103 protein-coding genes (2 of these 103 cut by a window edge) are annotated in these 112,323 nt (G+C 73.3%); 47 read left to right on the top strand and 56 right to left on the bottom strand.

Annotated features, from left to right (window positions below):
* Positions 1–68: the 3' end of a PucR family transcriptional regulator gene (locus ACFY3J_RS05400; protein WP_384180988.1), read on the top strand. The gene continues 1,396 nt to the left of window position 1, outside the view; the window shows 68 of its 1,464 coding nt (coding positions 1,397–1,464); its start codon lies off the left edge, out of view; the stop codon is at positions 66–68.
* Positions 69–233: 165 nt separating this feature from the next.
* Positions 234–1,049, top strand: coding sequence for an SAM-dependent methyltransferase (locus tag ACFY3J_RS05405; protein WP_384180990.1), 816 nt, complete (start codon positions 234–236; stop codon positions 1,047–1,049).
* Between the two features lie 120 nt (positions 1,050–1,169).
* Here ACFY3J_RS05405 and polX read toward each other — a convergent pair whose 3' ends face one another.
* A complete protein-coding gene (polX, locus tag ACFY3J_RS05410; protein ID WP_390840337.1) occupies positions 1,170–2,897 on the bottom strand; it encodes a DNA polymerase/3'-5' exonuclease PolX in 1,728 nt (575 codons plus the stop codon).
* Positions 2,898–3,005: 108 nt separating this feature from the next.
* Here polX and ACFY3J_RS05415 point away from each other — a divergent pair, with 108 nt between their 5' ends.
* The gene (locus ACFY3J_RS05415) at positions 3,006–3,650 is read left to right on the top strand and encodes a protein-L-isoaspartate(D-aspartate) O-methyltransferase (protein WP_384180994.1); all 645 of its coding nucleotides are present in this window, start codon (positions 3,006–3,008) and stop codon (positions 3,648–3,650) included.
* 26 nt (positions 3,651–3,676) lie between these two features.
* Here ACFY3J_RS05415 and ACFY3J_RS05420 read toward each other — a convergent pair whose 3' ends face one another.
* A complete protein-coding gene (locus tag ACFY3J_RS05420) occupies positions 3,677–4,417 on the bottom strand; it encodes a PP2C family protein-serine/threonine phosphatase (RefSeq protein WP_384180996.1) in 741 nt (246 codons plus the stop codon).
* Between the two features lie 293 nt (positions 4,418–4,710).
* Between ACFY3J_RS05420 and ACFY3J_RS05425 the strand changes: the two genes are divergently transcribed.
* Both ACFY3J_RS05425 and ACFY3J_RS05430 read left to right on the top strand, forming a co-directional pair.
* Positions 4,711–4,923: a hypothetical protein gene (locus ACFY3J_RS05425; RefSeq protein WP_384180998.1), complete on the top strand. Its 213-nt coding sequence runs from the start codon at positions 4,711–4,713 to the stop codon at positions 4,921–4,923.
* Between the two features lie 55 nt (positions 4,924–4,978).
* Positions 4,979–6,106, top strand: coding sequence for a hypothetical protein (locus ACFY3J_RS05430; RefSeq protein ID WP_384181000.1), 1,128 nt, complete (start codon positions 4,979–4,981; stop codon positions 6,104–6,106).
* A gap of 3 nt (positions 6,107–6,109) precedes the next feature.
* On the opposite strand, the gene ACFY3J_RS05435 is transcribed toward ACFY3J_RS05430, so the two are convergent.
* Positions 6,110–6,697, bottom strand: coding sequence for a hypothetical protein (locus tag ACFY3J_RS05435; RefSeq protein WP_384181002.1), 588 nt, complete (start codon positions 6,695–6,697; stop codon positions 6,110–6,112).
* 462 nt (positions 6,698–7,159) lie between these two features.
* On the opposite strand from ACFY3J_RS05435, the gene ACFY3J_RS05440 reads away from it, so the two are divergent.
* Positions 7,160–8,053, top strand: coding sequence for a universal stress protein (locus ACFY3J_RS05440; RefSeq protein ID WP_384181004.1), 894 nt, complete (start codon positions 7,160–7,162; stop codon positions 8,051–8,053).
* 129 nt (positions 8,054–8,182) lie between these two features.
* On the opposite strand, the gene ACFY3J_RS05445 is transcribed toward ACFY3J_RS05440, so the two are convergent.
* From ACFY3J_RS05445 to ACFY3J_RS05465, 5 genes are all read right to left on the bottom strand, one after another.
* Complete coding sequence (locus ACFY3J_RS05445) at positions 8,183–8,848, bottom strand: CBS domain-containing protein (protein WP_384181006.1); 666 nt, start codon at positions 8,846–8,848, stop codon at positions 8,183–8,185.
* 41 nt (positions 8,849–8,889) lie between these two features.
* A complete protein-coding gene (locus tag ACFY3J_RS05450) occupies positions 8,890–9,345 on the bottom strand; it encodes a cyclic nucleotide-binding domain-containing protein (RefSeq protein ID WP_384181008.1) in 456 nt (151 codons plus the stop codon).
* A 332-nt stretch (positions 9,346–9,677) separates the two neighbouring features.
* The gene (locus ACFY3J_RS05455; protein WP_384181012.1) at positions 9,678–9,935 is read right to left on the bottom strand and encodes a DUF1876 domain-containing protein; all 258 of its coding nucleotides are present in this window, start codon (positions 9,933–9,935) and stop codon (positions 9,678–9,680) included.
* Between the two features lie 130 nt (positions 9,936–10,065).
* Entirely contained in the window at positions 10,066–12,375 is a 2,310-nt protein-coding gene (locus ACFY3J_RS05460; protein WP_390840398.1) for a heavy metal translocating P-type ATPase, read from the bottom strand.
* 414 nt (positions 12,376–12,789) lie between these two features.
* Entirely contained in the window at positions 12,790–14,583 is a 1,794-nt protein-coding gene (locus ACFY3J_RS05465; RefSeq protein WP_384181014.1) for a bifunctional metallophosphatase/5'-nucleotidase, read from the bottom strand.
* Positions 14,584–15,030: 447 nt separating this feature from the next.
* Between ACFY3J_RS05465 and ACFY3J_RS05470 the strand changes: the two genes are divergently transcribed.
* Complete coding sequence (locus ACFY3J_RS05470; protein WP_384181016.1) at positions 15,031–16,050, top strand: cytochrome c oxidase assembly protein; 1,020 nt, start codon at positions 15,031–15,033, stop codon at positions 16,048–16,050.
* 56 nt (positions 16,051–16,106) lie between these two features.
* Here the strand turns inward: ACFY3J_RS05470 and ACFY3J_RS05475 are convergent, their stop codons facing one another.
* Positions 16,107–16,694 carry a TetR/AcrR family transcriptional regulator gene (locus ACFY3J_RS05475; RefSeq protein WP_384181018.1) on the bottom strand — a complete coding sequence of 196 codons (588 nt, stop codon included), beginning with the start codon at positions 16,692–16,694 and terminating at the stop codon, positions 16,107–16,109.
* Positions 16,695–16,811: 117 nt separating this feature from the next.
* On the opposite strand from ACFY3J_RS05475, the gene ACFY3J_RS05480 reads away from it, so the two are divergent.
* Both ACFY3J_RS05480 and ACFY3J_RS05485 read left to right on the top strand, forming a co-directional pair.
* Positions 16,812–17,930, top strand: coding sequence for an FtsX-like permease family protein (locus ACFY3J_RS05480; RefSeq protein WP_390840338.1), 1,119 nt, complete (start codon positions 16,812–16,814; stop codon positions 17,928–17,930).
* Complete coding sequence (locus ACFY3J_RS05485; RefSeq protein WP_384181022.1) at positions 17,927–18,607, top strand: ABC transporter ATP-binding protein; 681 nt, start codon at positions 17,927–17,929, stop codon at positions 18,605–18,607. Before ACFY3J_RS05480 ends, ACFY3J_RS05485 begins: the two co-directional genes overlap by 4 nt.
* A 242-nt stretch (positions 18,608–18,849) precedes the next feature.
* Here ACFY3J_RS05485 and ACFY3J_RS05490 read toward each other — a convergent pair whose 3' ends face one another.
* Positions 18,850–19,755 carry an aminoglycoside phosphotransferase family protein gene (locus ACFY3J_RS05490; protein WP_384181024.1) on the bottom strand — a complete coding sequence of 302 codons (906 nt, stop codon included), beginning with the start codon at positions 19,753–19,755 and terminating at the stop codon, positions 18,850–18,852.
* A 227-nt stretch (positions 19,756–19,982) separates the two neighbouring features.
* Here ACFY3J_RS05490 and ACFY3J_RS05495 point away from each other — a divergent pair, with 227 nt between their 5' ends.
* The gene (locus ACFY3J_RS05495; RefSeq protein WP_384181027.1) at positions 19,983–20,348 is read left to right on the top strand and encodes a cupin domain-containing protein; all 366 of its coding nucleotides are present in this window, start codon (positions 19,983–19,985) and stop codon (positions 20,346–20,348) included.
* Between the two features lie 33 nt (positions 20,349–20,381).
* Here ACFY3J_RS05495 and ACFY3J_RS05500 read toward each other — a convergent pair whose 3' ends face one another.
* From ACFY3J_RS05500 to rhaI, 6 genes are all read right to left on the bottom strand, one after another.
* Positions 20,382–21,065, bottom strand: coding sequence for a lactate utilization protein C (locus ACFY3J_RS05500; protein ID WP_384181029.1), 684 nt, complete (start codon positions 21,063–21,065; stop codon positions 20,382–20,384).
* Complete coding sequence (locus tag ACFY3J_RS05505) at positions 21,062–22,564, bottom strand: lactate utilization protein B (RefSeq protein ID WP_384181031.1); 1,503 nt, start codon at positions 22,562–22,564, stop codon at positions 21,062–21,064. Before ACFY3J_RS05505 ends, ACFY3J_RS05500 begins: the two co-directional genes overlap by 4 nt.
* Positions 22,561–23,316: a (Fe-S)-binding protein gene (locus ACFY3J_RS05510; RefSeq protein ID WP_390840339.1), complete on the bottom strand. Its 756-nt coding sequence runs from the start codon at positions 23,314–23,316 to the stop codon at positions 22,561–22,563. Before ACFY3J_RS05510 ends, ACFY3J_RS05505 begins: the two co-directional genes overlap by 4 nt.
* Positions 23,317–23,471: 155 nt before the next feature.
* Positions 23,472–24,926 carry a rhamnulokinase family protein gene (locus ACFY3J_RS05515; RefSeq protein WP_384181035.1) on the bottom strand — a complete coding sequence of 485 codons (1,455 nt, stop codon included), beginning with the start codon at positions 24,924–24,926 and terminating at the stop codon, positions 23,472–23,474.
* Entirely contained in the window at positions 24,923–26,962 is a 2,040-nt protein-coding gene (locus tag ACFY3J_RS05520) for a bifunctional aldolase/short-chain dehydrogenase (protein WP_390840340.1), read from the bottom strand. The genes ACFY3J_RS05515 and ACFY3J_RS05520 overlap by 4 nt, the downstream gene beginning before the upstream one ends.
* A 121-nt stretch (positions 26,963–27,083) precedes the next feature.
* Positions 27,084–28,244, bottom strand: coding sequence for an L-rhamnose isomerase (gene rhaI / locus ACFY3J_RS05525; RefSeq protein ID WP_384181039.1), 1,161 nt, complete (start codon positions 28,242–28,244; stop codon positions 27,084–27,086).
* 288 nt (positions 28,245–28,532) lie between these two features.
* Here rhaI and ACFY3J_RS05530 point away from each other — a divergent pair, with 288 nt between their 5' ends.
* From ACFY3J_RS05530 to ACFY3J_RS05570, 9 genes are all read left to right on the top strand, one after another.
* Positions 28,533–30,047: a sugar ABC transporter ATP-binding protein gene (locus ACFY3J_RS05530; RefSeq protein ID WP_384181041.1), complete on the top strand. Its 1,515-nt coding sequence runs from the start codon at positions 28,533–28,535 to the stop codon at positions 30,045–30,047.
* On the top strand, positions 30,044–31,084 hold the full coding sequence (locus ACFY3J_RS05535; protein ID WP_384181043.1) for an ABC transporter permease: 1,041 nt from the start codon (positions 30,044–30,046) through the stop codon (positions 31,082–31,084). Before ACFY3J_RS05530 ends, ACFY3J_RS05535 begins: the two co-directional genes overlap by 4 nt.
* A complete protein-coding gene (locus ACFY3J_RS05540; protein WP_384181045.1) occupies positions 31,077–32,090 on the top strand; it encodes an ABC transporter permease in 1,014 nt (337 codons plus the stop codon). Before ACFY3J_RS05535 ends, ACFY3J_RS05540 begins: the two co-directional genes overlap by 8 nt.
* 42 nt (positions 32,091–32,132) lie before the next feature.
* Complete coding sequence (rhaS, locus tag ACFY3J_RS05545; protein WP_390840341.1) at positions 32,133–33,218, top strand: rhamnose ABC transporter substrate-binding protein; 1,086 nt, start codon at positions 32,133–32,135, stop codon at positions 33,216–33,218.
* A gap of 215 nt (positions 33,219–33,433) precedes the next feature.
* Positions 33,434–34,474 (top strand): LacI family DNA-binding transcriptional regulator, encoded by a 1,041-nt coding sequence (locus ACFY3J_RS05550; RefSeq protein ID WP_384181050.1) that lies wholly within the window; start codon positions 33,434–33,436, stop codon positions 34,472–34,474.
* A 97-nt stretch (positions 34,475–34,571) separates the two neighbouring features.
* Positions 34,572–35,873, top strand: coding sequence for an alpha/beta fold hydrolase (locus tag ACFY3J_RS05555; RefSeq protein WP_384181052.1), 1,302 nt, complete (start codon positions 34,572–34,574; stop codon positions 35,871–35,873).
* 142 nt (positions 35,874–36,015) lie between these two features.
* Complete coding sequence (locus ACFY3J_RS05560; protein ID WP_390840342.1) at positions 36,016–36,855, top strand: alpha/beta fold hydrolase; 840 nt, start codon at positions 36,016–36,018, stop codon at positions 36,853–36,855.
* A 46-nt stretch (positions 36,856–36,901) separates the two neighbouring features.
* Positions 36,902–37,750 carry a pentapeptide repeat-containing protein gene (locus ACFY3J_RS05565; protein WP_390840343.1) on the top strand — a complete coding sequence of 283 codons (849 nt, stop codon included), beginning with the start codon at positions 36,902–36,904 and terminating at the stop codon, positions 37,748–37,750.
* Between the two features lie 163 nt (positions 37,751–37,913).
* Positions 37,914–38,639: a DUF2470 domain-containing protein gene (locus tag ACFY3J_RS05570; protein WP_390840344.1), complete on the top strand. Its 726-nt coding sequence runs from the start codon at positions 37,914–37,916 to the stop codon at positions 38,637–38,639.
* Here ACFY3J_RS05570 and ACFY3J_RS05575 read toward each other — a convergent pair.
* From ACFY3J_RS05575 to ACFY3J_RS05590, 4 genes are all read right to left on the bottom strand, one after another.
* On the bottom strand, positions 38,607–39,764 hold the full coding sequence (locus tag ACFY3J_RS05575; protein ID WP_390840345.1) for a lactonase family protein: 1,158 nt from the start codon (positions 39,762–39,764) through the stop codon (positions 38,607–38,609). The two genes, ACFY3J_RS05570 and ACFY3J_RS05575, sit on opposite strands and share 33 nt — an antisense overlap.
* A 411-nt stretch (positions 39,765–40,175) precedes the next feature.
* A complete protein-coding gene (locus ACFY3J_RS05580; RefSeq protein WP_390840346.1) occupies positions 40,176–41,213 on the bottom strand; it encodes a hypothetical protein in 1,038 nt (345 codons plus the stop codon).
* Positions 41,210–42,517: an aromatic acid exporter family protein gene (locus ACFY3J_RS05585; RefSeq protein WP_384181064.1), complete on the bottom strand. Its 1,308-nt coding sequence runs from the start codon at positions 42,515–42,517 to the stop codon at positions 41,210–41,212. The genes ACFY3J_RS05580 and ACFY3J_RS05585 overlap by 4 nt, the downstream gene beginning before the upstream one ends.
* 52 nt (positions 42,518–42,569) lie before the next feature.
* Positions 42,570–43,064 (bottom strand): FBP domain-containing protein, encoded by a 495-nt coding sequence (locus tag ACFY3J_RS05590; RefSeq protein WP_382619961.1) that lies wholly within the window; start codon positions 43,062–43,064, stop codon positions 42,570–42,572.
* An 83-nt stretch (positions 43,065–43,147) separates the two neighbouring features.
* Here ACFY3J_RS05590 and ACFY3J_RS05595 point away from each other — a divergent pair, with 83 nt between their 5' ends.
* The 3 genes from ACFY3J_RS05595 (at position 43,148) to ACFY3J_RS05605 (ending at position 46,824) form a co-directional block, all read left to right on the top strand.
* A complete protein-coding gene (locus tag ACFY3J_RS05595; RefSeq protein ID WP_390840347.1) occupies positions 43,148–44,158 on the top strand; it encodes a phosphotransferase family protein in 1,011 nt (336 codons plus the stop codon).
* 91 nt (positions 44,159–44,249) lie between these two features.
* A complete protein-coding gene (locus ACFY3J_RS05600) occupies positions 44,250–45,536 on the top strand; it encodes an ROK family protein (protein ID WP_384181068.1) in 1,287 nt (428 codons plus the stop codon).
* Between the two features lie 76 nt (positions 45,537–45,612).
* Positions 45,613–46,824, top strand: a complete 1,212-nt coding sequence (locus tag ACFY3J_RS05605) for a cysteine desulfurase-like protein (RefSeq protein WP_384181070.1) — start codon at positions 45,613–45,615, stop codon at positions 46,822–46,824.
* 36 nt (positions 46,825–46,860) lie between these two features.
* On the opposite strand, the gene ACFY3J_RS05610 is transcribed toward ACFY3J_RS05605, so the two are convergent.
* The 3 genes from ACFY3J_RS05610 to ACFY3J_RS05620 form a co-directional block, all read right to left on the bottom strand.
* Positions 46,861–47,670 carry an SAM-dependent methyltransferase gene (locus tag ACFY3J_RS05610; RefSeq protein ID WP_384181072.1) on the bottom strand — a complete coding sequence of 270 codons (810 nt, stop codon included), beginning with the start codon at positions 47,668–47,670 and terminating at the stop codon, positions 46,861–46,863.
* Positions 47,671–47,901: 231 nt separating this feature from the next.
* Positions 47,902–48,147, bottom strand: a complete 246-nt coding sequence (locus ACFY3J_RS05615; RefSeq protein WP_141355525.1) for a DUF397 domain-containing protein — start codon at positions 48,145–48,147, stop codon at positions 47,902–47,904.
* Positions 48,148–48,150: 3 nt separating this feature from the next.
* Entirely contained in the window at positions 48,151–48,972 is an 822-nt protein-coding gene (locus ACFY3J_RS05620; RefSeq protein WP_384181298.1) for a helix-turn-helix domain-containing protein, read from the bottom strand.
* Positions 48,973–49,381: 409 nt separating this feature from the next.
* Here ACFY3J_RS05620 and ACFY3J_RS05625 point away from each other — a divergent pair, with 409 nt between their 5' ends.
* Together ACFY3J_RS05625 and ACFY3J_RS05630 are read left to right on the top strand one after the other, a co-directional pair.
* Entirely contained in the window at positions 49,382–49,879 is a 498-nt protein-coding gene (locus ACFY3J_RS05625) for an ATP-binding protein (protein WP_390840348.1), read from the top strand.
* The gene (locus ACFY3J_RS05630) at positions 49,876–50,592 is read left to right on the top strand and encodes a DUF6624 domain-containing protein (RefSeq protein ID WP_390840349.1); all 717 of its coding nucleotides are present in this window, start codon (positions 49,876–49,878) and stop codon (positions 50,590–50,592) included. Before ACFY3J_RS05625 ends, ACFY3J_RS05630 begins: the two co-directional genes overlap by 4 nt.
* 75 nt (positions 50,593–50,667) lie before the next feature.
* Here ACFY3J_RS05630 and ACFY3J_RS05635 read toward each other — a convergent pair whose 3' ends face one another.
* Positions 50,668–51,696, bottom strand: a complete 1,029-nt coding sequence (locus ACFY3J_RS05635; RefSeq protein WP_384181078.1) for an SDR family oxidoreductase — start codon at positions 51,694–51,696, stop codon at positions 50,668–50,670.
* Between the two features lie 136 nt (positions 51,697–51,832).
* Positions 51,833–52,852, bottom strand: coding sequence for a PHP domain-containing protein (locus tag ACFY3J_RS05640; RefSeq protein WP_384181080.1), 1,020 nt, complete (start codon positions 52,850–52,852; stop codon positions 51,833–51,835).
* 188 nt (positions 52,853–53,040) lie between these two features.
* On the opposite strand from ACFY3J_RS05640, the gene ACFY3J_RS05645 reads away from it, so the two are divergent.
* Complete coding sequence (locus ACFY3J_RS05645) at positions 53,041–53,277, top strand: hypothetical protein (protein ID WP_361424782.1); 237 nt, start codon at positions 53,041–53,043, stop codon at positions 53,275–53,277.
* Positions 53,278–53,301: 24 nt separating this feature from the next.
* On the opposite strand, the gene ACFY3J_RS05650 is transcribed toward ACFY3J_RS05645, so the two are convergent.
* The 3 genes from ACFY3J_RS05650 to ACFY3J_RS05660 form a co-directional block, all read right to left on the bottom strand.
* The gene (locus tag ACFY3J_RS05650) at positions 53,302–54,558 is read right to left on the bottom strand and encodes a ricin-type beta-trefoil lectin domain protein (RefSeq protein WP_390840350.1); all 1,257 of its coding nucleotides are present in this window, start codon (positions 54,556–54,558) and stop codon (positions 53,302–53,304) included.
* Between the two features lie 126 nt (positions 54,559–54,684).
* On the bottom strand, positions 54,685–55,233 hold the full coding sequence (locus ACFY3J_RS05655; RefSeq protein ID WP_384181084.1) for a VanZ family protein: 549 nt from the start codon (positions 55,231–55,233) through the stop codon (positions 54,685–54,687).
* A gap of 276 nt (positions 55,234–55,509) precedes the next feature.
* On the bottom strand, positions 55,510–56,172 hold the full coding sequence (locus ACFY3J_RS05660; protein ID WP_384181086.1) for a DUF4230 domain-containing protein: 663 nt from the start codon (positions 56,170–56,172) through the stop codon (positions 55,510–55,512).
* Between the two features lie 188 nt (positions 56,173–56,360).
* Here ACFY3J_RS05660 and ACFY3J_RS05665 point away from each other — a divergent pair, with 188 nt between their 5' ends.
* A complete protein-coding gene (locus ACFY3J_RS05665) occupies positions 56,361–57,335 on the top strand; it encodes a ribose-phosphate diphosphokinase (RefSeq protein ID WP_390840399.1) in 975 nt (324 codons plus the stop codon).
* Between the two features lie 159 nt (positions 57,336–57,494).
* On the top strand, positions 57,495–57,878 hold the full coding sequence (locus ACFY3J_RS05670; protein ID WP_384181088.1) for an anti-sigma factor antagonist: 384 nt from the start codon (positions 57,495–57,497) through the stop codon (positions 57,876–57,878).
* Between the two features lie 39 nt (positions 57,879–57,917).
* On the opposite strand, the gene ACFY3J_RS05675 is transcribed toward ACFY3J_RS05670, so the two are convergent.
* Positions 57,918–58,868 carry an NADP-dependent oxidoreductase gene (locus ACFY3J_RS05675; RefSeq protein ID WP_390840351.1) on the bottom strand — a complete coding sequence of 317 codons (951 nt, stop codon included), beginning with the start codon at positions 58,866–58,868 and terminating at the stop codon, positions 57,918–57,920.
* 205 nt (positions 58,869–59,073) lie between these two features.
* On the opposite strand from ACFY3J_RS05675, the gene ACFY3J_RS05680 reads away from it, so the two are divergent.
* Positions 59,074–59,466, top strand: coding sequence for a VOC family protein (locus tag ACFY3J_RS05680; protein ID WP_384181092.1), 393 nt, complete (start codon positions 59,074–59,076; stop codon positions 59,464–59,466).
* 83 nt (positions 59,467–59,549) lie between these two features.
* Here ACFY3J_RS05680 and ACFY3J_RS05685 read toward each other — a convergent pair whose 3' ends face one another.
* The 4 genes from ACFY3J_RS05685 to ACFY3J_RS05700 form a co-directional block, all read right to left on the bottom strand.
* Positions 59,550–59,849: a DUF4235 domain-containing protein gene (locus ACFY3J_RS05685; protein ID WP_384181094.1), complete on the bottom strand. Its 300-nt coding sequence runs from the start codon at positions 59,847–59,849 to the stop codon at positions 59,550–59,552.
* A gap of 50 nt (positions 59,850–59,899) precedes the next feature.
* A complete protein-coding gene (locus ACFY3J_RS05690) occupies positions 59,900–60,919 on the bottom strand; it encodes a glutathione S-transferase family protein (RefSeq protein WP_384181096.1) in 1,020 nt (339 codons plus the stop codon).
* Positions 60,920–61,115: 196 nt separating this feature from the next.
* Complete coding sequence (locus tag ACFY3J_RS05695; protein ID WP_384181098.1) at positions 61,116–61,565, bottom strand: nitroreductase family deazaflavin-dependent oxidoreductase; 450 nt, start codon at positions 61,563–61,565, stop codon at positions 61,116–61,118.
* Positions 61,566–62,017: 452 nt separating this feature from the next.
* On the bottom strand, positions 62,018–62,650 hold the full coding sequence (locus tag ACFY3J_RS05700; RefSeq protein ID WP_390840352.1) for a LysE family transporter: 633 nt from the start codon (positions 62,648–62,650) through the stop codon (positions 62,018–62,020).
* Between the two features lie 279 nt (positions 62,651–62,929).
* Between ACFY3J_RS05700 and ACFY3J_RS05705 the strand changes: the two genes are divergently transcribed.
* The 5 genes from ACFY3J_RS05705 (at position 62,930) to ACFY3J_RS05725 (ending at position 68,588) form a co-directional block, all read left to right on the top strand.
* Positions 62,930–64,135: a cytochrome P450 gene (locus ACFY3J_RS05705; protein WP_384181102.1), complete on the top strand. Its 1,206-nt coding sequence runs from the start codon at positions 62,930–62,932 to the stop codon at positions 64,133–64,135.
* Between the two features lie 12 nt (positions 64,136–64,147).
* The gene (locus ACFY3J_RS05710) at positions 64,148–64,345 is read left to right on the top strand and encodes a ferredoxin (RefSeq protein ID WP_384181104.1); all 198 of its coding nucleotides are present in this window, start codon (positions 64,148–64,150) and stop codon (positions 64,343–64,345) included.
* 145 nt (positions 64,346–64,490) lie between these two features.
* Positions 64,491–65,072 carry a flavoprotein gene (locus ACFY3J_RS05715; protein WP_384181302.1) on the top strand — a complete coding sequence of 194 codons (582 nt, stop codon included), beginning with the start codon at positions 64,491–64,493 and terminating at the stop codon, positions 65,070–65,072.
* A 33-nt stretch (positions 65,073–65,105) separates the two neighbouring features.
* Positions 65,106–66,074 (top strand): aldo/keto reductase, encoded by a 969-nt coding sequence (locus ACFY3J_RS05720; protein ID WP_390840353.1) that lies wholly within the window; start codon positions 65,106–65,108, stop codon positions 66,072–66,074.
* A gap of 267 nt (positions 66,075–66,341) precedes the next feature.
* Positions 66,342–68,588, top strand: a complete 2,247-nt coding sequence (locus ACFY3J_RS05725) for a ricin-type beta-trefoil lectin domain protein (protein ID WP_390840354.1) — start codon at positions 66,342–66,344, stop codon at positions 68,586–68,588.
* A 6-nt stretch (positions 68,589–68,594) separates the two neighbouring features.
* Here the strand turns inward: ACFY3J_RS05725 and ACFY3J_RS05730 are convergent, their stop codons facing one another.
* The 4 genes from ACFY3J_RS05730 to ACFY3J_RS05745 form a co-directional block, all read right to left on the bottom strand.
* Positions 68,595–69,098, bottom strand: coding sequence for a universal stress protein (locus ACFY3J_RS05730; protein ID WP_390840355.1), 504 nt, complete (start codon positions 69,096–69,098; stop codon positions 68,595–68,597).
* 20 nt (positions 69,099–69,118) lie between these two features.
* Positions 69,119–70,321, bottom strand: a complete 1,203-nt coding sequence (locus ACFY3J_RS05735; RefSeq protein ID WP_384181112.1) for an arsenic transporter — start codon at positions 70,319–70,321, stop codon at positions 69,119–69,121.
* 140 nt (positions 70,322–70,461) lie between these two features.
* Positions 70,462–71,175, bottom strand: a complete 714-nt coding sequence (locus ACFY3J_RS05740) for a DUF4232 domain-containing protein (RefSeq protein ID WP_384181114.1) — start codon at positions 71,173–71,175, stop codon at positions 70,462–70,464.
* A gap of 219 nt (positions 71,176–71,394) precedes the next feature.
* Entirely contained in the window at positions 71,395–72,759 is a 1,365-nt protein-coding gene (locus tag ACFY3J_RS05745; RefSeq protein WP_390840356.1) for a serine/threonine-protein kinase, read from the bottom strand.
* Positions 72,760–72,805: 46 nt separating this feature from the next.
* Here ACFY3J_RS05745 and ACFY3J_RS05750 point away from each other — a divergent pair, with 46 nt between their 5' ends.
* The gene (locus ACFY3J_RS05750; RefSeq protein WP_141355484.1) at positions 72,806–73,357 is read left to right on the top strand and encodes an RNA polymerase sigma factor; all 552 of its coding nucleotides are present in this window, start codon (positions 72,806–72,808) and stop codon (positions 73,355–73,357) included.
* A gap of 13 nt (positions 73,358–73,370) precedes the next feature.
* On the opposite strand, the gene ACFY3J_RS05755 is transcribed toward ACFY3J_RS05750, so the two are convergent.
* A complete protein-coding gene (locus tag ACFY3J_RS05755; protein ID WP_384181118.1) occupies positions 73,371–75,746 on the bottom strand; it encodes a SpoIIE family protein phosphatase in 2,376 nt (791 codons plus the stop codon).
* A gap of 282 nt (positions 75,747–76,028) precedes the next feature.
* Between ACFY3J_RS05755 and ACFY3J_RS05760 the strand changes: the two genes are divergently transcribed.
* The 4 genes from ACFY3J_RS05760 to ACFY3J_RS05775 all read left to right on the top strand — a co-directional run bounded on the left by ACFY3J_RS05760 (position 76,029) and on the right by ACFY3J_RS05775 (position 81,199).
* Positions 76,029–78,311 (top strand): glycoside hydrolase family 9 protein, encoded by a 2,283-nt coding sequence (locus ACFY3J_RS05760; RefSeq protein WP_390840357.1) that lies wholly within the window; start codon positions 76,029–76,031, stop codon positions 78,309–78,311.
* A 150-nt stretch (positions 78,312–78,461) separates the two neighbouring features.
* The gene (locus ACFY3J_RS05765; protein ID WP_100571383.1) at positions 78,462–78,707 is read left to right on the top strand and encodes a hypothetical protein; all 246 of its coding nucleotides are present in this window, start codon (positions 78,462–78,464) and stop codon (positions 78,705–78,707) included.
* Between the two features lie 3 nt (positions 78,708–78,710).
* Positions 78,711–79,088: a toxin Doc gene (locus tag ACFY3J_RS05770; protein ID WP_376403875.1), complete on the top strand. Its 378-nt coding sequence runs from the start codon at positions 78,711–78,713 to the stop codon at positions 79,086–79,088.
* Positions 79,089–79,552: 464 nt separating this feature from the next.
* Positions 79,553–81,199, top strand: coding sequence for an RICIN domain-containing protein (locus ACFY3J_RS05775; protein ID WP_384181123.1), 1,647 nt, complete (start codon positions 79,553–79,555; stop codon positions 81,197–81,199).
* 55 nt (positions 81,200–81,254) lie between these two features.
* On the opposite strand, the gene ACFY3J_RS05780 is transcribed toward ACFY3J_RS05775, so the two are convergent.
* The 4 genes from ACFY3J_RS05780 to ACFY3J_RS05795 all read right to left on the bottom strand — a co-directional run bounded on the left by ACFY3J_RS05780 (position 81,255) and on the right by ACFY3J_RS05795 (position 85,714).
* A complete protein-coding gene (locus ACFY3J_RS05780) occupies positions 81,255–82,424 on the bottom strand; it encodes a lactate 2-monooxygenase (RefSeq protein ID WP_384181125.1) in 1,170 nt (389 codons plus the stop codon).
* A 93-nt stretch (positions 82,425–82,517) separates the two neighbouring features.
* On the bottom strand, positions 82,518–83,213 hold the full coding sequence (locus ACFY3J_RS05785) for an alpha/beta fold hydrolase (RefSeq protein WP_390840358.1): 696 nt from the start codon (positions 83,211–83,213) through the stop codon (positions 82,518–82,520).
* A 95-nt stretch (positions 83,214–83,308) separates the two neighbouring features.
* A complete protein-coding gene (locus tag ACFY3J_RS05790; protein ID WP_384181129.1) occupies positions 83,309–84,919 on the bottom strand; it encodes a purine-cytosine permease family protein in 1,611 nt (536 codons plus the stop codon).
* Between the two features lie 198 nt (positions 84,920–85,117).
* Positions 85,118–85,714, bottom strand: coding sequence for a hypothetical protein (locus tag ACFY3J_RS05795; RefSeq protein WP_390840359.1), 597 nt, complete (start codon positions 85,712–85,714; stop codon positions 85,118–85,120).
* Positions 85,715–86,038: 324 nt separating this feature from the next.
* On the opposite strand from ACFY3J_RS05795, the gene ACFY3J_RS05800 reads away from it, so the two are divergent.
* Positions 86,039–86,473 carry a subtilase-type protease inhibitor gene (locus ACFY3J_RS05800; protein WP_384181133.1) on the top strand — a complete coding sequence of 145 codons (435 nt, stop codon included), beginning with the start codon at positions 86,039–86,041 and terminating at the stop codon, positions 86,471–86,473.
* Positions 86,474–86,770: 297 nt separating this feature from the next.
* Positions 86,771–87,298, top strand: a complete 528-nt coding sequence (locus tag ACFY3J_RS05805) for an SRPBCC family protein (protein WP_390840360.1) — start codon at positions 86,771–86,773, stop codon at positions 87,296–87,298.
* Between the two features lie 37 nt (positions 87,299–87,335).
* Here ACFY3J_RS05805 and ACFY3J_RS05810 read toward each other — a convergent pair whose 3' ends face one another.
* The 4 genes from ACFY3J_RS05810 to ACFY3J_RS05825 form a co-directional block, all read right to left on the bottom strand.
* Positions 87,336–90,152 (bottom strand): NHLP bacteriocin export ABC transporter permease/ATPase subunit, encoded by a 2,817-nt coding sequence (locus ACFY3J_RS05810; RefSeq protein WP_390840361.1) that lies wholly within the window; start codon positions 90,150–90,152, stop codon positions 87,336–87,338.
* A 7-nt stretch (positions 90,153–90,159) separates the two neighbouring features.
* Positions 90,160–92,382: an NHLP family bacteriocin export ABC transporter peptidase/permease/ATPase subunit gene (locus ACFY3J_RS05815; RefSeq protein WP_384181139.1), complete on the bottom strand. Its 2,223-nt coding sequence runs from the start codon at positions 92,380–92,382 to the stop codon at positions 90,160–90,162.
* Complete coding sequence (locus ACFY3J_RS05820) at positions 92,379–93,185, bottom strand: HlyD family efflux transporter periplasmic adaptor subunit (protein ID WP_390840362.1); 807 nt, start codon at positions 93,183–93,185, stop codon at positions 92,379–92,381. Before ACFY3J_RS05820 ends, ACFY3J_RS05815 begins: the two co-directional genes overlap by 4 nt.
* A 75-nt stretch (positions 93,186–93,260) precedes the next feature.
* A complete protein-coding gene (locus ACFY3J_RS05825; protein ID WP_384181143.1) occupies positions 93,261–93,476 on the bottom strand; it encodes a type A2 lantipeptide in 216 nt (71 codons plus the stop codon).
* 617 nt (positions 93,477–94,093) lie between these two features.
* Between ACFY3J_RS05825 and ACFY3J_RS05830 the strand changes: the two genes are divergently transcribed.
* The 4 genes from ACFY3J_RS05830 to ACFY3J_RS05845 all read left to right on the top strand — a co-directional run bounded on the left by ACFY3J_RS05830 (position 94,094) and on the right by ACFY3J_RS05845 (position 100,051).
* A complete protein-coding gene (locus tag ACFY3J_RS05830; RefSeq protein ID WP_384181145.1) occupies positions 94,094–95,395 on the top strand; it encodes a S1 family peptidase in 1,302 nt (433 codons plus the stop codon).
* Positions 95,396–95,662: 267 nt separating this feature from the next.
* Positions 95,663–98,110 carry a SpoIIE family protein phosphatase gene (locus ACFY3J_RS05835; RefSeq protein ID WP_390840363.1) on the top strand — a complete coding sequence of 816 codons (2,448 nt, stop codon included), beginning with the start codon at positions 95,663–95,665 and terminating at the stop codon, positions 98,108–98,110.
* A gap of 100 nt (positions 98,111–98,210) precedes the next feature.
* A complete protein-coding gene (locus tag ACFY3J_RS05840) occupies positions 98,211–98,528 on the top strand; it encodes a hypothetical protein (protein ID WP_384181149.1) in 318 nt (105 codons plus the stop codon).
* Positions 98,525–100,051: a cytochrome bc complex cytochrome b subunit gene (locus ACFY3J_RS05845; RefSeq protein ID WP_390840364.1), complete on the top strand. Its 1,527-nt coding sequence runs from the start codon at positions 98,525–98,527 to the stop codon at positions 100,049–100,051. Before ACFY3J_RS05840 ends, ACFY3J_RS05845 begins: the two co-directional genes overlap by 4 nt.
* On the opposite strand, the gene ACFY3J_RS05850 is transcribed toward ACFY3J_RS05845, so the two are convergent.
* On the bottom strand, positions 99,981–100,370 hold the full coding sequence (locus tag ACFY3J_RS05850) for a cytochrome c oxidase subunit 4 (RefSeq protein WP_384181152.1): 390 nt from the start codon (positions 100,368–100,370) through the stop codon (positions 99,981–99,983). The two genes, ACFY3J_RS05845 and ACFY3J_RS05850, sit on opposite strands and share 71 nt — an antisense overlap.
* Positions 100,367–102,043, bottom strand: coding sequence for a cytochrome c oxidase subunit I (gene ctaD / locus ACFY3J_RS05855; protein ID WP_384181154.1), 1,677 nt, complete (start codon positions 102,041–102,043; stop codon positions 100,367–100,369). Before ctaD ends, ACFY3J_RS05850 begins: the two co-directional genes overlap by 4 nt.
* Between ctaD and ACFY3J_RS05860 the strand changes: the two genes are divergently transcribed.
* Positions 101,994–102,293, top strand: coding sequence for a hypothetical protein (locus ACFY3J_RS05860; protein WP_390840365.1), 300 nt, complete (start codon positions 101,994–101,996; stop codon positions 102,291–102,293). The genes ctaD and ACFY3J_RS05860 overlap by 50 nt on opposite strands.
* A 123-nt stretch (positions 102,294–102,416) precedes the next feature.
* On the top strand, positions 102,417–102,593 hold the full coding sequence (locus tag ACFY3J_RS05865; RefSeq protein WP_384181156.1) for a hypothetical protein: 177 nt from the start codon (positions 102,417–102,419) through the stop codon (positions 102,591–102,593).
* A 77-nt stretch (positions 102,594–102,670) separates the two neighbouring features.
* On the opposite strand, the gene ACFY3J_RS05870 is transcribed toward ACFY3J_RS05865, so the two are convergent.
* Positions 102,671–103,258 carry a hydrolase gene (locus ACFY3J_RS05870; RefSeq protein ID WP_384181158.1) on the bottom strand — a complete coding sequence of 196 codons (588 nt, stop codon included), beginning with the start codon at positions 103,256–103,258 and terminating at the stop codon, positions 102,671–102,673.
* 60 nt (positions 103,259–103,318) lie between these two features.
* Positions 103,319–103,780, bottom strand: coding sequence for a MarR family winged helix-turn-helix transcriptional regulator (locus tag ACFY3J_RS05875; RefSeq protein WP_384181160.1), 462 nt, complete (start codon positions 103,778–103,780; stop codon positions 103,319–103,321).
* A 109-nt stretch (positions 103,781–103,889) separates the two neighbouring features.
* Here ACFY3J_RS05875 and ACFY3J_RS05880 point away from each other — a divergent pair, with 109 nt between their 5' ends.
* Entirely contained in the window at positions 103,890–104,396 is a 507-nt protein-coding gene (locus ACFY3J_RS05880; RefSeq protein ID WP_390840366.1) for a metallophosphoesterase family protein, read from the top strand.
* A 390-nt stretch (positions 104,397–104,786) separates the two neighbouring features.
* Here ACFY3J_RS05880 and ACFY3J_RS05885 read toward each other — a convergent pair whose 3' ends face one another.
* The 6 genes from ACFY3J_RS05885 to ACFY3J_RS05910 form a co-directional block, all read right to left on the bottom strand.
* On the bottom strand, positions 104,787–105,443 hold the full coding sequence (locus ACFY3J_RS05885; RefSeq protein ID WP_390840367.1) for an SRPBCC family protein: 657 nt from the start codon (positions 105,441–105,443) through the stop codon (positions 104,787–104,789).
* Between the two features lie 15 nt (positions 105,444–105,458).
* Positions 105,459–106,565: an XdhC family protein gene (locus ACFY3J_RS05890; RefSeq protein ID WP_384181166.1), complete on the bottom strand. Its 1,107-nt coding sequence runs from the start codon at positions 106,563–106,565 to the stop codon at positions 105,459–105,461.
* 2 nt (positions 106,566–106,567) lie between these two features.
* Positions 106,568–107,698: a VWA domain-containing protein gene (locus ACFY3J_RS05895; RefSeq protein ID WP_384181304.1), complete on the bottom strand. Its 1,131-nt coding sequence runs from the start codon at positions 107,696–107,698 to the stop codon at positions 106,568–106,570.
* A gap of 587 nt (positions 107,699–108,285) precedes the next feature.
* The gene (locus ACFY3J_RS05900; RefSeq protein ID WP_384181306.1) at positions 108,286–109,170 is read right to left on the bottom strand and encodes an AAA family ATPase; all 885 of its coding nucleotides are present in this window, start codon (positions 109,168–109,170) and stop codon (positions 108,286–108,288) included.
* A 6-nt stretch (positions 109,171–109,176) separates the two neighbouring features.
* Positions 109,177–110,031: an FAD binding domain-containing protein gene (locus ACFY3J_RS05905; RefSeq protein ID WP_390840368.1), complete on the bottom strand. Its 855-nt coding sequence runs from the start codon at positions 110,029–110,031 to the stop codon at positions 109,177–109,179.
* Positions 110,028–112,323: the 3' portion of a xanthine dehydrogenase family protein molybdopterin-binding subunit gene (locus ACFY3J_RS05910; RefSeq protein ID WP_390840369.1), read on the bottom strand. The gene runs 95 nt beyond the window's last position; the window shows 2,296 of its 2,391 coding nt (coding positions 96–2,391); the start codon falls outside the window, past its right edge — the gene reads right to left on this strand; its stop codon occupies positions 110,028–110,030. Before ACFY3J_RS05910 ends, ACFY3J_RS05905 begins: the two co-directional genes overlap by 4 nt.

The raw sequence follows: 112,323 nt of genomic DNA on the forward strand, positions 1-112,323 counted from the left end.
TGGATCTCACCGACCCGGACGTCACCGCGGAACTGTGGCTGCTTCTGCGCCGCCGGGGGATGGCGTAGGGACGGCCGGGGCGCCCCGGGCGCGGTCGCGGGTGCCCGCCTCGTGCCGAGGTCGCGCTCTTTCGGGAAAACCACCGGCGGAAACGTGAACTGGCGTGCACAGCAGGGCTTTCGGAACGTAGTTTGTCGTTGGACAACCCGCGCGACGGAGAACGGACGGTACCCATGACCCACCCCGCGACGAGCCCCGACCCAGAGGCGCACCAGAAGATCGACACGACGGTGCCGCACTCGGCTCGGATCTGGAACTACTGGCTGGGTGGCAAGGACAACTACGCCGTCGACGAGGAGGCCGGTGACGCCTACACCGCCGTCTTCCCCGGCATCGTCACCATCGCCCGCAGCAGCCGCGGCTTCCTGCGCCGCAACATCACCTACCTGGTCGCCGAGGCGGGCATCCGGCAGTTCCTCGACATCGGCACCGGCCTGCCGACGGCCGACAACACGCACGAGGTCGCCCAGCGCATCGCCCCCGAGGCCCGGATCGTCTACGTCGACAACGACCCGATGGTCCTGGCCCACGCGCGCGCCCTGCTCTACTCCACTCCGGAGGGGGCGACCGCCTACGTCGACGCCAACGTGCTGGACCCGGACCGCATCCTCGCGGCCGCCGCCGACACACTGGACTTCAGCCGTCCCATCGCCCTCATCCTCAGCAACATCCTTGGCCACGTGGCCGATTACGACCAGGCGCGCTCCATCGTCGCCCGGCTGATGGACGCACTGCCGTCCGGCAGCTACCTCTCCATCAACGACGGTTCCCTGGGCACCGACCCGGACTTCGAAGCGGCCCAGGAGGGCTACAACAAGAGCGGCGCCATCCCGTACAACCTGCGCACCGTCGACCAGATCACGGCGTTCTTCGACGGACTGGAGTTCGTGGAGCCCGGGGTCGTCTCGGTTCCGCACTGGCGTCCGGACCCCGAGGCCCCCGCGGCGGCGCCCGTCGCCGAGCACGGGGGCCTCGCGCGCAAGCCGTGACACCCGTACCAGCCGTCCCGCGGCCGTGACCGAAGCACCGCACCGGCGGTTCGGTCACGGCCGCGGCCTTTGGGCCCCGGGGGGAATCAGGGCCGACTGGAGCGCCGCCACGGGTGAACCTCAGGCGGCCCGGTCCTTGCGCAGGAAGCGGCGCAGCCGCCGCAGCGGCCAGGTGTTGATCACATCGTCCGGGGTCAGCCATCCGCGTTGGGCCGTGCCGATTCCGTAGCGCAGGCAGGCGAGGTGGAGGAGGGAGTGGGCGTCGGAGTCGACGGCGAACTTCGCGCCGTGGCTCCTGGCCCGCAGGATGTCCTCGTCGCCCAGGTCGAGGCGGTCCGGCTGGGCGTTGATCTCCAGGGCCGTGCCGGTGCGGGCGCAGGCGGCGAACACCTCGTCGAGGTCGGCGTCGATGCCCGGCCGCCTGCCGATCAGACGGGCGGTGGGGTGGCCGATGACATGGACGTAGGGGTTCTCGCAGGCGCGCACGAGCCGCCGGGTCATCGCCTTGCGGTCGAGCCCGAGGTGCGAGTGCACGGAGGCCACGCAGATGTCGAAGCCCGCGAGGAACTCGCCGGGCCAGTCCACGTCCCCGTCCGGGCCGATGTTGAGCTCGGTGCCGTGCAGCAGCCGCATCCCGTGGTGCCGGCCGTCCAGTGACCGCACGCGCTCGCGCTGGGCGAGGACCTTCTCCTCGGTCATGCGCTGCATGGCGAGGCCGGGCGCGTGGTCGGTGACCGCGTAGTACGCGTAGCCCCGGTCGGCGGCCGCGGCCACCATCTCCTCCAGCGGGGCGAGACCGTCGGTGAGGTCGGTGTGGGTGTGCAGGTCACCCCTCACGTCGTCCTCCGTGACCACCTCGGGCAGCTCGCCGCGCAGGCCGGCCTCGATCTCGCCCCGGTCCTCGCGCAGCGTGGGCGGGATCCACGGCAGGCCGAGCCGCGCGTACACCTCGTCCTCCGAGCGGGAGGCGACCCGCTCTCCGCTCTCGGCGTCGAACAGGCCGTACTCGGAGAGCTTCAACCCCAGGTGGACGGCGATGGTCCGGGTGCGGATGTTGTGCGCCTTGGAGCCGGTGAAGTACTGCATCCCGGCACCCCAGGAGTCCGGTCGTACCACGCGCAGGTCGACCTGGACGCCCGTGACGGTACGGATCGAGGTCTTCTTCGCGCCGTGCGCGACGACCTCGGCGGTGGAGGGCAGTTCGGTGAGCGCGTCCATGAAGGGTGCCGACCGGTCGGCGGCGACGAGGACGTCGATGTCACCGATGGACTCCCTCATGCGGCGCAGCGACCCCGCGTACGCGCACTGCGCACACCCGGTGATCCGGGAGAGTTCGGCGACGATGTCCTCGGCGGACTCCATGGCGGTGCCCAGCAGGATCCGCTCACCGGCCTGCCGCATCAGGGCGATGCCGTGCAGGATGTTCTCCTCGGTCCTCTTCCCGAAGCCCTTCAGATCGCGCAGCTTCTCCGCCTTGATCGCGTCGGCCAGCTCGGCCACCGAGGAGATGTGCAGGTCCTCGTACAGGGTCATCGCCTTCTTGGGCCCGAGGGTGGGGATGGTGATCAACTGCCGTACCCCTGCCGGAATCCTGGCCCGCGTCTCCTCCACCACCGTGACATTGCCGGTGCGGAGGTACTCGACGACCTTCTCGGCGATCGACCTGCCCACGCCCGGGATCTCCTTCAGACCCGCGACATCGAGGCGGGAGACGTCGGCGGGGTGGCCGCCGATCGCGCGGGCGGCCTTCTCGTAGGCGCGCGCCTTGAACGCGTCGCCTCCGGTGATGGCGATGAGGTCCGCGTACTCCTGGAGGAGCGCCTCGACCTCCTCGTTGGCCCGAACCACGTCTCCCAGTCTAGGAACCGACCCGTCCGGCGGGCCAGGTGCGACGATGACTGCGGGGGGCGAGCCCGACGGCATGCTCACCCTCCGGCCCGCAGGGAAAGAAGTGCCATGTCCGAAGCCGCCCAGCCGGCCGAGGCTCTCGTACGGGCCGTTCGCGCGGCCGGCGTCGGTGACGAGCGGCTGCTCCAGGCCGTCCGCGCGACGCCCCGGGCGGCGTTCGTGCCCGCCGTCCACCGCGCGGACGCCTACCGCGACGTGCCCCTTCCGATCGGCCACGGACAGGTGACCACCCAGCCCTCACTCTCCGCCATGATGATCGACGGCCTCGGCCTGAGCGGGGACGAGCACGTGCTGGAGATCGGTACCGGACTCGGCTTCCAGACCGCGCTGCTCGCCGCACTGGCCGCCGACGTCGTGACCGTCGAGATGCGGCCGGACATCGCGGAGCGGGCACGGCGCAACCTCGCCGGTCAGGGCCTGCGGAACATCGAGCTGCGCGTCGGGGACGGAAGCGGCGGGGCGCCGGACCGCGCTCCCTACGACGCGGTCGTCGTGTCCGCGGCCTTCCCGGAGGTACCCGCGCCGCTGGTCGCGCAACTGCGACCGGGCGGCCGCCTCGTGCAGCCCATCGGGTCCGGCGGCCGGGAGCAGGTCGTGTCCTTCCTGCGCACCGCGCGGGGACTGGAGCCGCGGCGGACCCTCACGCCCGCGTGCTTCGTACGCCTGCGAGGGCGGTACGGCTTCTCCTCCTGAGCCCGGACCGTGGGGCCGGCGGGAGGTCACTGCTCAACGACCCGCACCACGGCGATCGTGATGTTGTCGGGCCCGCCGGCCTCGATGGCGGCCTTCCACAGTTCGAAGGCCGCCCGGCCGTCGTCGAACTCCCGCAGCAGGTCGTCCAGGACGTCGTTCGGCACCGGGTCGGTCAGGCCGTCGGTGCAGATCAGGTACCGGTCACCCGGGGCGAGGGGACAGGCCGTCACATGGGGGGTGACGGCGTGGTACCTCAGGCCGCCGCCCAGGGCCTGGGTCAGGAGCGACGTCGTGCGCTGCCCCGGTGGGGTCGGCGGGTTGTCGTCCACACTGACCTGGAGCAGCCCGTCCCGGGGCACGGCGAAGATCCGGCTGTCGCCCACGTTGAACGCCAGCAGCGATCCGGGCAGGACGACTGCGCCCGCGACGGTGGTGCCCATCGTGGCCGGTCCCTCGCCCTCCGCGGCCGCGTACACGCGGCGGTTGCAGGCGTGCAGCACCTCGCGGACGTCGTCCTCGTCGGTCAGGCCGGGCCCGGCCTGCGCGAGCTGCCGGACCACCAGGGCACTGGCCACGTGGCCTCCGGGCTGGCCGCCGATCCCGTCGGCGACCGCGACGACGAGGGGCGTCCCGAGGGGGAACACCAGCGTCTGCGGATTCTCGGTCATCGTGGCGCACAGGGTCCACGGCCCGGCGACCAGGCTGTCCTCGTTGTGCTCGCGGATCAGTCCCGGATGACTCAGCGCACTCACAGCGACGTACGTCATCACAGGTCACCGCCTTCCCCTGCGCGTCGGGGCGGATCGTGCGCCGAGACCATTGTCGTGTGGCCGGCCGGGTGGTGCAGCCCGGGCAGTCCGGCCCCGGTGTGGGGCGGCAGGCCGGTCGGATCGGTGCGAGACTGACCAGGTGGGTGACTGGCGAGCCGGCCGGGAGCTTGCCAGGAGGTTGCCGTGAGCGACTTCGAACGTCGGGCCGTCGGCGAAGAGGCCCGTCCTGCCGCTCCGCGGCACAGGCCCGACCCCGACCCCGGCCTGCCGCACCCGTGAGGACCCGGGACATGACGCAGAATCACACAGCCGCAGCAGCCGGTGCCACGCCCGAGCTGGAGGCCCGGCTGAGTCGGCTGGAAGCACAGACGGCGACGCTGGCGGAGGCCGTACGGGCGCTCGCCCGCGGCCTGGAGAACATCCCGTCACAGGACAACCCGCCCGGGGAGGCGGCCCAGGGAGCGCGCCTCGCCCACGAGCTCCTGCTCGCCCAGGGACTGTAGACCTCGCGTCGCCCGCACGGGTGGGCGCGGGGCGACGGGGCAGCCGGGAGCGACCATGAGACTTTCCTTCCTCGAACCTCTGTACAAGCAGTCCGGTCCGTTCGCGTCGGTGTATATGGACACCTCCCGCGACAGCGCCGTCGCGGACCCCGACACGGCCATAGCACTGCGGTGGCGGCATCTGCGGGACACCCTGCTGTCCGAGGGGGCGGACCGGAGCACCATCACCGCGGTGGCCGACCTGGTGGGCAGCGACACGGAAGTGCCCGGCCCGCACGGGCAGGCGGTGTTCACCGCGCACGGCCACGCGGCCCTCCTGGACGAGCTGCCGCTGCCGCCCACGCGGGACACGGCGCACTTCGGAACGCTGCCGGACACCATGCCGCTGATCGTCCAGCACGCGCCCGGGATCCCGTACCTGGCGGTGCACGTCCGCTACGGCGGACGTCACTCCACGGACGCGACCGGCACCGTGCGAGTCGACGCCGAGGCCGGCACCTGGCCCCTGACCAAGGTCGCGCCCGGGCACCGCCTGCACGAGGAGATCCCGGTGGGCGACTGGCCGCGGGCGGCCCAGATGATCGGCCGTGAGCTGGAGGGCCACGCACGGCGCACCGACTGCGAGGCGGTGGTCGTCGCGGGCGACGTCTGGGCCCGCGGAATCCTCGTCAACCGGCTTCCCCCGTCCCTGCGCGGACATGTCACCACGGTGGAGGGCACGGGCGAGTCGGTGCCGGGGCGGGCCTTGCTGGAACAGCGGCTCGACAGTCTCTTCAGCGGACGCATGGCCGCGCACGACCGGGGCCTGCTGGACGTCTTCCTGGCCCAGCGGGCGCACGGCGGAGCGACGGCCGAGGGGATTTCCGCCACCGTGTCGGCCCTGCAACGGGGCCGGGTCAAGGCCCTGTTCCTCAACAACCACCCCGAGTCGCCGCTGCGCCTGTGGGTCGGCCCGGAACCCGGCCAACTCGCCTTGACGGAAGAGGAGTTGCGTTCCTACGGCGTACAGGACGTGCGTGCGGAGCGCGCCGACGCGGCGCTGACCCGGGCGCTGGTCGGCACCAGGGCGGAACTGGTCCTGGTGCCCGAGCGGGAGTTGCGGCTGCACGAGGGTGTGGGCGTTCTGCTGCGCTACCCGCTGCCCCGGAACGGCCCGGCCGGACCAGGGGCACGACGGCCGTGATCCTCAGCGTGCCGCGCGGCCCCACTGCGGTCCGACCCGCCGCCATTCCGCTTCCCAGGCGCGGGCGCGGCGCCGGTCGAGCGCGGCGCGGACCGCGCAGCATCCGCCGCCGGCGGCACCCGCGAGGGCGAGCGACACCAACGCGCCCGTGGCGGCAGCCTGCGACGCGGCCTCGGACGGGGTCGAGGGCGGGGGTGTGACCCGGTGGTGCTGATCGGTCCACACCGCGATCCGGTCGCCCGCCGCGAGGGTGGGCGCGACAAGGGTCCGGTCCTCGTGCCGGGTACCGTCCGGAGCCGTCCAGCGGACGATCCCCACGACCCGGTCGTCCGGCGTCGTCGCGCTGTCGCCGCCGGGCCGAGCCGAGCGGACCAGGACGGCGGTGGCCGGGTGCCGCTCCACCTGCTGCCGGGCGAGGCCGTCCGCCGTCGCCTGTCCGACGACCACGCCGGCCAGGGGAGCGCCCACCGCGACGACGGCCCACGTGGCCAGCAGGACCCAGCCCTCGATCACGTCCTCGCGCCGGCGCATCGGGTTGCTCCGCCACCGCCACCGCCACAGCGGACGCCGGACGGATTTGTTCGCCCTCATCGCTGCTCCCTTCGGTCCTTCGACCGCCCCCCGGGTCCTCCGACCACCCCCGACGCGCCAGCGGACGGTCGCCCGCACGGCTTCCTCCACCCCAGCGTGACAGCCTCGCGGGCCGTCGTCCTGGGGCCGCCCGACGCGGTCACACCGGCCCTTCGTCCCCGCCGGGGCGGGACCTCGGGCCCACCGTCCGCCACGCACCGGGCCGGTCGGCCCACGGCCGCCGCGTCTCGAACGCGCGAGACTGGAGGAGAGCGCCGGGTACGAGGAGTACGAGGACGGCGTCCTGACCATCACGGTCCCGGTCCCGGAGGAGAAGACGGGCACCAGGACCATCCCGGTGCGGCACGCCTGAGCAGGGGCGATCCGCCGCACCCGCGGTGCGCGGCCGGTGTGACGCCGACCGCGCACCCGCGGCGGAGAACGGGGGAGAGGCAAGCGCGGGGGACAGGGAAGGTGACCGTCATGCTGAGACCTGTCGTGGCCGGCCTGGACGGCTCACGCGAGAGCCTCGCCGCGGCCCACTGGGCGGCCAGGGAAGCCCTCAGGCGAGGGCTGCCGCTCCGGCTGGTGCACGCCTGGGAAGGCCTGCCCGACACCGCGGGGGGAGCGGGCCTGCCCGAGGTACGGGTGCCGCAGTCCCGCGCGCGGCGCATGCTGCGGGACACGGTCGCCCAGCTCACCGAGTCGTACCCGCGGCTGGACCTGTCCGGCGAGCAGGTGCGCCGGCAGCCGGGTCCCGCGCTGCTCGACGAGGCGGAGGACGCCGAACTGCTGGTCATCGGCAGCCAGGGGCTCGGCGCGGTCGGGGGCTTCGTCCTGGGCTCGGTGGCCATGGCGACCGCCGTGCACGCCGAGCGGCCCGTCGTCCTCGTACGAGCGGGCGAGACCGCGGAGAGCGAGCATCTGCCGGACGTCTCCGGACGTCCCTCGACGCGGACCGCGCACCGTGACGTGGCGGTCGCCGTCGACACCGACGGCCCCTGTGACGACCTGCTGGACTTCGCCTTCCGCGCCGCCGAACTGCGCAGGGCGCCCCTGCGCGTGGTGCACGCCTGGCACGTGCCGCTGACTCACGGGCTGCCGGACGCGCGGACCCGGGGATCGTTCCGGCAGGAGGCGGAACGGGAACTCGCCGCGCTGCTGGAGCCCTGGCGGCAGAAGTTCCCCGCCGTGTACGTGGCCGAGACCCTGCACGAGGGGCGCCCGGCCCACGTTCTGCCGCGCGCCGTGAGCGGGTCGGGCCTGCTGGTGGTGGGCCGCCGCAGGAAGTACCCCGTGATCGCGCACGCGGGTCCGGTCGCGCACGCCCTCGTCCACCACGTCACCCGCCCGGTCGTGCTCGTACCCCACGACTGACCAGGCTTGACACGCCGGAGACGACCGACCCGACCGACTGACATGACCCAGCGGGCCGTGGGGCCGTGTGCACGACCCGCGGGCATCACCGGCCACCGCCGAGGAGGCGACGGCACCGGCGCGATGCGCTCAGCGCGGTTCGGTCAGCGCCGAGCCGCTCGTCAGGTCGCACTCGACGTCGACGACGCCCTCGACGGCCCGCACCAGACGGGCGGCCACGGGCACCAGCGAGGTGTCCCGGACCCGGCCGGTGAGCGTGACCACGCCGTCGCGGACGCCGATGTGGATCGGTTCGAGCGGCGCGGGGAAGAGGTAGGAGACGATCTCCCGGCGGACCTCCTCGGCGAGGTCGTCGTCCGACCGCAGGAACACCTTCAGCAGATCGCCCCGGCTGACCATGCCCTCCAGCATTCCCTCGCCGTTGACGACCGGCAGCCGCTTGACCCGGCGCTGGGCCATGATGCGCGCGGCCTCGGCGAGCGTGGCGTCGGAGTGCACGGTGACCGCCGGGGACGTCATCAGCTCCTCGGCCGTCACCGCGCCCGCCTTGGCCAGGTCGGACAGTCGGCGCAGCTGGGTGAACCGGTCCGGGTCGCTGTCGCGGAACTCCTCCTTGGGCAGCAGGTCGGCCTCGGACACGACACCGATCACGCGTCCCTCGCCCGCCAGCACCGGAAGGGCACTGACCTTCCACTGCGCCATGAGGTTGATCATCTCCTTGAACGGGGCGTCACAGCCCACGGCCACGACGGTGTGCGTCATGACGTCGCTCACGATGTGCGGGCTGCCGTGCACGGTCTCCTCCTCGGGGACGTCTGATGCGGGTGCGGGCGGATTCACCTGCCCCCGCTGCCGTAGGGGGCGTACAGGTCGAGCAGCCGGATGCGGGCCGATTGCAGCCGGTGGGCGACCACACCGCCGACCCAGGCGGCTACGGCGCGACCGAACTCGGGATCCTCCCCGCACAGCTTGCGCACGGCCTCGGCGTCGAACTCGTAGGCCCGCACCGGGCTCGTGGCCTCGGCGCCCAGCTGCCACACATAGGGCGGGAAGTGCCAGGACCAGCCGACCAGTTCGCCGTGGCCCAGCGATTCGATGACGGCGGGGCTCCGGCCCGGGACGTGCAGGTCGAGGGCGACGGTGCCGGTCCGGATGATCCAGAACCGGTCGGCGTGCCGGCCCTCCTGGAACAGACGGGCGCCCATGTCGAAGGAGGTCTCGCGGGCGAACCGCATGAGCCGCGCACGGTGCTCGGCCGGAAGGGCCGCGGCCCGGGTGGTGGTGGAGGTCATCGCTCCGGCTCCTCTCGTTCCTGCCGCCTCGCTCGGTCGGCGAGTTCGTCGTGCAGCGTGCCCGTGGGTCCGGCGACCGTCCGGCCGGGCCCGCCGAGGGGCACGAACAAGGCGTCGAGTCCGCTCCTGGCCAGGCCCGCGGTGGTGGGGCTTGTCCGTCATCGTTCCCCCTCCGGGATGGCGATCGTCCCGCTCCGGGATGCCGCCGCGCTGCTGTGTCCAGCGTCTTCCCGTACGGCCCGTCCCGCCACGGGCCGTACGGGCCCGCCGGAGGGCCCTTCGGCCCCAAATGGCGTCCGGCGGGCCGTCGTCGCACGCCGCGAGGACGTCCGTCAGGCGGGCGCGGGACCGGCCAGCTCGACGATGTCGTCGGAGGCCACGTCGTGCAGCCGGATCGCCAGGTCCTCCAGGGCCCTGCTGGCGGCGAGTTCGTCCCCGATCTCGGGAATCGGACGGTCGATGGGGTTGCGCCGGGCCACGCCCCGACCGGTGACCGTCGACGTGTCGCGGGTGCTGAGGACGGCACGTGCGTGGGTGTCGTCGCCGTCCTCCGTGATGTAGATCTGCACGGTCCACTGCTTGGCTTCCATCGTGACCACTTCCGTGGGAGTTCCGTACGAGGCTGTCCCGCCACTTCTCACCTTGCGCGCACGCCCGCGGCCGCGCCAGAGCCGAAAGGCCCCCGACCGTCGGACGGCAGCCGAGGCCGGGGCCCGGCGTTCACGGGGCGAGCGAGAAGTAGTTCTCCTCCTCCTGCGCGAAGTGCAGGCGCAGCACGGTGTGCAGGCCGTAGAGGCAGGCGAGCAGGTCCTCGGACTGCTCGGGTGCGAGGGTGCCCCCGGTGCCGGCCAGTGAGAGGTGCGTGGCGATGCGCCGGGAGAGCCGTTCGATCTCGGCGTGGGCCCGGCTCATGGTGGCGGTCGCCTCGGGGCCGCCGAGTGCGGGCATCAGCGCCGGGTAGAGCTGGTGCTCTTCGGCGTACTCGTGGGGCAGCAGCCGTTCGGTGAGCAGCCGGTGCACTTCACGCACCGACGCCAGAGCGTCCGGGCCGGGGCGTACGGCGAGCCGGGCCGCGGCCGAGCGCACCGCCTCCAGGACGTCCTGAAGATCGTCGTGCTCGGCGGCGAAGCGCTCGATGAGGGCCTGAGTGGAGGGTTCGAGCGCCGGCTGGGCCGCCCGGTCCGTGCGCAGGGCGCGCAGCGCGTTGAGGATCACCACGACGTCGATCCCCTCCTGGAGCAGGGCGCCCACCGCGGGCGGCAGCAGTCCGAAGGCGGCCGCGGCCATGGCGGCCAGGGACATCAGCATGCCCCCGAGGGCACTCTGCACCGCGATGCGCCGTGCGCGCACCGCGACCGCGGCCGCGTCGGCCAGCCGGTCCAGGCGGTCGGTGGTCAGGACGATGTCGGCGGCCTCGGATGAGGCGGTGGATCCGCGCGCGCCCATCGCCACACCGACGTCCGCGGCGGCGAGCGCCGGTGCGTCGTTGACGCCGTCCCCCACCATCACGGTGACCGCGCGCTCCTGCTCCGCGCGGACCGCGGCCACCTTGCCGGCCGGGGAGAGTTCGGCGCGCACGCCGTCGAGTCCGAGAACGGCGGCGACCTCACGGGCGGGCTCGGGCCGGTCCCCGGTGAGCATGACGATCCGTTCGATGCCCGCCGTGCGCAGCCGGCGCAGCGTCCGGGGAGCGTCGTGCCGCACCGGGTCGCGCAGGAGCACGGCACCGACGGGCCGGCCCTCGACCGTGAGCCAGGCCACCGCGGCGCCGTCCAGCATCGCCCGGTTCTCCACCGCCCGGGCCCACGCGGGAGCCTCCGTACCGGCGGACAGCCGGCCGATGGTCGCCCCGCGCCCGCCGACGACGCCGGAGATCCCCCGGCCGGCCTCCTCCGACACCTCCAGCGCCACGCCCGGGTCCAGCCCGCGCTCGTGCGCCGCGTCGACGATGGCCCGCGCCAGGACGTGCGGCGAGTACTGGTCGAGGGTCGCCGCCAGGTGCAGTACGTCGGCGGGCTTCCAGCCGGGCGCCGCGGTCACGTCGACCACGCGCGGCCGGCCGCCGGTGAGCGTGCCGGTCTTGTCGAGCAGCAGCGTACGGGCCCGCCCCAGGTTCTCCAGGGCGCCGCCGTCACGGACCACCACGCCGAGCCGGGAGGCCCGGGACAGGCCGGAGACGATCGCGACCGGAGCGGCGAGCAGCAGGGGGCACGGCGTGGCGACCACGAGGACCGCCACCGCCCGCACCGCGGACCCGCTGAGCAGCCAGGCCAGTCCGGCGGTCGCCACTGACAGCGGCAGGAACCAGGCCGCGTAGCGGTCGGCCAGGCGGACCAAGGGGGCCGACTCGGCGCCCGCCTGCCGGGCCAGCCGCACGATCTCGGCGTACGTGCTGTCCTGCTCGGTCGCCGCTGCCCGCAGCTCGAAGGCGTCGCCGGCGTTGACCACACCGCTGCGCACCTCCTGACCCCGCGCCCGCTCGACGGGCGTGGCCTCCCCGGTGAGCACCGACTCGTCCAGCACGGCCAGGGCGTCCACCACCCTGCCGTCCACGGGGACGACCTCGCCCGGACCCACCACCAGCAGGTCGCCGACGCCGACCTCGGCCAGCGGCACCGTGCGAACGACGGTCCCGGTACGGCGGCGGGCCGTGCGCGGCGCGTGCTCCAGCAGGGCGACCAGGTCGTGGGAGGCACGTCGCTCGGCCGCGGCCTCCAGGGTGCGGCCGGTGGCGAGCATCAGCGCGATGAGCGCGCCGGCGAGGAACTCGCCGACCGCCAGGGTGCCGCCCAGCGCCAGTACCGCGATCAGGTCCACGCCCGTACGGCCCTGGCGGAGCGCGGCCACCACCCAGCCCAGCGCGGGCACGACGGCGGCGACGGTGCCGAGCCCCCAGCACACGTCGGCCAGGCCGGTGTTCCCGGCCAGCCAGGAGACGCCTCCGGCGATCAGGGCCGAGGCGGTGACGGCCAGGAGCACGGGCTGGAACTCGGCGGTGGTCGGGGTCAGTGCCCTGGCCAGGCGGCGCAGCGACCTGCCCGTGGTGCCGCGGCTCCCGGCCGGAGCACTCACGGGAGCCGCCGCGCGCGGCTCGGCAGCGAGGTGGGGCGGCGGGGGAGCACCGTGGCCGCCCACGCGGTGAGGCGGGCGGCTCCGGCGACGGCTCCCGTCATGGCTACCTCCTGTTGCGGGCGCAGGCCGGACGCCACGTCCCGGCCGCGCGCGGTCCCGTACGTCGGTTCCTCCCAGTCTCCGGCCGGCCGGCAGCCGGAGCCAGGGCCGAACGGCACTGTCCGGAGCCCCTCCGGACCCTGCCGCGCCGGGCGCCGGGCCGTCGGGCGGGCACCCCCGTCGACTCCGGCCGGTCCGCCGCACCGCCCGCGGACACACGCGAGGGCGGGCCTTGTCCAAGGCCCGCCCTCGTCCGATCGGTCGGATCGTCGCTTACTTGACGACGGTGACCCGGTCGGCGGCGGTCGGCGCGTACGGCGCGGCGGCCGAGGTGTTCGCCGTCAGGTAGTCGACCAGGGCGGCCAGGTCGTCGCTGCCGACGAACTGGTCGGTGCCCTTGGCGAACTCGGTGAAGCCGTCACCGCCGTCGGCCAGGAAGGAGTTCATGGCGACGCGGTAGGTGGCGCTGGGGTCGATCGGCTTGCCGTCCAGCCTGATGGAGTCCTCGACGACGCGGTCGGCGCCCGTCTTGGTCAGGTCCAGGGTGTAGGTGAGGCCGGAGGAGATCTGAAGGTACTTCGGGGCGGCGGCGTTGCTGCCGCTGACCTGCTGCTTCAGTACGGTGATCAGCTGCGCGCCGGTCAGGTTCTTGAGGTTGACCGTGTTGCTGAAGGGCTGCACCGCGAAGCCCTCGCCGAAGGTCACGACGCCGTCGCCCTCCTTGCCGGAGGCGGCGTGGACCAGGTCGGCACGGATGCCGCCCGGGTTCATCAGCGCCACGACGGCACGGCTGTCCAGGGACTTGGCGTGCGCCAGCTGCGCGTCCGCGATCAGGTCACCCAGCGGCGACTCGACGGCACCGGTGCGGGTGACGTCCTTGGTGATGTAGCCGACCGCCTTGTTGGCGACCGGCGCGGCCAGGGTCTGCCAGTCGTTGAGCAGCTGCGTCAGGTCGGCCGCCTTGGACTGGGTCCGGTTGACGACGCGGTTGGAGCCCTTGACCGTGGCGCGGACGATGTCGTCGGTGCGCGGGTCGTACTTCATGTTCAGCTCGGTGAAGAGCCGGCCGTAGGAGGCGGCGCTGGTCACCAGGCGGGGGTGGCCCGCCGGGTCCGGGATGGAGCAGACGTACGCGTTGTGGGTGTGGCCGGTGACGAGGGCGTCGACCTCCGGCGCGACCTTCTTGGCGATGTCCACGATGGGACCGCTCAGCCCGGTGCTGCCGCCCGCGTCGCAGTCGTAGTTGTACGCCGAGGAAGCCGGGAACCCGCCCTCGTGGACGAGCGCGACGATCGCGTGGACGCCCTGCTGCTGGAGTTCCTTGGTGTACTTGTTGATCGTCTCGGCCTCGTCGAGGAACTTCAGTCCCTTGACGCCCGCGGCCGTGACGACGTTCGGGGTGCCCTTGAGGGTGACGCCGATGAAACCGACCTTCGCGCCCTTGACGTTCTGGACGACGTACGGCTTGAGAAGCGGCTTGCCGGTCTTCTCGTTGATCACGTTGGCCGACAGGATCGGGTAGTCGGCGCCCTCGAACTTGCGGCCCTTGTCGTAACAGCCGTCGACCGGGTGGCAGCCGCCGTTCTGGAGGCGGAGCAGCTCGTCCTTGCCCTCGTCGAACTCGTGGTTGCCCACGCCCGTGACGTCCAGGCCGAGCTTGTTCATCGCCTCGACGGTCGGCTCGTCGTGGAAGAGGCCGGACAGCAGCGGGCTGGCGCCGACGATGTCGCCGGCGGCGACGGTCAGCGACCGGTCGTGGCCCTTGCGCGCGGTGCGCAGGCTGCTCGCCAGGTACTCCACGCCGCCGGCGTCGATGTCCTTCGTGGTGCCGTCGGACGCCCGCTCGGTGACCCGGCCGGAGGATCCGGCCGGCGGCTCCAGGTTGCCGTGGAAGTCGTTGATGGCAAGGAGCTGGAGGTCCTTCATGGGGGCCGAGGTGGCGTCGGAGCCGGCCTGCGCGGGGTTGGCCGCGACGAGCGCACCGGCGGTGGCCAGCGTGGCGGCCGCGGCGAGAGCCGCGACGAGGACTCTTCGCGGAGCCGGGCGGCGGGAGTGGGTCGGCGACATGGTGCCTTCCTGATGTGACTGGAAAGAGTGGGGGCAGCAGGCCGCAGCCTAGAGTCAACGCGCGTAGTTGTCAGGAACTTCGCGGTTACGGACAGGTTTCCATCTGGCGGACGTTTGCAGTTCAGGGCGATTTTGAGTGATTCGCACGGACGCCGCAGGCGGGTCGTCGCGGTAAGCCCACGGTGAGGAGTCCGTGAGAAGTCGTCTCTCGGCCAGGGGAGTGACGGCGCCCTCGGGGGCGGCCCGCTCGGCCCGCGTCGCCCCCTCGGGATGTCCGGCTTCCAGGCGGTTCGGCCCGTTGGGCGGTCCGTCCCGGGCCGTGATGCCGTGTTGACGCGACGCGCCGGACGCCCTCACCCCGCCGTCCCGGGCGCGGCCGCCGGCGACTACCGTCCGCAGGGGACATGAACCGACTCGTCCCCTGTGGGTGGATGGAGAGCGATACGCATGATTCCTGAGGCGGTGACCGAACTGTCGGCCGGGCAACTCGCCGAGCCGACCCTCGGTCGTCTGCTGTCCTCGTGGCAGGCCGACGTCCCGGCGCTGGTCGTGGTGGCGGTCCTGGGCGGACTGTACGGCTGGGGCGTGCTGCGGTTGCGCAGACGCGGCAGGAGCTGGTCACCCGCCCGTACCGCCGCCTTCGCGCTGCTCGGACTGGGCACGCTGGTGGTGGCCACGATGTCGGCGCTGGCCGTGTACGACCACGTCCTGTTCTGGCCCGCCGCCGTGCAGAACATCCTGCTCGACCTGGTCGCGCCCCTCGGCCTGGCCCTCGGCGACCCGCTGCGGCTCGCGGTGGAGGCGCTGCCGGAGGGCAGGGCGGAGCGGGTCCGGCGGGCGATGACCGGTCGGCTGGTGCGTGTGCTCACCTTTCCCCTGGTCAGTACGGCCCTCGTGCTCGCCGGCGAGCTCGTCGTGTACTTCACGCCGTACTTCGCCACCGCGCTGCGCGTCGGCTGGCTGCACGAGCTGATGTACCTGCATCTGCTCACCGCGGGCTGCCTGTTCGTCGTCCCGGTGCTCACCCACGAGCGGGCGCTGCCGTCCTGGTGCACTCATCCGGTGCGGGCCGCGCTGGTTTTCCTGGACGGCATCGTCGACGCGGTGCCGGGTGTCTTGGTGATGACCCACGGGACGCTGATCGCGGGGGCCTGGTACCTGCACCACGCGCCCGCCTGGGCCACGGACGTCCACCACGACCAGCAGATCGGCGGCGGCGCGATGCTCAGCATCGCCGAACTGGTCGCGCTCCCCTTCATCCTGGCGATCCTGGTGCAGTGGGCGCGTGCCGAACGCGTCCAGAACGCCGCCCTCGACCGCCGCCTCGACCAGGAACTCGCCCGCGTCGCCGTACCGTCCCGGCCGGACGGCGAACAGGTCCCGGCGTCCGCGCTCGTCCGCCCCTGGTGGGAAACGGAGCAGAACGAGGTGGCCGACCGGATCAGGCGGCAGCGCGGCACCGGCTGATCCCCGTTCCCCCGCCGAGGAGTCCGCGGCCCCGGTCCTCCGTCGAGGGGCGGGGCCTACGCCTCGGCCAGGGCGGCCACGGCGCCCGTGGCCAGCAGGACCGCGCGTCGTGTCACCGCGTCGAAGTCGTCGCCCGATTCCAGGGCCGTCGTCGCCGCGTTCACCAGGCCTTGCAGCAGGCGTGCCGTGCGGTGCGGGGCGTCGTCGCCCAGCTCGGCCAGTGTGGTGATCAGGGGTTCGAGGATCCGCGCATGCGCCTCGGCCGCACCCTCTCTCAGGACGGCCGCGTCACGGTCGCCGGCCAGGGCCTGGGCGATCCGGTGCTCCCCGTCCCGTACCAGGATCAGCTGCGCGCGCACATAGGCCGCCACGCGTTCGACGGGCGTACGCGCCTCGGCCATCTCCTCCCGGATGCGGACCGTCCAGCGGGGCGTCGCCTCGCGCACGACCTCCGCCAGCAGCTCGCCGCGGTCGGCGAAGTACTTGTAGACGCTGTTGCGCGCCAGCCCCGTACGTGCCGCCACCGCTGCGAAGGTGACCGCCGAGGCGTCGCCCTCCTGGAGCAGTTGCCGTGCGGCGACGACCAGTGCCCTGCGCTGCTGGGCCCGGTGGTCGGCGACGGAGGCGGCACGGATCTTGGGCACGCAGGCCAGTGTAGAAGCCCTGACGGACACCGCGGACACCCCCACTTGGGGACGCCGTGTCGCCATCATCTATCTTGGCGACACAGTGTCCCTAAGATTGCCCGAAAGGCATGCCCCGTGTACTTGGCCCTGCTCGAACTGAAGGCGGCCCGTGGCCGCTTTCTCCTCATGGGTAGCGTCGTGGTCCTGGTCGCCGCGCTCGTCGGCGTCGTCACCGGTTTCACCACCGGACTCGGCGACGACACGATCTCCGCGCTGCGCAGGCTCCCCGCCACCCACCTCGCTTTCGCCCGTGGTGCCGACTCCGACCAGTTCGCCCGCAGTCTGGTCGGCCGTGCCGACCTGGACGGCTGGCGCGCCCGGGAGGGCGTCGACGCCACCCCGCTGGGCGTCTCCATCGCCCGAGGCACCACGGACCGCAAGGTCGAGGTCGACTTCGCCGCCTTCGGCGTCGAACCCGGCTCCTTCCTCGACCCCGGTACCACCTCCGGCGCCGGCCTCTCGGCCGGCTCCCCGTCCGGCATCGTCGTCTCGCAGCAACTGGTCAAGGACGGCGTACGCGTCGGCGACACCCTCAACGTCGACCGCCTGGGCATCGGCCTGAAGGTCACCGGAACCACGGGCCGCTCCTCCTACGGCCACGTGCCCGTCGCCTATCTGCCCGTCGAGACCTGGCAGCGGATCCGGTTCGCCACACCCGGTGCCCGGATCTCCACCGCCGAACCACCGCAGCAGTACAGCGCCGTCGCTGTGAAGGCCGGACCGGATGCGGACCTGGCCGCCGCCGACCGGGCGCTGGGCACCCGCACGCTCGCGGTGGCGGACGCCTACGCCGCCGCGCCCGGCTACACGGGCGAGCGCGTGACCATGACCTCCATCCAGGCGTTCCTGTACGCCATCGCCCCGCTCGTCGTCGGCGCCTTCTTCGCCGTGTGGACCGTGCAACGGCGGCCCGAACTGGCGCTGCTGCGCGCCATGGGCGCCTCCCGGCTCCGGCTGCTGGGCCACACCCTCGCCCAGGCCGCGGTCGTCGTCGGCGCCGGTACGGCGATCGGGGCGGCACTCGCCGCCGGTCTGGGGCTGCTGGTGGGCACCGAGGTACCGTTCAGCCTCCCCGCTGCCTCCCTCACCGCCACCATGGCCACCGTCGTGCTCGTCGGGCTCGCCGGTACCGCCGTCACGCTCCGCAAAGTGACCACTGTCGACCCGATGACCATGCTGGGAGCCGGCCGATGAGCCTCGAACTGCGCGATGTCACCGTGACCTTGGGCCGCGGCGAGTCCCGTACCACCGCCCTGCGCAACCTGACCGTCGCCTTCGCACCCGCGGCCCTGACCGCACTGGTCGGCCCGTCCGGGTCGGGCAAGTCCACGCTGCTCGCGGTCGCAGGGGCGCTGCTGCGGCCCGACTCGGGGCAGGTGCTGCTCGGCGGCAGCGACTTGGCCCGGCTGTCCTCGGCCGAACAGGCCCGCCTGCGTCGCGACCGCGTCGGCTACGTGTTCCAGAGCGGCAACCTGCTCAGCGGCCTCACCGCGCTCGAACAGATGCTCGCCGCCGCGTCCGTCGCCGGCCGCTCACGGCGCGCCGTCCGGGCACGCGCCGAGGAACTGCTCGCGGAAGTCGGCCTGGCGCACCGGCTACGGCATCGCGCCGACGAGCTGTCCGGCGGGGAGCGGCAGCGCATCGCGATCGCACGCGCCCTTCTGCTCGAACCGGAACTGCTGCTCGTCGACGAACCCACGGCCGCGGTCGACCGTGAACGAGCGGCCGGCATCGTCGGCCTGCTCGCCGAGACGACGCACCGCTACGGCTGTGTCACCGTGGTCGCCACCCACGATCCGGTGGTGGAGGAGGCGGCAGACCGCATCGTCGACATGGCCGCCCTGCGTGCCGGCTCTCGGACAGCGGCCTGAGAAGCCGCCACTGCCCACCGTGTCACCAGCCCCTTCAGGAGCCGGGTCACCGACCCGGCTCCCGGCGGGCGGGGCCTGGGCCCTTCGCACACGGTGGGAGTGGGCATCCGGAGTGGACGCCCACGCCGCTGCCGTCGGATCCGCGGCATCTCCCGCGACCGGCCCGGCGCCGCCGCGCCGTCCGGACCACGTCTCGGACGGCGGTCCGGACGGAACTGTGCCCCGGCCGGCCGACGCCGCCGTCACCCGGCCTGCGCGGCGCGGTCGTCAAGCAGGATCTCGGCGATGACGTGCCGGGCGACACGGGCCATGAACGGGTTGGTGTCGCGGTAGTGGGACAGTTCCATGAGCGCGACCGACAGGGCCCAGCCGCGTCCCCGTGCCCACGTCGCGTCGTCCACGTTCAGGGCGGTGCGGAAGAGCGGCCGTGCGGTGTCCGGCAGCACGTACCACGCCGCGAGGAGATCGACGGCGGGGTCCCCCAGACCGAGGCAGCCGAAGTCGATCACCGCGCACAGCCGGTCCCGGGCCAGCAGCATGTTCCCGGGTTGCAGATCCGCGTGGATCCACACCGGCGGCCCGTCCGGATCGGGTGCCCGCAGCGCCTCGTCCCAGGCGGCCCCGGCCGCGTCCGGGTCGACGGCGCCGCGCACCGCGGCGATGGCCTCGCGTGTCTCGGCGTCCCGCGCGGCCAGGGGTTCACCGCGGTAGGAGGGCGGCCCGCCCGCGGGATCGAACCGGTGCAGCGCGGTGACGAACCGCGCCAGGTCCGTCGCCAGCCGGCGCGGTTCGGCGACGGCGCCGACGGCCGGGATCTCCCCGTCGATCCACCGGTGGACGGACCAGGGCCAAGGGCAGTCCTCGTCCGGCGCCCCCATGCCCAGCGGCACGGGCACGGCGAGAGGCAGCGACGGCGCGAGCCGGGGCAGCCAGGTGTGCTCCTTCTCGACGTCCTCGGCGGCTCCGGCGGTGCGGGGCAGCCGTACGACCATGTCCTCGCCGAGCCGGTACATGACGTTGGAGGTGCCGGCGGAGCCGATCCGCCGGACGGGAAGCCCGGCCCACCGCGGGAACTGAGCGGCGATCAGCCGCCGCACGAGTGAGTCGTCGAAGTCCGGCTGGTCCCGGCGCGGGGTGTCGGCACGCATGGGCAGCCATCGAACGAGGTGTCCCGTGGTCCGGTCAACTCTTTTTGCCCGGCGGCCCGGACCCGTCCGGTCGCCGGGCCCGCCCGCGTGAGCCGAATGGCGAGGGCCAGTCGGCGGGGAGACGATGAGAGCGCGGGGCTCGGCCCCCGCCGGTACCGTGCGCCGCGCGCGGAGACGGAGACCGGCCCCGGCCGCAGGGATCATCGGCCGGAAGGGAGATCACCGTCATGCTGGAAGTGAAGACGGTCGAGAAGCCGGACGAGCGGCGCGACTTCCCACGCGGCCACCTCGAAGCCGTCCACCTCACGGGACTCGACTTCGCCGTGGCCACCTTCGAACCGGGCTGGCGCTGGTCCGAGTCGGTCGGCCCGATCGCCGGGACGCGCAGCTGCCTGGTCCACCACAACAGCTATGTCGTACAGGGCCGCATGCACCTGGCCATGGACGACGGCAGTGAGGCCGAAGTGGGGCCGGGCGACGCCTTCGTCTGCTCGCCCGGACACGACGCCTGGGTCGTGGGTGACGAGCAGGTCGTGCTGTACGACTTCGCGGGCCCCATGGCACAGCGGTACGCGAAGCCGGGCGGGGTGTAGACGGCGGGGCGGACAGGACACCGCCGGACGACGTCACGCACCGCTCACCAGCACCACCTCCAGGGTGCGCGGCCCGTGCACGCCCTCCACCCGGTCCAGTTCGATGTCACTGGTGGCGGAGGGGCCGGAGATCCAGGTCAGCGGCCGGGTCGGGTCGAGGCGCTCCAGTGCCTGCGGCACGGAGGAGACGACCTGGCCCGGGACGCGCACCACGCAGATGTGGTGGTCGGGGACGAGCGTGATCCGGCGCCGGCCCTGGTCGGGGGAGCCGTCCAGGACGAGGGTGCCGGTCTCGGCGACGGCGACCGCGCAGCCGGTGACGACGCTGTCGACCCGGTCGAGTTCGTGCGGGGTGCTGTCCGGCCGGTCAGCGACCAGGGTGACGTCGATGGCGGTCAGCCAGCCCTGCTCCAGTCCGGGCGGCACCAGGACGGTGTTCGAGCCCCGTTCGCCGAGCAGGTGGGCGATCAGCCGGGGCAGCCCCTCCGCGTCGCAACGGTGCACGATCGCCCGGTAGTCGGTCAGGTTCTCGGCGAGCAGGTCCACCGTCTCCTCGGTGCTCCGGTCGCCGTGCTGCCGCAGGTAGTCGCGGGAGACCGCCCGCTCGTACCGGGGGTGACTTCCGGGCCGTTCGGGCACTGGTGGGGGAGTGTCGTCCGGCGGTACGTCCGCCAGGGCGCGCCGTACCCGGCCCAGGATCCGGTCCCTGCTGCTCACTTCGCGTCCTTTCCGCCGGGTCCGCCGTGTGTGCGCTGCCACCAGTCGCGGAACGGCTCCGCCGGCACCGGCGGCAGGTCGCGGGTGCCGCTCCAGGCCCGGCCGGGGCCGGGCAGGGTGCGGGGGTGGAAGCGGCGGGTGCGGGAGGCGAGCCGCTGGCCGCCGCGCAGCGCGCCGGGGCGGGTCAGGGCCCAGCGGGCCGCGCGCATGGCCGCGCGCTCGGCGGCGTGCCCCTTGGCCGGTTTGAGGAGCACCTTGTTGCCCGCGCGCGTGGCCGGGCCGCCCTCGACGACGCGTTCGCGCAGGTGGACCAGTACCTCGGGGATGTCGATGGCCACCGGGCACACCTCGTAGCAGGCGCCGCACAGTGAGGACGCGTACGGCAGGGAGGCGTCGATCTCGCTTGCCGTGCCGCGCAGTTGGGGGCTGAGGATGGCGCCGATCGGGCCGGGGTAGACGGAGCCGTAGGCGTGCCCGCCGGCCCGCTCGTAGACCGGGCAGACGTTCAGGCAGGCCGAGCAGCGGATGCAGCGCAGGGCCTGGCGGCCGACCTCGTCGGCGAGGGTGTCGGTGCGGCCGTTGTCCAGCAGCACCAGGTGGAACGTCTCGGGCCCGTCGCCGTCGGTGGTGCCGGTCCACATGGACGTGTACGGGTTCATCCGCTCGGCCGTCGAGGAGCGGGGGAGCGTCTGGAGGAAGACTTCCAGGTCGCGCCAGGTGGGCACGATCTTCTCGATGCCGACGACCGAGATCAGCGTCTCGGGCAGGGTCAGGCACATCCGCCCGTTCCCCTCGGACTCCACCACCACCAGCGTGCCCGTCTCGGCGACGACGAAGTTGGCTCCGGAGATGCCGACCTTGGCGCGCAGGAACTTCTCCCGCAGGTGCAGCCGCGCGGCCTCGGCGAGTTCGGCGGGCGCGTCGGTGAGGCCCTCGGGGGCCGGGCGGCCCCACCGGCTCATCTCGGAGCGGAAGATGTCCCGGATCTCGCCGCGGTTGCGGTGGATCGCGGGCACGAGGATGTGCGAGGGCCGGTCGTGGCCCAACTGCACGATCAGCTCGGCGAGATCGGTCTCGTACGCCCGGATGCCCTCGGCCTCGAGGGCTTCGTTGAGGCCGATCTCCTGGGTGGCCATCGACTTGACCTTGACGACCTCGCTCTCGCCCGTGGCCTTGACCAGTCCGGCCACGATCCGGTTGGCCTCGTCGGCGTCGGCGGCCCAGTGGACGGTGCCGCCGGCGGCGGTGACCGCCTCCTCCACCCGCACCAGGTACCAGTCCAGATGACGCAGGGTGTGGTCCTTGATCTGCCGTCCCGCCGCACGCAGCGCCGCCCAGTCCGGCATCTCCGCCACGGCCGCGGCCCGCTTGGCGCGGATGGTGTGGGTGGCGTGGCGCAGATTGCCGCGCAGGGTGGTGTCGCGCACGGCGTCGTGCGCGGCCCGGGGGAAGGCGGGGAACGCCGAGGAGCCGGGCATCCCCACGAACGTCGCGCTCATGCCGCGGCCTCCTCCTCCGTGCCGGCCAGGATCTCCACGATGTGCACCGGCCGCATGCGCGTCCCGAGGCGGGTCATCGTGCCACCGATGTGCATCAGGCACGAGTTGTCGCCCGCGCACAGCACCTCCGCGCCCGTCGACTCGGCGTTGCGCACCTTGTCGGCGCCCATCGCCGCCGAGACGTCGGGGTTCTTCACCGCGAAGGTGCCGCCGAAGCCGCAGCACTCCTCGGCCCCGGGCAGCTCCACCAGCTCCAGCCCCCTCACCGCGCGCAGCAGCCGCAGCGGCCGGTCCCCCAGGCCCAGGCTCCGCAGCCCGTGGCAGGTCGGGTGATACGTCACCGTGTGCGGGTAGTACGCGCCCACGTCCGTCACCCCGAGCACGTCCACCAGGAACTCCGTCAGTTCGTAGGTCCTGGGCACCACTGGGGCCAGGGTGTCCGCGAGTCCGCCCCCGCGCCCCTCGGCCCGGGCCCGCGCGCCCATGCGCGGATACAGCTCCCGCACCATCGCACCGCAGGAACCGGACGGGGTCACGATCGCCTCGTAGTCCCGGAAGACATCGGAGAAACGCCGGGCCAGCGGCTCGGCCTCGTGCCGGTACCCGGTGTTGTAGTGCGCCTGTCCGCAGCATGTCTGGGCCATCGGGAAGTCCACGTCCACGCCCAGCCTGGTCAGGAGTTTCACCACCGCGCGCCCGGTGTCCGGATAGAGCGTGTCGTTGACGCAGGTCAGGAACAGAGCGACACGCATCGCGGCTCCTCGTGGTCGGTCAGCGGACGAGTGAGGGGGGCACCTCCCACACGCGTTCAGCGTAGTGGGGGGAGTAGTCAGGCGAGGGGCCCGGCGGGAGACTCCGTTTCCGGCGTGGCGAGGAGCGCGGGCTCCCGGCCCGGCGAAGCGGCGGCTCACGGCGTGACGGCGGCGAGCCGGGCCTCGGCCGCGCGCCAGGCCGCCGCGTCGCCGCCCGGCTCGTACCGCACGAGCGGCTGCGTCCGGGCGAGCAGGGTGCGCATCCCGGCCCGGTCGCCGACGAGCCCGTGCGCCCGGGCCTGCACCAGGACGTTGCCGAGGGCCGCCGCCTCGGCCGGCCCGGCGACCACGGGCAGCCCGCAGGCGTCGGCGGTCAGCCGGCACAGCAGGGCGTTGCGGGCGCCCCCGCCCACGATGTGCACGACGTCGACGGGGCGGTCCGCCAGCCGCTGCGCCTCGGCGACCGCCCGGCGGTGGGCGAGGGCGAGGGAGTCGAGGATGCAGCGGGTGATCTCGGCGGGGGAGCCGGGCACCGGCTGACCGGAGGCACGGCAGGCCGCCGCGATCCGCTCCGGCATCCGGCCCGGCGCGAGGAAGGCGGCGTCGCCCGCGTCCACGACCGACCGGAGCGCGGGCACCTCGGCAGCCTTCCGCAGCAGCTCGCCCAGGTCCGGGTCGCCCCAGGCCCGTACGCACTCCTGGAGCAGCCACAGCCCCATGATGTTGCGCAAGTAGCGGACCGTGCCGTCGAGCCCGAGCTCGTTGGTGAAGTTGGCGGCGCGGCTGTCCTCGGTGAGCACCGGCGCGTCCAGCTCCAGGCCGGCCAGCGACCAGGTGCCCGTGCAGATGTACGCGAAGCGTTCCCCGCCGGCGGGCACGGCGGCCACCGCGGACGCCGTGTCGTGCGAGGCGACGGTCGTCACCGGCACGGGCCCGCGCAGCCCGGTCTCCCGCAGCACCTCGGGCCGCAGCACGCCCGCCGGATCCCCGGGCCGGCGCAGCGGCGCGAACAGGTCCAGGTCGATGCCCAGCCGGGCCGCGACCTCGTACGACCAGTCGTGCGTGCGCGGGTCGACGAGCTGGGTGGTCGAGGCGTTGGTGAGTTCGGTGCCCTGCTCGCCCGTGAGCCAGTACGTCAGCAGGTCGGGGAGCAGCAGCAGACGTCGCGCGGTGGCGAGTTGGGGAGAGGAGCGGGCCGCCGCCAACTGGTACAGGGTGTTGAAGGGCGCGTCCTGGATGCCGGTCGCCGCGTACAGCTCGGCGGCCGGCATCGTCGCCCAGACCTTCCGCGCCACGCCCTCGGTGCGCGCGTCGCGGTAATGGACGGGATTGCCGAGCAGGGCGCCGTCCGCGTCGAGCAGGCCGTAGTCCACGGCCCAGCCGTCGATGCCGATGGAATCCACCCGGCCCGCCGCCCGCAGCCCGTCCAGCACCCCGGCGTACAGGGCGAGCACGTCCCAGCGCAGCCCCTCGGGAAGCCGCACCGGCCGGTTGGGGAAGCGGTGCGCCTCGGTCAGCTCCAACCGGTCGCGGCCGACCCGGCCGACCATGACCCGGCCGCTGGACGCGCCGAGGTCGACGGCGGCGTACGCCTTCACGTCCGGGCTCATCGCAGGAAAGCGGCCGCGACGCCGGCGTCGACCGGGACGTGCAGTCCCGTGGTGTGGGTCAGTTCCCCGCCGGTCAGCGCGAAGACGGCGTTCGCGACGTGCTCGGGCAGCACCTCCCGCTTCAGCAGTGTCCGCTGGGCGTAGAACTCGCCGAGCTTCTCCTCCGGCACTCCGTACACGGCGGCCCGCCGCGCGCCCCAGCCACCCGCGAAGATCCCGGAGCCGCGTACGACCCCGTCCGGGTTGACCCCGTTGACCCGGATCCCGTGTTCGCCCAACTCGGCTGCCAGCAGCCGTACTTGATGTGCCTGGTCGGCCTTGGTGGCCGAGTAGGCGATGTTCTTGGGCCCGGCGAACACGGCGTTCTTGGAAGCGATGTAGACGATGTCACCGCCCAGCCCCTGCGCGATCATCACCCGCGCCGCTTCCCGCGAGACCAGGAACGACCCGCGCGCCATGATGTCGTGCTGGAGGTCCCAGTCCTCGGCCGAGGTCTCCAGCAACGGCTTGGAGATCGAGATGCCGGCGTTGTTGACGACCAGGTCCACCCCGCCGAACGCGAGCAGCGCCGCCTGGAAGGCACCCGCGATCTGCTCCTCGTCCGTCACGTCCACCGTCACGGCGACCGCCTTGTCGGGCCCGCCCAGCTCCTCGGCGACGGCGGCTGCGTTGTGAGCGTTCAGATCGGCGACCACGACGCACGCGCCTTCGTCGACGAGCCGCCGCGCGATCGCCCTGCCGATGCCGCTGCCGGCGCCGGTGACGAGCGCGACGCGGGTCGCGAGGGGCTTCGGCGCGGGCATCCGCCGGAGCTTGGCCTCCTCCAGCGCCCAGTACTCGATACGGAACTTCTCCGACTCCTCGATCGGCGCGTACGCCGACACGGACTCCGCGCCCCGCATGACGTTGACGGCGTTGACGTAGAACTCGCCGGCCACCCGGGCCGTCTGCTTGTCCTTGCCGAAGGAGAACATGCCGACGCCCGGCACGAGCACGATCGCCGGGTCCGCGCCGCGCATCGCGGGGGAGTCGGGCTGGGCGTGCCTCCGGTAGTAGGCGGTGTACTCCTCGCGGTACTCGGCATGCAGCTCCTTCAGCCGGGCGATCGCCTGCGCCGGCGGAGCCGTCGGCGGCAGGTCGAGCACGAGCGGCCGGACCTTGGTCCGCAGGAAGTGGTCGGGACAGGAGGTGCCGAGCGCGGCGAGCCGCGGATGCCGGGCACGGGAGAGGAAGTCGAGCACGACGTGCGCGTCGCTGAAGTGTCCGACCTGCGCCCCGTCCCGCGAGGCGAGCGCGCGCACGTGGGGCGCCAGGGCGGCGGCCCGCTCCTTCCGCTCGCCCTCGGGCAGCGCCTCGTACCCCGCGACGACCGTCCCGAACGGCTCGGGCCTCCCGCGTTCGGCGAGGAAGTCCTCGGCGGTGCGGATGATGTGCAGCGAGTTGCGCTCGCACTCCTCGGAGTCCGCGCCCCACGCGGTGATCCCGTGCCCGCCGAGCACACAGCCGATCGCCCGCGGATTGGCTTCCCTGACCGCCGCGATGTCCAGCCCCAGCTGGAACCCGGGCCGCCGCCACGGCACCCACACCACGCGGTCCCCGAAGCACTCGGCGGTCAGCTTCTCCCCGTCGGCGGCACAGGCGAGCGCGATACCGGAGTCGGGGTGCAGATGGTCCACGTGCGGGGCGCCGACCAGTCCGTGCATGGCGGTGTCGATGGAGGGGGCCGCCCCTCCCCTGCCGTGCAGGCAGTAGTCGAACGCGGCGACCATCTCGTCCTCACGCTCGGCACCCGGGTAGACGTCCTTCAGCGCCCGCAGTCGGTCCAGCCGCAGCACGGCGAGCCCGGCCTCGGTCAGCGTCCCGAGGTCGCCCCCGGACCCCTTCACCCACATCAGCTCGACGTCGGCGCCGGTGACGGGATCGGTGCCGGTGCCCTTCGCGGACGCGTTGCCGCCCGCGTAGTTGGTGTTCCGGGGATCGGCGCCGAGCCGATGGGAGCGGGAGAGAAGGGCGGCGGCCTCGGGGTGAAGTGACACAGGGGGCTCCATTCAGGAGAGGGGAGGGCAAGAAGGGGCGCGGGCTGTGTCGATGGGGAACCGGTGCTCCGGCGGGCAACGTTTGCCCGTCGCGACGCGGCGAACGTTGCCTGTTGGGGCGCTAGGCCTCCCACCCGGCCTGCCGGCCCCCCACCCGATCGGCGACGATCTTCTCCGCCCACCCCGACCGGCGATACGCCGCAAGAGGCTCGGGGTCCAGTCCCATCTCCTCCCGCACCTCACGCAGCAACGGCCGCACGTCCGTGTTGTACGCGTCCATCAACACGGAGTTGGCCTCGAGCACATCCCCGGAGCCCTGTGCGGCGGACAACGCGCTCCGGTCCACCAGCAACGCCTTGGCCGTCGCCTCCTGAACGTTCATCACGGACCGGATGATCGCCGGGATCTTCGCCTCGACGTTGTGGCACTGGTCGAGCATGAACGCGACCTCGGACGTGAACCCGCCCCCGCGCACCACCTCGTACATGATCCGGAACAGCTGGAAGGGATCGGCCGCGCCCGCCATCAGGTCGTCGTCGGCGTAGAACCGGGAGTTGAAGTCGAACCCGCCGAGCCTCTCCTCCCGCAGCAGGGTGGCGACGATGAACTCGATGTTCGTCCCCGGGGCGTGGTGCCCGGTGTCCACCACGACCCGCGCCTTCGGTCCCAGCTTCAGGCAGTGTGCGTACGCCGTTCCCCAGTCCGGGACGTCCGTGGCGTAGAAGGCCGGCTCGAAGAGCTTGTACTCCAGCAGCATCCGCTGCCCCTCGCCGAGCCGCTCGTACACCTCGGCCAGCCCCTGAGCCAGCCGGTCCTGCCGTCCCCGGACGTCGTCCTGGCCGGGGTAGTTCGTGCCGTCGGCGAACCAGAGCTTCAGATCCCGCGATCCGGTGGCGTCCATGATGTCGACGCACTCCAGCAGGTGGTCCACCGCCTTGCGCCGCACCGCCGCGTCCGGATGGCAGACGCTGCCGAGCTTGTAGTCGTCGTCCTGGAAGGTGTTGGAGTTGATCGCGCCCAGCTTCAGACCGCGGTCCCCGGCGTGCCGGGCGAGCGCCGCGTAGTCGTCGACCCTGTCCCACGGGATGTGCAGGGCGACGACCGGCGCGACGCCGGTGACGGCGTGCACCTGGGCCGCGTCGTCCACCTTCTCCCAGGGCGTACGCGGCACGCCCGCCTGCGTGAACACCTTGAAGCGGGTCCCCGAGTTCCCGTACGCCCACGACGGCGTCTCGACGGCCTGGGTCTTGAGGGCGGCCTTCACCGCGGCGAGCTCGGTCACTGCAGGGCTCCTGTGACGTCGGGTCGAAAGTCTGCTGACAGGCCTTGGCGGGTATCTGAACAGCCTCTCGTGAAACGATTCAGGAGTGGAAGCTATGAGTCACCGGCAGGGGTGTCAACCCTTCCGGTGTGGGCAGCCCTCCGTAATCCCGTTGCCTTTCGATCCGGTGATGTTTTCGATCCGCACCCATTGACGTGCCGTCGGCTCCTTGCCTAACGTCCCGGCAACCGAGTTGAAACCTTTCATGACGTGGGGCGGCCCTTCCGCCGGCGTCGTCGAGGAGCCCCCATGACTCACCCGTCCGAAACGGGTCCGGCCCCGGTGCTGGCGCTCAGGGACATCTCGAAGTCCTTCGGCGCGGTGCGTGCCCTCAGGAACGTGTCCCTGGAGCTGCTTCCGGGAGAGGTGCACGCCCTCGCCGGGGAGAACGGCGCGGGCAAGTCGACCCTCATCAAGACCCTGGCCGGGGTGCACCGGCCCGACGCCGGCCAGGTGCTGCTCGACGGCGAGCCCGTCGTCTTCCACGGCCCCGGCGACGCCCGCGACGCCGGCATCGCCGTGATCTACCAGGAACCGACGCTCTTCCCCGACCTGTCGATCGCCGAGAACATCCTCATGAGCCGCAGGCCCCGGCGGGCCCTGGGCCGTATCGACCACAAGGCCACCCACAAGGCCACCCGCGCCCTGATGGGGCGCCTCGGCGTCGACCTCGACCCCGACCGCCCCGCACGCGGACTGTCCATCGCCGACCAGCAGATCGTCGAGATCGCCAAGGCGCTCTCCTTCGACGCCCGCGTCCTGATCATGGACGAGCCGACCGCGGCCCTGACCGGCAGCGAGGTCGCCCGCTTCTTCGACGTCGTGCGCGCCCTGCGCGACCAGGGCGCCGCGGTGCTGTTCGTCTCGCACCGTCTGGAGGAGATCTTCGAGATCTGCCGGCGGGTGACGACCCTGCGCGACGGCGCCTGGATCGCCGGCGAGCCACTGGACGGCATGACCGAGGACGACCTCGTGCGGCGCATGGTCGGCCGCGACCTCGACGCGCTCTACCCGAAGCAGGACGTGGCACCGGGCGACGTCGCGCTCAGCGTGCGCCGGCTGACCAGAGAGGGCGTCTTCACCGATGTCTCCTTCGACGTGCGGCGCGGCGAGATCGTGGGCCTCGCCGGACTGGTCGGCGCCGGGCGCACGGAGGTCGCCCGCGCCGTCTTCGGCATCGACCGCTGGGACGCCGGCGAGGTCGAGGTCGACGGACGCCGGCTCACCAACGGCGCCCCGTCCACCGCGATGGCCGCCGGGCTCGCCCTGGTCCCCGAGGACCGGCGCGCCCAGGGCTTGGTGATGAACATGTCCATAGAGCGCAACATCGGCCTCACCGGACTCCGTACGACCGTGAGGGCCGGCCTGATGGACCGCGGCGCGGAACGCAGCCGCGCCCTGGACTGGGCCGTCAGACTCCGGGTCAAGTACGCCCGGATCGCCGACACCGTCTCCACGCTCTCCGGCGGCAACCAGCAGAAGGTCGTCCTCGCCAAGTGGCTCGCCACCGGTCCCAAGGTGTTCATCGTCGACGAACCGACCCGCGGCATCGACGTCGGCACCAAGGCCGAGGTGCACCGGCTGCTCGGTCAACTGGCCGCCGACGGGGTCGCCGTCCTGATGATCTCCTCCGACCTGCCCGAGATCCTCGGCATGGCCGACCGTGTGCTCGTGATGCACGAGGGCCGGCTGACCGCCGAGATACCCCGCTCCGACGCCACCGAGGAAACCGTGATGGCCGCAGCCACGGGGAGGGCCGCGTGACCGCGACCGCCCCCAAGCCCGCCTCCGCCGCCGGGGCGCACCGATCCAGTGGCGCCCGGCTGGTCGACCGCGTGTTCAGGATGCGTGAACTCGCCATCATGGTCGTCTTCCTGGCGCTCATCGCCGTCGCCCAGGCCGGAAACAGCGAATTCCTGTCCGAGCAGGGCGTCAAGGACCTGCTGCTGAACGCGACCATCCTGGTGCTGGTCGCCACCGGCCAGTCCCTGGTCGTCATCACCCGCAACGTCGACCTGTCGGTCGGCTCCACGCTCGGCATCAGCGCCTTCGCCGCCGGTACCTGGCTGCAGGGCGGCGGCAACCCCGTGGTGGCCGTGATCCTGGCGGTGCTCCTCGGTACCGGCTTCGGCCTGCTGAACGGGCTCCTCGTCAGCCTCGGCCAGGTGCCCGCGCTCGTCGTCACCCTCGGCACGCTCTACATCATCCGCGGCATCGACTCCGTCTGGGTCGGCTCCCGCCAGATCACCGCGGCCGACCTGCCCGGCGGTTTCGTCGACTTCGGCTCCGGCGGGATCGGGACGGTGCCGTACCCGGCGTTGATCGCCCTCGCCGTCCTGGTGGCGACGGCGTACTACCTCAAGCACTACGGCAGCGGGCGCGAGCTGTACGCGCTCGGCTCCAACCCCGAGGCCGCCCGGCTCGCCGGCATCCCGGTGCGCAAGCGCGTCCTGGCCGCCTACACCTTCTGCGGCGGCCTCGCCGGTCTGGCCGGGGCGATGTACCTGGCCCGGTTCGGCAACGTCGACTCCGGCACCGGCAGCGGATACGAACTCACCGTCGTCAGCGCGGTCGTGGTCGGCGGCGTGGTCTTCACCGGCGGCTCCGGCAGCGTGTACGGCGCGGCCCTCGGCGCCCTGCTGCTGACCTCCGTCAACAGCGTGCTGCCCGCCCTCGGCGTCAGCTCCGTCTGGGTGCTGGCGATCAACGGCGTGCTGCTCCTGCTCGCCATCGCGGTCGACCGTGTCGTCGCGCTGCGCGTGGCGTCGGCCCTGAAGAGGAGGAACGCCCGCCATGGCTGACTTCGACCTCTCCCGCGCCGTGCGCTGGGACACCGTCGTCGGTGCCCTGCTCGTCGTGGTCCTGCTGTTCTCCTTCGGCTTCGTCGACGGCTTCGGCAACGCCCTCAACCTGTCGTTCCTGATCGGCAACACCCTGCCGATCGCGCTGATCGCCCTGCCGATGACCCTCCTCGTGGTCTCCGGCGAGATCGACCTGTCGGTGGCCTCCACCGCAGGTCTGTCCGGCGCGGTGATGGGCGCCCTGTGGAACCAGGGCATGGCGATCGAGACGATCATCCCGCTGTGCCTGCTGCTCGGCGCGGTGTGCGGCCTGGTCAACGGCCTGCTGGTGACCAGGCTCGGACTGCCGTCCCTCGCGGTGACCATCGGCACCCTCGCCGCCTACCGGGGCATCGCACAGATCGTGCTCGGCTCCGACGCGGTGACCGACTTCCCCACCCCGTACCTGGACTTCGCGGCCGGACGCGTCGGGAACACCTTCCTGCCGCAGGCGTTCCTGCCGTTCCTGCTCCTGCTGGCGATCGCCGTGGTCACCCTGCACGCCACCCCCTTCGGACGATCGCTGTTCGCGATCGGCGCCGGCGAGGAGGCGGCCCGGTTCGCCGGCATCCGGGTCAAGCGCGACAAGCTGATCCTGTTCGTCGCCACCGGCTTCATGTCCGCCCTGACCGGCGTCTTCTGGGCCCTGCACTACGCCAGCGCCCGCTACGACAACGCCACCGGCCTGGAACTCTCCGTCGTCGCGGCGGTGTTGCTCGGCGGCATCGACTTCGACGGCGGGAAGGGCACACTCGGCGGCGCCGTCGCCGGGGTCTTCCTGCTGGGCGCGTCGCAGAACGTGATGAGCCTGCTGAACGTCTCCGCCCAGTCGCAGATCGTCGTCACCGGCGCGCTGCTCGTCGTCTCCGTCCTCGGCCCGCGGGTCGCACGCCAGGTCTCCGTCGCCAGGGACCGGCGCCGAGCCTCCCCGGCGCCCGAGTCGCAGGCGCCCACACCGACTCCGTAAACCGCTCCGCCCACCTCGCCACCCTCGTAAAGGACGTTCACCATGCGCAAGCCGACGATCCGCCGCACCTGCGCGGCCCTCGCCGCCGCGACCTCCCTCGCCCTGGCCGCCACCGCCTGCGGCGGCACCACCAGGAACGACGTGGGCAAGGACGGCGGCGCGGCCGCCTCCCCGGCCGGCCAGGCCGACCCGAACGCCCCGACCAAGAAGGGCCTGACCGTCGGCTTCCTGCCCAAGCAGGTCAACAACCCCTACTTCACCTCCGCCGACAACGGCGGCAGGAAGGCCCTGGAGGAACTGGGCGAGAAGTACAAGGAGGTCGGACCGTCCAGCGCCACCGACACCTCCGGCCAGGTCTCCTACGTGAACACCCTCACCCAGCAGCAGGTCGACGCGATGGCCGTGTCCGCGCAGGACCCGGGCGCCCTGTGCACCGCGCTGAAGCAGGCCATGAAGAACGGCATCAAGGTCGTCACCTACGACTCCGACACCAAGCCCGACTGCCGCAACGCCTTCGTCTCGCAGGCGTCCGCCGAGGACCTCGGCCGCACCGAGGTGCAACTGCTCGCGGAGCAGATCGGCTTCAAGGGCGAGATCGCCATCCTGTCCGCCGCGCAGACCGCGACGAACCAGAACACCTGGATCGACTACATGAAGCAGGAGCTGAAGGACCCCAAGTACAAGGACGTCGAGCTGGTCAAGATCGCCTACGGCAACGACGACGCGCAGGCGTCCTTCCAGCAGACCCAGGGTCTGCTCCAGCAGTACCCGAACCTGAAGGGGATCATCTCCCCGACCACCGTCGGCATCAAGGCCGCCGCCCAGTACCTGTCCGGCTCCAAGTACAAGGGCAAGGTCAGGCTGACCGGCCTCGGCACCCCCAACGACATGCGCAAGTACGTCAAGAACGGCACCGTCGAGGCCTTCGAACTGTGGGACCCGGCCAAGCTCGGCGAGCTGGCCGCGCACACCGCGGTCGCCCTCTCCTCCGGGCAGATCACCGGAAAGGCGGGCGAGACCTTCAAAGCCGGCGCCATGGGGTCGTACACCATCGGCAAGGACGGTCTGATCAACCTCGGCAAGCCGACCGTCTTCGACGCGAAGAACATCGACCAGTTCGACTTCTAGTGCCCCGACGGGCGACGTTCGCCCCGCCGTGACGCCCGGCACGCTCCCCCGAGTTCTTCGAGCAGGGGGACCCCACTCGCCGCACCGCCCGAAGTCGTCCCCCTCGCCCGCCCCGCATCCGACCCCCCTCTGACCCGCTCAGATGTGCGGGGCCATGACGGTAATGTGAAGGCTCGCCCGCCGCCCCCCCCCGCATCCCTGGAGGTTTCCGCCCGATGGCCCCATCGGTGGGTATCAAGGACGTCGCACGCGCCGCCGGTGTCTCCGTGGGCACGGTCTCGAACGTCATCAACCGTCCGGAGACCGTCGCCACCGAGACCCGGGTCCGCGTGCAGTCCGCGATCGACCGGCTCGGCTACGTCCGCAGCGAGTCCGCGCGCCAGCTGCGCGCGGGCCGCAGCCGGATCATGGGGCTGCTCGTCCTCGACATGGGCAACCCCTTCTTCGTGGACGTCGCCCGGGGCGCCGAGCGGGCGGCCCGCGCGGCCGGGCTCGGCGTGATGGTCTGCAACAGCGCGCAGAGTCCCGGGGAGGAGGCCGAGTACCTGTCTCTCTTCGCCGAACAGCGGGTGCGCGGCGTCCTGCTCACCCCGGCCGACGCCACCGGCCGCAACATCGCCGCCTTCCGCCGCCACGGCATCCCCTTCGTACTGGTCGACCGGGTCGCCGAGGGAGCCACCGAGTGCTCGGTCTCCGTGGACGACGTGGCGGGCGGCGCGCTGGCGGTACGGCACCTGGTGGACGCGGGGCACCGCTCCCTCGCGTACGTCAGCGGCCCGCCCGGCCTGAACCAGGTCCGCGACCGCCGCACCGGCGCCCTGAACACGCTCGCCGAGGCCGGCCTCGGCCCCGACGCGCTGCGCGAGTTGCCCACCGAGCGTCTCGACGTGGCCGCCGGACGGGACGCGGGCGCCCGCCTCCTCGGCCTCGCCGACCGGCCCACGGCCGTCTTCTGCGCCAACGACCTGCTCGCCCTCGGCGTGCTTCAGGCCATGTACGCGGCCGGGGTCCGTGTCCCCGACGACCTCGCCATCGTCGGCTACGACGACATCGAGTTCGCCGCCGCCGCGGCCGTGCCGCTCACTTCGGTCCGCCAGCCCGCGGTCACCATGGGCGCCCTGGCGGCGGAGCTGCTGCTGGAGGAGACCGAGGCGCCGGGAGCCCCGGCGGTGCACGAGCACCGGCGGGTGGTGCTCCAGCCGGAGCTGGTGGTGCGCAGCTCCAGCCTGCCCGGGCGCCCACCGGCCACCCAGTGACGCGTTCCGTACGAATTCCTGATCCCCGTGGTCAGGCGGCGGAGGAACATGTGCTGAACTGGGACGCGGCCGTAAACCCTCCGTCCCGGGAGAACCCTTGACCGTCAGCTACCGCCACCCCGGCGTCGTCCTCACCGACCGCACCTTCACCGTGCCGCTCGACCACGACGACCCGGCCGGGGAGACGATCGAGCTCTACGCACGTGAGGCCGTCGCACGGGACAAGGCCGGCAGGGACCTCCCGTGGCTGGTCTACCTCCAGGGCGGTCCCGGCTTCGGGGCGAACCGTTTCATCGGACGGCAGGCCTGGTTGGGCCGGGCCCTGGAGGACTACCGGGTCCTGCTCCTCGACCAGCGCGGCACCGGCCACTCCACGCCCGCCAACCGCCAGACCCTGCCGCTGCGCGGCGGCGCCGCCGAACAGGCCGACTACCTCACGCACTTCCGCGCCGACTCGATCGTCCGCGACTGCGAGGCGATCCGTCCCGGGCTGACCGGCGGCGCGCCCTGGACCGTCCTCGGACAGAGCTTCGGCGGCTTCTGCACCGTGAACTACCTGTCGACGCACCCCGAGGGCATGGCCGCCGCCCTGATCACCGGCGGCCTGCCCTCCCTCGACGCCCACGCCGACGACGTCTACCGGGCCGCCTACCCGCGCATCGAGCGCAAGGTCGCCGCCCACTACGCCCGCTACCCGCAGGACGTCGACCGCGCCCGCCGCATCGCCGACCACCTGCTCACCCACGACGTGGTGCTCCCGAACGGCTACCGGCTGACCGTCGAGGCCTTCCAGTCGCTCGGCATCATGCTCGGCGGCGGCGACGGCAGCCACCGCCTGCACTTCCTCCTCGAGCACGCCTTCGTCCGCACCCCGAACGGCCCGGAACTGTCCGACGCCTTCCAGGAAGAGGCGCAGGGCCTGCTGTCGTACGCCGGCCACCCGCTGTACGCCCTCGTCCACGAGGCGATCTACGGCCAGGACACCCGCCCCACCGCCTGGTCGGCCGAGCGGGTGCGCGCCGAGTTCCCGCAGTTCGACGCCGCCAAGGCCCTCGCCGGGGACGGGCCGGTGCTGTTCACCGGCGAGACCGTGCACCCCTGGATGTTCGAGTGCGACCCGGCGCTGCGCCCGCTGCGCGAGACCGCCGGCCTGCTCGCCGCCCGCACCGACTGGCAGCCCCTGTACGACCCCGCCCGCCTGGCCGCCAACGAGGTCCCGGTCGCCGCGGCCGTCTACCACGACGACATGTACGTCGACACTGCCCACGCCCTCGGCACCGCCCGCGCGATCCGCGGCCTGCGCACCTGGGTCACCGACGAGTTCGAGCACGACGGCGTCCGGGCCGACGGGCCCCGCGTCCTGGACCGGCTGCTCGGGCTCGTCCGCGGCGACGTGTGACGCCGCCGGCGCCGGCCCGCGTCCGTCACGCCGGGGCCCAGTGCCGCGGCACCTGGACCTGGCCGCCGCACGGGAGGACTGAGCGGTCCCGGAGCGGGAATTCGGTTGCCCGGCGGGCGACGGCCCTGACAGGGTCGTCGCCATGCCCGGCTACCGCGCGTACGACGCGACGACGCTCGCCTACCGAGTCCTCGGCGAGGGCCCGTCGGTGATCTGCCTGCCCGGCGGACCCATGCGGGCCTCGGACTACCTCGGCGACCTCGGCGGGCTGTCCGCGCACCGGCGGCTGGTGCTGCCGGACCTGCGGGGCACCGGAGCATCGGCGGTCCCGCGGGATCCCGCGAGCTACCGCTGCGACCGGCTTGTCGACGACGTCGAGGCGCTGCGCGAACATCTGGGCGTGGAGCGGGTGGACGTGCTCGCGCACTCCGCCGGCGCGAACCTGGCGGCGCTCTACGCGGCCCGCCACCCCGAACGCGTCGGCAGGCTGGCGCTGATCACGCCGAGCGTCCTGGCCGTCGGTATCGAGGTCACCGGGGAGGTCCGGCGCGAGACGGCACGGCGACGCGCGGACGAGCCGTGGTTCGCGACGGCGTACGCGGCGCTGGAGGAGATCACGGCGGGCCGGGCGACGGACGCCCACTGGCAGGCGGTCGCCCCGCTCCGCCACGGCCGCTGGCACGCTGCGGCCCGGGCCCTCGACGCCGCCGACGCCGAGCAGAAGAACGGCGGGGCCGCGGCCGTGTACGCCGCCGACGGCGCCTTCGACCCGGACGCCACGCGGGCGGCGCTCGCCCGGTTCACCTCCCCGGTGCTCGTGCTCGCCGGTGAGGTCGACCTGAACTCGCCCCCCGCCGCCATGGCCGAGTACGCCGGGCTCTTCCCGCACGCCGAACTGGTCGTCCAGCCCGGCGCGGGGCACTACCCGTGGCTCGACGACGCCGACCGGTTCGTGGCGGCCACCGCCGCCTTCCTGCGCTGAGCCGCCCGTCCGGACCCCGCACCCCAAGCTCATTAGGCTGAACAACATGCAAGATCGAAAAGACACCCGGCACGACCGGAGCGGACTGCGCGGCGACTGCGCGCGGTGCTTCGGGCTCTGCTGTGTCGCGCTGCCCTTCGCCGCCTCCGCGGACTTCGCCCTGGACAAGCCCGCGGGGAAGCCGTGCCCGAACCTTCGGGACGACCACCGGTGCGGCATCCACACGCGGCTCCGGCAGCGGGGTTTCACCGGGTGCACGGTCTACGACTGCTTCGGAGCGGGGCAGAAGGTCTCGCAGGTCGTCTTCGGCGGACGGGACTGGCGCACGGGGGCCGGGGAGGACGCCCGGCGGATGTTCGAGGTGTTCCCGGTGGTGCGGCAGCTGCACGAGTTGCTGTGGTACGTGACCGAGGCGCTCTCCGTGAGCGCCGCCCGCCCGGTGCACGACGAGCTGCGCCGGGCGCTGGAGCGGACGGAGCGTCTCACCCTCCTGCCGCCCGGGGAACTGGCCGCGCTGGACGTCGGTGCGCACCGCCAGGAGGTCAACGTCCTGCTGCTGCGCACCAGTGAGCTGGCGCGGGCCGGAGTGCGGCGCGGGAAGGGCAGGCCGAAGGACCGGCGGGGCGCGGACCTGGTCGGGGCCCGGCTGAAGGGCGCGGACCTGCGCGGGGCCAGTCTGCGCGGCGCCTGCCTGATCGCCGCCGACCTCACCGGAGCCGATCTGCGGGACGCGGACCTGACAGGGGCCGACCTGCGGAACGCGAATCTGACCGACGCCGATCTGACCGGCGCGATCTTCCTCACCCAGCCGCAGGTCGACGCGGCCCGGGGCAGCGCCGGCACCCGGCTGCCCGGATCGGTCTCCCGTCCCGCGCACTGGACGGCGCGGAGCTGACCCGCCGTCCCGCACCGGCGCCCGGTCCGCCGGTACCGCGCCGGAGCGGCAGCCGTGCGCCGTTTCACGGTCCTCCGCGCCCGCCGGTTGCGGCCCGCCTGGTTGGCACGCCCTCCGATCTTCGATAGGTCAGGCAAGCCTTGCCTAAGAAGGAGGTTGAGGGATGGACGACAGCCAGACCTGGACGGCGGCGCCCGCGGCGGCACAGCGGGCGCGGTCCCTGCTCGCCGCCGCCTGGTCCTGCGCGGTGACCGCGGAGAGCGGCCGGGAGGAGTACGTGGACGCCCACACCGTGAGCGAGGACGGCCGCGTACTCCTGCACGTGCCCGAAGGCAGCGCCCTGCGCGCCGCCGCCATTTTCGCGCCGCGCGGTGAGCCGTCCGCCGTCCTGGAGTTCGCCGACGTCGCCCCCGTCCCCGTACGCAACCGGATCCGCGCCCGGCTCCGGCTCGCCGGCCGGCTCGTCCCCGAGGCGCGGCACCTGGCGTTCCACCCCACGCGCATCGTGCTGCGGCAGCCGTCCGGCGCCGTCGTCATCGGCGTCGAGGAGTTCACCACCGCCGCGCCCGACCCGCTCGCCCTGGCGGAGGCCGGCCTGCTCACCCACCTCGCCGACGCCCACCCCGAGGCGGTGGCGCGGCTGACCCGGCTGGTCGGACCCGACAGCCTGCACGGCGCGGTGCGCGTCCGGCCGCTCGCCGTCGACCGGCACGGACTGACCCTGCGCATCGAGCGCGCCCGCACCCACGGCGACGTGCGCCTGCCGTTCCACGCGCCCGCCGACGACCTCGCCGCGCTCACCGAGCGCATGCACGTCCTGCTTCTCCAGGCGGGCGCCGCCTCCTGCCCGCGCGCCCTACAGCGGCAGCGCGCAGACGGCGACCGGTGAGGGGAACGGTGTACCCGCCAGGCGCAGCGCGCCGCTCGCGCGGTCGACGTGGAAGACGCTGACCGTGCTCGACTTCTGGTTCGCGGCGAACAGCAGCGCGCCGTCCGGCGAGAAAGCGATCTGACGCGGGAAGTCGCCCCCGACCGGCGTCGAGCCCAGCAGCCGCAGTCGGGCCCCGCCCCCCTCCACGGCGTACCGTGCCAGGGTGTTGTGGCCCCGGTTGGCCAGGTAGGCGAACCGGCCGTCGGCCGTGACCAGGACCTGCGACGGGTAGTTCTTGCCCGCGCCGCCGCCCGTGGACTGCGTCGCGCCGATGGTCAGCCGGCCGGTGGGCCGGTCGTACGTGCACACCGCGAGGGTGTCGTCGACCTCGTTGGCGAGATAGGCGTACCGGCCGCCCGGGTGGAAGGTCAGTTGACGCGGTCCGGCGCCGGGCCGGGTGTGCGCCCGGGAGACCTCGGTGAGGCGGCCCGTGCGGGTGTTCAGGCGGTACGTGTAGACGGTGTCGGTGCCGAGGTCCACGGCGAGGACATGGCCGCCGTCCGGGCTGGTGATGACCTGGTGGGCGTGGGGCCCCTGCTGTCCGGGGCCGGGCCGCGGGCTGGTGTGGGTCACCAGGTCGGCCCGCTCGCCGAGCGCGCCCGAGGCGGCTATCGGGTGCACGGCCACGCTGCCGGAACCGTAGTTGGCGCTGAGCAGCCAGCGCCCGCTCGGGTGCACGGACAGATGGCAGGGCCCCGACCCGCCGGTGCTCCGGGTGCCCAGGACCCTCCGGTCGGCGAGCCGTACCGCGGTCACCCCGCCGTCCTGCCGCTCGTCGACCGCGTACAGCGTGCGGCCGTCGGGATGCACCGCGAGGTACGACGGGTCGGCGACCCCGGTGATGGCGCCCCGGCCGCCGACGGCACCCGACACCGGGTTGTACACCGCCAGGCCGATGCCCTTGCCGCCGCTCGGTACGGAGGTGTAGGTGCCCAGGTACAGGGGCCGGGGATCGGACGGCCTCGCCGGAGGTTGCCGACCGCTCTCGGCGGCCTCCGGCGCGCTCCCGGGCGCGGACCCGGCCCGCGGTGTCGCGGGCGCCGGGACCGCCAGCACGGCGACGGCTCCCGTCAGGGCCCCCACGAACTGCCGCCTGCTCCAACCTCCCCCGGACTCCTGGCGCCGCCCGAGCAGGGGGGATCCCCCACGCGACGCCCTCGCACCACTGTCCATGCCCGCACCTCAGGTCGTCGGCTGCCCCGGTCGTGACTGCCACCTTGACGCGCGCCACCGCTCCCACGCAACCGCGGCAGGCGTCGCGGCCGGGCAGCGGCGGCGCCTCGTGGCCGCGGCCGCGCAGGTCGTCCACGACCGCGCCCCGGATCCGGTCCCTCAGGTCGTGGGCCGCGCGCACCACTGGCGAGCCTGGGCCGGAGTTCGGGTGGCCGCGGCCGGCGCCCGGTGCAGGACCACGACGGCCGGCCGGGTCCGGGTGGACGCGCGGGCCGCCCGCACCCACGCGCCCCGGATCCGCGAGGCGGCAGCCCGACGCGCCTACCAGGCCCCGTCCTCCACCGGCCTGCCCGGAGCGTCCTTCAGGGGCCGCACCTGCCGCGGCGACGGTTCCTGCCACGGCTCGTGGTCGTCGCCGAGCCAGTCACCGGCCGGCCGCACCTGCGACAGGGCGTCGGTGGGGGAGAGGTCCTCGGCGTCCTGGTCGTAGTAGTCGAACCAGGGGAGTCCGGCGCTCGTGTACGCGGCGCGGTCCACGGGCGACGGCGGGGGAGCCTCACCGGTGATGCGGCGCCACTGCGGAGGCGTGACCAGGTGCACGAACACGCGCCCCGCGGGCCGCTCGGACCAGGCGCCCGGCGGCCGGTCGTCCCGGTACACCTCCTGGCGCATGGAACCGCCGACACCGAGCCCCATCGCGGGCGCGGCCCGGCGCGGGGCGGCCGGCGCGGTGCCGGGCGCGGGCGCCGCCGCTGCCGCCATGGGGGCGGCACCGTAGATCTCGGCCGACCGGGCCGCCTCCCGCCGCAGCCGCCGCCGCTCCTCCTCGTGCCACCGGGCCAGTTCGGCGTCGTTCAGCGGGAACGACTGCAACTGCACGCCGCCCCACACCTCCTCGCCCGTGACCTGGCCCTCGACGCTCGCCCCCAGGCCCAGCGGCACGGCGACGAACTGGCGCACGGTGCCCTTGCCGGAGTTGATGCCGTCCAGCCAGGGCTGCCGGGGCAGCACCACGTAGTTCTGCGGGTCGCGGGACAGCCGGTCGCTCCAGGGCCGGCCCGACACCGCGCACACCTTGCCCACGCCGACCTGGAGGGCGGCCGGCTCGGTCGTGCCCGCGAAGCTCAGCCACATCGCCTCGCGCAGATACACCGGCAGCATCACGCCGCCGCGCGCCCGCCACTCCTCGGGCACCGCGTCCGCGTGGTCGGCCACCCGCCGGACCGGGAACTCGCCCAGCCCCGGCGGCAGCGGATGCGTGCCCTTCTCGGGCAGCCGCAGGGTGCGCACGAACCGCACCGCCACACCGCCCGGCAGCCGCAGCGTGTTCCCGTCGATCCGCACCTTCGAGTCGGTCATGCCTGCTCCCCTCCCTCACAGGACCGCGCCGTCGTAGGACCGCGGCCCTCACGCACAGAACGCCGCGCGACGCCCTCACGGTTCCGCAGCTGCCGGACCGGGGCGCCCAGCCGGTCCCCGAGCCGGGTCAGCCGCGGGGCGCGCTCGCGCTGGGCGCGGGTGTACCGGTCCAGCTCCTCCAGGAGCCGGCGGGAGCGGTGCTCGGTGTCCATCTCGTCGATGATGCGGTCGACCTCGGTGAGCACCGCGCCGTACAGCTGCCACTGGCTCGTGTCCCGCCGCGCCTCCTCCAGCAGCAGCCGTGCCACCTTGTCGCGGGTGGCGGAGGTCTGGCGCAGCTGGGCGGCCAGCCGGGACTCGGCCTCCTGGGCGCTCACGCTGACGTCCGTGGTGACCAGCACCGCGAAGCTGACCACCGCGTCGGCGATCTCGCACAGCAGCTCCTGCACCAGGGCTCCGGTCCGCGGCGAGAACATCGGCTCGGGGGCCCGCCGCTTCGTCAGGTCGGTGAGGGTGCGCGCCAGCACCCGCAGCACGACCGTGCAGATCTCCAGCGTGTCAAGACCCGTGCGCAGCACCACCCGGTGCAGCAGGCCCTCGCGCACCCGCGGATTGAGCCGCAGACTGTCCTCGGCCTGTCTGAGGGAGGCGTCCACCTCGGAGATGTCGTGGTCCAGGCGGCGCGCCTCGTGCAGCCGCTCCGCGGCGCGCTCCACGGGCGGATGCCCGGCCGCCTCCTCGCCGAGCCGCAGCATCAGCTGCCGCACGCGGCGGGCCAGGCCCTCGATCGACGCACCGGCCTGTTCGGTCCACACCGGGGGTGCGAGGAGCAGATTGCAGCCGAGGCCGACCACCGCGCCGATCAGCGTCTCCTCGACCCGCGCCGAGGCGGTACTGCCCACGGCGGTGACGCCGAGGACCAGCATCGCGCTGATCGCCACCTCGGGCACGAACTCGTCCACCCGCACCAGGTGCCCGACCGCCAGCGCCGCCAGGATCACCAGTGCGAGACTCCACCAGGTCAGCCCCACCAGCAGGGAGAAGGCGATGGCCACGAGCACTCCAGCCACCACCGAGTTCACCCGGCGGATGCCGGTGGTCAGCGTGGAGTAGAGGGTCACCTGGACGACGAGCAGCGCCGTCAGCGGCGCGGTCAGCGGCGCGGGCTCCGGACTCAGCCGCAACGCGATCACATACGCGATCGTCGCCGCGGTCGTGGAGCGCAGCGCCTGTACGACCACGGGGTCCCGGTGTCGTTTCGCCAGCCGGACCAGGGGCGAAGTCCAGTCACGTACCTTCCGCATCCCTTGCGCTGTTCCCCGATCGCACAGCGGTCGAACGTGACCGGGGGTGCGGTCAGGCGTACAGCTTGTCGAGGAAGGCCGCCAGATTGGCCGTGGTGCGGGCGATCTGCTGCTCCAGCGTGAGGCTCTCCTCGAAGCGCGCGCCGGAGTCCGGGACCTTCTTTCCGCGCACATAGAGCGAGCAGGCGAGGTCGGTGCACATGTACACGCCGACCGAGTTGCCCTCGCGGCCCGCCGCTCCGGCCTTGCGGGCGGTCATCAGGGAGACTCCGCCCCCGCGGTGGGTGGTCAGGCACAGCGAGCACATGCTGCGGTGCAGGAAGCCGCGCTGCGAGGCGGGGAAGCGCAGGGCGATGCCCATGAGCCGGCCCTCCCGCTCGGTGACCAGATAGCTGCGATCGGGCGCTCCCGGATCGCGCCAGCCCAGGAAGTCCAGATCGTCCCAGGGGCGGTCACCGAGGTCGCGGGGCAGCGACAGGCGCTTGGCCTCGCCCTTGGAGCAGTTGACGAAGGAGTCGCGGACGTCCTGCTCGGACAGTGATCTCATGGTGGGCCTCCGGGGGGTGGGAGAAATTACCTAAGGGCATTAGTTTTGCGGCTAGGGTAAGCAGGATCCGAAAGGGGGGTCCAATGGATTTCGGTGACCTGGAGACACCGCCGACGCGGTCGTGGGGGAGGGCCCGGCGCGTGCTGCGGGCCGCGGGTGTCCCGCCCGGCCGGCTCGCCCGGCTCTGTGCGCTGGGCGGCGGCACGTACCACACGGTCGAGGAGCTGTGCCTGGCCGACGGCACCCGGTACGTGCTGAAGGTCCCGCCCGCCCCGATCACGCCCGGTCTGCGCTACGAGAGGGACCTCCTCGTCGGCGAGGCCGAGTTCTGCCGCGGGGCCGGGCGGGCCGGAGTGCCGGCGCCGCGCGTGGTCGCGGAGGGTGAGGAGGCGGGCCGACGCCACCTGCTGATGACGGCCTGCCCTGGTGAGCCGTGGGACGCGTCCGTGACGGACGCCGAAGCGGCGGACCTGCGCACCCGGCTGGGCGGCCAGGTGGCCCGGCTGCACCAGGTGACCGGCCCCGGCTTCGGCTACCCCTCAGGCGCGCTCGGCCCGCTCGCCCCGGACTGGCGCACCGCCTTCACCGCGATGTACGCCGCAGCCCTCGAGGACGCCCGCCGCTACGGCGCCCGGCTGCCCCGGCCCGCCGAGGAGATCGCCCGCACGGCCGCGGCCGCGTACGGCGCGCTGGACGAGGTCGCCGTACCCCGCCTCGTCCACTTCGACCTGTGGCCGGGCAACATCCTGGTCGACCGCTCGGCGGGCGGCGTCCGCCTCGGGGGCCTGATCGACGGCGAGCGCATGTTCTGGGGCGATCCGGCGGCCGACTTCGTCCCGCTCGCGCTGCTCGGGGACATCCGCGAGGACGGGGCTTTCCTCGCGGGCTACCATGCGGCCGGCGGCCGGGCCGGGTTCGGGCGGACGGCCCGCCTGCGGCTCGCCCTGTACCGCAGCTACCTCTACCTGATCATGCTCACCGAGACGATTCCGCGTGCCCTGGGGCGCGAGCACGAACGCTGGACGCGCGATCATGTCGCCCCCGAACTGTCCGCCGCGCTCGAGGAGATCGGCCGCCTTACCGTCACCTCTTAATTTATTGCGTGGACTAAGGGATCGCGGAAGTCGCGCCCAGACGGCCCGCGGCGGTATGTTGCAGCTCGGGCACGGTTCGGGAGGGAGCCACATGGCGGGGCGGAACGGGCGCACGGTGCGCGATCTCAGAAGGGGCAACCGTTCGGCCGTACTGCAACGGCTCTACTTCGACGGCCCCCTCAGCCGCTTCGAACTCGGCCCCGCGACCGGCCTGAGCTCCGGCTCGGTCAGCAACGTCGTCGCCGACCTGGTCGCCGACGGCCTCGTCGAGGAGGCCGGCAGCGTCGACTCCGACGGCGGCCGCCCGCGCACCCTGCTGCGCGTCGCGCCGGGCAGCGGCCACATGATCGGCGTGGACGTCGGCGAAACCCGGGTCCGTGTCGAGCTGTTCGACCTCACCCTCACCGAACTGGCGCGCACCGAAAGGCCACTGGAGTCACAGGGCTACGACGTCGACGTGATCACCGGGCACATCCGGGACGGGATCGCCGAGGTCCTGACCACGGCCGGCCTGCCCCCGGAGCGCCTCCTCGGGGTCGGGATCGGCGTCCCCGGCATCGTCGAGCCCACTCCCGACCGCGGTGCCGTCGTGCACGGACAGACCATCGGCTGGGACGCGGTACCCCTGGAGTCCCTGCTCCGCGCCGGCTCCCGGCTCCCGGACGGCGTCCCGTACTTCATCGACAACGGCGCCAAGACCCTGGGCCAGGCCGAGATGTGGTTCGGCGCCGGCCGCGGCGCGGGCAACGCGGTCGTGGTGCTCTTCGGCTCCGGCGTCGGCGCCTGCCTGGTCACCCCCGAGGTCGAGCGCGGCCGGGCCGTGGAGTGGGGGCATCTGACGGTACGCGTACGGGGGCGCCGCTGCCGCTGCGGCGCCCTGGGCTGCCTGGAGGCGTACGCCGGCGCGGAATCCCTGCTGGCCCGCTGGCGCGAGGAGGGCGGCCGACCGCCGCGGGACACCGACGAGGAGACCGCGCTGACCGCCCTGCTGGCCGCCGCCTACCCGCCCGAGGGCACCGCCGCCGACCCCGTGGCGCTCGCCGTGCTGGAGGAGACCGCCGAATACCTGGGCGCCGGCCTGTCCGACCTGATCAACCTCTTCCAGCCCGAGCGCATCCTCATCGGCGGCTGGGCCGGCCTCCAGCTCGGCCCCCGCTTCCTGCCCGCGGTACGCCGCCACGCGACCGCGTACGCCCTGCGCCACCCCGCCGAGCGGGTCACCATCGACCTGGGCAGGCTCGGCCCGGACGCGGTCACCGTCGGCGCCGCGATCCTCCCCCTCGCCGACTTCTTCACCCGCGGCGGCCGCCGCGCCGACCCGGCCCCCAAGGACCCGGTCCCTGCCTGGCAGACGGCCCTGGAGGAACGCAGAACGTAGGGGGCTGTCCTCGCGGCGCGCGGCGATGGATCATGGGGGCCGCATCCCGCGACAGGAGCGTTCGAAGGAGTAGTCCGTGACGCATGACATCACCGGTGTCCGCGCGCAGTTCCCCGCGCTGAAGGCCGGGTGGGCCCATTTCGACGGGCCGGGCGGCAGCCAGACACCGCAGCCGGTCATCGACGCCGTCGCCGACGCGCTGGCCGGTCCGCTGTCCAACCGGGGCCTGACGACGGCGGGCGAGCGCAACGCCGAGGACTGCGTCGTCACCGCCCGGGAAGCCATGGCGGACCTCCTGGGCGCGGAGCCGTCCGGAGTCGTCTTCGGGCGCAGCGCGACCCAGTTGACGTACGACTTCTCGCGCACGCTGGCCCGGACGTGGGCGCCGGGCGACGAGGTCGTCGTCACCCGGCTCGACCACGACGCCAACATCCGGCCCTGGGTCCAGGCCGCCGAGGCCGTGGGAGCCGTCGTGCGCTGGGCCGACTTCGACCCGGCCACCGGCGAACTGACCGCGCGGCACATCGCGGACCAGCTGTCCGACCGCACCCGGCTGGTCGCGGTCACCGCCGCCTCCAACCTGATCGGCACCCGCCCGGACCTGCCCGCGATCGCCGCCCTGGCCCATGAGCACGGCGCCCTGCTCTACGTCGACGGCGTGCACCACACCGCCCACGCCCCGGTCGACCTCGCCGCCCTGGGCGCGGACTTCTTCGCCTGCTCCCCGTACAAGTTCCTCGGCCCGCACCTCGGCGTCGTGGCGAGCCGCCCGGACCTGCTGGAGACGCTGCGCCCGGACAAGCTGCTGCCCTCGTCCGACGCGGTGCCCGAGCGCTTCGAACTCGGCACCCTGCCCTACGAACTGCTGGCCGGCACCCGGGCCGCCGTGGACTTCCTCGCCGGGATGGACCCGCGGGCGCGCGGCACCCGGCGGGAACGGCTCCTCGCCTCCTTCGGCTCGCTCGAACGGCACGAGGACGCCCTGCGCCGCCGGATCGAGGAGGAGCTCTCCCGCCTCCCGGAGATCACCGTGCACTCGCGCGCGGCCGAGCGCACCCCGACCCTGCTGCTGACCATCGAGGGCCGCAGCACCGTCGACGCCTACCGCCACCTGGCCGAACGCGCCGTCGCGGCTCCGTCGGGCGCGTTCTACGCCTTGGAGGCCTCCCGCCGGCTCGGCCTGGGCGACACCGGCGGGCTGCGGATCGGCCTGGCCCCGTACAACGACGACGAGGACGTCGACCGGCTCCTGGAGGCGCTGGCGGACTTCCTGCGCACGGCGCCGTAGTCCGGGGCGTGGCCCGCGAGTCCCGCCGCCCGGGTGTCAGGGCTTGCGGGCCACGCCGCCGTGGATGTCCGTGGGCTCGGGCCTGCCGCCCGGCTCGGGACGCCACAGCGGGCAGGAGACGATGCCGGGCTCGACCAGATCGAGGCCCTCGTAGTAGGCGGTCAGTTGCTCCGGGCTGCGCAGCACGTACGGGACGGCGCCGGTGTCGTCGTAGCCCTGCTGGGCCTCCTTGAGCGCCTGGTCGGTGTCGGTGCTGTCGTAGTGCACGAAGCAGCTGCCGGAGGGCAGCGCGGCCTGGAGGCGGCGGACGATCGACTTCGCCTCCTCGTAGTCCTGGACGTGGCCGAGGATGCCCATCAGCATCAGGGCCACCGGCTGGTCGAGGTCGAGGATCTTGCCCGCCCGCTCGATGATCGCCTCGGGGTCGTGCAGGTCCGCGTCGATGTACTCGGTCACACCCTCGGGGGTGCTGGTGAGCAGGGCCTGGGCGTGGCGCAGCACCAGCGGGTCGTTGTCGACGTAGACGATGCGCGACTCGGGGGCGATGCGCTGGGCGACCTGGTGGGTGTTGTCGTAGGTCGGCAGTCCGGTGCCGATGTCGAGGAACTGGCGGATGCCGAGGTCGCCGGCCACGTAGGTCACGGCGCGGACCAGGTACTGGCGGGAGGCGCGGGCCATCGTCTCGATGGTCGGCGCGTGCTCGCGGTAGGCGTCGCCCGCGATCCGGTCGACCTCGTAGTTGTCCTTGCCGCCCATCCAGTAGTTCCAGATGCGGGCCGAGTGCGGCACCGTGGTGTCGATCTTGGACAGCGCGTCCTGGTCCGGGGTGAGCTCGCCGTCTGCCATGGGGGGTCTCCTGCCGTGCGTGCCGCGGTCGGTGTCTTTCTTCAACTTAGCGTCAACGTCCGTACGCGTGGCCCGAGTTCAGGATGATGTCGAGGAGGGCGCCGCCCCCGCCCCCGTCCCCGGACCGACGCGGTCAGGCCCATGCCGCGAACCCCGACGCGGAGCCGGCCGGTCCCGCGGGCTGCGGGGCCGGCCGGGGCTGTTCCGGTTCGCTCCGGGTCCGGTTCGGGCTCAGTCCACCAGGAAGTCCGCCTGGCCCGCCTTGACGCCCCGGAGGAACGCGATCATCTCGTCCCGGCTGTAGAGCAGCGCGGGCCCCTCGGGGTCGGTGGACTGGCGGAGGGCGACCCTGCCGTCGGGCAGGCGCTTGGCCTCGACGCAGGAGCCGCCGTTGGTGCCGCTCCAGGGTTTGTGCCAGCCCTCGGTGCCCAGGTCACCGGCCGGTATGCCGCTGTGGAGGGGAGCGTTGGATGCCATGGATCACAACTCCTTACGCAGATCGCCCAGGATGTCCCTGGTCCGTGCGACCGGTTCCGCCTGCACGGACATCCGGTCCAGAACTTCGAGATAGGTCACGACGTCCTCCGGCCGGTCGTAGTACACCGAGCCTGCGAGGTTCTCGGTGTAGACGACGTCGGGCAGTTCGGAGAAGCCGAAGCGGAAGTGGTGGAAGGGGCCGAAGGCGCCCGCGTGGGCCCCCACCGAGTAGGGCATGACCTGGATACTGACCTTCGGCATCCGGAGCACCTCGACGAGCCGGTCCAGTTGGGCCCGCATCACCTCGGGGCCGCCGACGGGACGGCGCAGCACCGTCTCGTCCACGATGGCCCACATGGCCGGGCCGTCCGGCTTGGCGAGCAGGTCCTGGCGTCTCAGGCGCAGGGCCACGCGACGGGCGATCTCCTCCTTGGACTCGTTGGGGAAGCCGACCCGCATGAGCGCCGTGGCGTAGTCGCGGGTCTGCAACAGGCCCGGCACGTAATGGGGTTCGTAGAGGCGGATGACGCTGGCCTCGCTCTCCAGGCTCACGTACGCCTTGAACCACTCCGGCAGCACGTCGCGGTACTTGTACCACCAGCCCGGCCGGTTGGCCTCCCGGGCCAGGGTGGCGAAGTCGTCGATCTCCGCCGCGGGCACACCGTAGGTGCGCAACAACTCCTTGACGTACGGGATGCGCAGGCCGACCTCGGCCTTCTCTATCCGGCGGACCGTCAACGGCGTGACCTCGATGGCCCGTGCCGCGTCCTCGAAGGAGACCCCGGCCCGCTCCCGCAGGTGCCGCAGCCGCTTGCCGAGGACCATCCGCAGGACGGTGGGCGCGCTCCCGCCTGAGCGGTTCTCCCTCACGTCCTACCTCCCGAACGGCCGTCTTCGCGTGCAGTGTGGCACGACGTCGAGGACACAGACAGAGTGTTGGTGAACGTTCTGAAATTATCAGAACGCAGGTTGCGGGCCGAGTGTGTCCGAGACCATAGTGACAGGGAGAGCTGTCGCACAGCGGGCCGTCGCGCCGGTCAACTGTGCGTTTCAGCAAGGAAACTGACGTTCCGCCAGATGCGAACCCGGCCCGCACGGGAACGCGACGCGAGACCTGGATGGCCATCGTGACCGACGGACAGTCGAGGAGCCCGGACCCCGGCCCCGCCCGCGCGCGGACGAGGGCGGCCGTCCTGACGCAGCGCGCCGCGCCGCCGCGTCCGAAGGAGGACCGATGACGGCATCCAGCGCCTGGCGCCCCGGGCCGCCGCCCGCACCGGCGGACACCCGGCACCGGCCTGCCGGTCCCGCCGCGGACGAACCCTTCCGCGTCCGCTCCACCGTGCCCGCCGACCCCTCCTGGGCGGCGGCCGTACGGCGACTGGTCGCCGAGCAGTTCGCCCGGCTGCCGCTGTCGGCCGATCAGCGCGACGGCGCGGTGCTCGCCGCGGACGAACTGTTCGCCAACGCGGTCAAGCACGCGCGCACCGGCCCGGACGACACGGTCACCGTGACCGTCGAGTGGAGCCCGTACACCCTCCGCGTGACGGTGGCGGACTCCTCGCCGGTGCTGCCACGACCGCGACCGGCGGACGCGAACGCGGAGTCGGGACGCGGACTCGCCATCGTCGCCGCGCTGGCGGACGACTGGGGAATGGCGCCGCCCGAACCCGGCCACCCCGGCAAGAGAGTGTGGTTCACGTTGCGCCGCCGTGGGGGCACGGCACCATGACGGCCTCTCCGGACCATCCCGTGGGCACGCCCACGACATCCCGCGGACCGGACGTCTCGGGCGCAGACCTCGCGGTCCCGGCCGCCCGCGCGGTCCCGGGCGGACCGGTGACGGGACTGGCCGAGGCGGCGGTGCCGACGGCCGAGCGGGACACGGTGCCGCTCGTCGGGCGGGAAGCGGTACCGGTCGCGGGGCAGGACGCGACGCCGCTGTCCGGGGAGGCCGCCTCCCTGGTGGCCGCCGAGCTGGTGCGCAGGGCCGACGCGGACCGGCAGTCGACGCGGGAGGCGGGGGCCGCGCCCACGGCGGAGCGGCGACGGAGTGTGGCCCGGTGCCGCCGGGACAACGCCGAGGCGCTCGCGGCGATCGTACGCCTGCACGGCTGGCCGACCGTCGAGGCCGTCGGCGGGGCCGCCTCGACAGCCGCCCTGATGATCCTGCTGCACGCCCCGGACCTGGGCTTCCGGCTGCGGTGCCGGGAGCTGATCGCCCAGGCCACCGCGGACGGCCGCTGCCCCGCGGTGCACCTGGCCTACATCGCCGACCACTGCGCCGTGGAACTGGGCGAGCCGCAGTTCTACGGCACGCGGATCAACCCCGTCACCCTGCGCCCGTACCCCGTGCGCCGCCCGCAGACCCTCGACGAGCGCCGCCGGGACATCGGACTCGGCCCGCTGGAGGAACAGATGCGGGCGCTCCGGGCACACGGCTGACACCTCCGGGGCCGTGGCCCGGCTCCCCTCGGGGACCCCTGCTGATGCCGGTGCCGATGCCGATCCGGCCCCGGCTCACCCGACCTTGCGGCCCCGCAGCGGCTCCGTGTCCTCGCCCTCGCCCCGCTGCAGCCCCTGGAGGAACTCCTGGAGGACCTCCGTCGCCGTACGTTCCGGGCGCCAGCCCAGTTCGGTGTGGGCCCGGGTGCAGTCCATCAGGGGGAGGTGGAGGACCGCGTCGAACAGCTGGGGAGAGGCGGGCAGCAGGCGCAGCCCCCACGCGGCGGCGATCGCCGAGCGGGCGGCGGTGCGCGGCAGCCGTACGGGCCGGGAGCCGAGCAGCTCGCCCAGCACCTGCGCGTCGAGCGGCGGCTCGGCGGCCAGGTTGAACGCCCCCCGCACCTCGTGCGCGAGCGCCAGCCGGTAGGCCCGGGCGGCGTCGTCCGTGTGCAGCGCCTGCACCCGCAGGCCCGGGACGTCCGGTAGGAACGGCATCAGCTCGGGCCGGGCCAGCTGCCCCGGCAGGAACCGGCCGCCGAAGATCCGGCGCTGCTCGCTCGCCGACTCCCGCTTGAACAGGAAGGCCGGACGCATCCGGACCACCCGCACGTCCGGATGGTCCCGCTCGAAGGTGTCCAGGGCCCGTTCCAGATACGCCTTCTCCCGGCAGTACGCGGCGTCCGGCCAGCCGTGGGTCGGCCACGACTCGTCCACCGCGTGGTCCTTCGGCCCCGGCGAGTACGCGCCGACCGACGAGGCGTGCACCAGGACCGGCACCCGCGCGGCGGCCACCGCGTCGAAGACCCGGATGCTCCCCAGCACGTTGGTGCGCCAGGTGGCCGCCGGATCGTGCGTGGGCTGGAAGGCCCAGGCCAGATGGATCACGGCGTCGGCGCCCGCGAACTCCCCGGCCAGCCCGGACTGCTCGAAGGACACGTCCACCGCCGACCACTGCGTCTTCGGCGGCGACCACTGCGGGATCCTGCGGGCCAGCCCCCGTATGGACCCGATCTCCGGATCCTCGGAGAGCACCCGTACGACACTCGTGCCGACATTGCCGGTGGCGCCCGTGACGACGACCCGGCTGCCCGAAGCGCTGCTCACCCTCGGCTCCTCTCGGCGGCGGATGACAGTGCGGTCCACCGAGTACCCGGTCCCGGCCGGTCGACGCGGACCCGCACGGGCGCGGACCGCACGGACTGGCACGGGCGAGCACCGAGGGACGCGCGGGCGGCACGCCTCACGGCGTCCGCCGCTCGCGGGCCCAGTCCAGCAGCTGCTCCCCGGTCCACGTGGTCACCACGCGCTCCGGCGGCACCCCGCACTCCTCGGCCCGCGCGCACCCGTGGATCTGCCAGTCCAGCTGGCCGGGCGCGTGGGCGTCGGTGTCGACGGAGAACAGCACGCCGGCCTCCACGGCCCGGCGCAGCAGCCGCAGCGGCGGGTCCAGCCGCTCCGGGCGGCTGTTGATCTCCACGGCCGTGCCGGTCTCGGCGCACGCGGCGAACACCGCGTCCGCGTCGAACTCCGACTCCGGCCGTCCCCGCCCGGTCAGCAGTCGTCCGGTGCAGTGGCCGAGGACGTCGGAGTGCGGATCGCGCACGGCGGCCACCATGCGGCGTGTCATCGACCGGGCGTCCATCCGCAGTTTGGAGTGCACCGACACCACCACGACGTCCAGCCGCTCCAGCAGCTCCGGCTCCTGGTCGAGCGAGCCGTCGTCGAGGATGTCGCACTCGATACCGGTCAGCAGCCGGAAGGGCGCCCATGTCCGGTTCAGCTCCGCGACCACCTCCAACTGCTCGCGCAGCCGCTCGGCGGACAGCCCGCGGGCCACCGTCAGCCGCGGCGAGTGGTCGGTGAGCACCGCCCACTCGTGCCCGAGGCGCGCCGCGGTCCGGCCCATCTCCTCGATCGGGCTACCGCCGTCGGACCAGTCGGAGTGCAGATGGCAGTCGCCGCGCAGCAGCGCCCGCAGCCGTTCGCCGCCCGCGACGAGCGGTTCGTCCGCCTCGTCCTCCAGCTTCCGCAGGTAGCCGGGCACCTGCCCGGCCAGTGCCTCCCGCACCACCTGGGCGGTCTTCGGGCCGACGCCCTTGAGTGACTGGAGAGTCCCGGCCGTGGCGCGCTCGGCCACCTCGCGCTCGGGCAGCCCGGACAGCACCCGGGCGGCGGTGCGGAAGGCGCGCACACGGTAGGTCGGCGCCAGGGACCGCTCCAGCAGGAAGGCGATCCGGTCCAGTGCCTCGACAGGGTCCATCGCCACCTCCACCCCCAGGGTTCCCCGGCGCCACCGGGGCCGCACCACACGGCACCGGACGGCGCGGGACGGGCCGGCCCGGAGGCTTCCGGGCCGGCCCGTCGGGGCGGACGCCGCGGGGGTGCGGAACCCCGGGCCCGGCGGTGCCGGAAACCCGTCGCCGCGGTCGGCGTTCTAGGCTGGATGGCATGACCGAAGTCGCTACCCCCTACATTGCGCGGCCGCGGATCCTCGTACTCGGCGTGCAGCCGGGCAGTCCGCCTTTCCGTATCGTGGAAATCGATGGTGAGGTGGTCGGCGAGGCGAAGACCGTCATCGACGTCCTCGAAGCCGCCGCCGCCTTCGGTATCAGCGTCCACGACCTCGACGATCCGGACGTGATCCGCTGGGTCGGCGGCGACAAGTTCACCTGGACCGTGCACTAGCCGTCAGTTCCGGTCCCCACTGGCTCAGCCCACCGTCCACTTCTGGTTGGCGCCGCCCGTGCAGGTCCAGATCTGGAGCCGGGTGCCGTTGGCGGAGTTGTTTCCGGTGACGTCCAGGCACTTGTTCGCCTGCGGGTTGACGATGTCGTGCGCCGAGGAGACCACCCACTTCTGGTTCGCGCCGCCGCCGCAGTCCCACAACTGGACGGTGGAGCCGTCCGCGGTGCCGCGGTCCGTGACGTCCAGGCACTTGCCGAGTGCGCGCAGGGTGCCGTCCGAGGCGACCGTCCACTGCTGGGCGGCGGTGCCGTTGCAGTCGTAGAGCTGCACCGGGGTGCCGTTGGCGGAGTTCGCCCCGGCCACGTCCACGCACTTGCCGGCCAGCCCGCGGATCGCGCCGCCGCCGGACGTGTCGCTGGTGGTCACCGATACCGAGTCGACCACGAGCTGCTGCGGGAAGGAGGTGGAGCCGTCCGGGTCGCCCGGCCAGTAGCCGCCCACGGCCAGGTTCAGGATCAGGAAGAACGGCTTGTTGAACACCCACGTCCTGCCGCCCAGGTCGGCCGGCGTGCGCCGCTGGTAGACGTTGCCGTCCACGGACCAGGTGATCGAGTCCGGCGCCCAGTCTACGGCGAAGGTGTGGAAGGCGTCCGCGAAGGCCTGTCCGTTCGGCAGCGTGTAGCCGGCGCCGATGCCGCCCGAGCCGGAGTAGCCGGGGCCGTGGATCGTGCCGTGGACGGTGGACGGCTCGAAACCGACGTTCTCCATGATGTCGATCTCACCGGAGTCCGGCCAGTTGACCGGCGTCCCGAGCATCCAGAACGCGGGCCACATGCCCTGCCCCCGCGGGATCTTCATCCGGGCCTCGACGTGCCCGTACTGCGCGGTGAACTTCCCGGAGGTGTTCAGCCGCGCCGAGGTGTACTGGCAGGTGCCGTACCAGCACTGGTAGTTGGAGGGGTTCTCGCGCCGGGCGGTGATCACCAGATGGCCCTGGCCGTCCAGGGCCGCGTTCTTGTTGCCCGACGTGTAGTACTGCCGTTCGTGGTTGTTGACGTTGTCGCCGGTCTCGATCTGCCACTTGGAGGAGTCGACGGCCGCGCCGGCGGGGCCGTCGAAGGTGTCGGAGAACGTGACGGCGGCGGCCGCCTTCGGGGTGGCCGCCGTGGGGGTGGCCGCTTTCGGGGAGTCGGCCCGCGCCGGGCTGACGGCGGCGGAGCCGACCAGGACGGCGGACAGGGCGGCGAACAGACATCTGCGGAGCAGGCGTGGACGGGCCACGGCTCTCCCTTCCGTGCGGCGGCCCGGGCCCGGGCCGCCGTCCGTTGTGGGGGGTGAATGTGTCGCCCTTGATTCAAGGAGTGAGATAAGAGGTCGTCAATATGTGGTACGGACCAATTCCGGCCATCACTCACGCGGCTTGCGCGCGTGCACGGCCCGGCCCATCCGCCGGCCCAGGAGTACGTGACCCAGCAGCGCGCCCGTGGTGTTGAGGACGACGTCGTCGATGTCGAAGGCCCGCCCGGTGATCAGGGCGCCCTGCGCGAACTCCACCAGCAGCATCACCGTCGCGGTCAGCAGCAGCACCCGAAGGACTCCGCGGGCCCCCGGCGCGACGACCGGCACCAGCACGCCGAACGGCACACCGAGCAGCACGTTCCCGCCGATCTGCTTGACCGCCTCCTGCGTCCCCGCGCCCTCCAGATAGGCCCGAAGCGAGCTTCCCGGACGCAGATTGCTGTGCGCGATGGACGCCGACGCGGGCGACGGCTCCAGCGTCAGCTGCGCCAGGACGACGGCGAACGCCACCATGAAGGCGAAGGCGCACAGCATCGCCAGCAGCCGCAGCGGCCAGGCCAGCGGCCGGCGGACCCCTTCGGCCCGCCGCCCGGCGGTCCCGGACCGGCCCTTGCGCGGGCGGAAAACGGTACGCGGACTGAACGCCACACGGGCCATGCCGGTCCTCCTGGTCGCCAACTCCCTTGCCATGTGGGTCGGTTACCCGCGAACCGGTCGAGGATGCCCTGCCCGGCATGGGGTCGGCGTCGCGGAGGTCGGCGTCCGAGCATCGCCTGAAGCGCGACTGCGAGGGGCGAGCAGAGGTCGGGCCATGGTCCTGGGCGCCGGCCTGCCGGCCGGCCCGGGCGGGAGCCCGCGGATTTTCCACGGGCCGCCGCGGCCGTGGACGATCGGGCGCGCCAAGGGCTACGGGGGAGCGCGGCGGAGGCCCGCTCAGGGCCCGTACGTGACGTGTACCTCCTTGAAGCCCAGGGACTTGAGCAGGCCTTCGAGCATGCCGGTGGTGTTGGTCTCGGCCCGGGCCGTCAGGCCGCTGTCCTTCGCCGCGTCGGCGATGTGCTTGACCGCGAGCCGCTGTACGGCCTGCTCGCTGTTGGGATTGTCGGAGAACAGGTCGCCCAGGCGGTCGAGCAGACCGCGCTGCTTGGAGACGGCGTAGGAGTGGTCCGCGTCCAGGGCCGGGCGGCCGAGCCGTGCGTGCGGCAGTCGCAGCGTGGCCGAGGTGCGGTCCCCGTCGACCGTCACGTCCTCGTCGCCGAGCCGGCCGAGGTCCACGTAGGCGTCCACGGTGCCGGCCCCGACGTAGAGGGTGCGGGTGCCGCGGATGGCGTCGGGCAGGTACTTGCTGTCCTTCTCCAGGTCCACGACGACCTGGAAGTTGCCGGAGGCGGCGTCGTAACGGCTGAGGTCTTGGATCGACTTCAAGAGCGCGGGGCCCGAGCGGTCGTGCGTCTCGGTGCCGAACAGGTCCTTGATGCCGGGCAGCACGGCCAGTGCGACACCGGCGAACAGCAGCGCGAGCACCACCACGACGGCACTCACCGCCTTCGCCCAGCCGGGCATGCGCCGGGTGGCTCGCTCGGGGGGAGTCGTCATCCCACGGTTCTCCTTCCTCCCTCCTGAGAATGCCCGCCAAATCCGCTGCCAGACAGGTCAGTCGGCCGGACCCAGGGCGGTTACGGCCCACGGGGGCCCGCCTGGCCCCGGCGGCGGTGTACCGCGGCCCGTCACCGGGCGATCAGTAGCATGAGCCGGGAGTCGGAATGATCAGCGAGGAGCGGATCGTGCGAGACATCGCGGTGTTCAGCGGCAGCGCCCACCCCGACCTGGCGGCGGAGGTCTGCGCCCATCTGGGTGTGCCCCTCAGCCCGGCGCGGGTCAGCCGCTTCGCCAACGACTGCCTGGAGGTGCAGCTCCGGGCGAACTGCCGGGAGCGGGACGTCTTCCTCATCCAGCCGCTGGTCAAGCCGGTGCAGGAACATCTCGTGGAGCTGCTGCTGATGTGCGACGCGGCCCGCGGCGCCTCCGCCGGGCGGATCACCGTCGTGATGCCGCACTACTCCTACGCCCGCTCCGACAAGAAGGACGCGCCGCGCATCTCGCTGGGCGGCCGACTGGTGGCCGATCTGCTGGTCGCGGCGGGCGCGAGCCGCGTGCTGGCGATGACGCTGCACGCCCCGCAGGTGCACGGCTTCTTCTCGGTGCCCGTCGACCATCTGCACGCGCTGCGCGAACTCGCCGAGCACTTCCGGCAGTACGACCTGTCCCGCACCACCGTGGTCTCCCCGGACCTGGGCAACGCCAAGGAGGCGGCCGCGTTCGCCCGGATGATCGGGGCCCGGGTGGCCGCCGGGGCCAAGCAGCGCTACGCCGACGACCGGGTGATCATCAGCTCCGTCATCGGCGATGTGGCCGGTCGGGACGTCATCGTGCTGGACGACGAGATCGCCAAGGGCAGTACGGTGCTCGAACTGCTCGACCGGCTACGCGAGTTGGGACCCCGCTCCATCCGCGTCGCCTGCACCCACGGCCTGTTCGCGGCGGGCGCCCTCAAACGGCTGACCGAGCAGAGCGACGTCCTGGAGATCGTGTGCACCAACACCGTGCCGGTGCCGGTGGCGGACGAGGAGTATCGGGCCCACAAGGACAAGCTGCGGATCCTGTCCATCGCCCCGGCCCTCGCGGAGGCCGTACGCCGCATCCACAACGGCGAGTCCGTCAGCGCCCTGTTCGACGCACCGCCCACCGAGCAGCCGTAGTCGGCTGCAATTCGGAGACATATGTCAACCGAACATGCTGGAATTCACTCCTACGAGGGTAACTTGCTGAGCAGGTAGGGGTGTTGGGCCCCGAAGGCTGGGGGATGCTGTGGTCTCCGAGCCCGTCGTACTTGGAGCCGGTTGGAGGGGAATGCCGTCGTGCAGCAGGATCCTGCGCCGCCGTTCACCCGGCATCTGCGCGTCCATCGGGACCGCGGGCACACCGTGCTGGAGTTCCGCGGCGAGATCGACATCGCCGCGGAGGCGCAGATCGCCCCCCACATCGACCGGGCCACCGCACGGCCCGGGGCCCGGGTCGTGATCGACCTGAGTCGGGTGGACTTCTTCGACTGTTCAGGCCTGCGCCTGCTGTACCGGGCCCGCGGCCGGGTCCTCGACCACGGCGGAGAGCTGCGCCTGGTGTGCACACACCCGCTGACCCTGCGCATCCTGAAGGTCACCGGGCTGTCCCGGCTGCTGCCCCCGCAGCCGACGCTGGAGGCGGCGCTGGAGCAGCACGGGGCCGCGTCCGGCTCCGTGTGACCGGGCACATCGCCGGGCGGTGTGCCCGGTGCCCGGGCGTCAGTCCATCAGCAGGACCAGCTTGCCCGTGGTGCGGCCGGTTTCGCCGAGCTCGTGCGCCCTGGCGGCCTCGGTCGGCGGGAAGGTGCCGGCGATCGTGGCGCGCAGCCTGCCCTGTTCGACGAGCTGCGCGATCGCCTTCATGCCGTGGTGGTCGGCGTCGACGAGCATCCGGACCGCCCGGACGCCGAGCCGCTCGGCCTCTCGGTAGAGGTCGTCGGAGCCGACCGGCAGGATCGACACCAGGAGACCGCCCGGGCGCAGCACCCGCAGCGAACGGAGCGAGGTGTCGCCGCCGATGGTGTCCAGCACGACGTCGACGTCCCGCACCGCCTCGGTGAAGTCGGTCGAGCGGTAGTCGACCGGCTCGTCCACACCGATACCGCGCAGGAAGTCGTGCTTGCCCGCGCCGGCGGTGCCGAAGACGTACGCGCCGCGCGCCTTGGCGATCTGCACGGCCACATGGCCGACCCCGCCGGCCGCCGCGTGGATCAGCACCCGCTGCCCCGCCCGGAGATCCGCCCGCTCCACCAGCGCCTGCCACGCGGTCAGCGACACCAGCGGCAGCGCGCCCGCCCCGGTGTGGTCGATCCCGGCCGGCTTCGGCGCGAAGGCCCGGGCCGGAGCGGTCACGTACTCGGCGTGCGAGCCGTGGCCGAACGGGTACGGCAGCATGCCGAAGACCTCGTCCCCGGGCCGGAAGAGGGAGGCTCCGATGCCCGTCGCCTCGACCACCCCGGAGACGTCCCAGCCCAGTACGAACGGCGGTTCGCCGAGGAAGCCGCCGTTGGCCCGGTGTTTCCAGTCCGTGGGGTTCACCCCGGCGGCCCGTACCCGCACCAGCACCTCGTTGGGCCTGGGCACGGGCCGCTCCAGTTCGATTTCCCGCAGCACCTCGGGACCGCCGAGGACGTCCTGACCGATCGCGCGCATCGTCTCCATGCCGTTCATGGTGAACGAGCCTGCCCTCGCCCGCCCGCTCATCCGGCGGCGCGCCCCGCGGGTTCGGACTCCCCTTGTGCTGCGAGCGCCTGACGGTTGGCAAGATCGGCCGGGGTTCGTCCGCGGCGCGTGCCTGAATCCGCGGGGCCGGGATATCCGGGAGGAAGGGGTGGCGGGGCAGCCACGTCCCGCCGCCGGACCCTACGGAGGAGACATGCCGCTGGTGAACGCGGGCGTCGTGGTGCTCGACTGCGCCGAGCCCGAGAAACTCGCCATGTTCTACAAGGAGTTGCTCCAGGCGCGGGAGACGGACGTGACCGCGAACCTGGTGGAGATCAGGGCCGCCGACGGACTGCGGCTCGCCTTCCGCCGCGACGCGAACGCGACCCCGCCGAGCTGGCCGCGCCCGGAGAACTCGCTCCAGGTGCACCTGGACTTCCTGGTGGAGGACCTGGACGCGGCCGAGCGCCGAGTCGTCGAACTCGGCGGCCGCCTCGTGGAAGCCAAGGACGCCCCCGGCCCGTACGAGGAACGCAGCTGCTCCGACCCGGCCGGCCACACCTTCACCCTCCGCCGCGTACCCCAGGCCGGCCCCAAACAGGGCTGACCGGGGCCGGGCGGCGGTGGCCGGGTGCCGCGCGGTCACCGCCCCCGGTGGGTGCGCTCACCGGGCTTCCACGGCGACGCGGGTCAGCCGTGGTCGTCCCTGACCTTGGCGGGCCAGACGCCGAGCGAGCGTTCGACGGCGGTGGCGCCCGCCCGGTCGACGGCGCTGCGTACGACCGCGAAGATGGCCCCCTGGACGGCCGCGGCGAGCAGGATCTCGCCCCAGCGGCGGTCCTCGTCGAGTGCCTCGGGAGCCTCCTCCTCGTGACGGATGGCCTTCCACGTCGCGCGGAACGCCAAGCCCGCCAGCGTGCCGCCGACCCAGCCCAGCGCGAAGCCGACGGGCTGGTAGGCGAGCGGGATCTTGTGCTTCTTCTTGGCCATCGGTGTCTCCTCTGCCGGTACGGGGGTTGCCGGTACGGGCGCCGGGGCCGTCAGGGCCGGCCTCGCGGCGGAACCTCCTCGCCGGGCCTTACGGGACCCGGAGGGGTCCCGTCGCCGAAGGGGCGCCCGCCGAGCTCCTCGCGGTGATGCGGACTCAGCCATCCGGACAGGTCCGGCCCGAGCGGCACGATCCGGGTCGGGTTGAGGCCCGTGTGCACCTGGTAGTAGTGCCGCTTGATGTGGTCGAAGTCGACCGTGTCCCCGAAACCGGGAGTCTGGTACAGGTCCCGGCCGTACGCCCACAGCACGGGGTTCTCGGCGAGCTTCCACAGATTGCACTTGAAGTGGCCGTGGTAGACGGCGTCGAACCGGACCAGCGTGGTGAACAGCCGGATGTCCGCCTCGGTGATCGTGTCGCCCACGAGGTAGCGCTGCCCGGCCAGGCGGGACGCCAGCAGTTCCAGCCGCCGGAACACGCCCGCGCAGGCGGCCTCGTACTCCTCCTGGTTCGAGGCGAAGCCCGCCCGGTACACGCCGTTGTTGACGTCCTCGTACACCTCCGCCATCACCGTGTCGATCTCGTCGCGCCGCGCCCGCGGGTACAGGTCCGGCGCACCGGGCCGGTGCAGCGCGCTCCACTCGGTGGCGAGGTCGAGCGTGATCTGCTGGAAGTCGTTGGTGACCAGCTCGCCGCTGGGCACGTCGACGACCGCGGGCACACTCACCCCGCCGGGGTAACCGGTCTCCCGCCGGTCGTAGGCCTCGCTGAGGAAACGGATCCCGAGTACGGGATCCCGGCCGTCGGCGTCGAGTGTGAAACGCCAGCTCCGGTCGTCCTGGACCGGATCCACGACGGCCAGCGACAGGGCGTCCTCCAGTCCCAGCAGCCGCCGGGAGACCAGTGACCTGCTCGCCCACGGGCAGGCACGGCTGACCACCAGCCGGTAACGTCCGGCCTCCACCGGCCAACCGTCCCGCCCGTCGGCGGTGATCCGGTCCGCGAAGTGGCTCTTGGACCGCTTGAAGGCCTTGTGGCCGTAGGCGCTGTTGCCCTCGCCCCCGCCGCTCATGTGTCCTCCCTGCTCGACGGATGTCCTGGTGAACACGTTCCCCGAAATCCGCCGGCGGCACGGCGTGGGCCGCGGCGGCCGGGGAGCGAGCGGGCACGAAAGGGCCCCGCCGCGACGGGGGAGCGCGGCGGGGCCTGACAGACGCATGCCCGAACGGGACGGGCTCAAGCCTCCCGGCCGGATTTTCTCGCGCGGCTCAGATCCCGGTGGCCGGTTCCAGTACGAAGACCGGGATCTCCCGCGAGGTCTTCTCCTGGTACTCGGCGTACGGGGGGAACGCGGCCACGGCCCGTTCCCACCACCGCGCCTTCTCCGCACCGGTGACCTCACGGGCCGTCATGTCCTGCTTGGCCGGACCGTCCTGGAGCTCGACGCGGGGGTCGGCCTTGAGGTTGAAGTACCAGAACGGGTGCTTGGGCGCACCGCCCTGGGAGGCCACCACGGCGTACTGCCCCTCGTGCTCCACGCGCATCAACGGTGTCTTGCGGATCCTGCCGCTCCGAGCGCCCACGGTGGTCAGCAGGATCACGGGCAGGCCCGTGTCCAGCAGTGTGGTCCCCTTGGTGCCGCCGGAGCCCTCGTACAGCTCCACCTGCTCCCGCACCCACTGGGTCGGGCTGGGCTCGTACTCGCCCTCAAGAGCCATGCCGGCCGTCCTCTCGTCGCATCCCGTCACTGATGGTGCAACGCCATTCAACATCCGGACCCCCACGATTCATCCCCACCGGCCCACGCCGCCGGACGGCCAGGCCGCGTCGCCTCGCGGGCGGGCCGTGCCCCCCTGCGGGCGGACTGCGTTCCTCGCGGGCGAGCAGCCTCTCCCGGCGGACGGCTCCCTCTGGCGTCCTCTGCGGGCGGGCTGCGTTCCTCGCGCTACCTGAGGGCGGTTCTCGCCCCATGCGGGCGGACCGCGGCCCTCGTAGGCGCACGGCGTCCTCTGCGGGGCGGACCTCGTCCCGTGCAAGAGGATCGCGTTCCGCCTTGGGCGCACGGCGTCTCCGAGGGTGGACCTCGCCCCCGGGCCGGCCTCGCCCCGTGGGCGGGACGCGTCCCTCGCAGTAGGGGCGCGTCGCCGTGGGTGCGCCGTGGGTGGGTCGCTCATCCCGGCGGCAGCAGCATTCGTAGCGCCAGTGCCGTGATCACGGCGCTGGACGCCAGGGTCGTCACCAGCTGTCCCCGGTGGCCTGTCAGGGCGCGGCCAAGCAGGGCGCCGCCGCTCGCGAGCAGGAGTTGCCAGCTCGCGGAGGCGGCGAGGGCCGCCAGTACGAACACCGCCTGCTGGGACGGTGGCGCGGCCTGTGTGCCACGGGCGCCGAGCACCAGCGCCGCGAAGTAGACCAGCGTGGTGGGGTTGAGCAGGGTGATCCCGAGCAGCGCCAGGTACGCACGGGCCGGGCTCGGCGGCGGTGGGGCGGCCCGGGCGGCGAGCCGGTGCCCGCGGTACCGCCGCACCGCGCCGACCGCGCCCCGGACGGCCAGCGCGGCGAGCAGCAGGGCCGACGCCCAGCGCAGCGGCGCGAGCACCGGCCGCAGCGCGGCGGCCAGGGCCGAGCCGCCGAGGGTGGCGAGCAGGGCGTAGAGGCCGTCGGCCGTCGCCACGCCGAGCGCGGCGCACACACCGGTCCGCAGGGACGTACGGGCGGTCAGGGTGACGAGATAGGTCGCGACGGCGCCGACGGGCACGGCGATGCCGTAGCCCGCGAGCAGGCCCGCGACGAGCGCGGCGCTCACGACTGCGGCGGACCGGGCCTCCGGGGACGGCCGGGCTGCTGCTGGGACCGCGCGGGGAGGTCGGCGGCGGACGGCAGCGGCGGGAACACAGCGGTCGTGGGCATGGCCGGATCCTGTATCCCGCGCCGTTTCGGCGGCAACCGAATTACGATCCGGAATGGGTGGTTCCCAGCCAGATCCCGAAGGTCACCGATCTGGCCGAACTTCATGTCGTGCCCTAGGTGCCCCGGGCATCTAATGAAGATCGGCACGACGCATCCTTCGTCTGCGAGGTCTTCCATGACAGACCTGACCGAACTGTCCGAGCCCGTCTCCTTCCCCCAGGACCGGGCCTGCCCCTACCACCCGCCCACCGGGTACGACCCGCTGCGCACCGCCCGGCCACTGGCCCGCATCCGGCTCTACGACGGCCGCCCGGCCTGGCTCGTGACCGGCCACGCCGTCGCCCGGGACCTGCTGGTGGACCCCCGGCTGTCCACGGACCGCACCCGCTCGGGTTTCCCGGCCACCACGCCCCGCTTCGCCGCGGTCCGCGACCGCAAACCGGCGCTCCTGGGCGTCGACGACCCCAAGCACCGCACCCAGCGGCGGATGATGATCCCGAGCTTCACCCTCAAGCGCGCCACCGAGCTGAGGCCGCGCATCCAGGAGATCGTCGACGAACTGCTGGACGCGATGATCGCGCAGGGACCGCCCGTCGACCTGGTGCGCGCCTTCGCGCTGCCGGCGCCGTCCATGGTGATCTGCGCCCTGCTCGGCGTGCCCTACGCCGACCACGAGTTCTTCGAGGAGCAGTCGAGGCGGCTGCTGCGCGGACCGACGGCCGAGGACACGCAGGACGCCCGGGACCGGCTGGCGGCGTACCTGGAGGAGCTGATCGACCTGAAGCGGCGGCAGCCCGGCGAGGGCCTGCTGGACGAACTCGTCCAGCAGCGGCTGCACGAGGGTGAGCTGGACCGCGAGGAGCTGACCGCGCTGGCGATGATCCTCCTGGTCGCGGGCCACGAGACCACCGCCAACATGATCTCCCTGGGTACCTACACGCTCCTGCTGCACCCCGACCGGCTGACCGAGCTGCGTGCCGACCCCTCGCTGCTGCCGGACGCGATCGAGGAACTCATGCGGATGCTGTCCATCGCGGACGGGCTGCTGCGGCAGGCCACCGAGGACATCGAGATCGCCGGGACCACGATCAGGGCCGGGGACGGCGTGGTCTTCTCCACCTCGGTCATCAACCGCGACGAGGAGGTCTACCCGGCGCCCGACACCCTCGACTTCCACCGTTCGGCCCGCCACCACGTCGCCTTCGGCTTCGGCATCCACCAGTGCCTCGGCCAGAACCTCGCCCGGACCGAGCTGGAGATCGCCCTGCGCACGCTCCTCGAACGGCTGCCCGGGCTCCGGCTCGCCGCCCCGCCGGAGGAGATCCCCTTCAAACCCGGCGACACCATCCAGGGGATGCTGGAACTCCCCGTCAGCTGGTAAGAGGCTTCCGTCATGCACATCGAGATCGACAAGGACCGCTGCATCGGCGCCGGACAGTGCGCCCTGACCGCGCCGGCTGTGTTCACCCAGGACGACGACGGCTTCAGTGCCCTGCTGCCCGGCAGGGAGGACGGCGCCGGCGACCCGATGGTCCGGGAGGCCGCCCGCGCCTGCCCCGTGGGCGCCATCACACTGTCCGAGGACGAGTAGCGGGCCACGCCGACCGCCGGTCCGCCGCGGGACTCGGCGGCCGGCCGGTCCGCCGGCCGGCCGTCGCGTCGCCCCGTGGCCCCGGCGGCGCAGGATTGACTAGGGTTCCCGGGTGAGCGAACAGGCCCAGAAGCCCTCCGGGGCAATGCCCGGGAAGGAGTCCGGGACAGCGTCCGGGAAACCCTTCCTCTACGTCGTCGTCTGCGCCGCCGGCATCGCCGAGGGCGTCGGCAAGCTGATCACCACCGCGCAGGAACGGGGCTGGGAGGTCGGTGTCATCGCGACCCCGGTCGCCATGGGCGGCTTCTTCGACACCGCCGCGGTCGAGGCGCTGACCCGCCGCCCCATACGGTCGGCCTGGCGCACGCCGGCCGACCCGCGCCCGTTCCCGCCGCCGGACGCCGTGGTCGTGGCGCCCGCCACCTTCAACACGCTCAACAAGTGGGCCGCCGGGACCGCCGACACGCTCGCCCTGGGCACCCTGTGCGAGACGTACGGCCTGGGCGTCCCGGTCGTGGTCCTGCCGTGCGTGTCCGACACCCTCGCCGCCCACCCCGCCTACCGGGAGAGCCTCGCCCGCCTGCGCGGGATGGGCGTCCGCTTCGGGGAGCCGTTCTCCGGAGAAGCGGCGCGGGACGGCCGCCGGCCCGAGTTCGGCTGGGAACGGGCACTGGACCTGCTGGACACGTTTCCGACGCGGCCGCCCGCGGGCCGCCCCGGCTCGTGACCGGCGACCGTACCAAGGACAGGAGCAGCAACGATGCAGTACGCAAGGCTCGGTTCGACGGGCCTCGAGGTGTCGCGGATCTGTCTGGGCTGCATGACCTACGGCGTGCCCGGCCGCGGCACGCACGAGTGGACCCTCGACGAGGAGGCGTCACGCCCGCTGATCCGGCAGGCGCTGGAGGCGGGGATCACCTTCTTCGACACGGCCAACGTCTACTCCGACGGCACCAGTGAGGAGATCGTCGGCCGCGCGCTGCGCGACTTCGCCCGCCGCGACGACATCGTGCTCGCCACCAAGGTGCACGGCCGGATGCGGCCGGGACCCAACGGCGGCGGGCTGTCCCGCAAGGCGATCATGACGGAGATCGACCACAGCCTGCGCCGGCTGGGCACCGACTACGTCGACCTGTACCAGATCCACCGCTGGGACCCGCACACGCCGGTCGAGGAGACCATGGAAGCGCTGCACGACCTGGTGAGGGCGGGCAAGGTCCGCTACATCGGGGCGAGTTCGATGTACGCCTGGCAGTTCTCCAAGGCCCAGTACACGGCCCTGCTGCACGGCTGGACCCGGTTCGCCTCCATGCAGAACCACTACAACCTGCTCTACCGCGAGGAGGAGCGGGAGATGCTTCCCCTGTGTGCGGACCAGGGCGTCGGCGTACTGCCGTGGAGCCCGCTGGCCCGCGGCCGCCTCACCCGGGACTGGGGCACCACCACCGAGCGCAGCGCCACCGACGCCTTCGGCGGCCGGCTCTACGCGGAGGGCGACCGCGGCATCGTCGAGGCCGTCACCCGCGTCGCCGGGAACCGCGGGGTTCCGCGCGCCCAGGTCGCCCTCGCCTGGCTGCTGCGCCAGGACACGGTCACGGCGCCGATCGTCGGGGCGTCCAGGCCGGAGCACCTGCGGGACGCGGTGGCCGCGGTCGAACTGGAGCTGAGCGACAAGGAGGCCGAGGAGCTGGGAGGGCCGTACACACCGCACGCCGTCAGCGGTCACTGAGGGCGGCAATTGCCCTGCGCGTCGGTCAGTAATCGCATTCCAACCAAGGGAATTGACAATTCGTCAACACGGGGTGCCGGGAGCGTTATGCACAAAACCGTGTGATCCCTTGTTGCTCGCCGCTGGCCTGTGCAAAGGTGTGGCCAGTCGGCGAGCAGGCCATGGGTCCTCCCTCTGCGCGGTGGACGTTCGAGATGCCGACACGCCTTTCTGGGACGGATTTTTTGGTACGGACCAAATCCGCGGTGTGTATGGAGGAATGCGGCCGTGAAAGACCCGGGCACGTCCAATTCCCCTACGTCACCCGGTCCGTTCGGTACCACGGACGAGCAGTTGAGCGCCGAACTCCGGAAGTGGACGGGTACCTCGCCCGCTCTGCTGCCCGTCGGTGAACTCCTCGACCGGCACTGGGAGGCGGCCTTCGCCTACGCACGGCTGTGCGCCGACGGCCCGCATTCCGCGGGCATGCTCACCACCGCGGCCTTCACCCGCCTGTTCGGCGAGTCCCTGCGGCAGTCCGGGCCGACCGCCGCCTGGCGGCCCCAACTGCTCGTCACCGTGCGCCGGATCGCGGCGGAGTGGAGCGCGGACCACCGCCAGGAGATGCTGCACCCGGAGTTGAGGGCCGCGGGTGCGGACGGAGCGCGGATCGCCGCGCGACTGCTGCCGCCGGGCGACCGGCGTCTGCTGTCCCGTGCGTTCCAGCGGCTGCCGCAGACGGGCCGCGCCCTGCTGTGGCACGCGGAGGTCGAGGCCGAACCCCTCGCCGCCCCGGCCCGGCTGCTGGGCCTCGACGAGGAGGACGCGCGCGTCGAACTCGGGCGGGCCCGGGAGCGGTTGCGCGAGGAGAGCCTCCAGGTGCACCGCGAGGTCGCACCCCGGCAGGAGTGCCTGCTCTACCGGCGGCTGCTCGACGTGACCTACCGGCGGGGCGGCGTCCACGTCGACCCCGATCTGCGCACGCACCTGGCCGGCTGCACGCACTGCCGGCACACCGCCGACCAACTGGGCCAGTTCAACGCGGACCTGGGCGGCGCGCTGGCCGAGGGAGTCCTCGGCTGGGGTGCCCGCGCCTACCGTGCCTCCCGCCTGGCCGGCCCCTCGGCCGCGACGGAACCGGAACCCCCCGCGCCCGCCGCCGCGTCGGGGCCCGTCGCGCCGGCCGGGGGAGAGCCGTTCGCGTCGGGGCCGGTCGCGTCCGCCGGGGGAGAGCCGTTCGCGTCGGGGTGGCCGAAGACGCGGGGCGGGGGCGAGTCTTTCGCGCCGGATCCGTCCGGTCCGGTGGCCGTCGGCCAGGCCTACCCGGCCGGGCGGCCCGACGGCCCGGGCCCGGGCGGCGCCCTCGGCCCCGACCCGGCGGGTGGGCCCGCCCCCGGGCTGTCCGTCGCCGCGCCCTTCGCGGCCCCCGCCGCTGCCGAGCCCTGGGGTTCCGCCCCGCCGCCCGCCACCGCGGCCGTCGGCCCGGCCTCGCAAGCGGCGCGCGCCGGTCGCGGTGCCGGGGCCGAGCCGGCCTCTGCCGATCGCAGGCCGCCGACGCCGGACACGGAGCCGGTGCCGGCCGGTCGCGGCGACGCGGCAGCGGGACCGGGGGACGGGATGGCGTCGGCGGGCGGGACGGCCGGGGGCCGTGCGGCCGCGCGGGGGCGGTCGGCCCGGAAGGCGGCGCGGCGGGCGCGGCAGCGGAACCTGGTCATCGCGGTGGCGACGGTGAGCGGGCTGGTCGTGCTGCCGCTCACGCTGTGGGCGGTGCTCGGCTCCGGTGACGGAACCCCCACACGCGGCGAACGACAGCCCTCCGGGCCGCCCGGCACCGGCGCCTCGGCCTCCGGACCGTCCTGGACCGGAGCCGGGACGGCGGCCAGGGGCACCCTGCGCGGACGGCTGCACAACGCCGCGTCCGGACTGTGCGTCGACGTCGTCGGCGAGAAGGCCGTCGAAGGCGCGGAGACCGAACTGGCGGCCTGCTCCTCGGCCCCCGGCCAGCAGTGGGTGTACGAGACCGACGGCCTGCTGCGCAGCGGCGCCGCGCCCGGCCTGTGCCTGGACTCCCACCTCGGCTACTCGGTACGGCTCGCCCCCTGTGTGGCCGGCTCCGGACCCGGCGCCAGGAACATCCGCTACGACTTCACCCTTCAGGGCACCCTCGTACCCCGTTTCGACCAGGATCTGGCCCTGACGCCCGCCGCCACCGACGGCGGCGGCGCCCTCGTGCTCAAGACCCGCGCGAAGAACGACACCCAGCGCTGGGCGATGGACACCTCCGCGCCGGAGCTCCAGATGGAGGTCGTCAACTGGGACCTGGACAGCGGCTCGTCAGCCCGGACCGGCCCCGGACCGTCGGGGCCTGCGAAACCGGCGGAGACGCCCGCCCCGGCCCGCGGCGTGCCCCGGACGACCCCGCCGCCCACGGACGGCAGCGCCGAGCCGTCCGCCACGGACCGCTGCTCCTCCGACGGCCACCCCTGCTCGTGGGACGACCGGAACAGGCGCCACCGCCACGGCGGCGGCCGCTGAACGACGTCAGCGGTGGTGCGGCGGCGGTGGCGGCGGGGGAGGGGGCATCGTCGTGAGGTCCGGCGCCGCCTCCGGCCACACCAGCAGCACCGCGCAGGGCGCGTGGTCGACGGCGAACCGCGCGGCCGGACCCAGACTGTGCGGGCCGAGCCGCTCACGGTCGCCGTCACGGGCCAGCACCAGCAGGTCCGCGTCCTCCGCGGCCGCCACCACCTCGCGCTCCACCCGCCCGTGCCGCTCCACCCGGGTGCACGGCCGCCCGAGGCGGGCCGCGGCCGCCTCCAGCAGCTCGGCCGCCGACGTACCGCCGAGGTCCGTCAGCAGGTCGCCCGGGTCGCGCTCGGCACGGCCGCGGCCGAGCAACCCGGCGAAGGCCCCGTGCGCTACCGCGGGCACCTCCGGCCCGCTGACGTGCAGCAGGACGACGTCGGAGGCGTGCGGAGCATGGGTGCGCACAGCGTCCACGCAGGCGGGCCAGGTGCCCTCCACCAGCCAGGTGATCACACGCATCCGGTCGGCCTCCTTCCGTTTCACAGCACCGTCAGCGCCCCCCACAGTGCCACCACGGCCGGCACGAGCGCGGCCGGCACGGCCAGCAGACCCAGCCGGGTGAACTCCTTGAGGTCCACACCGTGTTCGTGCTGGTGCACGATCCGCCGCCACAGCAGGGTCGCCAGCGACCCGGCGTAGGTGAGGTTCGGGCCGATGTTGACGCCGAGCAGCACGGCGAGGACGGCCCCCGGCCCGGTCGGCGCGGTCAGCGGCAGCAGGACCAGCACCGCGGGCAGGTTGTTGATCAGGTTGGCGAGGACGGCGGCCAGCGCGGCGACGGCGAGCAGTGCGGGCAGTCCCGTACCGCCGGGCAGAATGCGCCCGAGGGCACCGGCGAGACCGTTGTCGACCACCGCGCGGACCACGATGCCCAGGGCCAGGACGAAGGCGAGGAAGCCCGGAGCCGCGGCCCGCACCACGCTCAGCGCACTCGCCCTGCGCCGCAGCAGCGCGCGCCCGGCCAGTACCAGCGCCCCCGCCAGGGCGGCCCACACCGGTGCCACGCCGAACGCGGAGGCCACGACGAACCCGGCGAGCGTGCAGGCCACGGTGACCAGGGCGAACAGCGGCAGCTCGGGCGTCTCGCCGGTGCGCGGCGAGGGCACCGCGGCGGCCAGGTCGCGGACGAAGAAGCGCCGGAACACCACGTACTCGGCTCCGATCGCCACCAGCCACGGCAGCGCCATCAGCGCCGCGAACCGGGTGAAGCTCAGCCCGCTCGCCGCGAACGCCAGCAGGTTGGTGAGGTTGGAGACCGGCAGCAGCAGCGACGCCGTGTTGGACAGATGCGTGCAGGCGTAGACGTGCGGTTTGGGCCGTACGCCGGTGCGGGCGGCGGTGGCGAACACGACCGGCGTCAGCAGTACGACCGTGGCGTCCAGGCTGAGCACGGCGGTGATGGCGGACGCCAGCGCGAACACGGCGGTCAGCAGTCGCACCGGGCGGCCGCGCGCCCGGCGGGCCATCCACGCCCCGCAGGCATGGAACAGCCCCTCCACGTCGCAGAAGTGGGCGAGCACCAGCACCGCGGCGAGGAACCCGACCACCGGTCCCAGCCGCTCGGCCTCGGCCCGCGCGTGGTCCAGCGGGATCGCGCCGGTGGCGACGGCGATCCCGGCGGCGGGCACGGCCATGACCGCCTCGGGCCAGCCGAAGGGACGGACGACGGCCCAGGCGAGCACGGCGACGAGCAGGACGACCGAGAGGGCCTCGGCCAGCGGGGTGTTCAGGGCGGTGTTCCTCCGGACGTGACCGACGGTGCCCGCCCATCAAAGCAGAGGGCCGTGCCGGACCTCCGCGGTAGCGCCGCCGACGGCACGGGTCAGGGCTCGGTGCCGGGGCTGAGAACCGTCAGGAACACCGAGGAGGCGTTGCCGCCCACGGGCACCTGGCCGGCCGTCCACTTCACCGTGAGGTGGTCGCGCTCGTCCGGCGGTGTGACGATCAGCGAGGCGGGCGTCGCCGTCCTCGCGCCGCTCACTCCGGGGTTGGAGAAGGTCAGCCCCGCCCAGGCGCTCTGGCCGGGCTTCAGCGTCACCGTGGTGGGGGTGCCCGAGGACCGCTTCGGGTCCGGGCCCAGCTGCCTGCCGGAGGCGTCCACGAAGGCGGCGCCGGGATAGCCGTGCACGGTGCAGGTGCGGCCGGAGGTGTTCGTCAGGACGACCGGGAAGTTCTCCTGCCCGGCGCCCGGGTTCTCCCGTCCCACCGACGCCCTGAGTTGGGAGGTGTGACAGCGGGTGCTCGTGGCGGGGGTGGGGGTGCCGCCCGTGTGCCGGGCGGTGCCCGGGGCGGAGCCGGTGGCCGTGCCGCTCGGGGGCGCGGCGCCGCCGCTGGGCGCGGAGCTCGTGCCGGGTGCCGTGCCGGGTGCCGTCCCGGCGGTGGTGTCGCCGGTCGCGGGCGCGGCGGTGCCGGACACCTTCTGCGGAGCGCCGCTCGTGCCGCTGCCGTGGCCGCAGGCGGTCAGCGGCAGGCCCAGCAGGGCTACCGCGCCGACGAGCAGGGCCGCCCGGCGGGCGGACGGGGACTTGTGCGCCATGTTCCACACTCCTGGGTCGCTCGCACGCGGTGACCGCGTGCCTCCGGCGCCGGGTGCGCCGTCCTGAGTGTCCGATGCACGGACCGGGAGAAAAGTTCGCGGCCGACCGCACCTTTCTCCCGGTGACTTCTTCCCGCGCGGACCCCGGCCGGCTCTCACCCGTACGGGGTCGAGCGGTTCTCGCCCGTACGGGGTCGAGCGGCTCGACCTCGTACGGGGTCAGGCGACGCGCAGGGAGCCCAGCACACGGTCGGTCGCGTCGCCGCCGCCGTGCTGACGGATCTGCACGTACACCTGCGGCTGCCCGCCGCCGGCCGGGACCAGCGCGGTCTCCGTGAGCCGGCCGCCGCCGGGGCAGTCGCTCCAGGTCCGGATCCGGCCGTGCCACCGCCCGCCGGTGTAGGCGCGGGCGCCGTCGTAGTGGCAGCCCGGGTGGCCGAGCGCGTCGACCCGGGCGGTGACGTCGCCGTGCTCGCTCAGTCCGGCGAACACCCCGCGCACGTCGGCCCCGAGGTCCTGCCACCGGGTCAGGTCGTCGGCGACGGCGAGCCCCGGCTCGTGCCCGGCGGGCAGCCCCAGCGCCGCGGGATCCCAGCCGGAGTCGCGCAGCTGGCGTCCCCAGTCGTCGGGCACCCGCACCGCGATCCGGCCGGTGGCGTCCTCGACGCCCGCGCCGGACGCCGAGGACGGCCGGTTCACCAGGGCGAAGGCGGCCCCGGCGACGGCGACGACCGCCACGGCGGCGGCCAGCGCGACGGCCCTGGACCGCCCGCGCGGGCGGACGGCGGCCGCCGGGGCCGAGGCCAGCCGTTCCAGCTCGTCCGCGAACGCTTCGGCGGTGGGCCAGCGCCGTTCCCGGTCCGGTTCCAGGGCCCGCATCAGGGCCCGGGCGACACCGGGGTCCAGGCCCGGCCGCAGCCGCTCGGGCCGTACCACCGCGCCGGGCTCGGCGGGCACCGTGCCCGTGACGAGCCGGTAGCCGACCGCGCCCAGTCCGTAGACGTCCGCCCGCGCGTCGATGCCCGCGCCGGGCCCGGCCTGCTCCGGCGGCCGGTACCCGGCCGAACCCGCCGCCAGGGTCAGCCCCGAGGCCTGCGCCAGGCTCTTGGCGAGTCCCAGATCGGCGAGCAGTACCCGGCGGGTGCCGTCCGGCGCGGTGCGCAGCAGCACGTTGCTCGGCTTGACGTCCCGGTGCACGATGCCCGCCTCGTGCAGGGCGTGGGCGGAACGGGCGGCCAGTGCGGTCAGCCGCAGGGCCTCCGGCACCGGCAGCGGACCGGCGTCGAGCAGGTCGGCGAGGGTGCCGGCGTCGGCGTACTCCATGACGAAGTACGGTCTGCCGTCGGGCAGTTCACCGATGTCGTAGACCTGAGCCACCCGGGACGAGCCGGCCCTGCGCAGCAGCCGTGCCTCGGCCAGGAACCGCTCGCGCACGTCGAGGCGGTGGGACCAGTTCTCGGCGAGGACCTTGACGGCCACGGGGGCCTCGAGCTCGTCGTCGTGGGCGAGCCACACCGTGCCGAAGGCGCCCGTGCCCAGGCGCCGTTCGAGCCGGTAGCGGCCGATCCGCTCGAGGGAGTGCATGCGACTATCATGCCTGCCCCGGGATCGACGCAAAGGGGACCTTGTCGTGCAGAACGCCGCGCCGGTCGAAGACCTCGCCCGCCGTGCCGCCGCCGGGGACGGCGCCGCGCTGGAGGCCCTGCTCCAGCAGGTCCGGCCCGAGGTGGTCCGGCGCTGCGGGCGTTTCCTGCCCTGCCGCGAGGACGCCGAGGAGGCCGCGCAGGACGTGCTGCTCCAGATCGCGCGCCGGATCACCTCCTTCGAGGGCCGCAGCCGCTTCGGCACCTGGCTCTACACGGTCGTCGCCAACTGCTGCCGCCAGAAGTACCGGGAGCTCAAGCGCCGCGCCGCCGAGCAGCCCGCGCGGATCGAGCCCGCGCAGTACGCCGACCCGCGCACCACGAGCGTCATCGCGGGCTCCCGGGTGGACCTGCTGGAGGCGCTGGACCGGCTGGAGCGGGAGCATCCCCACCTGGTGGCTCCGCTGGTGTACCGGGACATCTGCCGGCTGGAGTACGCCGAGGCCGCCGAGCGGGCGGGCATCCCGCTGGGCACGCTCAAGTCGCGGCTGTACGAGGCACGACGGCGGGTGCGGCCCTGGCTGGCCGACGGGTCCTGAGGCCCGGCGGGGCTCACTCGTCGTCGAGCAGACTCAGCTCCGCCCAGATCGTCTTGCCCTCGGAGGTGTGCCTGCTGCCCCACCTCCGGGTGAGCTGGGCGACCAGCAGCAGGCCGCGGCCGCCCTCGTCCCAGGTCTTGGCACGGCGCAGGTGCGGAGCGGTGTGGGTGGTGTCGGACACCTCGCAGGTCAGGTGCGACTCGTCGTGGATGAGCCGGAGCCGTATGGGCGGGGTGCCGTACCGGATCGCGTTGGTGACCAGCTCGCTGACCACCAGTTCGGCGGTGAACGCCGCCTCGCTCAGCCCCCAGTCGTCGAGCTGGTCGACGACCTGCTTGCGGACCGGCGCGACCAGTGACGGGTCGGCGGGGATCTCCCAGGTCGCCACCTGGGAGGGCGGCAGGGCGCGGGTGCGGGCCAGCAGCAGCGCCGCGTCGTCGGCGGCGCCGCCCGCCGGCAGCAGGGTGTGCAGGACGCGGTCGCAGGTCTCCTCCAGCGAGCCGCTGCGGGCGGCCAGCGCCTCGCACAGCAGCCGGTGCCCGGCGTCGGTGTCCCGCTCGCGGCTCTCGACCAGTCCGTCGGTGTAGAAGGACAGCACGCTGCCCTCGGGCAGCTGGAGCTCGACGCTCTCGAACGGCAGCCCGCCCAGGCCCAGCGGCGGACCGGAGGGCAGCTCCACCCGGCGGGGCGGGCCGTCCGGCGGGACCAGCACCGGCGGCGGGTGCCCGGCGCGGGCGAGCGTGCAGCGCCGGGAGACCGGGTCGTACACCGCGTACAGACAGGTCGCGCCGACCTCGCCGGGCCGTCCCTCGGCCCCGGCCTCGGCGGACAACCGGGCCACCACGTCGTCCAGATGGGTGAGCAGCTCGTCCGGGGCGAGATCGATGTCGGCGAGGGTGCGCACGGCGGTGCGCAGCCGGCCCATGCTGGCCGAGGCCTGCACGCCGTGCCCGAGGACGTCCCCGACGACCATGGCGACCCGCGTCCCGGACAGCGGGATCACGTCGAACCAGTCGCCGCCCACCCCGGCCCGGGCCGCCGGGAGGTAGCGGGAGGCCGCTTCCACCGCGGCGGTCCGCGGCAGGCTGCGGGGCAGCAGGCTGCGCTGGAGGGCGAGGGCGGTCTCCCGCTCGCGGGAGTAGCGCCGGGCGTTGTCGATGCAGACGGCGGCGCGGGCCGTGACCTCCTCGGCCAGCAGCACGTCGTCGGGCATGAAGGGGGCGGGCTGCCGGAACCGGGTGAACACGGCGACCCCGAGGGTCACGCCCCTGGCCCGGATCGGCACGGACATCGTGGCGTGGACGCCGAGTTCCCGGGAGTGCAGGCGGCGCACCGGGTCCCAGGACAGCCACTTCTCCAGGTCGCCCGACTCCTTGGAGATCACCACGGAGTGGCCCGTGACCAGGGAGGCGCCCTGCGGGGAGGTGGCCGGGTACAGCTCGGTCCGCCCGGCGGAGGCCAGCGCCTCGGGGCTGCCCGCGTTGACGGAGCGGTGGGCGGCCCGGCGCAGCACGACCGGCATCGTCACCGGCCCGGTGAGCGGTTCCCCGCCGTGCTCGGGCGGGTCCAGCAGGTCGACGCTGACGAAGTCGGCGAGGGCCGGGACGCAGACGTCGGCGAGTTCCTGCGCCGTCCGGGCGACGTCGAGGGTGGTGCCGATGCGGACACTCGCCTCGTTGACCAGTTGCAGCCGCTCGCGCGCCCGGTACTGCTCGGTGAAGTCGTGCGCGGCGACGCACACCCCGCGCACCCGTCCCTGCCGGTCGGTGATCGGGGACATCCGGGCCAGCCAGGCGGTCACCTGGCCGTCGCCGCCTATCGGCACATACGTCCGCACGTCGTTCCCCCGGCCGGTGGTGAGGACCCGGTGCATGTGCCACTCGAAGTCCTCGCTCTGCCGGCGGCCGCCGATCTCGGAGAGGCGCAGGCCCCGCAGCCGATCGGCCGGCACCCCGAGCACGTCCGCCATGGCGGCGTTCATCCCGTGCAGCCGCAGCCGCTCGTCGTAGATCGCCACGGCACAGGGGGACTGCATGAGCTCGGCCCGGACCAGCGGGTCGTCGGGGTCCGGGGGGCCGCCGCCCTCCAGCGGGGTGACCAGGAGCCAGTTGCCGCCGTCCTCCGGGCGCCGGTGGTGGGCCAGGACCCAGACGGGCACGGCACGCCCGTCGCGGTGACGCACGGTCAGCGTGCCGTTCCAGCGGGGCTCGTCGGGAAGGGGGGTGTCCAGGGCTTCGGCCAGCAGGGTCGCGGCCCGCTCGCCCAGCACCTCCTCGGCCGCCCAGCCGAGCAGCCGGCGCGCGCCCTCGTTCCATTCGACGAGGACGCCGTGCTCGTCGACGACGGCCCGAGCCGTGGCGGCATCGTCGAACGGATACACGGGGCTCATCGTCGCCACTCCATCGCGCACACTCACAGTGAACAGGTGCGTCACTTGCGTTCCAGCCTAGTGCGTACCGGCGCCGTACGGACGGCGACCCCCCTGCCGGTCGAACGCGGTCACGCGGCCGGGCCCGCCGTCCGGCGGGGAAGGCCGTGTCGGCGGCCCGGGAGGCACAACACGTCCCGTCGGGACCGTTGACGGATGTCATGACTGCAACAAGCATGGTGCCTTCGCCCTCTGGGAGCGCTCCCATGGGCGCCGCCCGTACCTCCTCCGAGGAGCTCAGACGTGAAACGACGCAGAACCACCCTGCTGTCCGTGGCAGCCCTGCTCGCGGCGGCCCTCACCACCCTGCCGTCCGCCCCGCAGGCCCTGGCCGACGAGGTCGAGCAGGTCAGGAACGGCACCTTCGACACCACCGCCGAGCCGTGGTGGACGAGCAGCAACGTCACCGCGGGCCTGTCCGACGGACGGCTGTGCGCGGACGTGCCCGGCGGCACCGCCAACCGCTGGGACGCCGCCGTCGGACAGAACGACATCACCCTGGTGAAGGGCGAGACCTACCGGCTGTCCTTCACGGCGACCGGCACCCCCGACGGGCATGTCGTCCGGGCGCTCGCGGGGCTCTCGGTGGCGCCGTACGACACCTGGTTCGAGGTGAGCCCGCAGCTGAGCGTCTCGGGGAACGCCTACTCCTACACCTTCACGTCCCCCGTCGACACCACCCAGGGCCAGGTAGCCTTCCAGCTCGGCGGCACCGCGGACCCCTGGCGCTTCTGCCTGGACGACGTGTCGCTCCTCGGCGGCGTCCCGCCGGAGGTGTACGAGCCCGACACCGGGCCACGGGTGCGGGTCAACCAGGTCGGCTATCTGCCCGGCGGCCCCAAGAACGCCACGCTGGTCACCGACGCCGGCGCCAAGCTGCCCTGGCGGCTGCGCGACGCCCGTGGGACCGTCGTGGCCCACGGCTGGAGCGCGCCGCGGGGCACGGACGTCTCCTCGGGGCAGCAGGTGCACTCGATCGACTTCGGCACCTACAAGGGGAGCGGCAAGGGCTTCACGCTGGTCGCCGACGGCGAGACGAGCCACCCGTTCGACATCGGCGCCGGCGTCTACGACCAGCTCCGTCTGGACTCGCTCAAGCACTACTACACGCAGCGCAGCGGTATCCCGATCCGCGAGGACCTGCGGCCCGGCTACGCCCGCCCGGCCGGCCACCTGAACGCCGCCCCCAACCGGGGCGACGCCGAGGTGCCCTGCCAGCCGGGCCTGTGCGACTACACGCTGGACGTCACCGGCGGCTGGTACGACGCCGGCGACCACGGCAAGTACGTCGTCAACGGCGGCATCACCACCTGGGGACTGCTGAGCACCTACGAGCGCGCCCTGCACGCCCGCACCGCCCGGCCCGCGAGCCTCGGTGACCGGACGCTCGCCCTCCCGGAGAGCGGCAACAAGGTGCCCGACATTCTGGACGAGGCCCGCTGGGAGCTGGAGTTCCTGCTGAAGATGCAGGTGCCCGCCGGGAAGCCGCTGGCCGGCATGGCGCACAGCAAGGTCCACGACGAGCAGTGGACGGGGCTGCCTCTGCTGCCGAGCCAGGACCCGCAGAAGCGCGAACTGCACCGGCCGACCACCCAGGCGACCCTGAACCTGGCGGCGACGGCCGCGCAGGCGGCCCGCCTCTACGAGCCCTACGACCGTGCGTTCGCGGCGAAGGCCCTGCGGGCCGCGCGCACGGCCTGGACCGCGGCCCTCGCCCATCCCGCCGTGTACCCGGACCCGGACGACGGCATCGGCGGCGGCGCCTACCCCGACGACAACGCCGCCGACGAGTTCTACTGGGCGGCCGCAGAGCTGTACCTCACCACCGGTGAGCGGCAGTTCGCCGACTACGTGACCAAGTCTCCCCTGCACACGGCCGACATCTTCGGCAGCGTCAGCTTCGACTGGGCCGCCACCGCGGTGCCCGCCCGCCTCGACCTCGCCACCGTCCCGAGCAAGCTGTCCGGCCGGGAGAAGACGCGCCAGTCGGTGATCAAGGGCGCGGACAAGTACCTCGCCACGCTGAAGGCGCAGCCCTACGGCATGCCGTACGCGCCCGCGAACAACATGTACGACTGGGGCTCCAACAGCCAGATCCTCAACAACGCCCGTGTCCTCGCCGCCGCCTACGACATCGGCGGCGCCACCAAGTACCGCGACGGCGCGGTGCAGAGCATGGACTACATCCTGGGCCGCAACGCCCTCAACATCTCCTACGTCACCGGCTACGGCACGGTCACCTCCCACAACCAGCACAGCCGCTGGTACGCCCACGAGCTCGAGCCGAGCCTGCCGAACCCGCCGAAGGGCACCGTCGCGGGCGGGGCCAACTCCAGCATTCAGGACCCGTACGCGCAGAGCAAACTCCAGGGCTGCGTGGGCCAGTTCTGCTACATCGACGACATCGAGTCCTGGTCGACCAACGAGACGGCCATCAACTGGAACGCGGCGCTGGCCTGGATGGCCTCCTTCGCGGCGGACCAGGGCCGGCCGGCCGGGCCGCTCGCTCACCCCGGACGCGGGTGAGCGAGCCGGACCGCAGGAGCGCCGCCGCGTCCCCAGCGGCGCGGCGGCGCGCGGCCCCGACTGCCGCGGACCCGCCCCTCGGTACCGTCGTCACATCGCTGTGACCAGCGGATATTTACGGGAAAGTACCCGCGCGGTACCGTGTGGACCATGCCAGCTCTGAATGTGGAGTTCAGCGACCGCGAGCTCGAGGACCTGCGCCAGATCGCCAAGGAACGCGGCACGTCGATGAAGGCGCTCGTGCGCGAGGCCGCCGCCGCGGACATAGCCCGGCACCGGGCCCTCCAGGAGGGCGCCGAGGCCTTCCGGCGGTTCTTCACCGCCCACGCGGACGAGTTCGCGACGGCCTTTCCCGAGGACGAGACAGCCACGAAGGGCGAGGGGCGGGCAGCCTGACCGATGACCCCCGTCATCCACATCGACGTGCCCTGGCTGCTCCAGCGCCACGAGGAAGTCCTGCCGGACCAGCCCGCCGTCGACGACTTCTCGGCCCTGGTGGCCGCCGTCGCCCGCCACCGTGTCGACCCGCCGCGTCTCGGCGTCGATTCAGATCCCGCCTGGCGGGCCGCCGCCCTGCTGCACACCCTCGCCGTGCTCAAACCCCTGCCGTCGGCCAACGCCCGTTTCGCCTGCGCGACGGCCGTGGCCTACATGTTCGTCAGCGGCGTCGGCATCGACCCGCCCTACGGCGCCCTCGTCGACCTCACCCGCGACCTGATGTCCGGCAAGGCCGACGTCTACGGCGCCGCCGACCGCCTGCGCTCCTGGGAGATCTGACACCGCTCGCCGTACGCCCCAGGGGCCGCCGGCCGTGGGGCGGGAGGAACACGGTCGGCGGCCCGGCGCGCGCAGAAGAGCCGCCGTCCTGCGCCGGGCCCTGGAGAGGCCGAAACCAGTGCACTCCCGGGCCGGTTGCGCGGGGAGCGTGCGCGCGGTGCCGATGTGTGCGCGTGCTTCACACGGGGCGCACGGCAACGGTGGGAACGCGTGGGTGTACACCGCTCGGTGGCGTACGCCCACAGCGCCCGGTGACGTCCCGCTTCCTGAATTTCCGTCAATGATGCCCGTGTTGTCGGTATGTCTTGTTGTGTGTCAATGAGCTGTGCAAGGCTGAGCGGCCCGTGCGTGGGCAAGGGCCGGTCCTGAAGGGACAGTTGGGGAGTCGAGCCGATTCGTCCGCCGGCCATGTGCCAGACCCGCGGGCCCGCACCACACAGGTACGTACCAAAGGAAGCCTCTTCGTGCCCACCCCCCACCCCTCCCGTCCCCCCAGCCCGCCGGCCGGCGGGATCCCCGGGGAGTCCGACGAATCCCTCGCCGCCCGGCTCACCGGCAGCACGGACGACGAAGTCGGCCACTGCGTCGCCCTGCTGATCGCCCGCCACTGGCAGCCGGTCCACGACTACGCGGTGATCTGCCTCGCCTCCCCGGCGCCCCTCGCGGCCATGGTGACCTCGGCCGCCTTCCACCAGGTCTTCGACCGGCTGACCCTGGGCGAGCCGGGCACCGCGCTGCGCCCCCGGCTGCTGCTGACCGTGCGGGACACGGTCCGGCTGTGGGCCGCCGAGGACCGCGTGTCCGCCGCCCTGCCCGAGCTGCACAAACCCGCCGGAGGCCGGGGCATGAGGGCCGCCGCGACCCTGGTCCCGGAGAACCGCCGGCTCGCCCAGCGGTCCTTCGAGGGTCTCGTCCCGGCCGCCCGGTGCCTGCTGTGGCACACCGAGGTGGAGGCCGAACCGCTCCGCGTCCCGGCCGGGTTGCTGGGCATGGACCCCGACACCGCCTCCCGCACCCTGGAGGAGGCCAGGGACAAGTTCCGCGAGGGCTGCGTGCGCGCCCACCGCGAACTCGCGCCGACCGACGACTGCCGCTTCTACAACCGGCTGCTCGACGTGCCGATCCGCCGCGGCGGCGCCCTGCTGCCGGACGTCGAGCGGCATCTGGACGATTGCCGTTACTGCCGCGACGCCGCCGGGCAGCTCGGCCAGGTGGAGAACGCACCGGGCGCGCTGCTCGCCGAGGCGGTGCTCGGCTGGGGCGCCCGCCGCTACTTCGACTCCCGCCCGGGCCGCGCCGGGCACGCCGCGCGCACGAAAGGCTCCGCCCGGCACGGCGGGGGACGGTCGGCCGGAGGCGGCCGGCGCCGGCTGCTGTCCCGGATCGCCGCGCCGGTCCGCCGCGCCCCGGGCGGCCCGCGGTCGTCCCGGGCGCTGCGCACCGGCCTCGGCCTCGTCTCCGCCTCCCTGCTCGCGACCGTCCTCGGCGTCAGCCTGTGGTCGAACGGCGACGGCACCGCCCCGGCCGCGTCGACCGGCGCGTCCGGCACGCGGGACACGGTGCACGGCGCCGGCTCCGAGGCCCCGTCCGGCGGTTCCGCGGCACCCGGTACCGCCTTGCCGTCCCCGTCGACCGAGGAGACCCGGCTGCGCAACATCGAGGCCGGCCTGTGCCTGGCCGTCCGGGGCGAGCCGAAGGCCGGAGCCGCCACCGCACTGGCCGAGTGCTCCTCGGCCTGGAGCCAGCGGTGGACGCTGGAGGACGACGGGCTGCTGCGCAGCGTCGCCGACCCCGGCCTGTGCCTGGACTCGCACGCGGACGCGGGCGTGGTCGTCCTCGGCACCTGCGCGGAGGCCGGTGACGAGCGGGGCCCCGACGTGCGCTACGACGTGGGCGCCCGGGGAGAGTTGCTGCCCCGCTGGGGCGAAGGACTCGCCCTCACCTCCGCCTCGCCGCAGGCGGACGCGGACATCGTCGTCAAGGTGGGCGACGGCACCGCAGCGCAGCGTTGGGCGGCCGACTCCGCGTCAGTGACTCCGGGGCCGCTGTCGGTCGCCGGGCCGGACACACCGTCCGACCGCCGGGCCGCACCGCCGGACGTCACCATGTGAGCGGCCGTGGCCGCCGCCCGGACCCGGGCGGCGGCCACGGCCGGGCCGGCTCGGGTCAGACCGGGTCCTCGACGAGGTCGCCCGCGCCGACCGTGGCCGGCCCGGCGTGTCCCGTCAGGGCGAGCGTGAGGTCGAACTCCGCGAGCAGACAGCGGATCACGTGCTCGACGCCGGCCTGTCCGTCCAGGCCGAGCCCGTACGCGTACGGCCGGCCCAGCAGCACCGCCCGCGCACCGAGGGCGAGCGCCTTGAACACGTCGTCCCCGGTGCGCACACCGCTGTCGAACAGGACCGTCAGCCGGTCGCCGACCGCCTCGGCCACCCGGGGCAGCGCGTCGGCGGCCGCGACGGAGCCGGCCACCTGGCGCCCGCCGTGGTTGGACACGACCACGCCGTCCATACCGGCGTCGGCGGCCAGGCGGGCGTCGTCGGGGTGCAGGATGCCCTTCAGGACGATCGGGCCGTCCCAGTTCTCCCGCAGGAAGGCCAGATCCGGCCAGGTCTTGCCGGGGTCGGCGAACATGCCCACGAAGTGCAGCACCGCCGCGTTGGGATCCTCGTGCACCGGCTTCGCCAGACCCGCCCGGAAGGCCGGGTCGGAGAAGTAGTTGGCGGTGCCCACGCCGTGCAGGAACGGCAGGTACGCCTGGTCCAGATCGCGGGGCCGCCAGGCCAGCAGCGGTGTGTCCAGGGTGACCACCAGGACGCTGAACCCGGACGCCCTGGCCCGGCTCAACAGGCTCCGGGTCACCTCGCGGTCCTTGGCCCAGTACAGCTGGAACCAGCGCTCGGCGTCCCCCATCGCCTCGGCGACCTGCTCCATGGGTGTACTGGAGGCCGACGACAGGACGAACGGCACGCCCTGCGCCGCGGCGGCACGCGCCGCCGCCGGCTCCGCGTCCGGGTGCAGGATCGACAGCACCCCGACCGGTGCCAGCGCCAGCGGGGCCGGCAGGGCCCGGCCCAGCACCTCCACCGACAGATCGCGCTCGTGGACGTCCCGGAGCATGCGCGGCACGATCCGGCGCCGGTCCAGGGCGGCCCGGTTGGCCCGCGCCGTACTGCCGTTGCCCGCGCTGCCCGCCACATAGCCCACCGGGCCGGGGCCGAGCCGTCGCTCGGTCAGCTCCTCCAGGCGGGTCAGGTCGGTGGGCAGCCGCGGTACCGCGCCCGTCATTCCGTTGAGATAGATCTCGTACTGGAAGTCCGCCCAGTGCTTCGCCATCCGTCCCTCCCGAAGTCGCCCGTCACGCGCGTGACCCGACGATACTGGCCGGTAGGCGCGGGCCGGCACCTGTGGGAGCGGACCGCTCGCTCGTCAGTCCGCGGCCGCGGACTCGACCAGGATCCCGGCCAGTTCGCGGGGCCGGGAGAACATCGGCCAGTGGCCGGTGTCCATCTCCACCAGCTCCCAGCGCTCGCTCCTGAGCGCCTCGGCCACGACGGACATCGGCTCGGTCCCGTCCAGCAGGCACTTGACGTACGTCGCGGGCAGCTCGTCCAGCGGGCGCTTCAGCACGGCCGGTTCGGTGAGCGAGGCGCCGGGGTGCGGGGTGCCCTCGGTGACGATGCGCTGGATCTGCTCGTCGGTCAGCTCCTGGCCGGCGTAGTCGTCCGGAGGGAGGGGTGGCCAGGTGCCGTCGTTCGCGTCGAGCTCCTGGCGGACCTGGTCGCCGCCGATGCCCGACACGAACGCCTTGCCGTCCAGTGGCACGTTGGAGTCGACGAACACCACGCGCCGCAGCCGGTCGCCGATCCGCTCGGCCGCCTGACCGACCGGGATGCCCGAGTAGCTGTGCCCGACGAGGACGACGTCCCGCAGATCGTGGCGCTCCACGTGGCCGACGATGTCCTCGACATGGGTCTGCTGTCCGGCCGGCAGGTCCCTCTTCTCGGCGAGACCGCTGAGGGTGAGGGCGTGGACGTCGTGCCCGGTCTCCCGCAGACCGGGCACCACCTCGTCCCACGCCCAGGCACCCAGCCACGCGCCGGCCACCAATACGAAGTGAGTCATGCCGGCCAACGTATCGGGCGGGTGTGACAACGCTCCACGATTCGTGCACCGTCGACGCGCGCGGGCGCGCACCGGCGCGCCGCCTCCAGGCCCGCTCAGCCGGCGGCCTCGGCGGCGGGCACCGGCACCTCGCCGAGGTCCTGCGCGCCCGGTCCGGTGACCGGCGGCACGGGGACGTCGACGGCACGGGCCAGCCGCGGACCCTCGGGACCGTAGACCGCCCGGGGCTCGGGGAACAGCCACAGCAGCGCCAGGAACAGCACCGCGGCCGACGCCAGCGACAGCGGCAGGCTGATGTCGACGCCGTTCGCCACGTTGCCCAGGGGGCCGACGAACTGCCCCGGGATGTTGGTGAACAGCACCCCGATGAGCGCCGACACCCACCAGGCGGTCAGGCCGCGCCAGTTCCAGCCGTGCGTGAACCAGTACCGGCCGCCGCGCTGACGGCGGTTGAAGACCTGGAGAGCGTCCGGGTCGTACCAGCCGCGGCGGGTGTAGAAGCCGAGCATCATCACGACCATCCACGGCGTGGTGCAGGTGACGATCATCGTGGCGAACGTCGAGATCGACTGCACCAGGTTCAGCGCGAACCGCCCGATGAAGATGAACGCGAAGGCCAGCAGTCCGACCAGCACCGTCGCCCGCACCCGGGACAGCCACGGGACCACCGAGGCGAAGTCCAGTCCGGTGCCGTACAGGGAGGTCGTGCCGGTCGACATGCCGCCGATCAGCGCGAGCAGGCACACCGGCAGGAAGAACCAGCTCGGCGAGATCGCGAGCAGTCCACCGACGAAGTCCGGAGCGGCCGGGTCCACGTACGCGGGGGCCTTGGTGGCGATGATGCTCGCCGCCGCCAGGCCGAAGACGAACGGCAGCAGGGTGGCGATCTGCGCCAGGAACGCGGCGCCGACCACCCGGCGGCGCGGGGCGTCGGCAGGGATGTAGCGCGACCAGTCGCCGAGGAACGCGCCGAAGGAGACCGGGTTGGACAGCACGATCAGGGCCGCGCCGATGAACGAAGGCCAGAACATCGACCGCGTGGCCGCGTCCGCCGAGGCGGTGAACACCCCGGCGTACCCCGGGTCGAAGTCGCCGGCGAACGCGACCACGCCGAGCAGGAACAGCACGCTCGCGGAGGTCACCGCGATCTTGTTGACGAACAGCATGAAGCGGAAGCCGTACACGCAGACCACGAGGACCAGCGCGGCGAACAGCGCGTAGGCGACGGCGTACGAGGCGGTGCCGCGCGGCAGGCCGAAGAGCCGGTGCGCGCCGCCGACCAGCGCGTCGCCGGAGCTCCACACCGAGATGGAGAAGAACGCGGTGGCGGTCAGCAGCGACAGGAACGAGCCGACCACGCGGCCGTGGACACCCAGGTGCGCCGAGGACGAGACCGCGTTGTTGGTGCCGTTGACGGGGCCGAACACCGCCATCGGGCACAGGATCAGCGCGCCCGCGACGACCCCGAGGACGGTGGCCGCCAGGCCCTGCCAGAAGGAGAGGCCGAACAGGATCGGGAAGGCGCCCAGCACACAGGTGGAGAAGGTGTTCGCGCCGCCGAAGGCGATGCGGAACAGGTCCAGGGGCCTCGCGGAGCGGTCGGCGTCGGGGATGCGCTCGATGCCGTGGGTCTCGACCTCGGTGAGGGACGGCGTGGCGGGGGAGGGGGCGGGCGGCTGGGCCTGCGGTGACTGCTGCGGGGACATGGGGGCTCCATCGGAGGACGGCGGTGGAGCGCGTGGTGGCGCGGCGGGTGGACGGGCGCTCGTCGGCGCGGGGTGTGCGGCGGGGAAAGGGCACCGTCCTCGGGGGTCCGCTGACGCTAAGACGCCGTGCGTGAGCCGCACCAGAGGACGGTTCGTCCATCTTTCACGCCACCGGTGGATGAATCCTCCACCCTTCGCTCACCCCTCCCCGCCGCGGGTGCCCCGGCTGCGGGTGTCCTCGTCGTGAGACTCCTCGTCGTGGGTGTCCTCCGGCCGGGCATCGGGTCCCTGGGCCCGGACCCGCTCTACGTGTTCCAGCGACGCGCGCAGTTCGCCGAGCCAGTCGTCGGTGTGCCGCTGGACCAGGCGCACGCACCAGGCGAGGGCGTCGCTGCGGCTGCGGGCGACGCCGCCCGCGATCAGGGTGTCGAGGACCTGGCGCTCGGGCTGGCGCAGCCGGGTCATGACGGGCGCGGCGACATGCGTGAACAGGGCGCGCCGCCCGGCGCACTCCACGCCCCAGGACACCTTCCGGCCGAACCGGTGCTCGGCCTCGCGGGCCACCGCCATCCGGTCCTCGCGGGTGCGCTCCCGGAACTCCCCCACCCGGCCCTCGACGGCCGCCTCCCGCTCCGCGGGCCCGGCGTCCCCGGCGAGCCGGGGCGCGGGAATCCGGCCGATGACGGTGATCTCCTCGCGGTCCACCGCCACTTCGACCAGTTCCTCGAACAGGTCGTCCGGCAGACGGCCGGCGAACCAGCCGCGCACTTTCTCTCGCTGCTCTGTCGTAATCATGTAATGACCATTACGCGACTCGTGCATGAACACAAGGGGTCGCGGACAAGTCCGCCGAGAGCGGAACGGGAGTGTTTCAGGACGATTGACGAGCACGGGGAAACAGGCCATCCGGCCGGATCCGATGATCGCCGGGCCCATGGACAAAGGGTTGTCGCCGCGGCGTTCCGTGACTTCGCGCCACTGATTCAATACGCAAGGTTACCGAAACCCGCGGGTTGGACGTGAGTTTCCGCCCCGGACTCGGCAGACTCCCGCACGCCGCTCCGGCACCGACCGAGCCGGGGCCGGCACCCGACGACTTCCAGCGGAAGGAAGCACACGATGCGGAACACCGCGCGCTGGGCAGTGACCCTCGGCCTGACGGCCACCGCCGTCTGCGGGCCCCTCACGGCGCCGGCCCTCGCCGGCCCCGCACCGGCCACCGCCGGGCTCTACACCCCCTCGGCCCTGGTGCTCACCGTGGGCCACGGCGTCGGCGCGGCGAACGCCGCACCGGAGCGCGCCGTGACCCTGAGCTGCGCGCCCACGCCCTTCGGCACCCACCCGGCCGCGACCGAGGCGTGCGCGGAACTGCGCGGTGCGGACGGTGACTTCGCCGCGCCGACGGTGAACGACCGGGTGGCGTGCACCAGGGAGTACAACCCCGTGGTGGTCACGGCCCAGGGCGTCTGGCAGGGCAGGCGCGTCTCCTACGAGCGCACCTATGCCAACGAGTGCGTGAAGAACGCTTCGGTGACGAGCGTCTTCGCGTTCTGAGGCCGGGATCGCGCGTTCCCCGCGCACACCTGAAGGGTCCCGTGACTGGGGAGTGCGGGCCCTGCCGCGGGGACCGGGCGATTCCGCACAAAGGGACCGGCGGGCGGAGTGGGGCCGCCCGCCGGTCCCTGGCGTCGGCGGAGCGCCCCTGGCGTCGGCCGGAGCGTGCCTGGGGCCGAGTGCCTCTGGGTGAGGGCCGTCGCGCCCGGCCCGGCGGTTCCATGTGTTTCGCACGGGTCAGGCCCGGTACATTCCGTCGACGCCCGACCCCTCCGAGCGGACGAAGGACTGATGCCCATGCCCTCCGATCTCACCGGCACCTTTCTGCGGCTCGGCGACGGCCGCCCCGCCCTTCGCTTCACCCGTGCCTACGGCCACCCCGTGGACCGCGTCTGGCACTTCGTGACCGAACCCGGTGAACTCGCGCGGTGGTTCCCGTTCCGCGCCGAGATGGACCTGCGGCCCGGCGGCACCATCGCCTTCCGCGGGGAGACGGGCGCGCAGGAGTTCACCGGCACCGTGCTCGCCGTCGACCCGCCCCGGCACCTGTCCTTCGAGTGGGGCGGCGGCGAACTCCACTTCGACCTCGAGGAAGTCGACGACGGACACACCCGCTTCACCCTCACCGACGTCCTCGCCGCCGAGGACGCCGCCGCCCGCAACGGCGCCGGCTGGGAGGTCTGCCTGGCCGCCCTGGACGTCCTGGCGCGCGGCGAGCGCTTCGAGGGACCGCACGCCGGGGTCCACGCCCCGTGGAAGGGTTTCTACGAGGCATACGTCGCCGCCGGAGTCCCCTCCGGGGCGCCGATCCCCGGCCAGGACTGAACCGCCCGGGCCGGGACCGAACGGCCCGGACCGGCCCTCACGCCATTTGCCGCCGCACCAGTTCGTGCAGCCGCCCGCTCGTGTCCGCGAGCAGTTCGGCGGGCGGCCCCTGCTGGATGACCTTGCCGTCCTCCATCACGACGACCCGGTCGGCGTCCAGCACCGTCGACAGCCGGTGCGCGATGACGACGCGGGTGGCGTTGAGCTTGCGGGTGCTCTCGATCACCGTGCGCTGCGTGTCGTTGTCCAGCGCGCTGGTCGCCTCGTCGAAGAAGAGGATCCGCGGCCGGCGCACCAGGGCCTGGGCGATCATCAGCCGCTGCCGCTGGCCGCCGGAGACCGCGCCGCTTCCCGAGACGATCGTGTGCAGGCCCATCGGCATCCGCTCGATGTCCCGCGCCAGCCCCGCCAGCTCGGCCGCCGCCATCGCCTCCTCGGCCGTGCACGGCTCCGTGCCGCGGATGACGTCCAGGATCGAACCGGTGAACGGCTGCGCGTGCTGGAGCACGACCCCGCACTGCCGGCGCACGGCCGACCGGTCCAGGGCCGCCAGGTCCTGGCCGTCGTACAGCACGCTGCCGGACAGCGGCCGGTCGAACCCGATCAGCAGCCTCAGCAGCGTCGACTTTCCGCAGCCGCTGGGTCCGACGACCGCCACGAACTCGCCCGGCCGCACCTCGAAGGACACGTCGTCCAGGACCAGCGGCCCGTCGTCGCTGTAGCGGAACGACAGCCGCCGCGCCTCGATCGCCCCGGACAGCGGTCCCGGCCGGGTACTGGCCGTGCGCACCTCCGGCGTGGTGTCCAGCACCGGCCTGATCTCCTCCAGCAGCGGCAGCGCGGCCACCGCCGAGACGAAGGCGCCGGTCAGCTGGGTGACCGAGGTCAGCAGCATTGTCACCGAGGTGTTGAAGGCGAGGAAGGCCGCCGCCGACATCGAGCCGCGCGCCGGGCCCGCCAGCAGCATGAACATCAGCAGCGTGCACACCGGCAGGTACACCGCGCCCAGCACCGTGGTGAGGTTCTTGATCCGGCCCACCTTCTGCTGAAGCTCACGGCTGTGCGCGAACTGGGACGCCCAGGCGGCGTACGCGTAGTTCTCGGCCGCCGCCACCCGCAGCTTCGGCAGCCCGCGCAGCGTCTGGAAGGCCTGGTTGTTCAGCTTGTTGGTGAGCACCACAAGACGCCGCTGCCATCGCGCCTGCCACAGCCCGAGCCCGAGGAACACGGCGCCGATCACCACGAGCATGCCGAGCGCCGCCAGCGCCATGGAGGCGCTGTACCAGAACAGCAGCCCCAGGTTCATCGCGCCCACGGTCACCGACTGGACGACCACCGGGCCGACCCCCGCCAGCAGTCGGCGGATCGCGCTGACCCCCATGGCCGCGCTCGCCAGCTCGCCGGTGGAGCGCTCGGTGAAGAACTTCGTCGGCAGCCGCAGCAGCCGGTCCCACACGGCCGACTGGAGGGTCGCCTCGATACGCCCCTCCAGTCGCAGCACGGTCAGGTTCTGCAGCAGCATGAAGGCCGCCGCCACCACACTGCTGATGATCACGGCCAGACACACCTGCGCGATCAGGCCCTGCTCGGCCCTGGGCACGTACTGGCCGAGCACCTTGCCGGTCGCGATGGGCACCAGAGCCCCGAGGGCGACCGTCACCAGCCCGGCAAACAGCAGGTTCAGCAGATCACCGCCGGTACCGCGCAGGCTGAACCGCAGCAGCCCGAGCGGGCTGAGCCGGCGGTCGGGCAGCGGCCGGTAGAACATCACCGCACGCGGCTCGAACTCCTCCGCGTTCGCCTTCTCCACCGGGTTCTCCCGCCCGGTGGCCGGGTGCACGGCGACGTATCCGCCGCGCCGCCACAGCAGCGCGACCGGCGCCCCGGACAGCGCCCGGTGGCCCACCAGCGGACCGATGTTCTCCCGCCACCAGCGGCCCTGAAGGCGTACGGCCCTGGTGCGCACCCGGGAGGCCAGGGCGACCCGCTCCACCGGGTCCAGCCGGTCGCTCTCGGTGCCCGCCTGGGGCGGTGCGGCCAGCGTGATCCCGGCGGCCCGGGCGACCAGTTCGCAGGCCGCGTAGCCGGCGTCGGTGTCGGCGGCAGTGGGCCGCCCCGCCGAGGACCGGCCGATGGACGCCAGCAGTGTCCGGTCGGCCTGGGCGCGCACCGCCTCACCGGCCTTGATACCGGCCGCCGTCCGGGTCTCGTGGGTGCGCTCCAGCTGTTCGATCCAGCGGTCCAGGGCGGTCAGCAGCCGGTACTGCTGATCGACCATGCTCTGCCACAGGGCGGGGTCCATCAGCAGATCGGCCGCGGCCTGGGCGCCGTACAGCGACCCGTACTGCACGCTGCCCGGCGGGACCTGCATCCAGAACACGTCGTCGTCCGTGGGCGCCGCCGCCCGCTCCTCGGCCATCGGCGCCTGGAACAGCACGGACAGGCCGCGGCCGACGCCGAGCGCGAGGGCGTACTCCAGCGGGCTGGTCTGCGGCGGCACGTACTGGGGGTTGCCGTACTCGTCGTACGACCAGGTCTGGGTGCCGGCCGGCTGGTACAGCTCGCGCAGCCCGATGCGGCGCACCACGCAGTCCCGCAGCGGGCGCGCGACCAGGGTGTGCCGCGGGCCCGCGACGGGACCGAGCAGCAGCGAGCCCGCCTCCAGCCGCCCCAGGTGGTGCCAGTGCCCCTGCTGCGCCGCGTCGACCGCGAACAGGTCCACCGCGCCGGCCGCGATCAGCCACAGCTCCTGGGGGCCCGCCAGGTCGAGCCGGTTGAAGCCCGAGCAGTCGATCGGTGTGCCCAGGGAGCCGAGCGCCCCCAGTACCAGGTCCGGCTCGCCCGCTGTCGTCATCTCGATCTCACCGCTCCCTGACCAGCGCCGCGTACGCGCCGCCGCGCGCCACCAGTTCCTCGTGCCGCCCGCGTTCGACGACCGTGCCGTGCTGGAGCACGACGATCTCGTCGCTGTCGCGCACGGTGGACAGCCGGTGCGCGATCACCACGCAGGCGCAGCCGCGCCGCCGCAGGTTGTCCATCACGACCTGCTCGGTCTCGGCGTCCAGGGCGCTGGTCACCTCGTCGAGCACGAGGATGCTGGGCCGGCGCACCAACGCGCGGGCGATCTCCAGGCGTTGGCGCTGCCCGCCGGAGAAGTTGCGGCCGTCCTGCTCGACCCCGCTGTGGATGCCACCGGGGCGGCGCGTCACGACCTCGTACAGGGCCGCGTCGCGCAGCGCCTCCACCACGGCGTCGTCCGGGATCGACGGGTCCCACAGGGCCACGTTGTCGCGGACCGTGCCCTCGAAGAGGAACACGTCCTGGTCGACGAAGGACACGGAGGCCGCCAGCGCCCCGCGCGGGATGTCCTCCAGGCGCTGCCCGTCGATGCGGATCACTCCGTCCCAGGGCGTGTAGAGGCCCGAGATGAGGCGGGAGACCGTCGACTTGCCACTGCCCGAGCCGCCGACGAGCGCCACCTGCCGGCCCGGACCGACGGTCAGGTCGAAGCCGGTCAGCAGCGGCTTGTCCAGCGGGCTGTAGCCGAAGGTGATGTTCTCCAGCTCCACGTGCCCGCGCAGCCGGCGGGTGGAGTCCCCGCCGCCGGGGCGGGTGTACAGGGGGTCGGCCTGGAAGTTCTCGACGTCCTTGAGCCGGGCCACGTCCGCCGCGAAGTCCTGGATGCGGCCCGCGACGCCGTTGAGCCGGGTCAGCGGCGCGGTGAACCGGGTCACCAGCGCCTGGAACGCGACCAGCAGTCCGACCGAGATGTGCCCCTCGACGGCCCGCATTCCGCCGATCCACAGGATCAGCGCGCTGTTGAGGGTGGCGAGCGCCGGTGCGACCACGCCCAGCCAGGCGGTCGGCACCCCGAGCCGCTGCTGCTCCTCCAGGGTGGCGGCGTGCTGCCCGGCCCACTTGCGGAAGTAGCCGTCCTCGCCGCCGGTCGCCTTCATCGTCTCGATCAACTGGAGCCCGGTGTAGGCGGTGTTGGTCAACCGGGCGTTGTCCGCGCGCAGCTTCGCCGTCCGGGTGGCGCGCAGCCGTACGACGACCCGCATCGCCACGACGTTCAGCAGGGCCACGCCGATGCCGACGAACGTCAGCTGCGGGTCGTAGGTGTAGAGCAGCAGCGCGTACAGCACCACGACCACCGCGTCGACTCCGGCCGCCGCCAGGTCGCGGGCGAGGGTCTCGGCCACCTGGTCGTTGGAGGCCAGCCGCTGCACCAGGTCGGCCGGGCTGCGCTGGGCGAAGAACGTGACCGGCAGCCGCAGCAGATGCCGCAGGAAGCGGGCGCTGGCGAGCGTGGAGGAGATGACCCGCCCGTGCAGCAGGTTGGCCTGCTGCAACCAGGTCAGCACGACGGTGAGCAGCACGCACGCGCCCATCGACGCGAACAGCACGCCCAGCAGCGAGGTCTGACCGCCGATCAGGTAGGTGTCGATGTAGGTCCGGCTGAGCGCGGGCACCGCCGCGCCGGCCACGACCAGCAGCAGACTGGCCAGCACCGCCGCCGGCATCGTCCCCGCGGTGCCGCGCATCCGGGCAGGGAGGGCGCCCAGGACTCCGGGTTTGCGGCCGCCCCGCTCGAAGCCCTCGCCGGGCTCCATCACCAGCACGACACCGGTGTAGCTGGTGTCGAAGTCCTCCATGGGCACGAACCGGCGGCCCTTGCCGGGGTCGTTGATGAACACCCCGCGCCGGCCGAGTCGGCGGCCCATGCCGTCGTAGACGACGTAGTGGTTGAACTCCCAGAAGAGGACGGCCGGCGCCTTCACCCCGGCGAGGGCGGCGGTGTCCATCTGCATGCCCTTGGCCGTCAGACCGTAACTGCGGGCCGCCTTCAGCAGGTTGCTCGCCCGCGAGCCGTCCCGGGAGACCCCGCAGGCGATGCGCAGCTCCTCCAGCGGGACATGGCGGCCGTAGTGGCCGAGGACCATGGCGAGCGAGGCGGCGCCGCACTCCACGGCCTCCATCTGGAGCACGGTGGGCGTGCGGACGGTCCGGCCCCGGCCCCTGGGGACGGGCCGTCCCGGCCGGGCGGCGCGCCGGCGGCCGCGGGTCTCCTGGGTGGTGGTCACGGCAGCAGCCAATCGAGGGGACGCTGGTCGGCCAGCCGGATCGAGGCGGCGGCCGAGGTCATGGAGTCGAGCCGGTACGGCGGACCGCCGGCGGACGACCACGCGAGGCCGCTCTCCGTCGCGGACGAGGTGTCGAGCCGTACGAGTACGGCGACGGGCCGGCCCTTTCGGGTGAACTGCTCGCCCAGCTGGCCGTCCCCCAGGAAGGCGGCGATCCGCTGGGCGGACTGGGCCGACCGGTCCACCGTCTTCACATGGCCGCGCAGCACGCCGTAGCGCTGGGCGGGCACCGAGGAGACGGTCAGGTCGACCGAGGCGCCGGCGGGAATGGCGGCGGCGTTCTCGGCGGGCACGTACACGGTCGCGTACAGCGGGTCGGAGGCGTGGGCGACCTTCTCCACGGCGGCGACGTTCGCGCCGGTGGAGACGATCTGGCCGATGGTGGCGGCGAGCGTGGTGATCCGGCCTGCGGCCACCGTGCGCACGGTCTCCTCGCCCTGGCCGGTACGCACCTTGAACACAGGCGAGTTCGCGGGCAGCCGCTCGCCCTCCCTGGCGAGGACCGCGGTGACCTGTCCGGCGACCGGGCTCTGCAGGACGTAACTGCCCTGACCATGCGTGAGGATGGCCGGCGCGCCGACGGTGGACGCCACCGATCCGGTCACGGCCCACAGGGACGCGGCCGCCATGGCGACGAGGGTGACGGACAGGACGAGCCATCCCTGGGGGCGGGCGAGCCGCACCGGGAGGTCGAGTTCTTCCGGCGACTGGAGCTTGGCGAGGGCCTGTTGTCGGAACTGCACGTTATGGCTTCCTGCGGCAACCGCGAGCCCCGGAACCGGCGTGCGGTTCCGGGACTCGGCGGCAACGAGGTGCGATCAGAGACCGGCGACCAGGCCGGCGACCGGGGCGGTGCTCAGGCCGGTGGCACCCTCGACCGTGCCGACGGCCGTGTTCACCACGCCGGAGACCGGGACAACGCTGTCCACCAGGCCGGTGGCGGTGCCCAGAGCGTTCACGGACAGACCGCCGGAGACGTTGTCGAGCTCGGCGTCGGAGATCTCGACGGTCTCAACCTGGGGGGTGGGGTTCATGATGGAACGTCCCTTCATATGGATGTCTCACAAGGGGGGAGCGGCCTTCTCTGGGGAAAGACGGCCGCGACCGCGGGTACCGGGCCCCGTTTCCCGAGCGCCCGGCCGGGGTCCCGCGCTGCGATGGATGTAAGCACGGTGCGGCCCGCCGATTCCACTCAACCAGGCCTCCCACCAGGGCACTTGTCGGTGCGACCGGACAAGCGTGGAGGCTCGGCAACGGCATGGCGGCGACTTCTTCACACACCGCACCGCATCGGCGCACCGCCTCCCTTGCCCATGCGCCGGTTCGTCCGGAACCGGGCGCCGAGGCCCTCGTAGGGGGCGCGCGGCTGTGCAGATCCTCCGACCGCGGTGACTTCGTTGGGCATTCGATGTGCAGATTCACTGAAGCCTTGATTCCGCTTCCTGTTCGCAACCGACCGTGGCCGCATGGTCGCGGAGCGTCCCATCGGCCTCTGCTGGGCGTGGGAGTTGGCCGATTCGGCATGGTCCGCGGTGAGTTGGCGATCGGGATTGAACACGTTGCCCGCCCCCTGCGTACCAACTGCCGTCCAGGCGTCCCCCAACCGCCACCGGACGGCGGTACAGGCCCCGTCCCCAGGAGGTCGAGAAGTTTGAGTCACAAGCGAATGCCGAAGCGCAAGGCCGCGATAGCGGCGGGCGGCGTGGTGGCGCTCGGTGCGGCGGCGGTGCTGCTCCCGAACGCCAACGCCTCCCAGGACGGCGCGGCGGACGACGCCACTCCCAGGACCCTCAGGGCCGCGGACGCCTCGGGCCTTTCCGCGCGGCTCGCCACGGCGCTCGGCGACTCCTTCGCGGGCTCCTACTACGACAGCGCCGAGCGGCGGCTCGTCGTCAACGTGGCGGGCGGCGACGCCGGCATGGTCCTCCGGGCGAAGAAGGCGGGGGCGTCCGTCCGCGAGGTCGGCAACAGCACCGCCGCCCTGAACTCCGCGGCGCGGACCCTGAAGGCCGAGGCCTCCATCCCCGGCACCTCCTGGGCCGTGGACCCGCGCACCAACAAGGTCGTGGTCACCGCCGACAGCACGGTCACCGGGGCCAAGTGGAACAGGCTGGAGTCCACCGTCCGCGGCCTCGGCTCCGGCATGGCGACCCTGAAGAAGTCCGCCGGCACCTTCAAGACCTTCGCCTCCGGCGGCGACGCCATCTTCGCCCGGACGCAGGGCGGCACCGTCCGCTGCTCCCTCGGCTTCAACGTCACCGCGGGCGACGGCAGTCCCGCCTTCCTGACCGCCGGGCACTGCGGCGTCGCGGCCGAGCAGTGGTCCGACGCCCAGAACGGCGCGCCGGTGGCCACCGTGGACCAGGCCACCTTCCCCGGCAGCGACCTCGCCCTCGTCAAGTACGACGACCCGGACACACAGGCGCCGAGCGCGGTCGACGTCGGCAACGGGCAGAGCGTCCAGATCACGGGGGCGGCCGAGGCCACCGTCGGCGCGACGGTGTTCCGCATGGGCAGCACCACCGGACTGCACAACGGCACGGTCACCGGCCTCGACGCCACCGTCAACTTCCAGAGCGAGACCGGCGGTGTCGACACCGTCACGGGCCTCATCCAGACCAACGTCTGCGCCGAGCCCGGCGACAGCGGCGGCCCCCTGTTCACACAGGACGGCGGCGCGGTCGGCCTCACCTCGGGCGGCAGCGGCGACTGCACCCGGGGCGGCGAGACCTTCTTCCAGCCGGTCACCACCGCCCTCCAGGCGACGGGCGCGACGTTCGGCGCGGGCGACGGTGGCGGCGACGCGGCCGGCGACGCCGGCGACGCGAGCGACCAGCAGCCCGGCACCGGCCAGTCCGGCACCGACCAGTCCGGTGCGGGTGACCGGCAGTCCGGCGCGGGCGGCCACAACTCCGGCCCTGCGTACGGCTCCGGGCGCACCCGGACCCCCTGAACGGCCCCCGGGCGGCTACCCCCTGAGCCGCTCGCCCCGGGCCGCTGACCGGCTCCCCCCACGCCACCGACCGGCCTGCCGGCCGGCGGTGCCCGCCGGTCAGTGCATCGGTCCGGCCCTCCCGGCGGAGGGCCGGACCGATCGGTTGTCCGACAGCCGCGCCCTTCCCCGCGCGCTCCGCCACACGTGCGAACCTTTCGGGCGTCGTCCACCCCGGAACTCCCGGAACTGTCACAGGGGCTGCGTAATCGTCCGATACACGCTGTAATGGCCAGTGTGGTCAGTGAGGGCGCTACTGCACGAAGAACGAGAACCCCGCGGGCCGAACTCGCTCTCAGAACGCTCACCTCCGCACCGGCCTCCGCCGACCGGCCGCGCCGCGTGCTGGAGCAGGCCCTGGTCTTCACCGGGGCCGCGTTCGCCGGCGTCTACGTCCGTGCCGCGACGGGCGAGGTGCTGTGCCTGTCCGAGTCGGTCGGTGTCCCGCGGACCCTGTACGGGCTGCGGGACAGCTACCCCCTGGCCGGACGGTCCCCGGCGGCGGACGCCTGCCGCACCGGCCGGCCCGTGTGGCTGCGACCCGAGGAACTCGCCGGCTCCGCCGACTTCCGGCGGATGCCGGCCGGAGACGTCTTCTTCCTGGCCGCGTTACCCCTGCGCGGGCCGGACGGCGGTGTGCTGCTCGCCGTCACCGACGAGCCGGGCGGCTTCGACGGCGAGGAGCGCGCCTGCCTCGAACTGATCGCCGAGGCCGTCGCGTGCCCCGACGCCGCGGAGGCCGCCCCGGGTGAGGAGCTGCCGCCGGACGCGTTCAGCCTCGCCATGGACAGCGGGAGAGTGGAGGTCGGCGACCGCATCCTGGACCTGTTCGGCATCGGCCGGCCCGGCTTCGACGGCAAGGTGGAGACACTGCTCGCGCTGACCGTGCCGGAGGACCTGCCGTCCCTGATGTCCGTGGTCGAGGCCGACCACATGTCCATCGGCGAGCGCGAGCTGGAGTTCCGCACCCTGCGACCGGGCGGCCAACCCAGGTGGCTGCGGCTGCGCGGACGGCTGCTGCCCGGCGGCGAGGGCCGTCCGGCCCGCCTGGTCGGCACCGTCGCCGACGCCTCCACGCTGCGCCCCGGCGTCAACGACGTCGCCCGCGTCCAGCGGCTCGCCGCCGCCCTGGCGACCGCGGGCACCGTCCGGGACGTCGGCCAGGCGGTGGTGGCCGCGCTGCGCGCACCGCTGCGGGCCGACCGGATCGCGCTCGCCGAGCTGGAGAACGACCGGCTCGTCGTCACCGTCCTCGACCCGCCCGAACCGGAGGCCTGGCCCGAGCTGTGGCGCCTTCAGTGGCGCACCGAGTGGCCGGACGCCCCGGTGCGGGCCATGCCCACCCTGGCCGCCGCCCTGCGCGAGGGCCGCGCCCAGATCTGGCCCGCCGGGGCCACCCTCGAACCGGCCCTCGCCGACGTCGGCCCGGGCGGCCTCGCGGTGCTGCCGCTGCCCGCGGCCGGCCGCATGGCGGGCGCCTGCCTGATCGGCTGGGACACCCCGCACGACTTCGGCCCCGACGAACGCGCCCTGCTCACCGCCTCGGCCGGCCTGGCCGGGCAGGCCCTGCTGCGCGCCCGCGCCTTCGACGCCGAGCACGAACTCGTCGGCATGCTCCAGCGCACCCTGCTGCCCAGCCGTCTGCCGGAACTGCCCGGCGCCGAGGCGGTGGCACGCTATCTGCCGGCCACCGCCGGACTGGAGGTGGGCGGCGACTGGTACGACGTGATCCCGCTGCCCGACCACCACGTGGCCTTCGTCATCGGCGACGTGCAGGGCCACAACGCGGGCGCCGCCACCCTGATGGGCCAGATGCGCACCGCCCTGCGCGCCTACGCGGCCGAGGGTCACCCGCCGGACGTGGTGGTCTCACACGCCAACCGCCTCCTGCTGGAGATGGAGACCGACCTGTTCGCCACCTGCGTCTACGTCGAGGTCGACATGGAGCAGGGCTCCGCCTGGTGCGTACGCGCCGGACACCCTCCGCCGGTGCTGCGCCACCCGGACGGCCGTACCGAGATCGCGGAGGCCGAGGGCGGGCCCCCGCTCGGCGTACTGACGCAGGCCGACTTCCCGATGACCCCGCTGCGGCTGCAACCCGGCACGGTGCTCGCCCTGACCACCGACGGACTGGTGGAGTCCGCGGACGCCGACATCGACGAGGGCATGGCCCGACTCGCCCACGACCTGGCCACCGCCGACCCCTCCCACCTCGGCCTGGTCGCCGACGTCCTGCTGACCGGCGCGGGCCGCGACGACGACATCGCGCTGCTGCTGATGCGCTACGACGGCATGGCCGTACGCCCGCTCAGGGAGAGCTGGTCGGTGTGGCGCGTGCCCGAAGCGGTTCGGCACGCCCGCCGCTTCACCCGGCGCACCCTGCGCTGCTGGGGCGTCACGGAGGACACCGACGCCGTGCTCCTCGTGGTGTCCGAGCTGGTCACCAACGCCCTCGTGCACACCGACGGCCAGGTCCGCCTGGACCTCACCCTGGTCAACCGGCGGCTGCGCGTCGCCGTCGCCGACGCCTCGCCCCGCACCCCGGTCAAGCCGACCAGCATCGGCTGGCAGGCCACCGGCGGCCGGGGCATCCTCCTCGTCGAGGCCATGTCGGCGGCCTGGGGCACCGTGCCGGCCGGCGGCGGCAAGCAGGTGTGGAGCGAGCTGGCGCTCTGAGACCGCTCGCGGCGCCGCGACCCGCCACACGGGTGCGCCGTGTCCCCGCCCGGCAGGTCGGGACCGCCGCGTGCGCCGGTCGTGCTTAGGGTCCTGGGCTGTGTCACACACCTTCGAAGAGCTCGTGGCCAAGCAGCGGGCGGCCGACGAGGCACACGACCGGGTCGAGCAGTTGCGGCAGAACTACGGACCGCCCGCGCAGGCGCAGTGGACCGGAACGCAGAGCGAGACGTACGAGACGGCCTGGCGGGCCTGGCGCGACCTGGCCCGTGATCTCCAGGCCGCCGTGAGCGAGTACGCGAGCGACGAGGGCAAGCCGCGCACCGAGATCGAGGCCGACGTGGAGAGAGCCGCGCGGTCGGCCCCGGAGGCGGGCGAAGGCGGCCGGGACGAGGACGGCGGAGCGGAGGAGCCGTGAGCCCGGCACGGCGCGGGCGCCCCGTACGCGCGGCCGGACCCGGTGAGCGGTTCACCGGCTTCCTGGACGCCCGGCTGCCGCTGTCCGAGGGCGGCGGACTGATGCGCAAGGCGTTCCCCGAGCACTGGTCGTTCCTGCTCGGCGAACTCGCCCTCTACAGCCTGCTCGTGCTGGTCCTGACCGGCGTGTGGCTGACCCTGTTCTTCCAGCCGGGGATGCGCGAGGTCGCCTACGCCGGGTCGTACGCGCCGCTGCGCGGGGTGCTCATGTCGGAGGCGTTCGACTCCACCCTGCGCATCAGCTTCGACATCCGCGGCGGGCTGCTGCTGCGGCAGACCCACCACTGGGCGGCGGTCGTCTTCGTCGCCGCGATCGGCGCGCACCTGCTGCGGATCTTCTTCACCGGCGCCTTCCGCAGGCCCAGGGAGATCAACTGGGTCATCGGGGTGACACTGTTCGCCCTCTCCGTCGCCGAGGGCTTCGCGGGCTACTCCCTGCCCGACGACCTGCTCTCCGGCACCGGGCTGCGCATCGCCCAGGCGATCATGCTGTCCCTGCCGGTGATCGGCACCTACGCGAGCTTCCTCGTGTTCGGCGGCCAGTTCCCGGGGCACGAGATCATCCCCCGGCTGTACAGCCTGCACATCCTGCTGCTGCCGGGCGTCCTGATCGCGCTGGTCGTCGCGCACCTGATCCTCGTCTTCCACCTCAAGCACACCCAGTGGCGCGGCCCGGGCCGCGGCAACCGCAACGTGCGCGGCAAGCCGCTCTTCCCCCAGTTCACCGCCTCCTCGCTGGGCCTGCAGTTCACCGTCTTCGGCGTGCTGGTCCTGCTCGCCGGGATCGCCCAGATCAACCCGGTGTGGACGTACGGCCCCTACCAGCCGGACCAGGCGTCCACGGGCTCCCAGCCGGACTGGTACGTCGGGTTCCTGGAGGGCTCGCTGCGGCTGATGCCGGCCTGGGAGACGAACGTGGCCGGGCACACGATCATGTGGAACGCCTTCCTGCCGGCGGTGGTCCTGCCGGCGCTGCTGTTCGCCGTCCTGTACGCGTACCCGTTCGCCGAGCAGTGGCTGACGGGGGACTGGCACCAGGAACAGCACCTGTGCGACCGGCCGCGGGAGCGCCCCGTCCGCACCGGCCTCGGCGTCGCCGGGCTCGTGTTCTACGGTGTGCTGCTGCTGGAGGGCGGCAACGACGTCATCGCGGCCACCTTCCGGGTCTCCGTGAACACGATCACCTGGGTGCTGCGGATCGCGCTCGTGCTCGCCCCCGTCGTCGCCTTCCTGGTCACCCGGGCCCTGTGCCACGCCCTGCTGGCCAGGGAACAGGAGGTCCTCGCCGAGGGCGAGGAGACCGGCGAGGTGCGGCAGTCCATCACCGGGGGCTACGAGAGCGACCACCGCGCCGTCGAGTCGCGCCGCCCCGGAGCCCCGGCGGGGCCGGTCGTCACTCGCCCCGGTGTACGTACTGGAACGCCATCCCCGCCACCCCCCGCGCCAGCACCCCGAGACCGATGAGGAACAGCCACAATCCGTAGACCACGCCCAGCGCGCTGACCGAGAAGCCCAGCGCGGTGATGATCGGCCAGGTGCTCTCGGGCGGGAAGAACTCCAGCGGCCCGGCGGCGTCGGCGACCTCGGCCTCACGGCGGTCCTGCGGGCGCACCCCCTTGCGCCGGTACTGGATCAGGCAGAAGAAGGAGACCAGCGCCGCCATTCCGCACGCGATGACCAGCGCCGCCGTGCCGGCCGGCTCGCCCGACCAGACGCCGTACAGGGCGGCGCTGCCACCGAAGAAGAGCGCGACGCCGCCGAAGAGCAGGGCTTCCACCTTCATCGGCGTCCCTCCAGTTCCGCCCGCTGCACGATGTCGGGGTGGTGCAGGTCGAAGGCGGGGGCCTCCGAGCGGATCCGGGGCAGGGCGTCGAAGTTGTGCCGCGGCGGCGGGCAGGAGGTCGCCCACTCCAGGGCGCGCCCGTACCCCCAGGGGTCGTTCACGGTGACCCGCCGTCCATGGCGCGAGGTGTGCCAGACGTTGTAGAGGAAGGGCAGGGTGGACACGCCGAGCAGGAACGCCCCCGCCGAGGAGAGTGTGTTCAGGAGGGTGAAGCCGTCGGCGGGCAGGTAGTCGGCGTACCGGCGGGGCATCCCCTCCGCGCCGAGCCAGTGCTGCACCAGGAACGTCAGCTGGAAGCCGGGGAACAGCAGCCAGAAGTGGATCCTGCCGAGCCGTTCGTCCAGCATCTTCCCGGTGAGCTTGGGCCACCAGAAGTAGAAGCCGGCGAACATCGCGAACACCACGGTGCCGAACAGCACGTAGTGCAGGTGCGCCACGATGAAGTACGAGTCGGTCACGTGGAAGTCCAGCGGCGGCGAGGCGATCAGCACCCCGCTGAGCCCGCCCAGCAGGAACGACACCAGGAAGCCGGACGACCACAGCATCGGCGTCTCGAACGACAGCGAGCCGCCCCGCATCGTCCCGATCCAGGCGAAGAACTTGATCCCGGTGGGCACCGCGATCAGGAACGACATGATCGAGAAGAACGGCAGCAGCACCGCGCCCGTGGCGAACATGTGGTGCGCCCACACCACCGCGGACAGCATGGTGATCGCGATGGTCGCCCCGATCATCGGCAGGTACCCGAACTGCGGCTTGCGGGAGAAGACCGGGACGATCTCGCTGACGATCCCGAAGAACGGCAGCGCGACGATGTAGACCTCCGGGTGGCCGAAGAACCAGAACAGGTGCTGCCACAGCAGCGCCCCGCCGTTCGTCGCGTCGAAGACGTGCGCCCCGAACTTCCGGTCCGCCTCCAGGGCGAGCAGCGCGGCGGTCAGCACCGGGAAGGCGGGCAGCACCAGGATCGAGGTGAACAGCACGTTCCAGGTGAAGATCGGCATCCGGAACATCGTCATCCCCGGCGCGCGCAGGGTGATGATCGTGGTGATGAAGTTGACCGCGCCGAGCGTCGTCGACACACCCGTCACCACCAGCCCCATCACCCACAGGTCGCCGCCCGCGCCGGGGGAGTAGTAGGCGCTGTTCAGCGGCGCGTAGGCGAACCAGCCGAAGGCTGCCGAGCCACCGGGCACGAGGAACCCCGAGACGACCATGAGCCCGCCGAAGAGGTACATCCAGTACGACAGGGCGTTGAGACGGGGGAAGGCCACGTCCGGGGCGCCGATCTGGAGGGGCATCACCGCGTTGGTGAAGCCCGCGAACATGGGCGTGGCGAAGAGCAGCATCATGATCGTGCCGTGGATCGTGAAGAGCTCGTTGTAGGTCTGCTGGCTCATGAACTGCAGGCCGGGCCGGGCGAGTTCGGCGCGCATCCCCATCGCCAGCAGGCCGGCCAGCAGGAAGAAGCCGAACGCCGTGACCATGTAGAGCCTGCCGATCACCTTGTGATCGGTCGTCGAGGCCCACTCCAACAGCTTCCGGCCGAACGGCTGGGAGGGGGTGGCGGGCCGCCCGGCGGCGGATGCTGATGTTTCGGACGTATCGGTCATCGGCGGCGAGGCTACCGCCCTGCCCCGCGACCGGGTCCGCGCCACGCCCTCGCCGGCTCGGCACGCATCGGCAGGGCGGGGCCGGAGACCCGCGGGCAGTGGACACCACCTGGTACGAAGCAGCCGGCGCCGGCTGACCCCGCACGAACCCGGCCCGTCCGGCAGCAGGCGCAACGAGGACCAGAGCCGCCCGCGCTGGGACGGAGGCTCCGGCGGCTCGTTCGGCAGTGGGGGCTCCGGCGGCGGGTGACCAGGGCCGGGGTGCCGGTCAAGGGTTTGCCGGGGCCGTTTCCGGGGACTCGGGGTGTTTGGAGCATGGCGTTCCAGAGAGAGCCGCTCCACAGCACCTGACGCAGAAGGAAGATGAGGCGTCGTGACCGCGCGCACCAGCGAGAAGCACCTTGTCCGGCACCCCGAGACGGGCTGGGCGCAGGCCCGCCGTCCGCGGGAGGAGGGCGTGCGCACCTGCCTCCCCGCGCTCGAGGACCGCGGCGGCCCCCAGAAGGACCGCACGGGCAACGAGTCGAACATAGTGCGGGGTGAGGACTGAGCCGCCGGGTCCGGGCGAGCGCCGGGCCACGGGCCCGGAGAGGCGGTCGGTGAGGCGGCGCGGGGCGCCTCGCCGCGTCAGCCGTGCGTCTTGGCCAGCAGTTCGAGGACCTCGGCGGTGGTGCCGGTCTCGCCCAGGCGCGGGAAGATCCGCTCGACGCTGCCCCGGTGGGCCTCGGCGTCCATGTCGCTCATGGCGTCGGTGGCCAGGGTGACGTGGTAGCCGTGCTCGTGGGCGGCGCGGGCGGTGGACTCCACGCCGATGCTGGTGGCGATGCCGGCCAGCACGATCTGCGTCACCCCGCGGCGGCGCAGCTGCACATCGAGGTCGGTGCCATGGAAGGCGCCCCAGTTGTGCTTGGTGACGGTGATGTCGCCCGGGTGCCCCGCCAGCTCGGGAACGATCACGTCCCAGCCCTCGGGACGGGCGCCACCACCGGAGCGCACCGCCTCGGTGCGGCCGGGCGGCACGTCGCCGAAGTCGGCGGCGAAGGAGACCCGGACCAGGACGACGGGCAGGTTCCTGGCGCGGAACGCGTCGGCGAGCCCGACCGTGCGGGAGAGCACCTCGGTGCCGGAGTGCGGGACGGTGGGCGCGGCGACGATGCCGGCCTGGAGGTCGATCACGACGAGTGCGGTGCGCGGGTCGAGTGCGGTGAGTGCCACGGGGGGCAGGCCTTTCGGGGGTGAGCTTTTCTGGCTGTGGTGCTTGTCCTGTGGTGCTTGTCAGGGCTGGGTCAGCCGTTCCAGCAGGGCGAAGGCCTCCAGGAGTGTTTCCCGTTCGGCCTCGGTGTAACGGTCCTGCAGGGCCCGGGTCAGCCACTCCCCGCGGCTCTGCCGGTCGCCCGCGATGCGCTCGCGGCCACTCTCGGTCAGGGTGACGAGCTGGCGCCGTCCGTCCTCGGGGTCGGGGCTGCGCCGGATGAGCCCGTGCCGCTCCAGGGCGGCGAGCGTGGCGGCCATGGACTGCGGCCGGACCCCCTCGGTGGCGGCCAGCGCGCTGGCCGTGGCCGCGCCGTGCTTGCCGACCAGGGTGAGTGCCGACACCTGCGGCGGGGTCAGGTCCTCGTCCCGCGCGACCTCACGGATCCGGCGCCGCAGCCGGCTGAACACCACCCGTAGGTCGCGGGCGGCGTGCGCGGCGGAGGTGGAGATGCCCGGCGGTACCTCGCCGGCCTTGTGATCCATGACAGCACCGTAGAACCGCCCGGACGGAACTGTCCAGTCTGGACTGAACAGTTTCGGCTGAAGATCCATGCCGGTTCGCCGCCGCGGCACCCCGCAGTACGCTGACCCCGTGCGTCTGCTGCTGATGTCCGACACCCATCTGCCCAAGCGCGCCAAGGAACTGCCCCCGCGGTTGCTCGCCGAACTCCCGCACGCCGACGTCGTCCTCCACGCGGGGGACTGGGTCGACGCCGCCACGCTCGACCTGCTGGAGAGCCGCAGCCGCCGCCTGATCGGCGTCTACGGCAACAACGACGGCCCCGATCTGCGCGCCCGGCTTCCCGAGGTGGCCGAGGCCGACCTGGACGGGCTGCGCTTCGGCGTCGTGCACGAGACCGGACCGGCCCAGGGCCGTGAGGCCCGCTGCGCCGCCCGCTTCCCCGGCCTGGACGTCCTGGTCTTCGGTCACAGCCACATCCCCTGGGACACCACCGCGCCCTCCGGTCTGCGCCTGCTCAACCCGGGCTCCCCGACCGACCGCCGCCGCCTGCCCCACTGCACCTACATGACCGCGACCATCACCAGCGGCCGTCTGACCGACGTGGAACTGCACCGGCTGCCACGTCGCACCCCGTGACATACCCGTGCCACGCGATGGCGTGCGACGGCGTGACCACGCAGCAGGGCAGCCCCTGAATCAGGGGCTGCCCCGGGGTCACTCTTCCCTTTCTCGTTTCCGACTTCTCGGCGAGATCCGGGCCACTCGATGCGTGGCGGCGGCCCGGGCGCTACGAGTGTGCGCTTTCACGGACCTCCTTCCCACTGGGATGCGCGGCACATGTGCTACGGAGGCCATGCATGCCTCATCCGTTGATGGCGCGCGTACCCCTCCCGCACAGCCTCACACCACCGAATCCGCAAAACCCGCGAGAAACCCGGAACAAGTCGGAACAGCAGGTCACAGTGGCAACGAGGGACTGATCGAGGCTCACGGGCACCCTCCGCATCGCACCCGGTGGCCGTCCGGTCAGCGGCGCCGGAGCCGGCGAACGCCCACGATCAGCAGCGCCACCGCCAGGGCCGCGCCGACCGCCACGGCGGCACGCTTGGCGACCGGTACCCCGGCGGTGCGCAGCAGATCCAGCGGCTCCGGCTCCGCGTACCGGGCCGCGTGCTCCGCGGGCGCCTCGCGCACCTCCGTCCCGGCGCTCCCGGCGGCGCCCTCGGCGGCCACGGGCGGCGTCTCGGCGAGCCGCTGCGAAAGACTGTCGGCGAACTGCCCCACCAGCCGGTCCCCCACCTCCGCCAGCACCCCGCGCCCGAACTGCGCCGGACGGCCGGTCACCGTCAGATCGGTCCGCACCGCCACCGCCGTGCCGCCGTCACGCTCCTGAAGCGTGCCCGTGACGGTGGCCCGCGCCGTGCCCTGCCCGCGCGTCTCCCGGCCGCTGGCGACAAGGACCATGCGGTGCGCCGCCTCGTCCTGCTCCTCGAAGACCGCCGTCCCCTTGTACGTCACGGTGATCGGCCCCAGCTTGACCTTGACCGAACCGGTCACGGTCTTGCCGTCGTACTCCTGCACGGTGGCCCCCGGCAGGCACGGTGCCACGCGCTCGATGTCCAGGAGCGCCCGCCAGGCGTCGTCGACCGGCACGGGGACGGTGAACTCGTGGTTCAGTTCCATGACTTCTCCTCGTACTCAGGCGGAGCCGGTCGCGTGGATGGCTCCGGCGGTCGCGGTCAGGGGCGTACCGGTGCCGCCCCAGCGCAGCGCGACGATCTCGGCCGCGACGGACACGGCCACCTCCTCCGGGGTGCGGGCGCCGAGGTCGAGGCCCACCGGGGAACGAAGCCGGGCGAGTTCGTCGTCGGTCAGGCCGGCGTCGATCAGCCGCTCCAGCCGTTCGTGGTGGGTACGGCGGCTCCCCATCGCGCCGATGTAGGCGGCGGGCCGGCGCAGCGCCTCCTCCAGCAGCGGCACGTCGAACTTCGGGTCGTGGGTCAGGACGCAGATCACCGTGCGCTCGTCGGTGTCCGTGCCGTGCAGATAGCGGTGCGGCCAGTCCACGACCACCTCCACGCCGTCCGGGAAGCGTTTCGGCGTGGCGAACACCGGGCGGGCGTCGCACACCGTGACGCGGTAGCCGAGGAAGGCGCCGATACGGGCCACCGCGGCCGCGTAGTCGATCGCGCCGAACACCAGCATCCGCGGCGGCGGGGCGAAGGAGTGCAGGAACACAGTGACGGCGTCCTCGCGGCGCTCGCCGCGCGCACCGTAGTGCCTGAGCCCGGTGGCGCCCAGGGCGAGTTCGCCGCGGGCGTCGGCGGTCACCGCCACGTCCAGACCGGCCGCGCCCAGCGTGCCCGCCACCGTGTCGGGCCACACCGCGAGCGTCGCCCCGCGCGGGGCGGGTCCGTCCACCACGGTCGCCACGGTCACCGGGTCGCCCGCGGCGACGGACGCCGCGACCGCGCCGAAGGCCGGGTCGGACTCCTGGGTCACCTGCCTGACCAGGACGGAGATCTCACCACCGCAGGTGAGCCCCACCTCGAAGGCGTCCTCGTCGCTGTAGCCGAACGTCGCCACCCGTGCCTCGCCGCCGGCCGCGACCTCCTGGGCCAGGTCGAACACCGCCCCCTCCACACATCCGCCGGACACGCTCCCCACCACCTCGTCGTCCGGCCCCACGGCCATCGCCGCACCGGGGTCGCGCGGCGCGCTGCGACTGACCGTGACGACGGTGGCGAGGCCGAACGGCACCCGCGCCGCGAACCACCGCTCCAGTACCGGAAGAATGTCCCGCACGCTCAGCTCCTCTCCCACGACCCCGGCACCTGGCCGGCCGCGTCCGTGCCGGCGCCCTGCACCACCGCCGCCAGACGCTCCAGCGCGGCCAGGCTGTGACCCTCGACGAAGTCGTCCACGCTGGGCAGCGCCGCCGCCATGCCGGCGGCCAGCGGCGCGTAGCCTGGGCGCGCCTTGCGGGGGTTGGACCAGACCACCCGGTGCGCGAGCCGGTGCAGGCGCCGCATCTGGGCGGCGAGCAGCTGCGGGTCGCCGCGCTCCCATCCGTCGGACAGCAGTACCACGACGGCGCCGCGCGCCATGCCGCGCTGGCCCCAGCGGTCGAGGAACTCCCGCAGCAGCTCACCCAGGCGGGTGCCGCCGCGCCAGTCGGGTACGGCCTCGGCGACCGCGGCCATGGCCAGGTCCGGCTCGCGGTGCGACAGCTCCCGGGTCACCCGGGTCAGCCGGGTGCCGATGGTGAACACCTCCGTGCGCCGCCCCCGGGCGGCGGCGTGCGCGAAGCGCAGCAGGGCGTCGGCGTAGGGCCCCATGGATCCGCTGACGTCGACCAGCAGCACCACCCGCCGCGGCCGCTCCGCGCGCGCGTGCCGACGCAGCAGCGCCGGCTCGCCGCCCAGCCGGAGCAGTTCCCGCACGGTGCGGTGCGGGTCCACGTCCCCGCGCCGGGCCGGCCGTCGCCGCGCGGTGCGCCGCGGCTGCCCGCGCAGCGTGAACGCGGCGAGCAGCCGGCGCACCTGTGCGCGTTCCGCGGGGTCCAGTTCCGCCACGTCGCGGTGGCGCAGCACCTCGGCGGAGCCGGCGAGCGTTGCGGTGGGCGGCCCCTGCCGCTCCTGTCCGGGCGGGCCGGTGCGCGACCCGGCGGGCGCCTCCCGCAGGACCGGTCGCGGCCGGGGCGGGGGAGCGGTCCGGGCCGGGCGGGCCGGTGTCCCGTCGGTGCCGAAGTACGCGGCGAACACCCGCTCGTAGCGTTCCAGGTCGTCCCGGTCCCCGCACAGCGTCACCCGGCCCGCCCAGTACACGTCCGTCCGCAGCCGGGGGCGCAGGGCGTCCACCGCCCGCAGGAAGGCGTGCACCCGCTCGGCGCTCGCCGCGACCCCGGCAGCCCGCACCGCCCGCGCGAACCCCAGCAACGCGGCATCGCCCTCCGGCCGACGCCCTTCACCACACCCACCGGTCCTGGTGTTCGTGTCGTGCTCTGCGTGGTCGTCCGTGGTGGTACGGGTGTCGGGCCGGTGCTTCTGCGGGGTCGGCGCGTTGGTTCGGCTGTCGGGTCCGTTGGGATCGGGGTCGTCGCCATGCCTGCCGGTCCTGGTGTTCGTGTCGTGCTCTGCGCGGTCGTCCGTGGTGGTACGGGTGTCGGGCCGGTGCTTCCGCGGGGTCGGCGCGTTGCTTCGGCTGTCGGGTCCGTTGGGGACGGGGTCGTCGCCATGCCTGCCGGTCCTGGTGTTCGTGCTGTGCTCTGCGTGGTCGTCCGTGGTGGTACGGGTGTCGGGCCGGTGCTTCCGCGGGGTCGGCGCGTTGCTTCGGCTGTCGGGTCCGTTGGGACCGGGGACTCCGCCATGCCCACCAGCCTCCGTGCCCAGCGCGTTGCTCCGGTCGTCAGGTCCGTTCGGACCGAGGGCTTCGCCGCGCCTGCCTGCCCCGGCGTCCGTGGTGTGCCCTGCGGCGTCCGCTCCGTGTACCTCGCGGTGTCCCCGTCGTTCCCCGGTCACGCCGATCACGCTCCCCGTCCCGCGAGGACCGCGGCGAAGTCCAGACCGCGGGCCCGGTCCGTGTCCTCGCGGTACTTCAGCACCGATCCCAGGGTGGCCACCGCCAGCTCCGCGTCCACCTCGTTCGCCCCGAGGGCGTCCAGGGCGCGCGCCCAGTCCAGGGTCTCGGCCACGCCCGGCGGCTTGAGCAGGTCCTCGGCGCGCAGGGCCTGCACCAGCGCCGTCACCTGCTCCGCGAGCCGCGCCGACACCTGCGGCAACCTGCGCCGGACGATGGCGAGTTCGCGGCCGAAGCCGGGATGGTCGAACCAGTGGTACAGGCACCGCCGCTTCAGCGCGTCGTGCACCTCGCGGGTGCGGTTGGAGGTCAGGACGACCACCGGCGGCACCTCGGCCCGCAGCGTGCCCAGCTCCGGAATCGTCACCTGGAACTCCGACAGCAGCTCCAGCAGGAACGCCTCGAACTCGTCGTCGGCCCGGTCGATCTCGTCGACCAGCAGCACCGACGGCTGGGTCTGCAGAGCCCGCAGCAGCGGCCGGGCGACCAGGAACCGCCGGTCGTACAGCTCGCGCTCCAGCCGCTCCGCGTCCCTGACCCCGGCGGCCTCGGCGGCCCGCAGATGCAGCAGCTGACGGGGGAAGTCCCAGTCGTACAGCGCCTGCGAGGCGTCGATCCCCTCGTGGCACTGGAGCCGGATCAGAGGCGCGTCGAGTGCCTCGGCGAGGGCGGAGGCGAGCGCCGTCTTGCCCACGCCCGCGTCGCCCTCGCAGAAGACCGGCCGGTGCAGCCGCAGCGCCAGGAAGCAGGCGATGGCGAGCCCGTCGTCGACGAGGTAGCCGGTCTGTTCCAGACGGGAGCGCACCTGCTCGGGGCTGTCGATGGAAGTGATCGGCGCTCACCCCATCCCGGCGGCGGCCAGGACCGCCCGCTTGGTCAGCACCCGCGCGAGGTGTGCCCGGTACTCGGGCGAGGCCGACGCGTCCCGCGAGGGCCGGGTGCCCTCGGCCGCGGACTGGGCCGCCCGCGCCACCGCGTCGGCGTCCCCGGCACCGGCCAACGCCTCCTCCGCCGCAGCGGCCCGCAGCGGGGTCGCGCCCATGTTGGTCAGCCCGATCCGCGTCTCCGCGATGCGCCCGTCGTCGCGCCGCACCAGCGCGGCGACACCGACCATGGCCCAGGACTGCGCCACCCGGTGGAACTTCTCGTACCGGTAGCCCCAGCCCTCCCGCTTGGGCACCCGCACCTCCACCAGGAGCTCGTCGGGGGCCAGCGCGGTCTCCAGATAGTCGGCGAAGAACTCGCGCGCCGGGATCGCGCGCCGCCCGCCGGGCCCCTCGGCGACCAGTTCGGTGTCCAGCGCCAGCGCCACCGCGGGCAGGTCCCCGGCCGGGTCGGCGTGCGCGAGCGAGCCGCCGAGGGTGCCCCGGTGCCGTACGGCGGGATCCGCGACCGTCTCGGTGGCCTGGGCCAGCAGGCCCGCGTGCCGCCGCACCAGCGGGTCGTGGACGACGTCGTGGTGCGTGGTCAGCGCGCCGATGACGAGCGTGCCGCCGTCCTCGCGGACCCCGCGCAGCCCGGGGATCCGCCCGATGTCGACGACGAGTTCGGGAAAGGCCAGCCGCAGTCGCAGCAGGGGCAGCAGACTCTGCCCGCCGGCCAGCACCTTCGCGTCCTCGCCCGCGTCGGCGAGGGTGCGCACGGCCTCCTCGACGCTGGTCGGGCGGGCGTAGTCGAACGCGGGGGGAATCATGCCGAGGCCTCCTTCTGCGCCGACCGCGCCTGCGCGGACCGCACGGCCTCCCAGACCCGCTCGGGGGTGCACGGCATCCGCACGTCGTGCACGCCCAGGGGGCGCAGCGCGTCCACGATCGCGTTGACGACGGCGGGCGTCGAGGCGATCGCGCCCGCCTCGCCGACGCCCTTGGCGCCGAGCGGGTTGGAGACCGCGGGCGTCTCGGTCCGGTCGGTCACGAAGTCGGGCAGGTCCGCCGCCGACGGCACCAGGTAGTCGGCCATAGTGCCGGAGACCAGGTTGCCCTCCGCGTCGTACACGGCCTCCTCGTACAGCGCCTGGGCGATGCCCTGGGCCAGTCCGCCGTGCACCTGCCCCTCGACGATCACCGGATTGATCACCCGGCCCACGTCGTCCACGCAGACGTAGGAGCGGATCCGGGTCTGCCCGGTCTCGGTGTCGACCTCGACCGCGCACAGATGGGTGCCGTGCGGGTAGGAGAAGTTCTCCGGGTCGAGCAGGTACTCGGAGTTGAGGGTGGGTTCCATGCCGTCGGGCACGTCGTGCGAGGTGAACGTCTCGAAGGCGACCTCCTGGATGGTCCTGCGCGCCTCCGGCGAGCCCTTCACCGAGAACACGCCGCCCTTGAACTCCAGGTCGTCCTCACTGGCCTCCAGCAGGTGCGCCGCGACCTTCCGCGCCTTGTCCACCACCTTCTCGGCGGCGCGGTGCACCGCCGACCCGCCCACGACCAGCGAGCGCGAGCCGTAGGTGTCCATGCCCTGCGGCGCCGCCAGGGTGTCGCCGTGCAGCACCTCGACGTCCTCGAACGGCACACCCAGCACGTCCGCGGCGATCTGGCTCCAGCAGGTCACGTGCCCCTGCCCGTGCGGGCTGGTGCCGGTGACCACCTCGACCTTGCCGGTGGGCAGCATGCGGATGCTCGCCGCCTCCCAGCCGCCGGCCGAGTACCTCAGGTCCCGCAGCACCCGGCTCGGTGCCAGCCCGCACATCTCCGTGTACGTCGACACGCCGATGCCCAGGCGCACGTCGTCCCCGCGCCCGTTGCGCTTGCGCTGCTCGGCGCGCAGGTCGTCGTAGCCGAACAGGGCGAGCGCCTTCTCGGTCGCCGCCTCGTAGTTCCCGCTGTCGTAGGTCAGGCCCGCGATCGAGGCGTACGGGAACTCCTCGTGCCGGATCCAGTTCCGCCGCCGCACCTCCACCGGGTCGAGACCGATCTCGGCGGCGAGTTCGTCCATGGTCCGCTCGATGGCGTACGTGGCCTCGGGGCGCCCGGCTCCGCGGTAGGCGTCGGTCGGGGTGCGGGTGGTGAACACCCCGGTGCAGTGGAACTCGTAGGAGTCCATCTTGTAGATCCCCGGGTACATGAAGGCGCCCAGGATCGGGGTGCCGGGAGTGACCAGCATCAGATAGGCGCCCATGTCGGCGATCAGGTCGACCTTGAGACCGAGCAGCCGGCCCTCGCGGGTCGCGGCGATCTCGACGTCCTGGATCATGCCGCGGCCGTGGTGGGTGGCCAGATAGCCCTCGGAGCGGGACTCGGTCCACTTCACCGGCCGTCCCAGCCTGCGCGCGACCTCGACCGCGATGGCCTCCTCGCCGTACACCTGGAGCTTGGAGCCGAAGCCGCCGCCCACGTCGGGCGCGATCACCCGCAGCTTGTGCTCGGGTACGCCGGTGACCACCGAGAGCATGATCCGCAGGATGTGCGGGATCTGCGTCGACGAGTACACCGTGAACTCCCCGGAGGCGGCCAGCGGGGCGACGACGACCGCGCGCGGCTCCATGGCGTTGGGGATGAGGCGCTGCTGCCGGTAGCGGCGCTTGAGGACGACGTCGGCGCGCTGCCTGACCGCCTCGAAGTCCTCGCCGGTCCGCAGCGGCCACACATAGGCGCGGTTGGTGCCCTTGTCGGCGTGGACCAGCGGGGCGTCCTCGGCGAGCGCCTCCTCCAGGTCCAGGACCGGCGGCAGGGGCTCGTAGTCGACCTCGATCGCCTCCAGCGCGTCGGCCGCCGCGTACCGGTCACGGGCCACCACGACCGCCACCGGGTCACCGGCGTGGCGCACCTCGTCGACCGCGACCGGCGGATGGTCCGGCAGCACCATGTCCTCGGTGACCGGCCAGGCGCAGGGCAGCGACCCCAGTCCCCCGGCGAGGTCGCGGCCGCTGAAGGCGGCGACGACGCCGGGGCGCTCGAGGGCGGGGGAGACGTCGACGCGTTCGATGCGGGCGTGCGCCATGGGGCTTCGCAGGACGGCCAGGTGCAGCAGTCCGGTGACGGTGATG

This window comes from Streptomyces sp. NPDC001231 (assembly GCF_042896885.1).
Classification (GTDB): domain Bacteria; phylum Actinomycetota; class Actinomycetes; order Streptomycetales; family Streptomycetaceae; genus Streptomyces.

Excerpts from the sequence above, each read along its gene's own strand:
- ACFY3J_RS05405 (WP_384180990.1), top strand. The coding sequence starts at position 234 with ATGACCCACCCCGCGACGAGCCCCGACCCAGAGGCGCACCAGAAGATC.
- ACFY3J_RS05415 (WP_384180994.1), top strand. The coding sequence starts at position 3,006 with ATGTCCGAAGCCGCCCAGCCGGCCGAGGCTCTCGTACGGGCCGTTCGC.
- ACFY3J_RS05420 (WP_384180996.1), bottom strand. The coding sequence starts at position 4,417 with ATGACGTACGTCGCTGTGAGTGCGCTGAGTCATCCGGGACTGATCCGC.
- ACFY3J_RS05425 (WP_384180998.1), top strand. The coding sequence starts at position 4,711 with ATGACGCAGAATCACACAGCCGCAGCAGCCGGTGCCACGCCCGAGCTG.
- ACFY3J_RS05430 (WP_384181000.1), top strand. The coding sequence starts at position 4,979 with ATGAGACTTTCCTTCCTCGAACCTCTGTACAAGCAGTCCGGTCCGTTC.
- ACFY3J_RS05435 (WP_384181002.1), bottom strand. The coding sequence starts at position 6,697 with ATGAGGGCGAACAAATCCGTCCGGCGTCCGCTGTGGCGGTGGCGGTGG.
- ACFY3J_RS05440 (WP_384181004.1), top strand. The coding sequence starts at position 7,160 with ATGCTGAGACCTGTCGTGGCCGGCCTGGACGGCTCACGCGAGAGCCTC.
- ACFY3J_RS05450 (WP_384181008.1), bottom strand. The coding sequence starts at position 9,345 with ATGACCTCCACCACCACCCGGGCCGCGGCCCTTCCGGCCGAGCACCGT.
- ACFY3J_RS05455 (WP_384181012.1), bottom strand. The coding sequence starts at position 9,935 with ATGGAAGCCAAGCAGTGGACCGTGCAGATCTACATCACGGAGGACGGC.
- ACFY3J_RS05465 (WP_384181014.1), bottom strand. The coding sequence starts at position 14,583 with ATGTCGCCGACCCACTCCCGCCGCCCGGCTCCGCGAAGAGTCCTCGTC.
- ACFY3J_RS05470 (WP_384181016.1), top strand. The coding sequence starts at position 15,031 with ATGATTCCTGAGGCGGTGACCGAACTGTCGGCCGGGCAACTCGCCGAG.
- ACFY3J_RS05485 (WP_384181022.1), top strand. The coding sequence starts at position 17,927 with ATGAGCCTCGAACTGCGCGATGTCACCGTGACCTTGGGCCGCGGCGAG.
- ACFY3J_RS05490 (WP_384181024.1), bottom strand. The coding sequence starts at position 19,755 with ATGCGTGCCGACACCCCGCGCCGGGACCAGCCGGACTTCGACGACTCA.
- ACFY3J_RS05495 (WP_384181027.1), top strand. The coding sequence starts at position 19,983 with ATGCTGGAAGTGAAGACGGTCGAGAAGCCGGACGAGCGGCGCGACTTC.
- ACFY3J_RS05505 (WP_384181031.1), bottom strand. The coding sequence starts at position 22,564 with ATGAGCGCGACGTTCGTGGGGATGCCCGGCTCCTCGGCGTTCCCCGCC.
- ACFY3J_RS05510 (WP_390840339.1), bottom strand. The coding sequence starts at position 23,316 with ATGCGTGTCGCTCTGTTCCTGACCTGCGTCAACGACACGCTCTATCCG.
- ACFY3J_RS05515 (WP_384181035.1), bottom strand. The coding sequence starts at position 24,926 with ATGAGCCCGGACGTGAAGGCGTACGCCGCCGTCGACCTCGGCGCGTCC.
- ACFY3J_RS05530 (WP_384181041.1), top strand. The coding sequence starts at position 28,533 with ATGACTCACCCGTCCGAAACGGGTCCGGCCCCGGTGCTGGCGCTCAGG.
- ACFY3J_RS05540 (WP_384181045.1), top strand. The coding sequence starts at position 31,077 with ATGGCTGACTTCGACCTCTCCCGCGCCGTGCGCTGGGACACCGTCGTC.
- rhaS (WP_390840341.1), top strand. The coding sequence starts at position 32,133 with ATGCGCAAGCCGACGATCCGCCGCACCTGCGCGGCCCTCGCCGCCGCG.
- ACFY3J_RS05550 (WP_384181050.1), top strand. The coding sequence starts at position 33,434 with ATGGCCCCATCGGTGGGTATCAAGGACGTCGCACGCGCCGCCGGTGTC.
- ACFY3J_RS05560 (WP_390840342.1), top strand. The coding sequence starts at position 36,016 with ATGCCCGGCTACCGCGCGTACGACGCGACGACGCTCGCCTACCGAGTC.
- ACFY3J_RS05565 (WP_390840343.1), top strand. The coding sequence starts at position 36,902 with ATGCAAGATCGAAAAGACACCCGGCACGACCGGAGCGGACTGCGCGGC.
- ACFY3J_RS05570 (WP_390840344.1), top strand. The coding sequence starts at position 37,914 with ATGGACGACAGCCAGACCTGGACGGCGGCGCCCGCGGCGGCACAGCGG.
- ACFY3J_RS05580 (WP_390840346.1), bottom strand. The coding sequence starts at position 41,213 with ATGACCGACTCGAAGGTGCGGATCGACGGGAACACGCTGCGGCTGCCG.
- ACFY3J_RS05585 (WP_384181064.1), bottom strand. The coding sequence starts at position 42,517 with ATGCGGAAGGTACGTGACTGGACTTCGCCCCTGGTCCGGCTGGCGAAA.
- ACFY3J_RS05590 (WP_382619961.1), bottom strand. The coding sequence starts at position 43,064 with ATGAGATCACTGTCCGAGCAGGACGTCCGCGACTCCTTCGTCAACTGC.
- ACFY3J_RS05595 (WP_390840347.1), top strand. The coding sequence starts at position 43,148 with ATGGATTTCGGTGACCTGGAGACACCGCCGACGCGGTCGTGGGGGAGG.
- ACFY3J_RS05600 (WP_384181068.1), top strand. The coding sequence starts at position 44,250 with ATGGCGGGGCGGAACGGGCGCACGGTGCGCGATCTCAGAAGGGGCAAC.
- ACFY3J_RS05610 (WP_384181072.1), bottom strand. The coding sequence starts at position 47,670 with ATGGCAGACGGCGAGCTCACCCCGGACCAGGACGCGCTGTCCAAGATC.
- ACFY3J_RS05615 (WP_141355525.1), bottom strand. The coding sequence starts at position 48,147 with ATGGCATCCAACGCTCCCCTCCACAGCGGCATACCGGCCGGTGACCTG.
- ACFY3J_RS05620 (WP_384181298.1), bottom strand. The coding sequence starts at position 48,972 with ATGGTCCTCGGCAAGCGGCTGCGGCACCTGCGGGAGCGGGCCGGGGTC.
- ACFY3J_RS05625 (WP_390840348.1), top strand. The coding sequence starts at position 49,382 with ATGACGGCATCCAGCGCCTGGCGCCCCGGGCCGCCGCCCGCACCGGCG.
- ACFY3J_RS05630 (WP_390840349.1), top strand. The coding sequence starts at position 49,876 with ATGACGGCCTCTCCGGACCATCCCGTGGGCACGCCCACGACATCCCGC.
- ACFY3J_RS05640 (WP_384181080.1), bottom strand. The coding sequence starts at position 52,852 with ATGGACCCTGTCGAGGCACTGGACCGGATCGCCTTCCTGCTGGAGCGG.
- ACFY3J_RS05645 (WP_361424782.1), top strand. The coding sequence starts at position 53,041 with ATGACCGAAGTCGCTACCCCCTACATTGCGCGGCCGCGGATCCTCGTA.
- ACFY3J_RS05655 (WP_384181084.1), bottom strand. The coding sequence starts at position 55,233 with ATGGCCCGTGTGGCGTTCAGTCCGCGTACCGTTTTCCGCCCGCGCAAG.
- ACFY3J_RS05660 (WP_384181086.1), bottom strand. The coding sequence starts at position 56,172 with ATGACGACTCCCCCCGAGCGAGCCACCCGGCGCATGCCCGGCTGGGCG.
- ACFY3J_RS05675 (WP_390840351.1), bottom strand. The coding sequence starts at position 58,868 with ATGAACGGCATGGAGACGATGCGCGCGATCGGTCAGGACGTCCTCGGC.
- ACFY3J_RS05680 (WP_384181092.1), top strand. The coding sequence starts at position 59,074 with ATGCCGCTGGTGAACGCGGGCGTCGTGGTGCTCGACTGCGCCGAGCCC.
- ACFY3J_RS05685 (WP_384181094.1), bottom strand. The coding sequence starts at position 59,849 with ATGGCCAAGAAGAAGCACAAGATCCCGCTCGCCTACCAGCCCGTCGGC.
- ACFY3J_RS05690 (WP_384181096.1), bottom strand. The coding sequence starts at position 60,919 with ATGAGCGGCGGGGGCGAGGGCAACAGCGCCTACGGCCACAAGGCCTTC.
- ACFY3J_RS05695 (WP_384181098.1), bottom strand. The coding sequence starts at position 61,565 with ATGGCTCTTGAGGGCGAGTACGAGCCCAGCCCGACCCAGTGGGTGCGG.
- ACFY3J_RS05705 (WP_384181102.1), top strand. The coding sequence starts at position 62,930 with ATGACAGACCTGACCGAACTGTCCGAGCCCGTCTCCTTCCCCCAGGAC.
- ACFY3J_RS05710 (WP_384181104.1), top strand. The coding sequence starts at position 64,148 with ATGCACATCGAGATCGACAAGGACCGCTGCATCGGCGCCGGACAGTGC.
- ACFY3J_RS05715 (WP_384181302.1), top strand. The coding sequence starts at position 64,491 with ATGCCCGGGAAGGAGTCCGGGACAGCGTCCGGGAAACCCTTCCTCTAC.
- ACFY3J_RS05720 (WP_390840353.1), top strand. The coding sequence starts at position 65,106 with ATGCAGTACGCAAGGCTCGGTTCGACGGGCCTCGAGGTGTCGCGGATC.
- ACFY3J_RS05730 (WP_390840355.1), bottom strand. The coding sequence starts at position 69,098 with ATGCGTGTGATCACCTGGCTGGTGGAGGGCACCTGGCCCGCCTGCGTG.
- ACFY3J_RS05740 (WP_384181114.1), bottom strand. The coding sequence starts at position 71,175 with ATGGCGCACAAGTCCCCGTCCGCCCGCCGGGCGGCCCTGCTCGTCGGC.
- ACFY3J_RS05745 (WP_390840356.1), bottom strand. The coding sequence starts at position 72,759 with ATGCACTCCCTCGAGCGGATCGGCCGCTACCGGCTCGAACGGCGCCTG.
- ACFY3J_RS05755 (WP_384181118.1), bottom strand. The coding sequence starts at position 75,746 with ATGAGCCCCGTGTATCCGTTCGACGATGCCGCCACGGCTCGGGCCGTC.
- ACFY3J_RS05765 (WP_100571383.1), top strand. The coding sequence starts at position 78,462 with ATGCCAGCTCTGAATGTGGAGTTCAGCGACCGCGAGCTCGAGGACCTG.
- ACFY3J_RS05770 (WP_376403875.1), top strand. The coding sequence starts at position 78,711 with ATGACCCCCGTCATCCACATCGACGTGCCCTGGCTGCTCCAGCGCCAC.
- ACFY3J_RS05780 (WP_384181125.1), bottom strand. The coding sequence starts at position 82,424 with ATGGCGAAGCACTGGGCGGACTTCCAGTACGAGATCTATCTCAACGGA.
- ACFY3J_RS05785 (WP_390840358.1), bottom strand. The coding sequence starts at position 83,213 with ATGACTCACTTCGTATTGGTGGCCGGCGCGTGGCTGGGTGCCTGGGCG.
- ACFY3J_RS05790 (WP_384181129.1), bottom strand. The coding sequence starts at position 84,919 with ATGTCCCCGCAGCAGTCACCGCAGGCCCAGCCGCCCGCCCCCTCCCCC.
- ACFY3J_RS05795 (WP_390840359.1), bottom strand. The coding sequence starts at position 85,714 with ATGATTACGACAGAGCAGCGAGAGAAAGTGCGCGGCTGGTTCGCCGGC.
- ACFY3J_RS05800 (WP_384181133.1), top strand. The coding sequence starts at position 86,039 with ATGCGGAACACCGCGCGCTGGGCAGTGACCCTCGGCCTGACGGCCACC.
- ACFY3J_RS05805 (WP_390840360.1), top strand. The coding sequence starts at position 86,771 with ATGCCCTCCGATCTCACCGGCACCTTTCTGCGGCTCGGCGACGGCCGC.
- ACFY3J_RS05810 (WP_390840361.1), bottom strand. The coding sequence starts at position 90,152 with ATGACGACAGCGGGCGAGCCGGACCTGGTACTGGGGGCGCTCGGCTCC.
- ACFY3J_RS05825 (WP_384181143.1), bottom strand. The coding sequence starts at position 93,476 with ATGAACCCCACCCCCCAGGTTGAGACCGTCGAGATCTCCGACGCCGAG.
- ACFY3J_RS05835 (WP_390840363.1), top strand. The coding sequence starts at position 95,663 with ATGGCCAGTGTGGTCAGTGAGGGCGCTACTGCACGAAGAACGAGAACC.
- ACFY3J_RS05850 (WP_384181152.1), bottom strand. The coding sequence starts at position 100,370 with ATGAAGGTGGAAGCCCTGCTCTTCGGCGGCGTCGCGCTCTTCTTCGGT.
- ctaD (WP_384181154.1), bottom strand. The coding sequence starts at position 102,043 with ATGACCGATACGTCCGAAACATCAGCATCCGCCGCCGGGCGGCCCGCC.
- ACFY3J_RS05875 (WP_384181160.1), bottom strand. The coding sequence starts at position 103,780 with ATGGATCACAAGGCCGGCGAGGTACCGCCGGGCATCTCCACCTCCGCC.
- ACFY3J_RS05885 (WP_390840367.1), bottom strand. The coding sequence starts at position 105,443 with ATGGAACTGAACCACGAGTTCACCGTCCCCGTGCCGGTCGACGACGCC.
- ACFY3J_RS05905 (WP_390840368.1), bottom strand. The coding sequence starts at position 110,031 with ATGATTCCCCCCGCGTTCGACTACGCCCGCCCGACCAGCGTCGAGGAG.